The organism is Luteimonas lutimaris, from assembly GCF_039537065.1.
Taxonomy (GTDB): Bacteria; Pseudomonadota; Gammaproteobacteria; order Xanthomonadales; family Xanthomonadaceae; genus Luteimonas; species Luteimonas lutimaris.
Genome location: NZ_BAAAZU010000003.1, coordinates 275213 through 389767 on the forward strand (window position 1 = coordinate 275213; position 114555 = coordinate 389767).

The window sequence follows — 114555 nt, forward strand, 5'->3', positions numbered from 1 at the left end:
GCTCCCACAGAGGGCACTGGGGCAGTGGCCGGCGTCCGGCGCACAGGCTTCTAGTAAAATCGCCGTCCTTCCAGCAGAACCGGGATTTTCCATGGGACGCGGCCCCTCCATCGAAGCACGCAAGAACGCCTCCGACGCCAAGCGCGGCAAGATCTTCACCAAGATCATCCGCGAGATCTCCGTCGCGGCCCGCAAGGGCGGCGCCGAGCCGGCCAACAACCCGGCGCTGCGCACGGCCATCGACAAGGGCCTGTCGATCAACATGCCCAAGGACACCATCGAACGCGCGCTGAAGAAGGCGACCGGCGAACTGGAAGGCGTCGAGTACGAGGAAATCCGCTACGAGGGCTACGCACCCGGCGGCGTCGCGGTGATCGTCGACTGCCTGACCGACAACCGTGTGCGTACCGTGGCCGACGTGCGCCATGCATTCGGCAAGTTCGGCGGCAACCTGGGCACGGAAGGCTCGGTGGCCTTCATGTTCAAGCGCCTGGGCGTGCTGCGCTTCGCGCCGGGCGCGGACGAGGACGCGATCACCGAGGCCGCGATCGAGGCCGGCGCCGACGACGTGGTGGTCTATCCGGAGGACGGCGCGATCGACGTCGTCACCGCCCCGGAGTCCTTCGAGGCCGTGCGCGACGCGATGAAGGCCGCCGGCGTGGCGCCGGGCGACGCCGAGGTCACCTACCGCGCCGACAACGACATCGCCGTGGACGGCGACACCGCGCAGCAGGTCGTCAAGCTGCTCGACTGGCTCGAGGACCTGGACGACGTGCAGAACGTCTACAGTAACGCCGAGCTGGGCGAGGGCGCGTATTCGTGAATCGGGAAGCGGGAACCGGGAACCGGGAAAGGCAACATCGCCGCGGCGATCGCACGGCCCGATGCCTGGCGACCGCGCCCGGATCGCGCGGAGGCTGCTGAGCCTTGTCGAGCCCCGAGCCCCGAGTTCCGAGTCCCGGCTGTACCCGCATCCTCGGCATCGACCCCGGCTCCCAGCGTACCGGCGTGGGCATCATCGACGTCGACGCCGCGGGACGCGCCACGCACGTGTTCAATGCGCCGCTGGTGCTGCTGGGCGACGGTGGCTTCGCGCAGCGGCTCAAGCGGCTGCTCGACGGCCTGGGCGCGATCATCACCGAATACCGGCCCGACGAAGCGGCGGTGGAACAGGTGTTCATGGCGCGCAACCCGGATTCGGCGCTCAAGCTCGGCCAGGCGCGCGGCGCGGCACTGTGCGCGGTGGTGATGCATGATCTGCCCGTGCACGAGTACGCGGCGCGCGAGATCAAGCTGGCGCTGGTGGGCAAGGGCGGCGCGGACAAGGTGCAGGTGCAACACATGGTGGGAATCATGCTCAACCTCAAAGGCAGGCTGCAGGCCGACGCCGCCGACGCGCTGGCGGTGGCCATCACCCACGCCCACGTGCGCGCCAGCGCGCAGCGCCTGGGCGTGAGTGCGCGGGAAGCCTGGAGCAGGAAGTGAGGAAAGCCGGAAATGGGGAATCGAGAATGGGGAGTCGGAACGCAACGGTGCGTCGGCCGGGATACCGCGTCGCCATGACGTCGCCACGCGGCTTTTCCGCGTCCCGGGTCCCGGGTCCCGCGTCCCGCACCCTCAGGACACCGCCATGATCGGCCGCCTCAACGGCACCCTGGTCCACAAGCAGCCGCCGTGGCTGGTGGTGGACGTGCACGGCGTGGGCTACGAGCTTGAAGCCCCGATGAGCACCTTCTACGACCTGCCTGCGGTGGGTGGAAAGGTGTCGCTGTTCACCCACTACGCGCAGAAGGAAGACAGCGTGTCGCTGTACGGCTTCCTCAGCGAGCCGGAGCGGCGGCTGTTCCGCGACGTGCAGCGGGTCAGCGGCATCGGCGCGAAGATCGCGCTGGCGGTGCTGTCGGGCGCGGGCGTGGACGAGTTCGCGCGGCTGGTGCAGTCCGGCGACGTGACCGCGCTCACCCGCATCCCCGGTATCGGCAAGAAGACCGCCGAGCGCATGGTCGTCGAACTGCGCGAGCGCATGGCCGACGGCTACGCCACCGGCGCCGCGGCCCTGGCCGGCGGAAAGGGCGCGGCCATCGCGGCCGACCCGCTGTCGGAGGCGGCCGTGGCCCTGCAGCAGCTGGGCTACAAGCCGGCCGAGGCGCAGCGCATGGCCAGGCAGGCGTTCGCCGAAGGCGACGTTGCCGAAACCATCATCCGCAAGGCGCTACAGTCCGCGCTGCGTTGAACCCGTCCGGCGCCACGCCGCGCCGGCCGGACAGGAAGCCAATGGCCACCTCATCGAGTACTTCCAGACAGCACGCCGCCGGCGGCGCGCACGGACATGGCAACGCCGGGCTTGCAGGGCTGGTCGTCGGCGCGATCGGCGTCGTCTTCGGCGACATCGGTACCAGCCCGCTGTACACGATCAAGCAGGCGTTCTCGCCGCACTACGGGCTCACCGCCAACCACGACACCGTGCTGGGCGTGCTGTCGCTGGTGTTCTGGTCGCTGACGATGGTGGTCACGATCAAGTACGTGACCATCATCATGCGCGCCGACAACGAGGGCGAGGGCGGCATCATGGCGCTGATGACGCTGGCCCAGCGTACGCTGCGCAAGGGGTCGCGCTCTGCGTACGTGGTCGGCATCCTCGGCATCTTCGGTGCCTCGCTGTTCTTCGGCGATGGCGTGATCACGCCGGCGATCTCGGTGCTGTCGGCGGTCGAGGGCCTGGAGGTGGTCGCGCCGCAGCTGCATGCCTGGATCGTGCCGATCGTGGTGGTGGTGCTGGTGACGGTGTTCATGGCCCAGCGCTTCGGCACCGAGAAGGTCGGCAAGGTGTTCGGGCCGGTGATGGTGCTGTGGTTCACCGCCCTGGCGGTGCTCGGCGTGCTCAACATCCTGCACGCGCCGGAGGTGCTCAAGGCGGTCAATCCTTGGTGGGCACTGCATTTCTTCTACGTGCACCATTTCCACGGCATCTTCATCCTCGGCGCCGTGGTGCTGGCAGTCACCGGCGGCGAGGCGCTGTACACCGACATGGGCCACTTCGGCGCGCGGCCGATCCGCCTTGCCTGGTACTACTTCGTGCTGCCGGCGCTGATGCTCAACTACCTGGGGCAGGGCGCGCTCGTGCTCGAGCACCCGGAGGCGATCCAGAACCCGTTCTACGTCGGCGTGCCGCAGTGGGCGCGCTGGCCGATGATCATCCTCGCCACCGGCGCGACCGTGATCGCCTCGCAGGCGGTGATCACCGGCGCGTTCTCGATCTCGCGCCAGGCCATGCAGCTGGGCTACATCCCGCGCATGGCGATCAAGCACACTTCCAGTGAGACGATCGGCCAGATCTACATCCCGGGCATCAACTGGATGCTGGCGGTGCTGGTGATCGGGCTGGTGCTGGCGTTTGGCTCGTCCACCGCGCTGGCCACCGCCTACGGCATCTCGGTGTCGGCGACGATGCTGATCGACACCCTGCTGCTGGCGCTGGTCGCGCGCGCGCTGTGGCCGGGCTGGCGCAAGTGGGTGCTGCCGCTGTGCGTGCTGTTCTTCGTCGCCGACGTCGGCTTCCTGATTGCCAACGGCGCCAAGATCCTCGACGGCGGCTGGTTCCCGGTGGTGCTGGGCATCGTGCTGTTCGTCATGCTGCGCACCTGGCGCCGCGGCCGCGAGCTGCTGCACGCAGAGGTGCGCAAGGAAGGCATCGACCTGGACAGCTTCCTGCCCGGACTGATGCTGGCGCCGCCCGTGCGCGTGCCCGGCACCGCGATCTTCATGACTGCCGATCCCGGCGTCGTACCGCACGCGCTGCTGCACAACCTCAAGCACAACAAGGTGCTGCACGAGCGCAACGTGTTCCTGACCGTGGAAACGCTGTCGATTCCGTATGCCGTGCCGGACGAGCGGCTGAAGATGGAGCCGATCGGCGAGGACTTCCACCGCGTGATCATCCGCTTCGGCTTCATGGAAACCCCGGACGTGCCGCTGGCGCTGATGCGCTCCTGCGACCAGGACGGCATGCACTTCGACCCGATGGACACCACCTATTTCGCCAGCCGCGAAACGGTGATGGCCAGCCGCCACCGCGGCATGCCGGTGTGGCGCGACAAGCTGTTCGCCTTCATGCACCGCAACGCCGCGCCGGCCACGGTCTTCTTCCGGATCCCGGGCAACCGGCTGGTGGAACTGGGCGCGCAGGTCGAGATCTGACGCCCCGTCCCTGCAGCGCATCGACGCTGGATCGACGCCCGCGCGTGGTCTAGGATCGGCACGGGGACAACAGGGGAGACCCCATGGGGATCAGGGGACTGGTGCGCGGACTCGTGGCCGCGCTGTTGCTTGCGGGCGGGTCTTTGGGGGGCGTGGAGGCGGCGGGCCAGGTGCCGGTGGAGGACTTCGTCGCCCGGCAGACATTCGACAACCCGCGCATTTCCAGCGAGGGCTCGTACGTCGCCGTTTCCGCCGACCTGGGCGACGACTACCACGGCATCATGGTGTTCAGCCTGGCGGACATGTCGCAGACGGCGTTCATCAAGCTGCCGCGGTACGAGATGCCGATGGAGATCTACTGGGTCAGCGATACCCGGCTGATCTACGTGAAGGGCGGCAAGTGGGGCGCGCGCGAAGAGCCGTACGACTTCGGCGAGATCATCGCCATGGACTACGACGGCAAGCACCACACGTACATCTTCGGCTACAAGGAATCGACCCTGAGCATGGGCCTGGAGCCCGGCCACGGCAACGTCGAAGGCCTGCCGGAGAAGCCGAACGGCAAGTTCTACATGACCCGCACGTCGACCGAGAGCGCGATCGGCGGCAGCCAGCTGTACGAGGTGGACGCGACCACCGGGCGTCACCGGCTGGTGGCCGACGTCAGCGGCGAACAGAACCTCGGCTTCGTCATGGATACCGCCGGCGTGCCGCGCTTCGCCTACGGTGCGGACAAGAACGAACGGCAGCTGCTGTTCGTCGCCGACGCCACCGGCAAGCAGTGGCGCAAGGTGCCGGACGATTCGGTGGGCGGCGTGTTCCGGCCGCTTGCCTTCTCCATGGACGGCACGCACGTCTTCGGCCGCTATGCGGTCGACAACGGCCCGGGCGCGCTGGTCAAGGCGGACACCAGCCTGCAGCAGCGCGAAGTGCTGGCCAGCGCCGGCTTCCGGGACATCGGCGACGTGGTCTGGGACAGCCGCTGGCAGCCGCTTGCGGTCGAACTTGGCGGCGGCTTGCCGAAGGTGGAATACCTGGACGCCGCTTCGCCGGACCTGAAGCTCTACCAGTCCCTGCGCAGCGGCTTCCCCGGCCAGCGCGTGAGGTTCGTCGACCACAGCGCCGACGGCAATGTCTCGCTCATCTACATCGACAGCGACCGCAACCCGGGCGAGTGGGCGGTGATGGACCGCAAGAAGGACGTCCTCGCGCGGCTGCTGCAGCGCAATCCCGGGATCGATCCGGCGACCATGGGCACGCGGCGCTACATCAGTTTCAAGGCCAGCGACGGGCTCGAGCTGGACGGCTACCTGACCGTCCCCGCCGGCGTCGCCGATCCGCGCGGCATGCCGATGGTGATGTTGCCGCACGGCGGCCCGCACTACGTGGCCGACGCGTGGGGCTTCGACACCGACGCGCAGTTCCTGGCCTCGCGCGGCTACCTGGTGCTGCAGGTCAACTACCGCGGCTCCGGCGGGCGCGGCTACGCCTTCCAGGAAGCCGGTTACAAGCGCTGGGCCACGCGCATCCAGGACGACCTGGTCGACGGCATGCGCTGGGCGGTGGCCCAGGGCTACGCCGATCCCGCGCGCATCTGCACCTACGGCGCGAGCTTCGGCGGATACTCGGCGCTGATGCTGGCGGTCAAGGCGCCGGACCTGGTCAAGTGCGCGGCGGGGATGTCCGGGCTGTACGACCTGCGCGCCATGGCCGAGAAGAGCGACGCCTCGCGCAGCTATCGCGGCCGCGCGTATATCGCGCGCGTGATCGGTGACGATGACAAGGAATTGCTGGCGAACTCGCCGCTGGCGCACGCCGCCGATATCCGCGTGCCGGTGTTCCTGGCCCACGGCCGGGAGGACGAGCGCACGCCGTTCCGGCAGGCCGATGCGATGCGGAAGGCGCTGGAGAAGGCTGGCAACGCGCCGCTCTGGATGCCGGTGAAGGGCGAGGGGCACGGCTTCTACGCGCAGGAACACGCGATCGAGTTCTACCGGCGGCTGGAGGCATTCCTCGCGAAGAACATCGGGCAGGCGAAGTAGCGGCGCGGCCAGCCGGGCGTGCAGGGGCACGCCCGGGGAACGCCGTGTTGCAGGCATGGCAAATCGCGCGGTCGCCCCGATATCGGGGGGATCCCCGCTGCCGGACAGCCACGCGATGATCCCGTACTCGCTCCTCGACCTTGCCCCTGTCTGCGAAGGCAGTACGCCGCGCGAGGCCTTCGCCAACACGCTCGACCTGGCCCGCCACGCCGAGGCGCTGGGCTACCACCGCTACTGGCTGGCCGAGCACCACAATATGCCCGGCATCGCCAGTGCGGCGACGGCGGTGCTGATCGGGCATGTTGCCGGCGGCACTTCGACGATCCGCGTGGGCGCGGGCGGAGTGATGCTGCCCAACCATTCGCCGCTGCAGGTGGCCGAACAGTTCGGGACGCTGGCGAGCCTGTATCCGGACCGGATCGACCTCGGCCTCGGCCGCGCGCCGGGCACCGACCAGGCCACGGTGCGTGCGTTGCGGCGCTACTTCGACGGCGCCGAGGCGTTCCCGCAGGACGTCGCCGAGCTGCTGCGCTATTTCGAACCCGTGCGTCCCGGGCAGCCGGTGCAGGCCGTGCCCGGCGGCGGGATCGAGGTGCCGGTGTGGCTGCTGGGATCGAGCCTGTTCAGCGCCCAGCTGGCGGCGGCGATGGGACTGCCGTTCGCCTTCGCCTCGCACTTCGCGCCGGCGGCGATGGAGCAGGCGCTGGCGCTGTACCGGCAGGATTTCCGGCCGTCGAAGCGGCTGGACAAGCCGTACGCGATGCTGGCGCTGAACGTGGTCGGCGCCGACAGCGAGGCCGAGGCCCGACGCCTGTTCACCACCCAGCAGCAGAGTTTCGTGCGCCTGCGCCGCGGCCAGCCGGGGCTGGTGCCGCCACCGGTCGACGACATCGAGGCATTCTGGAGTCCGGCCGAGAAGGCGATGGTGGAGCAGGCGCTGGCCTGCACGGTGCTGGGCGACGAGGCCGGCGTGCGCGCCGGGATCGCCGCGTTCGTCGAGCACCATCGGCCGGACGAACTGCTGCTGACGGCGAACATCTTCGACCACGCCGCGCGCAAGCGCTCGTTCGCGATCGCCGCCGCGGCCTGCCGCGAAACCGCCTGAGCCCCGTGCAGGAGCGGCTTCAGCCGCGAGCCTTTGCCCGGCTCTTTCCGGTAGCCGCAAAAGCCCGCGGCTGAAGCCGCTCCTGCAGGATATTGGCGAGCGCATCGCGGTGCCGGCATGCGACCATAGGCGCATGACCGAAGAGCGCATCATCGCCGCCGACGCCACGCGCGAGGACGAGGCCATCGAGGCCAGCATCCGGCCCAAACGGCTGGACGAGTACCTTGGCCAGCAGCCGGTGCGCGAGCAGCTGTCGATCTACATCGAGGCGGCCAGGCACCGCGGCGAATCGCTCGACCACGTGCTGATCTTCGGCCCGCCGGGGCTGGGCAAGACCACCCTCAGCCACGTCATTGCCAACGAGCTGGGCGTCAGCCTGCGCGTGACCTCGGGGCCGGTGATCGAGAAGGCCGGCGACCTGGCCGCGCTGCTGACCAACCTGCAGCCGCACGACGTGCTGTTCATCGACGAGATCCATCGCCTCTCGCCGGTCGTCGAGGAAGTGTTGTACCCGGCGATGGAGGATTTCCAGCTCGACATCATGATCGGCGAGGGGCCGGCCGCGCGTTCGATCAAGATCGACCTGCCGCCGTTCACCCTGATCGGCGCCACCACCCGCGCGGGACTGCTGACCGCGCCGCTGCGCGACCGCTTCGGCATCGTCCAGCGGCTGGAGTTCTACAGCGCCGAAGACCTGACCCGGATCGTGAAGCGCTCGGCGCAGATCCTCGGCATCGACTGCGTGCCCGAGGGCGCCGGCGAGATCGCGCGCCGTTCGCGCGGCACCCCGCGCATCGCCAACCGCCTGCTGCGCCGCGTGCGCGACTACGCCCAGGTCCGCGCCGGCGGCCGCATCGACCACGACGTGGCGAATGCCGCGATGCAGATGCTGAAGGTGGACCCGGAAGGCTTCGACGACCTCGACCGGCGCCTGCTCAACCTGATCATCGAGAACTTCGACGGCGGCCCGGTCGGCGTCGAATCGCTGGCCGCGGCGCTCTCCGAGGAACGCGGCACGCTCGAGGACGTGATCGAGCCCTACCTGATCCAGCAGGGCTTCCTGGTCCGAACCGCCCGCGGGCGGATGGCCTCGCACAAGGCGTACCGGCACCTCGGCCTGCGGCCGAAAGGCGGGGACCTGGGGGCCGGGGATCCGGGGAAAGGCCTGTTTTGACAATCCGTGACGGTATCGGGCGTCATGCCCGCCCGGCAACGATCGATGACGAGGAGCGGTTTTGACCTTGCAACCCCCAGTTCCCGGCTTCCAGTCCCGGCCGTTCAGTTGGCCGACACGGGTCTATTGGGAAGATACCGACGCCGGTGGCGTGGTCTACCACGCGCAGTACCTGGCGTTCCTCGAGCGCGCGCGGACCGAATGGCTGCGCGCGCGCGGTTACGGGCAGGCGCTGCTGCGGGACGACCACGGCCTGGTGTTCGCGGTGCGGGCGATGCGGATCGACTTCCGCGCGCCGGCGCGGCTGGACGACGCGCTGGACGTGTCGGTCGCGCTGCGCCAGTGCCGGCGGGCAAGCCTGGTGATCGCGCAGGACATCCACTGCGACGGCCGCCTGTTGCTTGACGCGGAGGTGAAGGTCGCGGCACTGGACGCCGGGAGCTTCCGCCCGCGCGGCATCCCCGAAACGCTGTACGAAGAACTCAAGTCCCTCGAACAAGGCGCGCAGTGACCACGACAGGGTGCATCCACACAACCCATCGCACGCCACCCGGCCCACGAGGGCGCGGCCGTCCGTTCGCGACAGCCGCCATCGCTGACCCCCATCCCGACACCGGAGCCCATCCATGACGCCCCTACTTGCATTGCTGCAGGCGACCTCGGTCGAACCCTTGCCGGAAGAAGCCGCCACCACCGCCGCGGAAATGGCTGCCGATCCGAGCGTGGCGGGCAATGCGGCCGCCGCGGCGGGCAACCACCTGGATATCGTGCAGCTGATCCTGCACGCCTCGATCCCGGTGCAGTTCGTGATGCTGCTGCTGCTGATCGCCTCGATCGCGTCGTGGGTGATCATCTTCCGCAAGCGCAGCCTGCTCAGCCGGGCCGAGGACGAGGCCGACCGCTTCGAGGAGCGATTCTGGTCCGGCGCCGACCTGTCCAAGCTGTACGCCGGTGCGCAGGGCCGCGGCCGCGACTCGGGCGGGCTGGAGGCGATCTTCGAAAGCGGGTTCCGCGAGTTCAACCGCATCCGCGAGCGCCGCGGCGTCGACGGCCGGATCCAGCTCGAGGGCGCGCAGCGGGCGATGCGCGTGTCCACCTCGCGCGAGCTCGACGGGCTGGAGCGCAACCTCGAATTCCTCGCCAACGTCGGTTCGATCAGCCCCTACGTGGGCCTGTTCGGCACCGTGTGGGGCATCATGATTTCGTTCCAGGGCCTGGCCAACGTCAAGGAAGCCACCATCGCCAGCGTCGCGCCGGGCATCTCCGAGGCGCTGATCGCCACCGCGATGGGCCTGTTCGCCGCGATCCCGGCGGTGTGGGCCTACAACCGTTTCGCCACCAAGGTCGAGCGCATCGCCACCCGCTACGACGCGTTCTCCGAGGAGTTCTCCTCGATCCTGCAGCGGCAGACGCACCTCGAAGACTGATCGACGCAACCCCGGCGCCGGCCGTCGCGCGTTTGCGCGGGCCGGCCTCCCCCGAGCATGAGGTGAATCCAACATGGCCATGACCGCCAACGGTCGCCGCATCCGCAAGCACCGGCTCAAGGCCGACATCAACGTCGTGCCCTACATCGACGTGATGCTGGTGCTGCTGATCATCTTCATGGTGACCGCGCCGCTGATGAACCTGGGCGTGGACGTCGACCTGCCCGATTCCAACGCGATGTCGCTGGAGCAGAGCAAGGAGCCGATGGTGGTCCAGGTGGACGCCGGCGGTGCCTACGCGCTGGTCATGCCCGGCGACGACCGGCCGCTGGCGGTCAGCGCCGCGGACCTGCAGGCGAGGATCAAGGCGATCGTCAACCAGAACCCGAAGCAGGCGATCTTCGTCGCCGGCGACGGCAGCGCCAACTACCAGAAGGTCATGGACGCGATGGTGCTGCTGCAGAGCGCCGGTGTGCAGAAGGTCGGCCTGATGAGCGAACCGAAGCACCAGGACGGCAACTGATGCGGGAAACGCGCGCCGACTCGACGCAGGCCGTGGTGCTGGCGATCGCGCTGCACGCGTTCCTGTTCGCGCTGATGTTCGTGGGCCTGTGGTGGACGCGCGACGCCGCGCCGATCGCCGCGGCAGGCTCGCCGATCAGCGCGGAGATGGTCGATACCGACGAGCTGTCGTCGCAGATGCGCCGCGCGCTGGCGCGCGACGCGCAGCCGCTGCCGGAGCCAGAACCGGAACCCCCGCTGCCGCAGCCGGTGGAAGAGGACACCCAGCCCCTGCCGCAGCCGCTGCCCGAGCCGGTGCCCGAAGAATCCCCGGTGCCGCGCCAGCAGGAGGCCCAGGACTTCATCCCCGAACCGGCGCCAGTCGAGCAGGAGAAGGTCGACCGCGATGCGATCTCGGCCGAGACGCGTGCCCGCGAGCAGGAAGAAAAGCGCCGCCAGGAGCAGATCGACCTGACCGAGCGCAAGAAGCAGGAAGAGGCCGAGGAGAAGAAGCGCCTGGCCGAGCAGCAGCGCGACGAAAGGCTGAAGAAGCTGCAGGCCGAGCGGGCGAAGGCCGAGCGCGAGGCGAAGCTGGCCGAGCAGAAGCTCAAGCAGATCGCCGACGCGCGCGCGCAGAAGGCCTCCGACGATGCCGCGGCCAGCGCGCCGCCGCCGCCGGGCAACAACGGCGTCGACGCCGGGCTGCAGGCCCGCTACGCGGCCGCGATCCAGGAGGCGGTGCTGCGCAACTGGACCCGGCCGGAAAACGTCCCGCTGGGCCAGCGCTGCCGCATCTACATCACCCAGCTGCCCGGCGGCGACGTCATGAGCGCCAAGGTCGACCCGTCCTGCCCGTACGACGAACTGGGCCGGCGCTCGGTCGAGGCGGCCGTGCTCAAGGCCAAGCCGCTGCCGTACGCGGGCTTCGAATCGGTCTTCCAGCGCAACCTGATCCTCAATTTCCAGGCGCAGGACCGCTGAACGCCCGAAGCCAGCCCGCATTCATCTTTGAGACGGCGTTCACGTAGACCCTGCCACCATTCACTTTTCCGGAGTCGGCCTGTCCATGAAAGCATCCCCGCGCCTGCTTGCCGCCCTCGCTGCGGTCTTCGCCTTCCTGTTGCCCTTGGCCGTGTTCGCGCAGGAGCGCGGGCTGGAAATCGACATCGTCGGCGGCAACGCCTCCGCGCTGCCGATCGCCGTGGTGCCGATGCCCTACCAGGGCGGCGGCGCCGCGCCGGAAACCGACGTGGCCGAGGTGGTGCGCAACGACCTCGCCCGGTCCGGCCAGTTCCGCGCGCTGCCGGTGGCGGACATGGTCGAGAAGCCCGCGCGCGGCGGCGAGATCCAGTTCCCCACCTGGCGCCTGCTCAAGCAGGACTTCGTGGTCGTCGGCCACGTGCTCGACGCCGGCGACGGCGGCTATCGCGTGGAATACGAGCTGTTCGACGTCGCCAAGCAGGAGCGCCTGCTGGGCTTCGCCATGACCGCGCGTTCGAGCGCGATGCGCGACGTCGGCCACCAGATGGCCGACGCGATCTACGAGAAGATCCTCGGCGTGCGCGGCGCGTTCTGGACCCGCATCGCCTACATCACCGCCACCGGCACCGGCAAGGACGCGCGCTACGCGCTGATGGTCGCCGACTCCGACGGCTACAACCCGCAGACCGTGGTGCGCTCGCCCGAGCCGCTGCTGTCGCCGTCGTGGAGCCCGGACGGCCGCAGGCTCGCCTACGTGAGCTTCGAGCGCGGCAATTCCTCGATCTACATCCAGGACATCACCACCGGCAGCCGCGAGATGGTCGCCAGCTTCCGCGGCATCAACGGCTCGCCCGACTTCTCGCCCGACGGCAACCGGCTGGCGCTGACCCTGTCGCGCAGCGGCAACCCCGAGATCTATGTGATGGACCTGGCCAGCAAGGCGCTGACCCAGATCACCAACCAGTTCGGCATCGACACCGAGCCGACCTGGAGCGCGGACGGCAGCACCCTGTATTTCACCTCCGACCGCGGCGGCCAGCCGCAGATCTACCAGGTGCCGGCCAGCGGCGGCAGCGCCACGCGGGTGAGTTTCCAGGGCCGCTACAACGCCAGCCCCACGGTGTCGTTCGACGACAAGAAGATTGCCGTGGCGCAGGGCAGCGGCAACGTGTACCGTATTGCGTTGCTGGATCGCAGCCTGGGGTCGCCGCGCTGGTCCACGCTGTCGCCGGGGTCACTTGACGAATCGCCGAGCTTCGCCCCGAACGCCAGCATGGTCCTCTATGCGGCCCGAGAGGGAAGGCGCGGCGTGCTGTACGCCGTGTCGTCCGATGGCCGTGTCCGCCAGCGGCTGGTGCTCGCCGGTGGCGACGTGCGCGAGCCGGCATGGGGGCCCTACCGCACACAGCGCTGACGCTCCCTGCACGCCTTGACCACGAAGCTTTACGACGTTTCCGAAACACCCCTTCAAAGCAAAGGATTCGACGAGATGAATACCATTACCCGCGTGTTGTTGACGGCCGTGCTCTGCACCGCAGCCGTTGCATGTTCCAAGAAGGTCAAGGAAGTCCCGCCCGCAGACACCGGCCCGAGCACCGGCGTAGTCGACCAGGGTCCGTCGACGGCCGCGGGTGCCTATGGCCCCGGCGACCTGGATACCGACGCCTGCCTGCGCCAGCGCGTGGTCTACTTCGACCTCGACCAGGACGCGCTGCGCCCCGAGTTCCAGGCCGCGATGGCCTGCCACGCCAAGTACCTGCGTGACCGCCCGTCCTCGCGCATGACCCTGGAAGGCAACGCCGACGAGCGCGGCAGCCGCGACTACAACCAGGCCCTCGGCGAGCGCCGTGGCAACGCGGTGTCGTCCGCGCTGCAGGCCAACGGTGGTTCGGGTGGCCAGATCACGGTCATCAGCTACGGCGAGGAAAAGCCGGTCTGCACCGACTCCGGCGAGGATTGCTGGGCCAAGAACCGCCGCGTCGAGATCGTCTATACCGCCAGGTAATCGGTCCGTTCGCGGGACATCGGCAGCCGCGCGGGAACCCCGCCGGCTGCCGATTGTCTTTCCGGGCAGGCAAACCACGAACCCCTCCACGCAATCCGGGCAGTCCCATGCATCCGACCCAGATCATCCGCAGTCTTGCCTTCGTCGCGGTCGCCGGCACGGCGCTGGCGGCAATGCCCGCATCCGCGCAGCGCGCCAGCCTCGCCGACCGCGTCGCTTCGCTCGAGCAGCAGGCCGCCAGCAACCGCGGCAACGTCGACCTGCTCAACCAGGTCACCCAGATCAAGAACGAGCTGCAGGCCCAGCGCGCCCAGATCGAAGAGCTGCAGCGCACGATCGAGCAGATGGAATCCAGCGGCCGCGCGCAGTACCTGGACCTGGACGGCCGCCTGAACCGCATCGAGGGTGGCGGCGCCGGCGCGCCGGTACTCGACCCCGCTTCGGTCCCGTCCGCCGCGGCGCCCGCGGCCAACGCGCCGGCCGCCGCCGCTGGAGAGGCGGCGCCAGCGGTCTACGGCGATGCCGGCGCGATGGCGCGCACCGCCGACGAGCGTTCGGACTACGAACTGGCGTTCGACGCGCTCAAGGGCGGCCGCTACGACGAGTCGGCGCGCCTGTTCCAGGACTTCCTGCAGGTGCATCCGGGCGGTGCCTACGCGCCCAACGCCTACTACTGGCTGGGCGAGAGTTATTACGCCACCCAGAACTACGCGCTCGCGCAGCAGCAGTTCCAGGCGCTGCTCGACCGCTATCCCACCCACGACAAGGCGCCGGGCGCGCTGTTGAAGGTCGGGCTGTCGCAGTACGGCCAGAAGCAGGTCGATGCGGCCGAGCGCACCCTGTCCGAAGTCTCCACGCGCTACCCGGGCACCGACGCCGCGCGCACCGCCGAGGACCGCCTGCGCACGATCCAGCTGTCGCAGGTGCAGTAGCGGCCGTCCTTCCGCCGCGTTTTGCCCGAGGCGGCTTCGACCAGCCGCGTGCAGGCCCGCCCGTGGCGAGCCGGCCCTACAATTCACCCATGAACGCCGTATCCGCCGAAAACAGTGCGGCCACCGCCGCCCCGGCGGACCGGCTGCGCATCACCGAGATCTTCCTGTCGCTGCAGGGCGAGGCCCGCGACGCGGGCTGGCCCAGCGTGTTCGTGCGCCTGACCGGCTGCCCGCTGCGCTGCCTTTACTGCGATACCGCCTATGCCTTCCACGGCGGCCAGTGGCGGGAGATCGATGACATCCTGGCTGAAGTCGCGGGCCATGGCGTGCGCCACGTCTGCGTGACCGGTGGCGAACCGCTGGCGCAGAAGCGCTGCATCGGCCTGCTGCGCCGGCTGTGCGACGCAGGCTACGTGGTGTCGCTGGAAACTTCCGGCGCGCTCGACATCGGTGCGGTCGATCCGCGCGTCTCGCGGGTGCTGGACATCAAGACGCCGGCCTCGGGCGAAGTCGAACGCAACCGCTGGGAGAACATCGAACTGCTGACCGCGCACGACCAGGTCAAGTTCGTCCTCTGCGGTCGTGCGGACTACGAATGGGCGCGCGAGGTGGTTGCCGAACATGGCCTCGACCGGCGCTGCGACGTGCTGTTCTCGCCCAGCAAATCCGAACTCGACCCGCGCGAACTGGCCGACTGGATCGTCGCCGACCGCCTGCCCGTGAAGTTCCAGATGCAGCTGCACAAGCTGCTGTGGAACGACGAGCCGGGGCGATAGCATTTCCCCGATTCCCGATTCCCGATTCCCGATTCCCGATTCCCGATGAAAAAAGCCGTCGTCCTCGTTTCCGGTGGCATGGATTCCGCCGTCGTCCTCGCCATCGCCCGCGAGCAGGGCTTCGCCGTGCACGCGCTGAGCGTGTCGTACGGGCAGCGCCACACGTCCGAGCTGGACGCGGCTTCCCGCGTTTCGCGCGACATCGGGGCCGTGGCGCACAAGACGGTGAATGTCGACCTGCGCAGCATCGGCGGCTCGGCGCTCACCGCCGACATCGACGTGCCGCTGGACTCCGACCAGGACGCCGACGCGCCGGAGATCCCGGTCACCTACGTCCCGGCGCGCAACACCATCATGCTGTCCGTGGCGCTGGGCTGGGCCGAAGTGCTGGGCGCGGCCGACATCTTCTGTGGCGTCAACGCGGTGGACTACTCCGGCTACCCCGACTGCCGGCCGGAGTTCATCGAGGCCTTCGAGCGCTTGGCCAACCTGGCCACCAAGGCCGGCGTCGAGGGCGCGGGCATCCGCGTCCGCGCGCCGCTGCAGCGCATGAGCAAGGCCGACATCGTCCGCGACGGCCTGCGCCTGGGCGTGGATTTCGCGCAGACCGTGTCCTGCTACCAGGCCGACGCCGACGGCCGCGCCTGCGGCCACTGCGACGCCTGCCGCCTGCGCGCCGAGGGGTTCGCCGCGGCCGGCGTGGCGGATCCGACCCGCTACGCCGGATAGGGCAGGCGCCAGTCCTGCGCTAGAATTGCCGGCCCGCGCAACGCGGGCCCCGTGGGCCGTTAGCTCAGTTGGTAGAGCATCGGACTTTTAATCCGCTGGTCGCTGGTTCGAATCCAGCACGGCCCACCATTATTCTTCGACGAAAGGGTCCTGTTTCAGCGGTCATGCATCCATGCCGGCAGATTGGGCTGACGCGGTCGCGATTGTTTCCAGCACCTGCTCGCCATAGCGCTCGAGCTTGGAGCCGCCGATGCCGCCGACCTGCGCCAGTTCGTCCAGCGAGGTCGGCTGCAGGTGGGCGATGCCGCGCAGGGTGGCGTCGTGGAAGATCACGTAGGGCGGCACGTTCTGTTCGCGCGCCAGGCGCGTGCGCAGGTCGCGCAGGGCGTCGAACAGGGGCTGCTCGGCGGCTGACAGTTCGATCGCCGGGGCGGCCGTCGATCCGGCACCGCGGCTGCGTTCGCGCTGCTTCCGGCGCGGCAGTTCCTTGCGCAGCATCACCGTGCGCTCGCCGCGCAGCACGGCGCGGCTGTCGTCGGTCAGGCGCAGGCCGCCGTAGCCTTCGGTGTCGACGTCGAGCAGGCCGGCGGCCACCAGTTGCCGGAACACGCCGCGCCAGGTGCGCGCGTCCAGGTCCGCGCCGACGCCGAAGGTCGACAGCCGGTCGTGGCCGAACTGCACCACGCGCTCGGTGTCGGCGCCGCGCAGGATGTCGACCAGGTGGGTCACGCCGAAGCGCTGGCCGCTGCGGTACACGCAGGACAGCGCCTTCTGCGCGGCGACGGTGGCGTCCCAGGTCTCGGCCGGGGTCAGGCAGTTGTCGCAGTTGCCGCAGGGCTGGCCCGCGCCCCTGGCCGAATACTCCTCGCCGAAGCTGGCCAGCAGCACCTGGCGGCGGCAGCGCATGGTTTCGCAGTAGCCGACCAGCGCGTCGAGCTTGCGTCGCTCCAGGCGCTTGCGCTCCTCGCCGGCCTCGGAGTTGTCGATCATCTGCCTGAGCAGCACCACGTCGCCCAGCCCCTGGCACAGCCAGGCCTCGGCGGGCTCGCCGTCGCGGCCGGCGCGGCCGGTTTCCTGGTAGTAGCCCTCGATCGACTTGGGCAGGTCGAGGTGGGCGACGAAGCGCACGTCCGGCTTGTCGATGCCCATGCCGAAAGCGATCGTGGCCACGATCACCACGCCCTCCTCGCGCAGGAAGCGGCGCTGGTTTTCCGCGCGCGTCTCCGCGCCCAGGCCGGCGTGGTAGGGCAGGGCGTCGAATCCCAGTTCGACCAGTGCCGCCGCGGTCTTCTCGACCTTCTTGCGCGACAGGCAGTAGACGATGCCGGCTTCGCCCCGGTGCGCTTCGAGGAAGTCGCGCAGCTGGCGGCTGCCGTTGTCCTTCTGCACCACGGTGTAGCGGATGTTGGGCCGGTCGAAGGAGCTGACGAAGCGGCGCGCGCCTTCCAGCTGCAGGCGCTCGGCGATCTCGCGCTGGGTCGGCGGGTCGGCGGTGGCGGTCAGCGCGATCCGCGGGATGCCGGGCCAGCGTTCGTGGAGCAGGGTGAGTTCGCGGTATTCGCGGCGGAAGTCGTGGCCCCACTGCGAGACGCAGTGGGCCTCGTCGATGGCGAACAGCGCGACCTTCGAGCGGTCGAGCAGGGACAGGAACCGCGGGGTGAGCAGGCGCTCGGGGGCGACGTAGAGCAGGTCGAGTTCGCCGGCCAGCAGTTCGCGTTCGACCCGCGCGGCGGTATCGCTGTCGAGGGTGGAGTTGAGGAACTCGGCGCGCACGCCGAGCTGGCGCAGGGCCTCGACCTGGTCCTGCATCAGCGCGATCAGCGGCGAGACGACGATGCCGCAGCCCTCGCGCAGGATCGCCGGCACCTGGTAGCACAGCGACTTGCCGCCGCCGGTGGGCATCAGCACCAGCGCGTCGTTGCCGGCGGTGACGTGGTCGACGATGGCGGCCTGCTCGCCGCGGAATGCGGCGTGGCCGAAGACCTGCTGGAGCGTTTCGAGGGCGGCGTCTTGCATGCAGGAAGGGTAGCAAGCCGGCGTCGCGCGTCAGTCGGGGATTGGCGCGTCGTCGCGTCGGGATTTGCCGCGAGGGAGCACTACTGTAGGAGCGGCGGAAGCCGCGAGCTCTTGACTCCAGGCTTCGCAGGAGCGACGGAAGTCGCGAATGGCCCTGCCGGCAGGGCATCGCGACTCCCGTCGCTCCTACAGGGTCAGCAGTCGCGGGATTTCTCGCTTCCTCCCCCTGTCGTCGCAGGGGGCCAGGCCAAAAGCTCGCGGCTGAAGCCGCTCCTACATCCTTACGAAAAAAGGCGCGGCCGTCATGCAACGGCCGCGCCCCGGGGGACTTGTGCTATCGCCCTTACTGCAGCAGCGAGCGCAGCATCCAGGCGTACTTCTCGTGGGTCTGCAGGCGCTGGGTCAGCAGGTCCACGGACGGGTCGTCGCCGGCGTCGTCGGCGGTCTTGAGTGCCTTGCGCGCGGTGCGGCAGACCGCTTCGTTGCCGACCACCAGCTGGCGCACCATCTCGCGCCAGTCGGGGGCCTCGGTCAGGCCCGGCTCTTCCTTGATCGTGGACAGCTTGATGAACTCCGCGTACGAACCCGGCGCGTTGAAGCCCAGCGCGCGGATGCGTTCGGCGGTGTCGTCCAGTGCGGTCCACTGTTCGGTGTACTGGTCCTCGAACATGTTGTGCAGGGCGTTGAACATCGGCCCGGTGACGTTCCAGTGGAAGTTGTGGGTCTTCAGGTACAGCGTGTAGGCGTCGGACAGGAACACCGACAGGCCCTGCGCGATCTTCTTGCGATCGGCCGTGTCGAGCCCGATATCGATGGCCGGGCCGCGGTCGCCGGGACCGGGCGATGCGGCGGGTTTCGGGGCAGCGGGCTTGCGCTTCTTGCTGGCGGTCTTGGCCATCGGGTTTCTCCTGGAAGGGGCATGACGCCACAATAGGTGCTGGCGGCAGGGGTGTGAAATCGAATCTTGCTGTCGAACCGATCAATGAAGCCTACCGAGCCAAATGCAAGTGTCGCGTCAAGGCAGGCGCAGCGCGCCATCGACGGCGCCTGCAGCCGCGATGCCGCGCGCCTGAAGGGTCTGCTGCGCCGTTGGCAGGCCGCTCCCGGCGACGCCGGCGCGCGCGATGCGTTCGAGGCTGCGTTGGCGCAGTCGGTCGAACGGCGCCAGGCACGCGCCGCGGGCCTGCCGCGGGCGAGCGTCGATCCGTCGCTGCCGATCGCCGCGCATGCCGACGAGATCGTCGCGTTGATCCGCGACCACCCGGTGGTGGTGATCGCCGGCGAAACCGGTTCGGGCAAGACCACCCAGCTGCCCAAGCTGTGCCTGGTCGCAGGGCGCGGCGCCGCGGGAATGATCGCCTGCACCCAGCCGCGCCGGATCGCCGCGCGGGCGGTGGCGCGGCGCGTGGCCGAGGAGCTGCAGGTGCCGCTGGGCGGCGCGGTTGGCTTCCAGGTGCGCTTTTCCGACAACGTCTCGGCCGGCACCGCGGTCAAGTTCATGACCGACGGCATCCTGCTGGCCGAGGTCGCCTCCGACCGCTGGCTGTCGGCCTACGACACCGTCATCATCGACGAGGCCCACGAGCGCAGCCTCAACATCGACTTCCTGCTCGGGTACCTCAAGCAGTTGCTGCAGCGGCGCCGCGACCTCAAGGTGATCGTGACCTCGGCGACCATCGATACCGAACGCTTCGCCGCGCACTTCGGCGGCACACCGGTGGTCAACGTCGAAGGCCGCGGCTATCCGGTGGAGGTGCGCTACCGGTCGCTGGATGAAGCGGGAGGCGAGGCGAACGACGGCGCGGGAGACCGGACAACGCGGCGACCAACCGTTGCCGCCGGTTCGCCAGGAACACCGGTTTCCCCGGGTCCCGGGTCCCGGGCCCCGGGTCCCGCACTGACCGTCCTCGACGGCATCCTTGCCGCCTGCGACGAGATCGCGCGCGAAAGACCGATGGGCGACACCCTGGTCTTCCTGCCCGGCGAGCGCGAGATCCGCGACGCGCACCAGGCGCTGGAGCGGCGCAAGTACCGCCACACCGAGGTGCTGCCGCTGTACGCGCGGCTGTCGGCGCGCGACCAGGACCGCGTGTTCAATCCCGGCCCGCAGCGACGCATCGTGCTGGCGACCAACGTCGCGGAAACCTCGCTGACGGTGCCGCGCATCCACTACGTGGTCGATCCGGGGCTGGCGCGGGTGAAGCGCTACAGCCCGCGTCTCAAGCTCGACCGCCTGCACGTCGAGCCGGTCAGCCAGGCCAGCGCCGACCAGCGCAAGGGCCGCTGCGGCCGCATCGCGCCCGGCACCTGCTACCGGATCTATTCCGAAGCCGACTTCGAGGCGCGCGCGCCGTACACCGACCCGGAAATCCGCCGCGCGGCGCTGGCGGGCGTGATCCTGCGCATGCTGTCGCTCGGCCTGGGTGGCGATGACGGACGCCACGGAAAGCGGCGGCGCGGACGCGCCGAGGACGGACCGCGCGGCAATGCGAGCCTGGTCGAGGACTTCCCCTTCATCGATCCGCCCGACCCGCGCGCGATCGCCGACGGCTGGCAACAGCTGGCCGAACTGGGCGCGGTGGACGACGGGCGCCGGCTGACGCCGATCGGCCGCACCATGGCGAAGCTGCCGGTGGATGTGAAGCTGGCGCGCATGCTGGTCGCCGCACACGCGCACGGCTGCCTGCGCGAGATGCTGGTGATCGCCTCGTTCCTGGGCATCCAGGACCCGCGCGAACGCCCCGCCGACCAGCGCGCCGCGGCCGATACGGCGCACGCGCAGTTCCGCGATGCGAAGTCCGAGTTCCTCGGCATCGTCAAACTCTGGGACGCATATCGCGCCGCGCACGAGGACATGACCCAGTCGCAGCTGCGCAAGTGGTGCGACCGGAATTTCCTCGGCTTCCTGCGCATGCGCGAATGGCGCGAACTGCACCGGCAGCTGAAGCTGCAGTGCGGGGAGCTGGGGTGGCGGGAGGAGGCGGCTGATGCGCGTGGCGTTGCCGGCGACGCTGGCGGTGAGGCCCCGGAGTCGTTGTCCGTGCAGGGGCGGGGCTCCAGGGACAGCGGGTCACGGCGTCGGAAGCGAAAGTCACTGGATTCCCGCATGCGCGGGAAAGACGCCTCCAAGGCGGCACCCGCTTCCGAAACGGGCGCCAACGCCGATTCCCGGGCCTACATCCGCCTCCATCGCGCGGTCATGGCCGGGCTGCCGACCCAGCTTGGCCACCGCACCGAGCGCGGCCAGTACGAGGGTCCGCGCGGGCGCAGGTTCCAGCTGTTTCCCGGCTCACCGCTGGCCTCGAAGCCGCCGCCGTGGGTGCTGTCGGCCACGCTGCTGGATACCGAAAAAGTCTGGTCGCTGACCAACGCCGCGATCGAGCCGGAATGGGCGATCGAAGAACTGTCGCACCTGCTCGCGCGCCGCCACTTCGACCCGCGCTGGTCGCGCAGCCAGGGCCGGGTGATCGGCAGCGAGCAGATCTCCCTGTTCGGCCTGGTGCTGGCGCCGAAGAAGCCGATCCACTACGGCGGCCTGTACCCCGAGGAGTCGCGCGACATCTTCGTGCGCGACGGCCTGGTCACGGGCGAGATCAACACCCGCAGCGCCTTCGTCGCCCGCAACCGCAAGGTGCTGGCGCAGGCCGAGGAAGAGGAGGCCAAGCAGCGCCGCGTGGGCCTGGTGGTGGACGAGGAATGGATGGCGCAGTGGTACCGCGACCGGATCCCGGCCGAGATCGTCAGCGCGCAGGCGCTGGATGCTTGGTACGCGAAGCTGCCGCCGGCGCAGAAGCAGGCGCTGGAGTGGAGCCGCGACGACCTGCTGGTCGCCGACGGGGCGGATGCCGAACTGTTCCCGGCCTTCGTCGCGCTGGGCAAGGCGCGGCTGGCGGTGCGCTACCGCTTCGAGCCCGGCGCGGTGGACGACGGCATGACGGTGGTCGTGCCGCTGCACCTGCTCAACGCGCTGGATGCCTCGCGGCTGTCGTGGCTCGCGCCCGGCTTCGTTGCCGACAAGGCCGCGGCGATGATTCGCGGCCTGCCGAAATCGCTGCGGCGCAACTTCGTGCCCGCGCCGGACTTCGCGCGCGCCTTTGCACAGGCGCACGGCGCGGCCGATGTGGATGTCGATGCGTTCGCCGGTGCGTTGGCGCGCCTGCTCAAGCGCATGACCGGCGTGGAGGTTGCCGGCGGCGACTTCGACGAGGCAGCGCTGGAACCGCACCTGCGCGCCAACCTGCGCCTGCTCGACACCGATGGCCGCACGGTGCTGGCCGAATCGCGCGATCTGGACGAGTTGCGCGAGCGCTTCGGTGCACGCGCACGCGACGCGTTCGCCGCGCGCGCATCGGAAGGGCTGGCGCAGGGCGGCCTGACGGCGTTCCCTGACGAGCCGATTCCGGTGTCCGTGCCCGGCGCCGGCGGCGTGCCCGCGTATCCGGCGCTGCACGACCACGGCGACAGCGTTTCGCTCGACGTGCACGCCGACCGCGACGAGGCGCGGCGCCACCACCCGCGCGGCGTGCGCCGGCTGCTGTCGCTGGCGCTGGCCGACCGCATGCGGCAGGCGCGCAAGCAGCTGCCGGTGTCGCCGAAGACCGCGTTGCTGTACGCCGCGATCGAATCGGCCGCGCCGCGGGCCTCACAGGCGGGCCGGCCGGCCGACCACCTGCGCGAGGACCTGGTCGACGGCGCCTTCGCCGCGCTGACGGTCGACGGACTCGACGACATCCGCGACCCGGACGCCTTCGCCGCGCGCCGCGACGCGGTCGGCAAGGCGTTGTTCGGCGAGGCGATGGCGCGGCTGCAGCAGGCCGAAACCATCCTTGGCCTCGTGGCCGAGGTTCGCGCCAGGCTCGACTCGAAGCTGATCGGCTGGGCGCGCGGCAATCTCGACGACATGCAGGCGCAGCTCGCCGCCCTGGTGCCGCCGGGCTTCCTGCGCGACGTGCCGGCGACGGCGCTGGCCGAATACCCGCGCTACCTGCGCGCCCTGGCCACGCGCGCGCAGCGCGCGCTCAACGATCCCCCGCGCGACCAGCAGCGGATGCTGGAGATCAAGCCGTTCGTCGATGGGCTGGTCGAGGCACAGGCCGCGGGCCTTGCGGCCGATCCGGAGTGGCAGGCGCTGCGCTGGGACATCGAGGAACTGCGCGTGTCGGTGTTCGCGCAGGAGCTGGGCGCGAAGGGCGGGGTGTCGCCGAAGAAGCTGGCCGCGCGGATTGCGCGACTGGGGTAGGGGCCGGGTCTTGTGGGAGTGGCTTCAGCCGGGAGCTTTTGAAGGCAGGGAATCGGGAACCGGGAAAGGGGATTCGGGATTCGGGGAAGAGCTTTTGCCTTTGCCCCTTCGCTGGGGGCTTGGGGATTTGCTTTTGATGTTGCCCTCAAAAGCTCGCGGCTGAAGCCGCTCCTACAGAGGTACAGGGGCAGGGGGGGACTGGGTCCCCCGCTTGCTCGGGGGATGACGCAACGGCAAAGGCGTTCGCTTCGCGAACGCGCCGTTGCGTCACTTGACCCGCTCGACCTTGGCGTTGGTGTTGTAGTTGCCGATCCTCATGTACCAGGCGTTGCCGAACATGCTGGGCTTGATCTGCACTTCGGGGTTGGTGGCGCGCACGCCGGCCAGCGAGGCGCCGTCGGTCTGGCGCCAGACCTGGCCGTTCTCGAGCGTGTAGCTGCGGCCCTTCTCGAAGCCGCGGAACTCGCCGACGATCCGGCTCTTGATCGGCTCGTCCGAGCCGAAGTTGAAGAACCCGCGGTTCTCGGTTTCCACCTTTTCCTTGGCCTGCTTGGCGGCGCGGGTGGTTTCGGTGGTGATGGTGCGGTTCAACCAGGCGTTGAGGTTGGCCAGTTCGTCGGCGCTGAGCTTGTCCAGGCCGGCGGCCTTGAACTGGTCGGCTGTCATCGCCTGTTCGATCGGCGGCTGCGTCGCGGCGGTCTGGGCCAGTGCGGGCAGGGCGCAGCCGAGCAGCAGGGCGGACACGAGCAGGATCAACGGGCGCATGGTCTGTTCCTCGGGACGTGGGGCGGCTAGTGTAGACCGCTCCCCCCACGGAGCCCGAAGCGCGTGTCGTCGCCGGTGCAGAACGTCGAACAGGTCCTGGCCGCCCATCCGGCGGTCGCTGCGTTGCCGCGCCGGCTGCGGGTGCTGCTCGACGAGGCGCTGGCCGGCGCGGCGGGCGACGCCGGTGATGCCGGCACCGCGACCGTGGTGCTGGTCGACACCCTCGATTCCCTGCGCCTGCTCGATGCCGACGGCGAGGTCGTGCTGGCGGCGATCCTGCATGCGCTGCCGGAGGCTGCCGCGGCGCTGGAACGCAAGCTCGCGTCCGCCGAACCCACCGTGGCCGCGCTGCTCGACGGCCAGCGCGCGGCCGGCCAGGTGTGGGCGTTGCACGCCGAGCATTCGGGGCAGGGCAACCCGGAGGGCCTGCGCCGGCTGCTGCTGGCGATCGTGCGCGACCTGCGCGTGGTGCCGATCCTGCTGGCGCGCCAGCTCGCGCAGCTGCGCGCGGCCGGGCAGCTGCCCGAGGACGAGCGCCGCGCGCTGGCGCAACTCACCCGCGACATCCACGCGCCGCTGGCCAACCGGCTGGGCATCTGGCAGCTCAAGTGGGAGCTCGAGGACCTGGCCTTCCGCCACCTGGAGCCGGACACCTACCGCCGCATCGCGCGCCTGCTCGACGGGAAGCGCGCAGACCGCGAACGCTACATCGCCGACGTCATCGGCATGCTCGGCGAAGCGCTGGCGGCGCAGGGCGTCGATGCCGAAGTCGCGGGCCGGCCCAAGCACATCTACAGCATCTGGAAGAAGATGCGGAAGAAGGATGTGCCGATCGGCGAGCTCTACGACCTGCGCGCGGTGCGCGTCCTCGTCGACGACGTGCCCGCCTGCTACGCGGCGCTGGGCGTGGCGCACGCGCTGTGGATGCCGATCCCGAGCGAGTTCGACGACTACATCGCCCGGCCCAAGCACAACGACTACCGCTCGCTGCACACGGCCGTGGTCGGGCCGGAGGGCAAGACGCTGGAAGTGCAGATCCGCACCCGCGAGATGCACGAACAGGCCGAGCTGGGCGTGGCCGCGCACTGGCGCTACAAGGAGACCGGGGGATCGCAGCGCTCGGCCGCCGGCAACGCCGCACTTGACCGCAAGATCGAATGGATGCGGCGACTGCTGGAGGCCAGCACGGACGGCGCGGGCGAACTCGCCGGCGCGCTCGACACCGAGCTGGTCGAGGACCGCATCTACGTGCTGACCCCGCGCGGCGAAGTCGTCGACCTGCCGCGCGGCGCGACGCCGCTGGATTTCGCGTACCACGTGCACACCGACGTCGGCCACCGCTGCCGCGGGGCCAAGGTCGACGGCCGCATCGTGCCCCTGGACCACCAGCTGCGCAGCGGCGACCGGGTCGAGATCCTCACCGGCAAGGTGTCCGAGCCGCGCCGCGACTGGCTGGTGGCGGCGAACGGTTTCCTCGCCAGCGCGCGCTCGCGCGAGAAGGTGCGCACCTGGTTCAACCGCCTCGACCGCGCGCGCAACGTGCAGGACGGGCGCGAGCTGCTGGAGCGCGAACTCAAGCGCCTCGGCCTGGCGCAGGCCGACCCCGCGCCGGCGCTGCAGAAGTTCAACGCCGCCACGCTCGAGGACCTGCAGGTCATGGTCGCGCTGGGCGACGTCGGCCCGCACCAGGTCGCGCGTGCATTGCTCGAACACGAGCGCAGCGCGCGCGAACCGGCCGCCGGCGACGGCCAGGAACTGACGGTGCGGGCGCCGCGCAAGGCTGCGAAGACATCGTCGTCGGCATTCACCGTGGTCGGCGTGGGCAACCTGCTGGTGCAGGTCGCCCGCTGCTGCCAGCCGGTGCCCGGCGACGCGGTGCGCGGCTACCTCACCCGCGGCCGCGGGGTGAGCGTGCACCGCGCCGACTGTCCCGCGTTCCTGCGCCTGTCGTCGACCAGCCCGCAGCGCGTGCTGCCGGTGGAATGGGGCCGTGCCGGCGGCGGCCACGAGGCCGGCGTGGTGGTCGACGCGATCGACCGCAAGTACCTGCTCAAGGACCTGACCAACCTGATCGCGCAGGAGGACGCGCACGTGCTGTCGATCCGCAGCGATGGCGGTCGCGATGGCCGCCAGCGCCTGCACCTGCAGGTGCGCGTGCAGGACTATGGCCAGCTTTCGCGCCTGCTGGGCAAGATCGACGGCCTGCCCGGCGTGCAGAAGACCCGCCGCGCCTGACGCAGGCACCGCCGGTTTTCACGCCGCAGACGCCGCTCACGGCGGCCGCCACCGGCATCTTCTATGCTGCGCCGGTGATCGACGAACGCGACAGACGCGGGCATGCACGCGGCGCCGGGCCGGACGCGCCGCGCCGCGAGCCCGGCATGGGTTCGCTGCGCGGGCTCGACTTCGGGCGCCCGGCAGCGTCGGCACCGGCGCGCGCGCCGCCGCGCCGATGGCCGTGGCTGTTGCTGGCCGCGGCGCTGCTGGTCGTGCTGCTGCTGGCGGTCTTCCGCCAGCCGCTCGCCGAGCGGATCTGGCCGCAGACGCGTGCGCAGGCGCTGCGGGCGCAGGCCGAGCAGGCGCTGGCGCAGGGGCGGTTGACCGCGGCCGACGGCAGCGGCGCACGCGAACTCTACGAGGCCGCGCTGGCGATGGATCCCGATCGCGACGAAGCGCGCATCGGCCTGGCGCGGGTGGCCGAGGCCGCGCTGGCGCAGGCGCGCACGGCGACCGCGCAGGACCGCTTCGCCGACGCGCACGCCGCGCTGCGCCTGGCGCGCGCGCTGTCGGTGCCGCGCGACGAGGCGCGAAAGCTGGAAACCCGGCTGCGCGAGCGCGAAGCGGACAAGGCCGGGATCCCGGACCTGCTGGCCCGCGCCGAGGCCGCGCGCGCGGCCGGCCACCTCACCGGCGGCGCCGACGCCGCGTTGCCGCTGTACAGCCGCATCCTGGCGCTGCAGCCGGACGACACCCGCGCGCTGGAGGGCCGCGAGGACGCGCTCGCCGACCTGCTGCAGCAGGCACGGGCGCAGCTGCGCGTGGGGGAACTGGCCGAGGCCACCGCCACCATCGCCACCGCCGCGGAATACGACCCCGGCCACGTCGACCTGCCCGATACCCGTGCGCGCCTGAACGAGGAGCTCGACGACGTCCGCCGCAACGCCCTGGCCGACCTGCGCGCCGGCCGCCTGGAGCGTGCCGCCGGGCGCTACCAGCTGCTGGCGGCTGCCGGCCAGCAGGCCGATGCCGACGAGGGCCTGCAGCGCGTCGCCACCGCCTGGGCGCATCGGGCACAGGTGCTGGCCGGCGACTACCAGTTCGCGGAGGCGGACAGTGCGCTCGGCCACGCGCGCGAACTGGCGCCCGCGCTGGACGCCGTTGGCGAGGCCGGACACCGCATCGAGCGCGCGCGCCAGGCCCACGCGCGCAGCGGCAGCAGCCTGCCGCCAGCCGAGCGCAAGCGCCGGGTCTCGCGCCTGCTCGCCGAGGCGACGGCGGCGGAAGCGCGTGGACAGCTGCTCGATCCGCCCGGCGACAGCGCCTTCGACAAGCTGCGCGCCGCGCGCGCAATCGCCCCGGACGACCCCGGCGTGCGCAAGGCGACCGCGCGCCTGCTGCCGGCGGCGCGCGACTGCTTCGAACGCGGCCTGCGCGACAACAACCTCGGCCTCGCGCGTGCCTGCCTGGACGCGCGCACGGTGCTGGAGGGCGACGCCGCGACGCTGGCCGCGGCGCGGCGCAGGCTGGCCGGGCGCTGGCTGGCGATCGGCGACGAGCGCCTGGGCGCGGGCGAGGTGGCCGGCGCACGCGCAGCGCTCGAGGCGGCGCGCGGGCTGGATCCGGCAACGCCGGGGCTGGAGGCCTTCGACGGGCGCATCCGCGCGGCTACCGCGCCGCGGCGCTGAGGTGCCGCGCCGCGCCGTGGAGCTCCCGGATCGGCAGGCAGGACCTTGTGGGAGCGGCCATGGCCGCGATGGGCCCGCCCGGAAGAGCATCGCGGCCATGGCCGCTCCCACAGTCCGCAGTCCACGGAACCTGCCGCCGGCCGTCAGCCCTTCGCGTCGAAGAACACCCGCCGCACCGTGTCTCTGGCGGCGTCGAGCGAGAAGTGGCGGGCGACGTTGTCCAGCCCGTTGGCGGCGAGCCGGTTCCACAGCACCGGGTCTTCGTACAGGCGCACCACGGCGTCGGCGAAGGCCTCGGCGTCGTCGGCTACCAGTACGTCGTGGCCGTCGCGCAGGTGCATGCCCTCGACCGCGCATTGCGTGGCCACCACCGGCTGGCCGTGGGCCATGCTCAGGTTGACCTTGCCCTTGACGCCCGCGCCGTAGCGCAGCGGCGCCACCGCGATCCGGCAGCCGTCCATGTACGGCGCGATGTCCGGCACGTGGCCGTGCACGGTGACGCCTTCGTGCGCGGCGAGCGCGGCGACCGCCGCGGGCACGTCGCCGCCGATGCAGTGGAAGCCGACGTCCGGCAGGCGTGCCCGCACGCGCGGAAATACCATCTCGACGAACCAGCGCACCGCGCCCACGTTGGGCGGGTGGCGGAAGCCGCCGACGAACACCAGGTCGCGGCGCTGCGCGAACGGCGCGCCGGGCCCGGCGACGTGGTGCAGGTTGGACAGCAGCTCCACCCGCGCCGCGGGCGCATCGCGCGCAAGCAGTTCGCGCTCGGCCCCGCTGACCACCACGGTCAGGTCGCTGCGCGCGATCACGTCCAGCTCCAGTTCACGCGTACGCCCGGCGGCGCGGGCCATCGTCGCGTCGCCGGCAACTTCGGCCGCGCGCTGTTCGCGCAGGTAGTGCAGGTCGATGGTGTCGAACACCAGTTGCGCCCGCGGCGCGTGTTCGCGCAGCAGCGGCAGGAAGCTGCGCGCGACGTAGTGGCGACACACGACCACGCTGTCGAAGCGTGCCCCGTGCTCGCGCATCCACGCCGGGATGCCGGTGACGAACGGCGCATGCCAGGTCTCGACGCCCAGCGCCTGCAGCGCGTCGGTGTACGCGCCGGCATGCTTGAGGTCGGCGGGCAGGAACACCACGTGCGCGCCTTCCTCGCGCAGCAGGCGCATCAGGTTGACCAGGCGCAGCGAGCCGGAGTCGCGGTCGGGCGTGGGCGTCAGGGCATCCACCACGAGCACGCAGCGTGCATGGTGGTGGCGGGTGAGCATCGCGCCGGTCGCATCGTGTCCGGAATGCCTTGGCAGTACCGATTGCCAGCGTTCACGGAACGTCGCCTGGTTGCGCTCCTGCCAGGCCTTCATGCCGCGGCGCACGTCCGTGCCCGCGGTCGCACCTTCGACATGGACCACGCGCGACGCCGGCTGGCACAGCACCTTTTTCCCGGCTGCGCGCATGGACATGCCCAGGTCGGTGTCCTCGTAGAACGCCGGTGCATAGCGCGTATCAAAGCCGCCCAGCCTTTCGAAGTCCGCGCGTTGCAGTGCGATGGCAGCGCCCGAGCAGTAATCGACCTCGCGTACGAACGCGTGCGCGGGGTCGTCCGGCGCAGCGAGCCTGCCCAGCTTGTCCGCAGAGCCGTCCCTGCGGACCACCCCGCCCGCCTCCTGCAGCCGCCCGTCCGGATACAGCAGCTGCGCGCCCACCAGTCCGGCGCCGGGATGCTCGCCGAACGTCTTCAGCAGCGCATCCAGCCAGCCCGGCTGCGGCACGGTGTCGTTGTTGAGGAAGACCAGGTACTCGCCGCGCGCCAGCGCCGCGCCGTCGTTGCAGGCGGCGATGAATCCGCCGTTTTCCGCGCGCCGGTGGTAGCGCAGGCCGTCGATCGCCGGTAATACCGTGCCGCTGTCGTCCGGGGAGCCGTCGTCGACCACGATCACCTCGAACGGCGCCTGCGGCGGCCAGGCCGCCAGCGCGCGCAGGCAGCGCAGCGTGTGTTCGAGCTGGCCGTAGACCGGGACGACGAGGCTGGCCAGCGGCATCCCGCTGGTCGGCAGCGTGGCCGGGACCGCGGGTGTTTCCGGCGGGAAGGCCAGCGTGGCGCGCCGTGCCGCGGGGACGCGGCGCAGCTGCGCGCGCACCCGCTGCCAGCTCGCGCGCAGGCCGCGGGTGCGCAGGCTGAGCCAGCCTCGGCGGATCAGGCCGGTCACGCGATCGAACAGGAATCGCGCATCGGCCAGCGAAATCGACAACTCTGGGCTCCGGCTGACGGGGTGGTGGTGGACCGGCGGGCCGACATGCGGCCGGGGGCCACCATTCTGCGCCATCGCGCGGGCTTCGACCCAGCGCGCTTGCCAGCCGGCGTTCAGGGGCGGCTGCGCTAGACTCGCCGCTTCCCCGGCGCGCAGCGCCATTGTCGCACTGCCTTCCCGAACCGCACCGTGGCCCGCATCGATTACGACGAAGACGAAGACGAGATCGACGGCGGCGACCGGCCGGACTGGCGCCGCCGGCTGCTGACCTGGACGCTGGCGGCGATCGGGCTCGGGCTGGGGTTCCTGATCCCGTACACGATCTACCTCAACCAGCAGGTGACCGAGCGCTTCGGCCAGCTGCGCTGGCAGGTGCCCACGCGCGTGTACGCGCGTCCGCTGCAGCTGGCGCCGGGCGTGGCGATGGACGCGCAGACGCTGAAGACCGAACTGGCCGCCGCGTCCTACCGCGAGGACGGCGGCGAGCGCCCCGGCACCTACGTCCACGACGGTGCGCGCTGGACGATCGCCAGCCGCGGCTTCGGCGATGTCGACGGCAAGGTGCCGGCGAGCCGGGTCGAGGTCACGCTGTCCGGGGGTCGCGTTACCCGCCTGCGCGACGCCGCCACCGACAAGGCCGCCAAGTCCGTGCGACTGGACCCGGCGCGCATCGCCACCCTGTACGGGCAGAACCAGGAAGAGCGCCAGCTGGTGCGGATCGAGGACGTCCCGGAGCTGCTGGTCACCGGCCTGCAGGCGGTCGAGGACCGCGACTTCGCGCACCACCACGGCATCGACCTGTCCGGCATGCTGCGCGCGGCCTTCGTCAACATGAAGTCCGGTGAGGCGAAGCAGGGCGGCAGCACGCTGACCCAGCAGCTGGCGCGCTCGGGCATCCTCGGCATCGGCCGGGAGCAGACTTTCAGCCGCAAGTTCAACGAGATCCTGTTCGCACTGCTGATCGAGGCGCGCTACGACAAGCGCGCGATCCTCGAGGCGTATCTCAACCAGGTCTACCTGGGCCAGCGCGGATCGCAGGAGATCCGTGGCGTGGCCGCGGGCGCCGAGTACTGGTTCGGACGCGACCTGGGCGACCTGTCCACCGCGCAGGTGGCGATGCTGATCGGGCTGGTGAAGGGGCCGTCGGCCTACGACCCGCGGCGGCATCCGGACAGCGCCCGTGCGCGGCGCGACTTCGTGCTGGAGAAGATGCACGCGTCGCAGCCGCAGCTGATCACCGACGCCGAATACGAGCGCGCCCGCAAGGCGCCGCTCGGCGTGACCGACGCGCCGGGCAGCACATCGGCCAACCCCTTCCCGGCCTATATCGACCTGGTGCGCAGGCAGCTGATGCGCGACTACCCGGCCAACGCGCTGCAGGGCGCAGGCCTGCGGGTGATGACCGCGATGTCGCCGTCCGCACAGGCCTATGCCGAGGGCGCGGTGACGAGCACCCTGGAGGGGCTGGCGAACAAGAAGCGTCCGCCGCTGCAGGCCGGCCTGGTCGTGACCGACGTCGACAACGGCGACGTGCTGGCGGTGGTGGGCGACCGCAATTTCCGCCAGCCGGGGTTCAATCGCGCGATCGAGGCGCAGCGGCCGGTCGGTTCGCTGCTCAAGCCTTTCGTCTACCTGCTGGCGCTGGCCTCGGCCGACCACTGGTCGCTGGCCAGCTGGGTGGACGATTCGCCGGTGACCGTCACCCTGGCCAACGGCAAGCACTGGAGCCCCGGCAACTCCGACGGCCGCAGCCACGGCAGCGTGCGCCTGATCGACGCGCTGGCGCAGTCCTACAACCAGGCCACGGTGCGCGTGGGCATGGCCGTCAACCCGCAGCGCGTGGCGATGCTGCTCAAGAAGCTTGCCGGCATCGAGGCTGCGCCCAACCCCTCGTTGATCCTCGGCGCCGTCGACCAGAGCCCGTACGCGATGGCGCAGCTGTACCAGTTCCTTGCCTCCGGTGGCGAAAGCCAGCGGCTGCACCTGGTGCGCGGCGTGCTCGACCGCGAGGGCAGGATGCTCAAGCGCTACGACAAGCCGCCGCAGCCGGCGGATTCGCGCGATGCGACCGTCGTGCGCCTGGTTACCCTCGCCATGCAGCACACGGTCACCAACGGTACCGCGCACCAGCTGGTGCGAGACGGCCTTGGCCGGCTCAACGCCGCCGGCAAGACCGGCACCAGCAACGACGGCCGCGACAGCTGGTTCGCCGGTTTCACCGGTGGCCACCTCGCGGTGGTCTGGGTCGGCAACGACCAGAACGAGATGACCGGCCTGTACGGCGCCACCGGCGCGATGCGGGTCTGGTCCGGCCTGTTCTCGCGCCTGCCCAGCGCGCCGCTGGAAGTGGGCAGCGAAGGTCTCGAATGGCAGTGGGTGGTGCAGTCCAACAGCACCGACGCATCCTGTCCCGGCGCCCGTCGCTTCGCGTTCACCAAGGGCTTTGCGCCGCCGTACCAGCCCTGCGTGCAGGCCGAACCCGAGCGAGAAAGCGGCGGCGGCTGGCGCAGCTGGTTCGGCCTGGATCCCAAGCCGCAGGATCCGGCGCGACAGGTCCCGCAGCAGTCCCCCCCGCCGCAAGAGCAACGCTGATGTCCCCCCGCATCCATTCCGCCGCCCCTCGCGGCGCACTGTCCGTTTTCCTGCTGGCGCTGGCCGCGTGCACCACGCAGCCGCCCGCGCCGCCCCCGCCCGCGCCGCTGACCACGTCCACGCCGCAACAGCAGGTCGCGGCGATTCGCGCCGCCGGCGGCGATGGTGAGGGCGAGCTGGCCGTCCAGCCGCTGCGCGACCCCAAGGTCGAGGACCTGCGCGCGAAGGCCGAACGCCTGGAAGCGCAGCAACACTACGACGATGCCGCCAGCACCCTCGACCAGGCACTGGAGATCGTCCCCGACGACCCGGCCCTGCTGCAGGAGCGCGCCGAAGCCGCGTTGCTGCAGGGCGACCACGCCCGGGCCGAGGCACTGGCCCGGCGCGCGTTCGAGACCGGCTCGCAGGTCGGCCCGCTGTGCCGCCGCCACTGGGCGACGATCGAACAGTCGCGCCTGCTCGAAAGCGACGCCGCCGGCGCCGCCGCGGCGAAGGCGAAGATCGACGCCTGCACGGTCGCCGGGGTGAACCGGTACTGAGATGGTGCAGGGGAACGAAGGGGAGAACGAGGGCCTGCTGGCCGGCCGCAGCCGCGCCGCGCTGGCCGAGGGCGGCACGCTGGCGACGCAGATCCCGGCGTTCGCCCCGCGCCCGGCGCAGCAGGACCTGGCGGCCGCCGTGGCCGATGCACTCGATGCGCGCGGCACGCTGCTCGCCGAGGCCGGCACCGGCACCGGCAAGACCTTCGCCTATCTCGTCCCGGCGCTGCTGTCGGGGCTGAAGACCATCGTCTCCACCGGCACCCGCGCGCTGCAGGACCAGCTCTACCACCGCGACCTGCCGCGGGTGCGCGACGCGCTCGGGGTCGGCATCAAGACCGCGCTGCTCAAGGGCCGCGCCAACTATCTGTGCCTGTACCGGATGGAGCGCGCGAAGGGCGAGTCGCGGTTTTCCTCGCGCGAACAGATCGGCCACTTCCAGCGCATCGTCGCCTGGGGCGGGCGCACGCGCATGGGCGACCTGGCCGAACTCGACGGTCTGCCCGACGACTCGCCGCTGCTGCCGATGGTCACCTCGACGGCGGAGAACTGCCTCGGCAGCGAGTGCCCGTTCTGGAGCGACTGCTTCGTGGTCCAGGCGCGCCAACGTGCGCAGAACGCGGACGTAGTGGTGGTCAACCACCACCTGCTGCTGGCGGACCTGGCGCTCAAGCAGGAAGGCTTCGGCGAGATACTGCCCGGCGCGCAGGCCTTCGTCGTCGACGAGGCGCACCAGCTGCCCGATCTGGCCGCGCAGTTCTTCGGCGAATCGCTGAGCGCGCGGCCGTTGGTCGAACTGGGGCGCGACGCGCTCGCCGAATGCAAGGATGTGGAAGGTTCGCTGGCGGTCGTGCAGCAGCCGGCGCGCGACCTCGAACACGCGACCCGCGCGCTGCGCGCGGCGATGGAAGGACTGCCGGCGCGCGGGACCCGCTTCCACGCGCTGCAGGATGCCGGCGTGCGCGAAGGGCTCGATGAACTGTCGCAGGCGCTGTCGCGGCTGGCCGCTGCGCTCGCCCCGCTGCGCGAGGCCGCGCCGGGCTTCGAGGCCTGCCACGTGCGCGCGCAGGACCAGCTGGCGCGGGTCGCGCGCTGGCAGGTCGAGCGCGACCTCGACGGCGAGCTGGATGACGCCAGCGGCGGCGGCCCGGACGACGACGTGCGCTGGTACGAGCTGTCGCCGCGCGGCTTCCGCCTGCAGCGCACGCCACTGGACGTGTCCGCGCCGCTGCGCGCGCATCGCGAGGCCTCGCGTGCGGCGTGGGTGTTCACCTCGGCCACGCTCGCGGTCGACGGCCGCTTCGACCACATCGCCACGCGGCTGGGGCTGGAAGGCCAGCACGAACTGCTCGCGCCCAGCCCTTTCGACTGGGCCCGCCAGGCGCTGTGCTACCTGCCGCCGCGGCTGCCGCAGCCGTCCGCGCGCGACTACACCGCCGCGATCGCCGAGGCGCTGCTGCCGGTGCTGCATGCCTCCCACGGCCGCGCCTTCGTCCTGTTCGCCTCGCACCGCGCGCTGCGCGAGGCCGCCGGGATCCTGCAGGGCGGGCCGTGGCCGCTGTTCGTGCAGGGCCAGGCGCCGCGCGCGCAGTTGCTGCAGCGCTTCCGCGAATCCGGCAACGGCGTGCTGCTGGGCGCGGCCAGCTTCCGCGAGGGCGTGGACGTGGCCGGCGACGCGCTGAGCGTGGTGGTGATCGACAAGCTGCCGTTCGCCGCGCCCGACGACCCGGTGTTCGAGGCGCGCCTGGATGCGATCCGCCGCGCCGGCGGCAACCCGTTCCGCGACGAGCAGCTGCCGCAGGCGGTGATTGCGCTCAAGCAGGGCGTGGGCCGCCTGATCCGCACCGAGACCGACCGCGGCGTGCTGGTGCTGTGCGACCCGCGCCTGCTCGGCAAGAGCTACGGCAAGCTGTTCCTGGACTCGATGCCGCCGTTCCCGAAGACCCGCGACGTGGCCGACGTGGAGGCCTTCTTCGCCGTCGGCGATGCGCCGGCAGGCGCGGACCTGCAGGCCTGGCCGGGCTGAGCGCCTCGGGTTTGCCCCAGCTCGCCGACCGCGCGCCGCCGGGCTAGGGTGGCGGCAGGATCGGACAGGAACGGGTGGACCCCATGGGCGGACCGACGGCCGTAGCACTCTCGGAGAGCTCCTCGCTCAACTACTGCCCGGCACCGCCGCCGCAGAACCAGGACGCGAAGGACAACTCGCAGTGGTGGGGCAACCTGTCCACGGCCGAGCAGGATCACTTCGTCAGCGCCTATCCCGACCAGGTCGGGATGATGGACGGCCTGCCGAGCGATGTCCGCCACGACGCCAACATGGCCACGCTGCGCGCCGACGCCGCCAGCGGCCACGACCAGGGCAACGCGCAGAAGCTGCTGGACCGGATCGAGGCCTCGCAGAACGGCCCGGCCAACGAGCGCATCTTCCTGATCGGCTACGAACCGCCGGGCGCGGACGGCAATCCCGACGCCAAGGTCATCGCCGCGATCGGCAACCCCGATATCGCCGACAACGTGGCCGTCTACGTGCCGGGCACCGGCACCGACCTGTCCAACGTTGGCGGCTCGATCGACCGCATGGACGACCTGCGCGCCGAGGCCGAAATGGTCCCCGGTTCAGGCGACACCTCCACCATCGTCTGGCTCGGTTACGACGCCCCGGACAGCATCCCGGCCGCGATCCAGTCCCACCACGCCACCGACGGCGCGCCGGCGCTGGTCGACTTCACCGAAGGCCTGCGCGCCTCGCACCAGGGGCCGCCGTCGCACAACACCATGATCGGGCACTCCTACGGCGCCACCGTGGTCGGTACCGCGGACGCCTCGGGCGGGCAGGGGACGAACGACGGCCTGCAGGTGGACGACGTGGTCGTCTTCGGCAGCCCCGGCATGGGCTACGAGTCGCCGGACCGCCAGGGCTGGTTCGACAGCCCGCTGGTCGACGACGTCAGCGACATGCACATCGCCGACGACCATTTCTGGGCCGGCGCCGCCAGCAACGACGTGGTCAGCTACACCGAGGTCCACGGCAACAGTCCGGTCGACTGGAGCTTCGGCGGCCAGCGCATCAGCACCGACGGCGCATCGGGCCATTCCGAATACTGGGAGCCGGGCACCGAGGCGCTGCGCAACCAGGCCTACATCGTCACCGGCAACTACGACCAGGTGGAGACGGTCAGCCGCCGCTTCGGCTGATCACGGTCGCTTGCGGCCGGCGACGCCAGAATCGGCCGCATGCCTGCCAGTCCCCGCATCCGCAGAGCATTGCCGGTCGCCACGGCGCTCGCGCTGCTGCTTGCGGCCTGCGGCCGGGTCGATGGTGGCGACGCGGCGCGCTACAGTGAACCGACACTCGACGGAACGATGCGCATGAAGACCAATACGCCAACCGCCGCGGCCACGTCGCTGCTGGGCGCGGTGGAGGATGCCGTCGGCGGCCTGTCCATCCAGCGCGAAGCGATGCAGACCCGCATCAATCGCTGCCAGGGTGCGCAGGGCGAGCAGCGCGACGACCTGTTCTATGCCTGGGTCGGCCTGCGCGGCACCGCCCACCAGGGCGACATTGCCGAACAGCTCAAGCGCCTCCACCAGCAGTGGCTCGATCGCGGCTGGACCATCACCCGCTTCCGCACGCTCGACAACGGCGGCGTCAACCTGGCCGCGACGGACCCGGACACCGGCAACACCTACATGCTCGACTCGGGTTTCGACGTCGCGCCCGATGCGGCGGTGGCGGGATTCTTCAACACGCCGTGCTTCCAGTCGGCGGAAGGCGCGGTGGATTTCGGCGAGATCACGGTGCCGTCGCGTTGACGGCCTGCATGTCGACCTGATCCAGCCCCGCGCGATTCGCGCCGTGGGCGCTGCCGACCTATCCTTGTCGCCCCGCGATCGTCGCCGGCGTCCATGAAACTGCTCGCATTCGAAACCGCCACCGAGGGCTGCTCGGTCGCCGTCCTCGTCGACGGCGACGTGCGCGAGCGCTTCGAGGTCGCGCCGCGCCGCCACGCCGAACTCGCGCTGCTGTGGGCAGGGCAGCTGCTGGCCGAGGCCGGTGTGGCCAAGGCGCAGCTCGACGCGATCGCCGTCGGCCGCGGCCCGGGGGCGTTCACCGGCGTGCGGCTGGCGATCGCGATCGCACAGGGCATCGCGCTGGCGCTGGACCGGCCGGTGGTGGCGGTCTCGACCCTCGCCGCGCTGGCGGCGCGGGCGCCGGAAGATGGTCCGGCACGCATCTTCGCCGCGATCGATGCGCGCATGGGCGAGGTGTATTCGGCCGCGTTCGAGCGTCGCGGCGGCGGGCTGGTCGCGCTGTCGCGGGAAATCGTCTGCGCCCCCGATGCGGTTGCCCTGCCGGCCGGCGATGCTCCGTGGCAGGGCGTGGGCACCGGGTTCGCCGCAGGCGAGGGTGCGCTGCCGGCGCAGCTCGGATCACGACTGTCGGCCGTCGATGCGGGTGCCTTGCCGCATGCGGCCGACGTGGCCCGGCTCGGCGCCGCCGCCTACGCGCGCGGCGAGGCGCTGCCGCCCGAGCGCGTGGAACCGGCCTACCTGCGCGACAACGTCGCCCTCACTCTCGTCGAACAGCAGGCGCTGCGCGATTCGCGCTGAGCCGGGAACCATCTCGGCTTCGCGCCGGTCACCACAGGCCACACCGGGGAGTACGGCATGACGCGGATGGGCATTGGCACGAAACGCAGCGGCACGAGAGACAGGGACACGACCGGCGCGCGCGGCTGGTTCCGGCGCGAGGGGCGGCAGTTGCTGGTGATGCTGGTCCTGCTGGCGCTGGCGCGCACCTCGTTCGCCAACCACTACGGCGTGCCCAGCGGTTCGATGGAGTACACCCTGATGCCCGGCGACCACGTCGTGGTCGACATGAGCGCCTACGGCCTGCGCGTCCCCTTCACCGATATCACCCTGGTGCCGCGCGGTCGGCCCGGGCGCGGCGACATCGCCGTGTTCAAGTCGCCGGCCGACGGCGTGCGGCTGATCAAGCGCGTGGTTGCGGTGGGCGGCGACCGGGTCTCGCTCGCCGGCGGCCACCTGTCGATCAACGGCGAGGCGCTGGCCGAACCCGGCGCGGCGGACGTGGAGCAGTTCGGCGACCGCTCCGCGCGCCTGAACCTCGACATGGGTGGCGGCCCGGACATCGACGGCCTGGTCGTGCCGGCGGGGCAGGTGCTGGTGGTCGGCGACCATCGCGGCAACAGCGTCGACGGCCGCTACTTCGGCTTCGTGCCGGCCTCGGCGCTGTACGCGCGCGCGGTGGGCGTGTTCTGGCGCCGCGGCGAGGGTCCGGTGTGGAAGCCGCTGTGAGCGCTCAGCGCTCGTCGAGCAGCTCGCCGCCGGGCAGGAAGTTCCACGTGCGCGTCACGTGCAGCACGTCGATGTTCTCGTCGGTCTTCGGCAGCGGCGGGTAGGGCTCGGCGAGTTTGGCGATCCGCAGCGCGGCGTCGTCGAGCAGCTTGATGCCGCTGGACTGGATCACGTCGGCGCGCTCGACCGAGCCGTCGCGGCGGATCGCCACGCTGATCACCAGCGTGCCGGCTAGCTTGCGTCGACGCGCTTCGTCGGGATAGTTGAGATTGCCCACGCGCTCGACCCGGTCCACCCACGCGCGCAGGTAGCCGGCCCAGGCGTACTCGGTGGTGCTGGCCGAGACGAACTTGCGCTTCGGCCGCTTGGCGTAGCGCTCCGAGCGCAGGTGGATCTCGGCCGCCAGCCGCGCCATCGCCAGGTCGTGCTGGATCTTTTCCTCGCCGCGCGCCAGCGGGGTTTCCTCGGCCTCGGGGCGTGCATCCGGCGTCGGCATCGGCTGTTCCGCGCGCACGCTGCTGACCACGCGCGCCTCCGGCGGCGGCTGCGGCGCCGGCGACTGCGCGCGCATCGGCCGCGGCGCCACGCCCGATTCGGCCTGCGCCACCACGCCGGCCTGCGCGTCGCGCGGGCGGTTGGTCTTCTCGTGTTCGCCGCCGCCCTGGTTGTTGGCCTGGGCGAGGAAGTCGGCCTGTTTGGGCGTCAGTTCGGTCTGCGTCTGGGTCAGGATCACGTCCAGCGTCGGCAGCACCGGCGCGGCGTCGTTGAGCGCAAAGCCGACGCCGAGGATCAGCATCCCGTGCAGCAGCAGCGACAGCACCATGGTCGCGCTCAGGCGCTGGCGGTCACCGATGACGGGGGGAGTGGTGACGGCGGCGCTCATTCCCGGGAGCCGGGACTCGGGACTCGGGACTCGGGACTCGGCGCAGCAGCGCCCCCTTTCTCGAGTCCTCCGGCTTCGATCGCATCGAACAGCATCCCGGCGATGTTCAGCCCGAACTGCGCATCCAGCTCCCGGATGCAGGTCGGGCTGGTGACGTTGACTTCGGTCAGCCAGTCGCCGATCACGTCCAGGCCGACGAAGCGCATCCCGCGTTCGCGCATCCGCGGACCGACCTGGGCGGCGATCCAGCGGTCGCGCTCGGTCAGCGGCCGGCCCTCGCCGCGGCCGCCGGCGGCGAGGTTGCCGCGGAACTCGTCGCCCTGCGGGATCCGCGCCAGGCAGTAGTCCACCGGTTCGCCGTCGACCAGCAGGATGCGCTTGTCGCCACCGGTGATCTCCGGCAGGTAGCGCTGGGCCATCGCCAGGTGGCGGCCGCCGTCGGTGAGGGTCTCGAGGATAACGTTGAGATTGGACTCGCCGGCGCGGGCGCGGAAGATCGAGCGCCCGCCCATGCCGTCGAGCGGCTTGAGCACCGCGTCGCCGTGCTCGGCAACGAAGGCCTTGAGCGCGGCCGCCTCGCGGCTGACCAGGGTCGGCGGGCAGCACTGCGGGAATTCCAGCGCGGCGAGTTTTTCGTTGAAGTCGCGCAGGCCCTGCGGATCATTGACCACCTGCGCGCCCTGGCGCTGCATGAAGCCCAGCAGCTGGGTGTCGTGGATGAAGTCGGCGTCGACCGGCGGATCCTTGCGCATCAGCACCACGTCGCCCGGTCCGGGGGTGCGATGTGATGGTTGTCCCAGTTCGAACCAGTCGCGCGGATCGTCACGGACCACCAGCGGCGCCACCAGCGCCACTGCCTCGCCGCCGCGCATCGACAGCCCGCCCGGCACGACGTAATGCAACCGGTGGCCGCGGCGCTGCGCTTCGAGCAGCATGGCGAACGTGGAGTCCTTGGCGATCTTCACCGACTCGATCGGGTCCATCACGACGATGACGTCGAGTGTCATTCAGAGCGTTCCGCGGCAGATTCTGACAAATGTTAACAGCCGCTTTGGCCGATGTTGCGGACTGCGTGGCATTTACCTTCACCGCGCTGCCGCCAGCGCTTGACAGTGTGGCGGCCGACTGGGATATAAGACGGTTTGCAGCGGCGCCGGCATTCACGAAGCGCTGCGCATGGGGGAATACGAAGATGACGCAAGACGACAGTCGCGCCGGCAGCCTCGGGGGCCTGCGGGTGATGGTGATCGACGACTCGAAAACGATCCGCCGCACCGCCGAAACCCTGCTCAAGCGCGAGGGCGCCGAGGTCACGACCGCGACCGACGGCTTCGAGGCGCTCGCCAAGATCGCCGACCAGAAGCCGCAGATCATCTTCGTCGACATCATGATGCCGCGCCTGGATGGCTACCAGACCTGCGCGCTGATCAAGAACAACCAGGTGTTCAAGCAGACGCCGGTGATCATGCTGTCCTCCAAGGACGGCCTGTTCGACAAGGCGCGCGGGCGCATCGTGGGCTCCGAGCAGTACGTCACCAAACCATTCACGCGCGAGGAACTCCTCGACGCGATCCGCAAGCACGTCAACAACGCCTGACCGGGGGGTAGGGCACACAATGGCAAAAATCCTGCTGATCGAGGACTCGCCGACCGACACGGCGGTGCTCACCCAGCTGCTCGAGCGCAACGGCCACCAGGTGCTGGCATCCGGCAGCGCCGAGGACGGCATCGAGACCTGCAAGCGCGAGCTGCCCGACCTGGTGCTGATGGACGTGGTGCTGCCGGGCATGAACGGCTTCCAGGCCACGCGCGCGCTGTCGCGCGACAGCGCCACCAGCAAGATCCCGGTGCTGATCGTCAGCACCAAGGGCATGGAGACCGACAAGGCCTGGGGCATGCGCCAGGGTGCGCGCGACTACATCGTCAAGCCGCCGAACGAGGGCGAGCTGGTGGCGCGCATCAACGAGCTACTCGGCGGCTGACATGGCCCGCCGCCACCACAACCGCAAGCCGGACGCCGCGAGCCGCAAGCCCGCAGCCGCGTCTGCGCGCGCCGGCCGCGACAGCGCGCCGGCCGATCCGTTCGAGATCCTCGTCGACTACGAGCGCAGGAGCCTGGCGCACGTCGCCGGCCTGCCCGAGCAGCTCGACGCGCCGGGCCTGTGGCGCGGCGTCGGCTACCGCGTCGGCCAGCGCCGGCTGGCGTCGGGTTTCGACGAGGTGGTCGAGATCCTGCCGATGCCGCAGGTCACGCCGGTGCCGGGCTCGCAGCCTTGGATGCTTGGCGTGGCCAACATCCGCGGCAACCTGCTGCCGACCGTCGACCTCAAGCAGTTCCTCGAGGGCGAGCGCACCGTGCTGCACGAGGGCCAGCGCGTGCTGGTCGTGCGCCAGCCCGGCGGCGACGTCGCGGTGACGATCGACGAGCTGTTCGGGCAGCGTTCCTTCCTCGAGGAACAGCTGCTGCCCGCCGATGAACTGCCCGCCAGCCCGCTGGCCGAAGGACGCTACGTCCATTTCGTCGACCGGGCCTACCGCCTGGCCGGCCACGCATGGGGTGTCTTCAGCCTGGACAGGCTGGCGCGCACGCCCGAATTCCGACAAGCCGCGGCCTGATCGCCGCATGACAACGCACGCACCGCAGGATCCCGAGGTCACAACATGAGCACTGTAATGGACACCGTTGCCGGCAAGGGCCGCAACATGGGTACCAACTTCTGGCTGATCGTGCTGGCGATTTCACTGGTCGTGTTCGGTGCCAACACCGGTTATGCGACGTGGAAGGCGGCGCGGCTGGGCGGCGCCAGTACCGCGGCCTCGAACCTGCAGCTCAACTCGCAGCGGCTGGCCAACCAGGGCCGCGAGGCGGTCGAGGGCAACAAGGCGGCGTTCGACGCGTTCAAGGTGACCAAGACCGAGGTCGATTCGGACATCTCCGAGCTCAACAGCAATTTCGGCGACACCACCGGTGTGTCCGGCCCGATCGCCAAGGTCAGCCAGACCTGGGCGCCGCTGGCCAAGAACGCCGACGCGGTGATCGCCAGCGAGGCCGCGGTACTGGCGCTGGCCGGCAACGCCGATCGCTTCTCGCAGGGCATCCCGCAGCTGCAGGCGCAGCTCGACGAGGTGGTGCGCGCGATGTCGTCCAGTGGTTCGGCCTCGTCGCAGATCTACATCGCGCTGCGCCAGAACGTGCTGGCCGGCAACCTGGCCCGCCGCGTCACCGAGGTGCGCGCCGGCGGCTCCGGCGCCGCGGTGGCGGGACAGGCGCTGGCGCGCGACGCCAACGTGTTCGAGCAGGTGCTCGCCGGCCTGAAGTCCGGCGACGATGCGATGAACGTCCAGCCGCTGTCGAACTCCAATGCCGTGGCCGCGCTGAACAAGGCCACCGCGCAGTGGACGACGATGAAGAAGGACCTCGACGCGATCCTCGGCAGCTCGCAGGAGCTGTTCGGCGCGCAGAACGCGGCCGCCTCGCTCACCACCGGCTCGGACAAGCTGCTGTCCGACAGCCGCGACCTGTTCCAGGCCTTCACCGCCTTCGGCTCGCTGCGTGACAAGAGCCTGCTGGGCAACATCTGGATCAGCATCATCTTCGGTGCGCTGGCCATCGTCGCCATCGTCGGCCTGATCTTCAGCATCAACCGCGCGCAGCGGCAGCGCTACGAAACCACGATGGAGCTCAACAACCGCAACCAGGAGGCGATCATGCGCCTGCTGGACGAAATGGGCTCGCTCGCCGAAGGCGACCTGACGGTGAAGGCGACGGTAACCGAGGACATGACCGGCGCGATCGCCGACTCGATCAACTTCGCCGTCGAGCAGCTGCGCAGCCTGGTGCAGACGATCAACGACACATCGGTGCAGGTCGCGTCCAGCGCGCAGGAAACGCAGGCCACCGCCATGCACCTGGCCGAGGCCGCCGAACACCAGGCGCAGGAAATCAACTCCGCGTCGGACCGCATCAACGAAATCGCCGCCAGCATCAACCAGGTGTCGAAGAACTCCGCCGAGTCGGCCGACGTGGCCCATCGCTCGGTGCAGATCGCGACCAAGGGCGCGGGCGTGGTGCGCGAAACGATCGCCGGCATGGACTCCATCCGCGACCAGATCCAGGAAACCTCCAAGCGCATCAAGCGCCTGGGCGAGTCGTCGCAGGAGATCGGCTCGATCGTCGAACTGATCAACGACATCTCCGAGCAGACCAACATCCTCGCGCTCAACGCGGCCATCCAGGCGGCGTCGGCGGGCGAGGCGGGCCGCGGCTTCGCGGTGGTGGCCGACGAAGTGCAGCGACTGGCCGAGCGCTCGTCCAACGCGACCAAGCGCATCGAATCGCTGGTGCAGGCGATCCAGTCCGACACCAACGAAGCGGTCAGCTCGATGGAGCAGACGACTTCCGAGGTGGTCGCCGGTGCGCGACTGGCCGAGGACGCCGGCACCGCGCTGGGCGAGATCGAAAACGTGTCGACCAGCCTGGCCGACCTCATCCAGGGGATTTCCAGCGCCGCGCAGCAGCAATCGGCCGCGGCGACCAACATCACCAGCACGATGAACACCATTCAGTCGATCACCGCGCAGACCTCGCAGGGCGCCAACCAGACCGCCGAATCGATCGGCAACCTGGCCCAGCTCGCCGCGGACCTGCGCCGTTCGGTCGCCGACTTCAAGCTGCCGGCCTGAGCGCGGGAAGACCGATAGCATGACCGGTATTCGTCAGCCTCGAAGCGGTGCGTCCGGCGGCAGCGGCCATGGCCGCGATGCCTGCCGGTCGCGGCCGTGGCCGCTCCCACAAGGAAGTGCCCGATGACTGCGCTGCGCGACGCCATCGACTACACCACGCTGGGCTGGGTCAAGCCGGAGCTCGACGAGACCCTGCGCCAGGCGCGGATCGAGATCGAAGGCTTCGTCGACGACCCCGCCGACACCAGCCGCATGCGTTTTTGCGCCAGCTACCTGCACCAGGTGCAGGGCACGCTGCGCATGGTCGAGCTGTACGCGCCGGCGATGGTCACCGAGGAAATGGAGCGCCTGGCGCAGGCGCTGCAGCACGGCGAGACCGCCGACCGCGACGCCGCCTGCGCGACGCTGATGCGCGGCGTGGTGCTGCTGCCCGACTACCTGGAGCGCCTGCAGAGCGGGCACAAGGACATTCCGATCGTCCTGCTGCCGCTGCTCAACGAACTGCGCGCCGCCCGCGGCGAGCAGGGGCTGAGCGAGAGCGTGCTGTTCGCGCCCGACCTGGCGCGGCCGCTGCCTTCGAACGTGCCCGCCGCCAACGGTCGCGCGCGCAGTACGGATGTGCTGCCGCTGCTCGAACGCCTGTCCATCGCCATCAACGAGTGGCCGCAGGACGGCGCACCGAAGGACTCCGCGGAGATCGGCGCGGCCATCGACGCGCTGTTCGTGCGCACCGGGCAGGACGAAACCCGGCGCATGCTGTGGGTCGCCGGCTCCGTGGCGACCGCCCTGCGCGACGGCGCGATAAAGCCCACGCCCGGCCTGCGCCAGGCCTTCGCCAGCGTGCAGCGCGAGGCGCGCCGCCAGTTCGAGGACGACGGTTTTGGCATCCCGCGCCCGGAGACCACGCTCGAACCGACCCGCCAGCTGCTCTACCACGTCGCCCACAGCGACGCGGCGCATCCGGCGCTGCAGGAGCTGCGCGAGACCTTCGACCTCGACGCTGCGCAGCCCACCGAAAGCGAGATCAGCCACGCCCAGGGCAGCCTGAGCGGACGCAACCGCGCGCTGCTCGACACCGTGTCCGCCGCGGTGAAGGAAGACCTGCTGCGGGTCAAGGACGTGCTCGACCTGCACCTGCGCACCAACGCCTCCAACGTCGGCGCGCTGCAGCCGCAGGTCGAGGCGCTGGGCCGCGTTGCCGATACCCTGGGCATGCTCGGCCTGGGCGTGGCGCGCAACGTGGTGCAGCAGCAGCGCGATGCGATGGACGCCATCGTCCGCGGCGACCGCGTCGCCGACGAAGGCGCGCTGCTCGACGTCGCCGGCGCGCTGCTCTACGTCGACGCCACGCTCGACGACCAGGTCGCGCGCCTGGGCGACAGCGATGCCGGCGCCGGCGGCAGCCAGGACGACCTGTTCTCGAACGAATCGCGCAAGGTGGTCGAAGTCATCGCCCGCGAGGCGATCGCCAACTTCGCCGACGCGCGCCAGGCCTTCGTCGCCTTCGTCGAAACCAGCTGGGACCACGGCGAACTGGTCGAAGTGCCGCGCCTGCTGCAGGAAGTCGCCGGCGCCATGGCGATGCTGGAGCTGCCACAGGCCGCCGCGTATCTCGCCGGCGTGCGCATGTATACCGAGGTCGAGCTGCTCGGCCGCAAGCGCGTGCCCAACGGCCGCCAGCTCGACACTTTCGCCGATGCGCTGGCGAGCCTGGAGTACTACCTCGAGGCGCTGCGCGAGAACCGCCTGAACCGCGAAAGCATCCTAGACATCGCCCGCGGCAGCCTCGAGTCGCTCGGCTACTGGCCGCTGCCCGACGTGCAGGCGCCCGCCGCGGAAGCGGACGAAGCGGCCCCGGTCGACGCGCAAGACCCATCGGCGCAGGCCGCCGACATCGACCGCAACGTTGCCGCCTTCATCGACCGCAGCCTCGACCAGGCGCGGGCGCCGCAGGCGGATTCCGCGTCCGCGGCGCCGGCGGCAGCCGTGAGCGGCGGTTTCGAGACCACCGGCGACGAAATCGACGACGAGATCCGCGAGGTGTTCCTCGAGGAATTCGGCGAGGAAATCGACAACCTCGACCGGATGCTGCCGGTCTGGCGCGAGAAGCCCGAGGACATGGAGCGCCTGCGCCCGATCCGGCGCGTGTTCCACACCCTCAAGGGCAGCGGCCGGCTGGTCGGCGCGCGCACGCTGGGCGAGTTCAGCTGGAAGGTCGAGAACATGCTCAACCGCGTGCTGGACGGCACGCGCGAAGCAAGCCCGGCCGTGATCGCGATGGTCGACCAGGCGTTCTTCACGCTGCCGCAGCTGCTGGCCGCGCTGCAGGGCACCGCATCCGTGCAGGCCGACCTGGAAGGCATGCAGGCGCTGGCCGACCGCATTGCCGGGGGCGAGGAAGTCTTCCCGGCGCCGGCCGTGCCGGCCGCCGCGGAGGCGGTGGCTGCCGAAACACCCGCTGCCGAAGCCGCCGAACCCGCGGCCGAAGGCGAGGGCACGCTGCCCGCGTCCGTGGACGCGCTGCTGCTGGAGATCCTCGACGCCGAGGTCACCGGCCACCTGGCGACCGTCGAAGACTGGCTGGTGCAGGCGCGCTCCGCGCCGATGCCGGCCACCGATGCGCTGATGCGCGCCATGCACACGATGAACGGCGCCTTCGCGATGACCGAAGTGCCGGCGATCACCGACGCGCTCAGCCCCGCAGAAGCCTACGTCCGGCGCCTGCTGGCCTCGCGCGGCGAGGCCGGCGACGACGCAGTCGCCGCGCTCGGCGAACTGGCTGGACTGATCCGCAGCACCGTCGCCGCCCTGCACGCACCCGCGCCGCAGGTCCCGGTCTGCGCCGCGCTTGCCGCGCGCCTGGCGGCCCTGCGCGACAGCCTGCCCGAAGCGGCCGCGCCGGTGGAAACGCCGGCCATCCCTGAATCCATCGAACCCGAGCCGGAAGACGGCATCGACGCCGGCGCGCAGCTGACTGCCAACGACCTCAGCGCCTACGGCGACCTGGCCCAGCCTGCCGAACCGGCAGACGATGCCGCGCGGATCGAAGCCGAACGCATCGAAGCCGAGCGCCTTGAAGCCAAACGTCTTGAGGCCGAACGTCTCGAGGCCGAACGTGCCGAAGCCGAACGCCTTGAAGCCGAACGTGCCGAAGCGGAACGTCTTGAAGCCGAGCGCGTCGAGGCCGAGCGCCTTGAAGCCGAACGTGTAGAGGCCGAGCGTCTCGAGGCCGAACGTGCCGAAGCCGAACGCCTTGAAGCCGAGCGTGCCGAAGCGGAACGTCTTGAAGCCGAGCGTCTCGAAGCCGAACGTGCAGAAGCCGAACGTGCCGAAGCCGAACGCCTTGAGGCCGAACGTGCGGAGGCAGAGCGCCTCGCGGCCGAACGCGCCGAGGCCGAGCGACTTGCAGCCGAGCGCGCGGAGACGGAACGCCTTGCTGCCGAACGTACCGAAGCCGAGCGCGCAGAGGCGGAGCGCCTCGCGGCCGAACGCGCCGAAGTCGAGCGACTTGAAGCCGAGCGCGCGGAGACGGAACGGCGCGCCGCCGAGCGTGCCGAAGCAGAACGCCTTGAAGCCGAACGTCTCGAGATCGAACGCATCGAGGCCGAACGCCTTGAAGCCGAGCGCATCGAGTTCGAGCGCATCGAGGCCGAACGCCTTGAAGCCGAGCGCATCGAGTTTGAGCGCTTGGAAGCGGAGCGCGTCGAAGCCGAACGTGCAGAGGCTGAGCGCGCCGAAGCCGAGCGTGCAGAGGCAGAACGCGTCGAAGCCGAGCGCGTCGAAGCCGAGCGTGCGGAAGCCGAGCGCGCCGAGGCCGAACGCCTTGAAGCCGAGCGTGCCGAAGCCGAACGCCTGGAAACCGAGCGCGCCGAAATCGAGCGCCTCGAAGCCGCGCGCGCCGCGGTCGAAAGGATGCCCGCCGCAGAAGACGCCGCCGAATCCGGCGCCGTCGTCGAATCGGACATCGCGCCGCATCACGCCGCGCACGCGGCGGAAGAAGACCCGGACGCCGCCTTCGAGATGGGCGAGCTCGATCCGGAGCTGGTCGACATCTTCGTCGAGGAAGCCAGCGACCTGCTCGACCATTCCGACGGCCTGCTCGCACAGCTGCGCGACAACCCCACCGAGCGCGAAACCCTGGTCGGCCTGCAGCGCGACCTGCACACGATCAAGGGCGGTGCGCGCATGGCCGGCGTCATGGCCGTGGGCGAACTCGGCCACGCCATGGAGTCGCTGCTCGAATCGGTGGTCGAACTGCGCGGCGAACTCGGCCACGACGGCATCCCGTTGCTCGAGCGCGGCTTCGACCGCCTGCACGCGATGGTCACGCGCGTCGGCGCGCGCCACGCCATCGGCGCATCCGAGACGCTGATCGAGGAGTTCAACGCACGCGCCCTCGGCCGGGCGGCGCCGGAAACCGCCGCCGCGGAGACAGGTGCGTCCGCCGCCGTTGCCGCGCCTGCGCCGCGCGTACAGGCCCCGGTTGTCGCACTGAAGCCGTTGTCCGCGCCGATCGGCGATACGCCGGTCACCGACGACGACGACATCAGCGTGCGCGCGCCGCAGGAGCAGGTGCGCATCCGTGCCGACCTGCTCGACCAGCTGGTCAACTACGCCGGCGAGGTGGCGATCTACCGCGCCCGCCTGGAACAGCAGCTGGGCGCGTTCCGCGGCGCGATGGGCGAGATGGAGCAGACCAACATGCGTCTGCGCGACCAGCTGCGCCGCCTGGACATCGAGACCGAAGCGCAGATCATCGCCCGCTACCAGCGCGAGCATGAAACCGTCGATGCCACCTTCGACCCGCTCGAGCTCGACCGCTTCTCCACCCTGCAGCAGCTCTCGCGCGCGCTGGGCGAGTCTGCAGCCGACATGTCGAGCCTGCAGGGCACGCTCGACGACCTGACCCGCCAGTACGAAACCCTGCTGCTGCAGCAGTCGCGCGTGAGCTCGGACCTGCAGCAGGGCCTGATGCGCACCCGCATGGTGCCGTTCGACGCGCTGGTGCCGCGCCTGCGCCGCGTGGTCCGCCAGGCCGCCGGCGAGACCGGCAAGCAGGTGCAGCTCAAGCTCGACGGCGCCCAGGGCGAACTCGACCGCAACGTGCTCGAGCACATGACCGCGCCGCTGGAGCACATGCTGCGCAACGCGGTCGCGCACGGGCTGGAAACCCCGCCGCAGCGCCGCAAGGCGAACAAGAACGAGGAAGGCACGGTCCGTATCTCGGTGCGCCGTGAAGGTTCGGAAGTGGTGCTGGAGATCGGCGACGATGGCCGCGGCCTGGATCGCGGGGCGATCCGCCGCCGCGGCGAGGAGCGCGGACTGATTGGCGCCAACGCGGTGCTGGCCGACAGCGACCTCGACGCGCTGATCTTCGAGCCCGGCTTCTCCACCGTCGACGAGGTCAGCCGCCTGGCCGGCCGCGGCGTCGGCATGGACGTGGTCGCGAGCGAAGTGCGCCAGCTTGGCGGCACTCTCGACATCGCCTCGCGCGCGGGCGAAGGCACCACCTTCACCCTGCGCCTGCCGCAGACGCTGGCGGTCACGCAGGCGGTGTTCGTCAAGATCGGCGAGACCAGCTTCGCGGTGCCGATCGCCTCGGTGCGCGGCGTTGGCCGCATCGCCCGCGAAGATTTCGCCAAGCCCGGCGCCAGCTACGGCTACGGCGGCGAGGACTACGCGGTGCACGACCTCGGCAGCCTGGTCGGACAGGGCATGGCGAAGGCCGAGGGCCAGCTGCAGATGCCGCTGCTGCTGATCCGCTCCGGCGACCTGCGCGCGGCGGTGGCGGTCGACCAGATCGTCGGCAGCCGCGAAATCGTGGTCAAGCCGGTGGGTCCGCAGGTGGCGTCGATCCCGGGCATCTTCGGCGCCACGATCATGGGCGACGGCTCGGTCGTGGTGATCCTGGACGTGGCCCCGCTCGCGCGTCGCCGCGCCGCGCAGCCGCGCGAGGTGGAACCGGCGCCGGTGGTCGAAACCCATCGCGTGCCGCTGGTGATGGTGGTCGACGACTCGATCACCATGCGCAAGGTCACCGGCCGCGTGCTGGAGCGCCACAACTTCGAGGTCGCCACCGCGAAGGACGGCATCGACGCGCTCGAACGCATGGAAGAACGCGTGCCCGACCTGATGCTGCTCGACATCGAGATGCCTCGCATGGACGGCTACGAGCTGGCCACGCAGATGAAGTCCGACCCGCGCCTGCGCAACGTGCCGATCGTGATGATCACCTCGCGTACCGGCGAGAAACATCGCCAGCGCGCCCTGGACATCGGCGTCGAACGCTACCTCGGCAAGCCGTACCAGGAGAACGAACTCGTGCGCAACGTCTACGAACTGCTCAACCTGCAGCCGCGCGACGATGAGTGAGCGCGACGCACCGCGGGTCGTGCTGCTGGCGCGCGCGGGCGATGCGCGCGACCGCCTCGGCGAGGCGCTGGCGCAGGCCGGTGCCGAGGTTGCACTGGTGGCCGATCCGGCTTCGGGCGACCCCCGCGAGGCCGTCGACAGCCATCCGCAGGCGGTGCTGGTGGCGCTGGAACCCGCGGTGGAGGCGGCGCTGGAGCGCTACGACGCGCTGCTGTCCGACCCCGCCATCGCGGTGATCTTCGAGGAGGCCGAACTGGCCGCGCAGCGCACCGGCTGGGACGCGGCGCGCTGGGTGCGCCACCTGTCCGCCAAGCTGCACCGCCACGACGACGTGCTGCCGCCGGGCGCCGACGAGGAAGGCGACCTGCAGCCTTCGCCCGGAGCGCTGCCGCCGCCGCGCGCCGCGGGCGGGCTGGACATCGCCCCGTTCGCCGAGCAGGCGCAGGCCCTTGCCGGCGAGGTGCCGCGTGACGAGGGCCTGGAGCCGGAGGTCCGGCTCGAACCGGAGGCCGCGGACGCGCTGTCGCTGGCCGACGACGCGCCCGCCGAAGCGGCGCCGGAACCCGAATACGACGTGGCCGGCGAACTGCCGCCGGCGGCGGAGGACCCCGGACTGGACGCGGAAGACCTGTCCGGCCTGTCCGAAGACAGCCTGACCTTCGAGGCGGTCGTCGACGACGATGCCGGATCTGGGCTGTCCGGAGACGATGCGGACGCGTCGCTGGAAATGGCGTCGTGGGACGCCGGCGATGGCGCACACGCCGACAATGACGTCGAACTGGTCGACGTCGACGCGCTGCTGGCTTCGATGCAGGCCGGCGGATCGGATGGCGACGCTGTCGCGGACGAGTCGCCGGACGCCGTCTCCTCCGATGATGCGCCCGCGCCGCCGTCGCCGCCGCGCACGGCAGCGGAAATCGATCTGGACGCCCTCGAAGCACGCGTGTCGTCGCTGTCGCTGGCCGACGTTGACAGCTATGGGCACGGCCCGGAGCGCGGCGCGGTCCTGGTCGAGGGCGGGCTCGGCGGACCTGACGCCGTGCGCCAACTGCTGGCCGCGATCCCGGAGGGCTTCCCGCGCCCGGTACTCGTGCGGCTGCAGCTGGACGGCGGCCGCTACGATCGCCTGGTCAAGCAGATGGCGCGTGCGGCGCAGGTCCCGGTCGCCCTGGCCGAAGCCGGCCACGCCGCAGAGGCCGGTACCGTCTACTTCATTCCGCCGGATATTTCGCTGGAGCGGGATCGTTCCCGGCTGGTATTCGTCGCCGACGAAAGTCGCTCGAAGCCGCTGCTCGACGCGCTGCCGCCCGCCGACAGCGCGCTGCTGCTGTTGAGCGGCAGCAGCGTGGACAGCGTCGGCGCGGGCATGGCGCAGGTCGCGTCGGGCCTGCTGGTGGCCGGGCAGGCGCTCGACGGCTGCTACGACCCGGCCGCGTCCACCGCACTGATCGCGCACGGCGCCGCCACGGCGATGCCGGCGGAGCTGGCCGGGCAACTTGCCGCGCGCTGGCCGTCCTGAGACCGAGGCAAGCATGAACACACAGAGCCAGAACGCAGCCGTCCAGGACGTCCGCGGCGTGCTGATCCAGATCGAGGGCGTGCGCCTGCTGCTGCCCAACGCGACCATCGCCGAAGTGCTGTCCTACGCCGATCCGGAGCCGGTCGAAAATGCACCGGCCTGGCTGCTGGGCCGGATCCGCTGGCGCGGCTGGCAGCTGCCGCTGGTGTCGTTCGCGCGCATCGCCGGCCTGGCCGAGGAGCAGGGCGGCCTGGGCAGCAAGGTCGCCGTGCTCAAGGCGCTGGGTGGCGACGAAAAACTCCCGCATTTCGCGATGCTGACCCAGGGCTTCCCGCGTCTGGTCACGGTGTCGCGCGAGACGCTGGTGGCGGATGCCAGTGACAACGGCGAACTGCCCAACGGCGTGCGCGCGCGCGTGCTGCTCAACGACGACGTCGCGCTGGTCCCCGATATCGGGGTGGTCGAGGCCTCCCTGCACGAAGCACTGGCCGCCTGACCCGCAGGCCCCCAGCGGCGGCAATAGCAGCCATCAACCCCATGGTCTCTGTGGGAGCGGCCATGGCCGCGATGCCCTTGAGGCGCGAACTGCTGAACCCTGGCCCGGCCCGTTCCGCGCCGACCGCGCCTACAGATCCCCGAACCGCGCCTGCAGCGCTGCGATCGCCGCCATGCCTGCCGTTTCCGTGCGCAGGATGCGCGGACCCAGTCGCAGGCCGCCGAAGCCGCCGCCTTCCAGCGTCGCGCGGTCGCGTGGCGACCAGCCGCCCTCGGGGCCGGTCGCCAGGACCAGCGGGCGTGCGCCGGGTGCAGGCAGCGTCGCGATGCCGGCCGCCGCCTCCGGGTCCAGGGTCAGGCGCAGACTGTCGCCGGGCAGCGCGGCCAGCGCCGCGGCCAGCGGCCGGGGCGAGGCAACGTCGGGCACCCGCGCGCGCCCGCTCTGTTCGCAGGCCGACACCACCACGCTGCGCCAGTGCGCGAGCCGCTTGGCGGCGCGCTCGCCTTCCAGCCGGACCTCGCTGCGCTCCGAGCTGACCGGCACGAAGCCGGCCACGCCCAATTCGGTCGCTTTCTGCAGGATCCAGTCCATCTTTTCGCCGCGCGCGATGCCCTGCAGCAGGACGATGCGCAGCGGCGATTCGTTGTCGACCGCGCGCACGCCGGTGACCTCGGCCTCACCGCCGCGCTTGTCGGCGACGACGATGCGCGCGTCGTAATCGTGGCCGTCGCCGTTGAACAGCACGCAGCCGTCGCCGACGCCCAGCCGCAGCACCCGCAGCAGGTGCGCCGCGGCGCCCTCCGGCAGCGCCACCCGCGCGCCGACCGCCAGCGCCGCATCGACGTGGGCGCGGTTCACGCGCATGGCAAAGTCTCTTTGTTGCCACCGATCAACGCGGATGCACGCGGACGAGGCAGGGCAAAACGAAAGGTGATGGCGTTGTTCTTCACTGGTTCCCCCGCTTTATCCGTATCAATCCGCGTCAATCCGTGGCCAATCAACAACCGGCCGGCTGCCGTTTCAGGCAGCCCCGGCCGCCTCGATTGCCGCGCGCGTGGCGTCTGCCAGCAGGGCGAGCTGGTCGTCGTCGATGCAGTACGGCGGCATCCAGTACAGCACGTCGCCCAGCGGCCGCAGCAGTACGCCGCGGTCGAGCGCGGCGCGGTACATGCGCGGGCCGCGGAGGTTGGCGATTTCCACCGCATTGCCATCCTCGCGGGCGCCGGGCTCGGGGTGCAGTTCGATCGCGAGGATCATCCCGGCCTGGCGCACGTCCGCGACCAGTGGATGGTTCGCGAACGGCGTGGCCAGCTGCGCCATCTTCGCCGCGGTCTCGCGGTTGCGCGCGAGCACGTTGTCGCTGTCGAAGATATCGAGCGAGGCGAGCGCCGCGGCGCAGGCCAGCGGGTTGCCGGAATAGCTGTGCGAGTGCAGGAAGGCGCGCTCGCGCGAGTCGTCGAGGAAGCCGTCGTAGATCGCCTGCGTGGCCAGCACCGCGCACAGCGGCAGGAAGCCGCCGGTCAGGCCCTTCGACAGGCACAGCAGGTCCGGCTGGATGCCTGCCTGCTCGCAGGCGAACATCGTGCCGGTGCGGCCGAAGCCGACCGCGATTTCGTCGGCGATCAGGAACACGCCGTGCACGTCGCACAGCTCGCGTACGCGCCTGAGGTACACCGGGTCGTGCATGCGCATGCCGCCGGCGCACTGCACGCGCGGCTCCAGGATCAGCGCGCAGACCTCGCCGGCGTGCTCGTCGAGCAGGTGCGCCAGCGCGTCCGCGGCTTCCTCCGCGCAGGCTGCGGGCGACTGGCCCGGACGCGCGTTGAAGGCATCGGGCGAGGGCGCGAACAGCGGTTCCAGCAGCAGCGGCGCATAGACGCGGCGGTACAGCGGGATGTCGCCCACCGACAGCGCGCCGATCGTCTCGCCGTGGTAGCTGTTGTGCAGCGAGACGAAGCGCGTGCGCCGCGGCTCGTCGCCGCGGTTGCGGAACCAGTGGAAGGCCATCTTCAGCGCCACCTCGACGCCGGCCGAGCCGTTGTCGGCATAGAACACCTTGGCCAGCGGATCGCGCCCGTCCTGGCGCGGCGCGATCGCGAGCAGGCGCTCGGCCAGTTCCACCGCCGGCGGATGCGAGCAGCCGGCCAGGATCACCTGTTCCAGCGTGCGCGCCTGCCGCGCGACGGCCTCGGCGATGCGCGGCTCGGCGTGGCCGAACAGGTTGGTCCACCAGCTGCTCACCGCGTCCAGCGTGCGGCTGCCGTCGTGGCCGACCAGCCAGGCGCCCTCGCCGCGCGCCACCGGCAGCAGCGGCAGGGCGTCGCCGTGGCGGCCGTCCGCCGCCGCGCCATGGGAGAGGTGTTCGCGCATCTGCGTGCAGGGATGCCAGAGCACGGCCAGGTCGCGCGAACGCCAGCGATCGGCCTCGTTTAGAATCGACGCATCGTGAGCCTTTGCATTCATTCCCCCATTATCGCGCGCCCGGCGCCGTCCCGTGCCGCCGGAGCGCGGCGATGACGCGCCGCCTGCCGATCATCCACGGCATCACCGAGCACGACGCCGGGCCCTACCGCATGGAGCGGCTGGACCTGGAATTCGGCAACGGCGAGCGCCGCCGCTACGAACGCCTGCACGGCCGCGGTCACGGCGCGGTGGCGGTGGTGCCGATGCTCGACGACGAGACCGTGCTGCTGGTGCGCGAATACGCCGCCGGCGTGCACCGCTACGAGCTGGGCCTGGTCAAGGGCCGCATCGACGCCGGCGAAACGCCCGAGCACGCCGCCAACCGCGAGCTGATGGAAGAGGCCGGCTACGGCGCCAAATCGGTGCAGGTGCTGCGCTCGCTGACCCTCGCGCCGACCTACATGAGCCACCAGACCCACCTGGTGCTTGCGCGCGACCTGTACCCGAAGCGCCTGCCCGGCGATGAACCCGAGGAGCTCGACGTGGTGCCATGGAAACTCGATGCGTTGCATGAACTGATCCTGCGCGAGGATTTTTCCGAAGGACGGTCCATCGCCGCGCTGTTCATCGCGCGCGAATACCTGCAGCGCCATGCCGGTCGCTGAGGCCCTGCGCGAGGGCGTCATCGCCGCCGCGCGCGAAGCCGCGGCCGAGATCCTGCGCGTCTACGACACCTGCTTCGAAGTCGACCACAAGGCCGACGACAGCCCGCTCACCGCCGCCGACCTCGCCGCGCACCGCTGCATCCTCGCGCGGCTGCAAACGCTGACGCCGGACATCCCGGTGCTGTCGGAGGAATCGGCCGACACCATCCCCACCGGCGTGCGGCGGTCGTGGAACCGGCTGTGGGTGGTCGACCCGCTCGACGGCACCCGCGAATTCGTCAAGCGCAACGGCGAGTTCACGGTCAACATCGCCCTGGTCGAAGGCGGCGAAGTCGTGTTCGGCGTGATCCAGGCGCCGGTGACCGGCGTGCTGTGGCACGGTGCGCGCGGGCAGGGCGCGTTCCGGCGCGACGGTGATGCAGAGCGTGCGCTGCACACGCGCATCCCGGCACGGGCGCCGCTGCGGGTGGCCGCCAGCCGTTCGCACCGCAATGCGCGCACCGAGTCCCTGCTGGACCGCATCGCCGCGGAAACCGGCGCCGCCGGCGAACCGGTGGCGCTGGGGTCGTCGCTGAAGTTCTGCCGCCTGGCCGAAGGCGGCATGGACGTGTATCCGCGCTTCGGTCCGACCAGCGAGTGGGACACCGCGGCCGGGCAGGCGATCGTCGAGGCCGCCGGCGGCGCCGTGCTCGACCCGCGAGGCCGCCCGCTGCGCTACAACCAGCGCGACACGGTGCTCAACGGGGATTTCATGGCGCTGGGTGATCCGTCGCTGCCGTGGAAAGAGTGGGTAGGCGATCGCGCATGACCCGTGGTGCGCGCAGCGGATGCCACTGCGCGTCATCCTTCCGGTGATGGAGGGAACGGAAATACCGTCATTCACGCGAAAGCGGGAACCCGGCGACTTTGCAGTGGCGCATGCGGCCCGGCAAGCCGAAGCCACTGGATTCCCGCCTTCGGGGGACGATTCCAAGGTGCTGGCCGTGCCGGCTGGCGCCACCCCGCGTCCCCGCCCCCTCGACATGCCACCCGCCCGGAACCATCAGTGACCAATCCGACTTCCAGCATCCAGCGCCTGCTCGACATCATGGCCCGCCTGCGCGACCGCGACACCGGCTGCCCGTGGGACGTCGAGCAGACCTTCGCCACCATCGCGCCGTACACGATCGAGGAAGCCTACGAAGTCGCCGACGCCATCGACCGCGACGACCTGCCGGCGCTGAAGGACGAACTGGGCGACCTGCTGCTGCAGGTGGTGTTCCACGCGCAGATGGCGAGCGAGCAGGGCGCGTTCGGCTTCGACGACGTGGCCACGGCGATCTCGGACAAGATGGTCCGCCGCCATCCGCACGTGTTCGGCGACCGCGCGCGCGGTGACGCGGATGGCGTGCGCCGCAGCTGGGAGGAGATCAAGCGCGCCGAGCGCGTGGACGCCGGTGACGCGGACGATTCCGCGCTGGCCGGCATCGCCCGCGGCCTGCCCGAATGGCAGCGCGCGGTGAAGTTGCAGGCGCGCGCGGCGCGGGTGGGCTTCGACTGGCCCGGGCCTGCGCCGGTGATCGACAAGCTGCACGAGGAAATCCGCGAGGTGGAGGTGGAGTTCGCCGCGCTGGCCGATGCGCCGGACGATGCCGCCGTGCACGAGCGGCTGGAGGACGAACTGGGCGACGTGCTGTTCGTCTGCGCCAACCTGGCGCGGCATGCGAAGGTCGACGTCGGCAGCGCGCTGCGGCGTGCGAACGCGAAGTTCGAGCGCCGGTTCCGGGCGATGGAGCGGCTGGCGAAGACCGACGGCGTGCGCATGCAGGACCTGCCGCTGGAGGCGCAGGAGGCGTACTGGATACGGGCCAAGCGCGAAGAAAAGGCGCCCGGGACCGGGGCGTCGCCGCCGCCGGTGGAAGGCGATCGATGAAGACCCTGCTGCTGTTCGTCGCCACCGCGCTGGCCGAGATCATCGGCTGCTACCTGCCGTACCTGTGGTTGCGCAAGGCCGGCAGCGCGTGGCTGCTGCTGCCGGCCGCGATCGCGCTGGCGGCGTTCGTCTGGCTGCTGACCCTGCACCCCACGGCGTCCGGCCGCGTGTATGCCGCGTATGGCGGGGTCTACGTCACCGTCGCCATCGGCTGGCTGTGGATCGTGGACGCGGTGCGGCCGACGCGCTGGGACCTGCTGGGCGCGCTTTTGTGCGTATGTGGCATGCTGGTCATCATGCTGTCACCCAGGCCCGTGTGACCGGAGGAAGATCGTGAGCAGCTTCGCCAGTTTCCGCGAGTTCTACCCGTTCTACCTGAGCGAACACGCCAACCGCACTTCGCGGCGGCTGCACTTCATCGGCAGCTGCGGCGTGCTGGCGCTGGTCGTCGTGGCAATCACCACCGGCAATGCATGGTGGATACTCGGTGCGCTGCTGTGCGGCTACGGCTTCGCCTGGGTCGGGCACTTCTTCTTCGAGAAGAACCGGCCGGCGACGTTCAAGCACCCGTTCTATTCGTTTGCCGGGGATTGGGTGATGTTCAAGGACATCCTGACTGGCCGCATCCGCTTCTAGGCGAAACCACGGTTGTTCGCCTCCGCAAGCCGCGCGCGCGGCATTCGTCGCTGTCGGGTGCCGGGATTCGTGGGAGGCGGGGTGATGTTCAAAAACATCCTGACTGGCCGCATCCGCTTCTAGGCGAAACCACGGTTGTTCGCCTCCGCAAGCCGCGCGCGCGGCATTCGTCGCTGTCGGGTGCCGGGATTCGTGGAGGGCGGGGTGATGTTCAAGGACATCCTGACTGGCCGCATCGGCTTCTGAAACATCCGAAAGCACTCTTGCCACGGATGGCGCGGATGACGCCGATGAAGCAAAGCCGATAAAACAAAAGGGAATGCCCTCCCGCCGTCTTCGCGCGCGCCGGGAAGCGAGAGAAGCGCCGCGCATCGAGTGGCACTGCTGGACAGCACGGCGCTACGCCATGACGCCTTCGTCTTGTCCGCGTTCATCCGCGCCATCCGTGGCAAAAATTACTTCGCCGGATCCCGGGGCACCCAGCCACTCGCGGACGCGCGCTCGTCCCCGGTTGGGAAGAACCTGAAGCTGGCGCCGCGAACCGCTCAGTCCATGAAGATCAGCCACGCCGCGACCGCGATCAGGGCGAAGCCGGCCCAGTGGTTCCACTTCAGCGACTGCCCCAGGTAGCTCGTCGAGAACACCGCGAACACCACCAGCGTGATCACCTCCTGCATGCCCTTGAGCTGCGGCGCCGAGTAGACCGCGCTGCCCCAGCGGTTGGCCGGCACCTGCAACGCGTATTCGAAGAAGGCGATGCCCCAGCTGGCCAGGATCACGACCAGCAACGGCGAGGCCTTGTACTTGAGGTGCCCGTACCAGGCGAAAGTCATGAAGACGTTGGAGCCCAGCAGCAGGACGACAGGCAGGGCGCGTTCGACGAGGGGCGACATGGGGCGGGGCCGGCAGTGGCGGGACGCCAGCCTAGCGCCCGCCACCCGCCCGTGTCGTGCCCGTCGCGCGGCCGGTCAGCGCATCTCCAGCCCGAGCGCGTCCGCGATCGCTTTCCAGGACACGTACTTGTAGTTCTGGTTCTCCACCGGCATCACGTTGCGCCCGTCCTGGGCGATCATTGCGCCGTGTTCGAAGCCGGGGCCGAGGTTGCGGCTGGTGACTTCCAGCCCGTCGGTTTCGGAGATGCCGTCGATGCCGCGCACCGGGTCGGCGACCACGGCGAACGAGCCGACGTACGCCTGCTCCCCCTCCAACCGGTAGACCGCGTAGGTGTCGTTGCCCTGGCTCGACGCGACGATGTAGCCGCGGCCTTCGCCCAGGTGGTAGATGCCCATGCCCTCGAGGTCGTCGCGGATCGCCGGGTTGTCCTCGATGCGCTCGACCGCGACTTTGGCGTCACCGCCGTCGGGTTCTGCTGACATGCGCCACATCGCCACGTCTTCCTCGTTGACGTACAGCGTGCCGGCGTCGTCGTCGACCACGCATCCTTCGGTCTGCGACTCGAAGCGCATCTCCCGGACCAGCTCGGCACGGACGCGGCCGTTGCCGGTGTCGGCCAGACGCCACTGGCGCTTGCCGGTGTCGTCGCCGTTGATGAACACGTACATCGCCCCGTCGCGCGGGCTGCGGTACATGCACAGCCCGTAGGGATCGTCGAAGCCGGTCGGCTGCACGCCGTCGGCCACGTCCACCAGCCGGCGCGCGGCGGTATCGAGGCGGTAGATCGCGATGCTGTCGTCGGTGCGGTTGCTGGCGGTGACCAGCACCACTTTCTCGCCGCCCAGTTCGAAGCCTTCGCGCAGGTCGACGTTGTTCATCTTGCCGTCGGGCAGGAACTGCACGACCTGGCCCTGCATGTCGTAAACGTACAGGCCGGCCTTCTTGTCGGTGGCGATCACCAGGCTGGCTGCCGGGTCGTCGGGATTGGCCCAGATCGCCGGGTCGTCAGCGGCGTCGCCGAAGCTGGACATGGGCGTGGTTTCCACCAGCGCGGTGACGGTGGGGACCGTGGCCGGCGATGCCGCGGCGGTCGCGTTGCCCGGATCGAGGCCGAGCGCACGGGCGATGTCGGCGATCGCCACCAGCTTGGTGTCGGCGGCGTCCTCGTCGACCACCAGCAGCGCGCCGTGCGGGAACGACTTGCCCAGCGGCAGGCCGGTGGCGGCAAGCAGGCCGGGTTCTTCAACCGTGCCGCCGTCCGGCGCCGCAACGGCGAACGCCCCCAGCCATGCATCGTCGCGGTCGCGATCGTAGACGTTCACGCGCCCGGCGCTGGCGTCCCCGGCCAGCAGCCAGCGGCTGCCGTCGCCGCCGTCGTACAGCGCCACCCCGGAGACCTCCTCCTCGATATGGCCCAGCCGCGGGGCGTCGACCACCCGGGCTTCGGTGTCGGCCTCGGCGTCGGCGTTGAAGCGCCAGATGCCGACGGCTTCCTCGGACACGTAGACGTGCCCCGCCGCATCCGCGACGCATTGCGAGAGGGGCGAGGGCAGGTGGATGCGGCGCACCTGGCGCGCGTCGAGCCTGCCGTCGGCGGTGGCGTGGATGACCTGCTGGTCGATCTCGCCGCCGTCGCCGACGATGAACGCCTGCAGCGCGCCGTCCTGCGGGCTGCGGAACAGGCAGATGCCCTCCGCGGCGAAACCCAGCGGGATCGGCCGCGCGCCGGCCTCGGCCAGGCGGTCGTTGGCGAAGGTGTACAGGCGCAGGAAATGACCGGTCTCGTCCACCGCCGCGACCACCGTCGTGCTGCGCTCGCCGATCGTCACGCCCGGCATGGCGTCCACCGCCGCGGCTTCGCCGGCCGGCACCGTGGCCAGCCGCTTGCCGGACAGGTCGCTGATTTCAAGGCCGTCGAGTGCGGCGGTGGCGATGATGCGGCTTGCGCCGGGCCGGGCGTCGTTGCGCACGATCGCCGCGTCGTTGTTCTCGCCGCTGGCGGTGCGCTGGGTGCTGGCGGTCGCCTGGACGGTCGGGACCTGGACGTCCTGGGCGCCTGCCTGTCCGCCCGGCAGGGCGAGCGCCACGGCCACGGCCATGACGGTGATGGTCGATCGATGGCGGGAACTCAATTTGTCATCTCCGGTTGCTTGAATGTGCCGGCTAGCCGTGTGGGGACATTCACACAGGGTCTTGGATTTTGCAAGAGAAATTCCAAATGTGTTGCATTCTGGAATTTTCATTCGTAATCTCCGGGCACGGCCACCCGATCCGGGCGCCCTTGCCTGGCCGGTGGCAGCTGTCCTCGGGAGGGACTGCACCATGCGACAGATCCATCGCAATGCATTGACGGCAATCATTCTGAGCAACCTCGCTCTCATGTCCGGACAGCTGCAGGCCCAGGACAGTGCGGACCCACCGCCGGCGGGGCAGGCACCGCAGGTCACCGAGCTGGACCGGGTCCAGGTCACAGGGCGCCGCGCGGCCGATCGCGCGGCCATCGACGACAAGCGCTACGCGGACGGGCAGGTCGACGCGATCCGTTCCGACGACGTCGGCCGGCTGCCCGACCAGAACGTGGCCGAGGCGGTCCGCCGGCTGCCGGGCATCTCCACCGTCAACGACCAGGGCGAGGGACGCTACCTCACGGTGCGCGGCATCTCGCCGGACCTGCTCAACGTCACCCTCAACGGCCAGACCTCGCCGGCGCCGGAACCGGACGGCCGCCAGGTCAAGCTCGACGACATTCCCTCGGGCCTGATCGGCGCGGTGATCGTGTCCAAGACGCTGACGCCGGACATGGACGCCAACTCCATCGCCGGCATGGTCAACATCGAAACACTCAGCGCGTTCGACCGCCAGGGTACGTTCGGCACCGCCAGCGCGGCCTACGGCTACAACGACATCAACAGCGAGCATCCCTACGAGTTCGACGGCTCGTTCGGCGGGCGCTTCGGTCCCGACAAGCAGTTCGGCGCGGTGTTCGCGCTCAACCACTCGGACCGCAAGATCGGCAGCCAGAACATCCAGAACGCGGGCGACTGGATCGAGGTCGACGGCCAGTTCGTGCCCGAAGGGCTGGACATGCGCCAGTACAACACCCATCGCCAGCGCACCGGCGCGGTCGCCAACTTCGACTGGCGTCCCAACGACGACACCAGCCTGTTCCTGCGCCTGCTGTACTCCAAGTACGAGGACTCCGAGACACGCGACCTCCTTGCGATCGAGTTCGACGAGGACGGGATCTCGCCCACCGACGCGCGCAGCGGCACCTTCAGCGACGCCGAGGCGCTGCGTGCACTGCGCACGCGGTCGGAGAACACCAGTACGCTGACCGCTTCGACCGGTGGCGAGTTCGAGTTCGAGGGAGATCGCAAGCTCAACGCCGAGGTCACCTGGTCGCGCGCCGACAAGCGCGATCCGCACCGCGACGAATGGGGCTTCGTGCAGGGCGACATCACCGGCAGTTACCTGCTGGGCAGCGATACCTACACCGTCACCCCGGACGGCCTCGACGCGTACGATCCGTCGCTGTTCGAACCCGATTTCTGGGAGCCTGAATCGCGCCACGCAGTCGAGGACCTGTACCAGGCGCGGCTGGACTACCTGATGCCGATGTCGATCGGCGACGGTTCCGACCTGCAGTTCGGCGTGAAATACCTGCACCGCAAGAAGACCGCCGACGAGAACGGTCGCGCCTACGAATACGACGACGGCCCGATGACGCTGGCCGACGTGCTCGGCAAGCCCATGGGCTCGATATTCGGCAACCGTTACTTCATCGGTCCGACGATCTCCAGCCCGGCGGCGAATGCCTATTTCGATGCGCACGGCGGCGAGTTCGAGGAAGACGATGAGGGCACTCTCTCGGCGACGCTGGCCGGCGACTACCGCATCACCGAGAAGATCACTGCCGGCTACATCATGGGCCGCCTGCGCTTCGGCGACCTGACCGTGATCCCCGGCGTGCGCGTCGAGCATACCCAGGGCGACTACGCCGCCCACGGCTTCGACGTCGAGGAGGCGTCCCTCGACCAGGACTTCAACACGTTCGGTTCGCGCAGTTACACCGACTGGTTCCCCGGCGTGAACTTCCGCTACGACGCCGGCGAGAACCTGGTGTTCCGCGCCGCCGCCACGCGCGCGATCGGCCGGCCCAACTACGAGTCGCTCGCGCCGTTCGTGCAGGTCGAGGACGCCGGCAGCGCCGAGCCCGAGGTCACGATGGGCAATCCCGACCTTACCCCGCTGATGTCGACCAACCTCGACCTGTCGGTCGAGTACTACGTGGGCAATCGCGGCCTGCTGTCGGCGGCGGTGTTCCACAAGCAGATCAAGAACCCGATCTACGAAGTCACCCGCGACGGTCAGGACGGCGTGTTCGGCGGCCTGCCGCTGACCAACGCGGAGGTCGGCACCTGGACCAATGCCGACAAGGCCACGGTGAAGGGCCTGGAACTCAACGCGCAGTACGAGCTGAGCTTCCTGCCGTCGCCGCTGGACGGGTTCAGCGTCGGCGCCAACATGACCTGGGTCGATTCCGAGGCACAAGGCCTGCCCGGTCGTTCGGACAGGGTGCCGCTGCTCAACCAGTCCGACCGGGTCGCCTCGGCACAGATCAGCTACGAGAAATACGGGTTCGCGGCGCGCATCGCCTACACCTATCGGTCGGCGATGCTGCTGGAGGTCAACGAGGAGGAGCGCGAAGGGGACATCTATGTCGACTCGCTCAAGCAGTGGGACGCGCGCGTGAGCTATGCCTTCAACCCTCTCGTGACCGTATTCCTGGAAGGCAGCAACCTCAACGACGCGGCCATGCGCACCTACATGGGCTACCGCAATCGCATGGCCGAGAAGGAAATCTACGGCTGGACCGCGCGCATGGGTATCCAGCTCAAGTTCTGACCCTGGCGTCGACACGATGGTGATCCCGATGCAGGAGCGCAACGCCATGCCCCCACCGATCCGTTGCGCCCTGGGCGCCGGCCTGCTCGCGCTTTGCGGCCTGCTGGCCGCCTGCGCGGGCAGCCCGGAGCGGCCGGTCCCCGCCGACGCGCAGGCCGCGCCGGTCCTCGAACGCGTGGTGATGCTGATGCGCCACGGCGTCCGCCCGCCGACCAAACCGCAAGTCGCGCCCGAAGGCATGGCAGACCGGGAATGGCCGACCTGGTCGACAGGATTCGGCGAGCTGACGCAGCACGGTTACGACGCGGTGCGCCTGGTCGGTGCCTGGGATCGCACGCATTGGGCGGCGCGTGGCCTGATCCCGGCCGACGGCTGCCCGTCGCCGGACACCGTGGCGGTGGCGGCCAGCGCCAAATCACGTACGCAGGACACCGCGCGTGCGCTGCTCGAAGGGCTCGCGCCGGGCTGCGGCATCGCGGTCGCGTTCCCGGCCAGCGCCGACGAGGACTTCGAGTTCCATCCGCTGGAAACCGGCTACATGCGCGTGGAGCCCGACCAGGCCGTGCATGCGGTGGCCGCGCTCGCCCCGCCAGGCGGGATGGATGCCGAGGTGCAGGCGCGCGCGGCGCTGTTCGCGCAGCTCAACCAGGCGCTGGGTTGCTGCGCACCGCCGCTGTGCAAAGCATGGGGCGTACCGGCCGGGTGCGACCTCTCGCAGATGCCGGCCGGGATCGTGCGCAACGAAGACGATCGTCCCGACGTCGGCGACCCCTTCGGGCTGGCATCGACGATCAGCCAGACCTTCCTGCTCGAGTACCTGGAAGGCATGCCGATGCAGGACGTGGCCTGGGGCCGCCTGGACCGCGACGGCATCGAGGCCCTGCTCGAGTTCCATTCGATCAAGTTTCGTTACGAAGGCCGCGCGCCGTACGTCGCCGCGCGCGCCGCCTCGCCGCTGGCCGCGCGCATGCTTGCGGCCGTCGAAGACGGCCCGCCGCTGACGGTGCTGGTGGGGCACGACACCAACATCGCCGACCTCGGCGGCCTGCTCGACCTGCACTGGACCGTGCCCGGCTACCCGCGCGACGATCCGCCGCCGGGTGGCGCGCTCGGCTTCGAGGTGCTGTCGGATGCGCGCGGTGAACGCTTCGTGCGCGCCTTCTACCGCTCGCAGACCATGGACCAGGTGCGTGAACTGCAGCCGCTGTCGGACGCCAACGCACCCGCCTACGTGTCCCTGCCGATCCCCGGCTGCGCGCAGCCCTGCCGCCTGGACGACTTCGCCGCGCTGGTGCGCGGCAAGCTGGTCGCGCCCGTGGCCGCGGCCGCGCGCTAAGCCCGCGTCAGGGGGCGACCACCTGGCCGCTGCGCAGCGACTGCGCCGCGGCCTCCGCCAGCGCCAGCGCGGCGACGCCGTCGGCGTAGCCCACCGATGCGCTGCAGCTGCCGTCGAGCATGTCGGCGAAGTGGTCCATCTCGCGCCGGTAGGCCTCGGCATAGCGGTCGAGGAAGAAATTCTGGAAGCGGTCCGCCGCGGCGCCGGCCTCGGTCCAGGCCTGCACCGTGGTCTCGGTGACATTGTCGGCGCGCAGCATGCCGGCCGAGGCGTAGGCCTCGATGCGCTGGTCGTAGCCGAAGCCGGAGCGGCGGCTGTTGGAGATCACGCACAGGCGGCCCGATGCCGTGCGCAGCAGGGTGCGCGCGGTATCGACGTCGCCGAGCCTGCCGATTTCCGGGTCCACCAGGCAGCTGCCGACGGCGAACACCGCCACCGGCTCCTCGCCCAGCAGCCAGCGCGCCATGTCGAAGTCGTGGATCGCCATGTCCTTGAACAGGCCGCCGGACACCGCGACGTAGGCCGGCGGCGGCGGGCCCGGGTCGTTGGAGGTGATCTGCAGGCTTTCCAGGGAGCCGACCTCGCCGCCGTCCAGCCGCGCCTTGAGCGCCTGGAAGTTGGGATCGAAGCGGCGGTTGAAGGCCAGCAGCAGGCGCGCGCCGGACAGCGCATCGGCCGCGGTGCGGGCACGGGCCAGGTCCTGGTCGATGGGCTTCTCGCAGAACACCGCCTTGCCGGCGGCCGCGGCGCGCACGCTGTAGTCCAGGTGCGTATCGGTGGAACTGGCGATGACCACGCCGGCCACGTCCGGATCGGCCAGGACCCCGTCGAGCGTGGCGACCCGGCTTTGCCACTCGGTGGCCAGCGCGTGCGCTGCCTCCTCGACCGGGTCGACCACGGCGGCCAGTGCCAGCCGCGGATGGCGCGCGATGTTGCGCGCGTGGATGCGGCCGATGCGGCCGGCGCCGATCAATGCGACCTTGTGCATGTTCGATTCCTTCATGGGTGGACCGGCGCGGCGGCGCGCGCGGATTGTCCGCAGGCTTCGGCCAGCGCGAGGGCGGCGATGCCGTCGTCGTAGCCGATCGCCGGCGCCGCGCGGCCGTGCACGACGTCGGCGAAGTGTTCGATCTGCGCGCGGTAGGCGTCGCGGTAGCGTTCGGGGAAGCCCGGGTGGATCGGCGCGGCGAGGGCGCCTTGCGCGGTCGTCGCCACCAGCGTGCTGGTGTGGACGTTGTCCGCGGCGAGCCGCCCGCCCGAGCAGAACGCCTCGATGCGCTGGTCGTAGCCGCAGCCGCTGCGGCGGGTGTTGGAGATCACGCACAGGCGGCCGGACGGCGTGCGCAGCAGCACGCGCGCGGTATCGACGTCGCCCAGCCGGCCGATCTCCGGATCCACCAGGCAGCTGGCCGAGGCGAACACCTCGCACGGCTCCTCGCCCAGCAGCCAGCGGGCCAGGTCCAGGTCGTGGATGGTGAAGTCCTTGAACAGCCCGCCGCTGGTGGGGATGAAGCCGGGCGGCGGCGCGGCCGGGTCGTGGTTGACGATGTGCAGGGCTTCCAGTCGGCCGACTTCGCCCGCGTCCAGGCGGCGCTTGAGCGCGAGGAAGTGCGGGTCGAAGCGGCGGTTGAAGCCGAGCAGGAAGCGCGCGTCGCGGAACAGCGGCTGCGCCTGGCGCGCCTTGGCGAGGTCCAGGTCGACGGGCTTCTCGCAGAACACCGCCTTGCCGGCGGCCACGGCCGCGCTGGCGTGCGCCAGGTGCTGGTCGGTGGTGCTGCACACCAGCACGCCGCCCACGGACGGGTCGGCCAGCGCCTGTTCCAGCCCCGCGACCCCCGCCTGCCACTGACCCGCCATCGCCTCGGCTACGCCGGGGCGGGCATCGACGACGTACTTCAGGCGCAGCCCGGGATGCCGGGCTGCGTTCGGGCCGTGGACCTGGCCCATGCGGCCGGCCCCCACCAGTGCGACATCGATACGCTGCATCTGGACCCCACCCGCACCGGAATGCAGATAGAATATTTGTTCTGTTTGGGAATGCAATAGAATTCGACGCCGGCGTACATCGCCGTGGGCGAACATGTGCACCCGTCCCATCCCCCGAACCACGCAACCCGAAGGAGTGGCCGAATGACCGAACGGACCCAGGCACCTGCGGATGCGGACGAACTTCGCGCAGCGATCCTCGACGAGTACGAGACGCTGAGCAAGCGGCTCAAGCAGATCGCGCGCTACGTGCTCGACGAGCCCAGCGCCGTGGCCCTGGAAACCGTTGCGGTGCTGGCCGAGCGCACCGGCGTGCAGCCGTCGGCGATCGTGCGCTTCGCCAAGCACTTCGGCTTCGACGGCGCCAGCCAGATGCAGCGCCTGTTCGTCGACGGCCTGCTGGGCAGCACCACGCAGGGCTACGGCGAGCGTGTGCGCGAGTTCACCCAGACCGTGGACCGCAAGGCCGTGGGCGATCCGGGGCAGGTGCTGGCGGAGTTCGTCGAAGGCAACGTGCTGGCGCTGCAGAACCTGGGCCGGGCGGTGGACCGCGACCATCTCGCGCGCGCGGTGAAGCTCATCTCGCAGGCCGAAACGGTGTACGTCGCCGGGTTCCGGCGCTCGTTCCCGGTGGCCGCCTACCTCGCCTACTCGCTGCACCAGGCCGACAAGAAGACCGTCTTCATCGACAGCGTCGGCGGCATGGCGCTGCAACAGGTCCATGCCATCGGCCCGCGCGACCTGCTGGTGGCGGTCAGCTACCACCCCTACGCCGAGGAGGCCGTGCACCTGATCGACGCGGCCGCCATCCGCGGCTGCAAGGTGCTGTCGATCAGCGACAGCATGGTCAGTCCGGTGGCCAAGCCATCGACCCTGGTGCTGCAGGTGCGCGAGGCGGAGATCCGCAAGTTCCGCTCGCTCTCGGCCTCGATGTGCCTGGCGCAGGCGCTGGTCATTTCCTACGTGTTCGCGGCCGTGCCCCCGGCGCGCGGACGGCGCAGCGGTGGCGCTGGCGGGCGGCGCACGAAGAAATGAAACGTACGTTGCTTCATATTTCAAAATAGAATATATGTTACAAAAGCGGGGGCGATAGGCGCCCGGCACAGTGGGGCATGGCCTGTATGGCAGCGAAGGAGCGGCAACTCGACCTGGTCACGATCGGCCGGTCCTGCATCGACCTCTACGGCGAGCAGGTCGGCGGCCGCCTCGAGGACATGGGGTCGTTCGCCAAGTACATCGGCGGCAGTCCCACCAATACCGCCGTGGGCGCCGCGCGCCTGGGCTTGCGGTCGGCGCTGCTGACCCGCGTGGGCGCGGACCACTTCGGCCGTTTCATCACCGAGCAACTCGCGCGCGAAGGTGTCTCGACCCGCGGCGTGCTGGAGGATCCCGAGCGGCTGACCGCGCTGGTGTTCCTCGGCATCCGCGACGCGGACACCTTCCCGCTGGTGTTCTATCGCGAGAACTGCGCCGACATGGCGCTGCAGGCCTCGGACGTGGACGAGGGCCTGCTGCGCGACGCGGGCGCGGTGCTGATCAACGGCACCCACCTGTCGCGCGACAACGTCTTCGAGGCCTCGCTGCGCGCCTGCCAGATCGCGCGCGGCAACGGTGCGCGCGTGGTCTTCGACATCGACTACCGCCCGGTGCTGTGGGGCCTGACCCGCAAGGACATGGGCGAGAACCGCTTCGTCGCCCACGACGGCGTCACCGCGCGGCTGCAGCAGGTGCTGCCGCTGTGCGACCTGGTGGTCGGGACCGAGGAGGAGGTGCACATCCTCGGCGGCAGCACCGACACGCTCGCCGCGCTGCGCGCGATCCGCGAACGCACGCCAGCGCTGCTGGTGCTCAAGCGCGGCCCGCACGGCTGCGTCGCTTTTGCCGGCGCGATTCCCGACCGCCTCGACGACGGCCTGGTCGGGGAGGGCTTCCGGGTGGACGTGTTCAACGTGCTCGGCGCCGGCGACGCGTTCATGGCCGGCTTCCTGCGCGGCTGGCTGCGAGACGAACCGCTCGAGGCGTGCTGCCGGTACGCCAACGCCTGCGGCGCGATCGTCGTCTCGCGCCACGGCTGCTCGCCGGCGATGCCGACCTGGGAGGAACTGCAGGCGTTCCTGGCATCGGATGCGCGTCCGTTCCGGCTGCGCGACGATGCCGCGCTCGAACAGCTGCACTGGGCCACCACCCGCGTTGGGCGCTGGGACGAACTGATGGTGCTGGCGATGGACCATCGCAGCCAGTTCGAGGCGCTGTGCGCGCAGGTGGGCGCCGACCCGGCGCGCATCCCGGCGTTCAAGGCGCTGGCGCTGCGCGCGGTGGACCGGGTCGCGCATGGGCAACCGGGTTTCGGCCTGCTGCTCGACGGCCGCTACGGCATGCGCGCGCTGGAGGCGGCGGCCGATTATCCGTACTGGATTGGCCGGCCGATCGAAATGCCGGGGTCGCGCCCGCTGGACTTCGAAAGCAGCGCCGACGTGGCCACCGAACTGGCCACCTGGCCGGGCAACCACGTGGTGAAGTGCCTGGCGTTCTACCACCCCGACGATCCGGACGACCTGCGCGCGCGCCAGGAGCGCCAGCTGCTGCGGCTGCAGGACGCCGCCCGCAAGACCGGCCACGAGCTGCTGGTGGAAATCATCGCCTCCAACAGCGGCGCCGTGGACGACGACACCGCGGCGCGCGCGATCCAGCGGCTCTACGACCTGGGCATGCGCCCGGACTGGTGGAAGCTCGAACCCAGCGACAGCGCTGCGGCGTGGCGCAACATCGGACGCACCATCGTCGCCAACGACGCGCACTGCCGCGGGGTGGTGCTGCTGGGCCTGTCGGCGCCGCAGGAGGACCTGGTCGCCTCGTTCCAGGTGGCCGCCGCGCAGCCGCTGGTGAAGGGGTTCGCGGTGGGACGCACCATCTTCGCCGAGGCCGCCGCGCGCTGGCTGGGCGGCGAGATCGACGACGAGACGGCAGTGGACGACCTGGCGGCCCGGTTCGGCGTACTCGTCGAGGCATGGCGCCAAGCCAGGAGTGCGAAGATCGGACACCCTGCCGCCGCGGACTGCGCCTGATGAGCGACATGGCCACGCCACGCACGATCCTGCTGACCGCCGCACAGGCCACGGTGCGCTGGCTGGCCGCGCAGCGGGTCGTCGTGGACGGCGCGCAGGTGCCGTACTTCGCCGGCGCGTGGGCGATCTTCGGCCACGGCAACGTCGCCGGCCTGGGCGAGGCGCTGCACGCGGCGGGCGACGCGCTGCCGACCTGGCGCGCGCACAACGAGCAGGCCATGGCGCACGCCGCGATCGCCTATGCCAAGCAGATGCGGCGCCGGCGCGCGATGGTCTGCACCAGTTCGATCGGGCCGGGCGCGACCAACATGGTCACCGCCGCGGCGCTGGCGCACGTCAACCGGCTGCCGGTGCTGTTCCTGCCCGGCGATGTCTACGCCGGGCGCCGGCCGGATCCGGTGCTGCAGCAGCTTGAGTCCGGCGCCGACGGCACGGCGTCGGTGAACGACTGCTTCCGCCCGGTGTCGCGCTACTTCGACCGCATCACGCGCCCGGAACAGATCCTCGATGCATTGCCGCGCGCAGTGACGGTGCTGCGCGACCCGGCGCTGTGCGGGCCGGCCACGCTGGCGTTCTGCCAGGACGTGCAGGCCGAGGCGTTCGACTTCCCGGCATCGTTCTTCGAGCCCGTGCTGTGGCCCGAGCGACGCCAGCCCGCGGACGAGGCGGCGTTGCGGGCGCTGCTCGAAGCGGTCCGCCGGTCGCAGCGCCCGCTGCTGGTCTGCGGCGGCGGCGTGGCCTACAGCGGCGCCGAGGCCGCGCTGTCCGCGCTGGCCACGGCCACGGGCCTGCCGGTCGCCGAAACGCAGGCGGGCAAGGGCACGCTGCCCTGGAACCATCCGCGCAACCTCGGTGCGATCGGCGTGACCGGCTCGACGGCGGCGAACGCCGCCGCGCAGGCGGCCGACCTGGTCGTGGGCATCGGCACGCGGCTGCAGGATTTCACCACCGGCTCGCGCAGCCTGTTCCCGCAGGCGCGGCTGTTCCAGGTCAACGTGCAACCGCTGGACGCCCACAAGCACGGCGCCACCGCGGTGGTCGGCGACGCGCGGCTGGTGCTGGAAACGCTGCGCGAAGGGCTGGGCGACTGGCGCGTGGACGAAGGCGTCGCACAGCGCGACGCCGCGGCCGTCGCGGCCTGGAACGAACAGGTCGACGCCGCGACCGCGCCCGGCGCGGCGGGCGAGGCGCCCAGCGACGCGCAGGTGCTGGGTGCGGTCCAGGCCGCCGTGGACGACGACGCCATCGTCGTCTGCGCCGCCGGCGGATTGCCGGGCGAACTGCACAAGCTCTGGCGCACCGCGTCGCCACGCGGTTACCACGTCGAATACGGCTACTCGTGCATGGGCTACGAGATCGCCGGCGCGCTGGGCGTGAAGATGGCCGAGCCGGACCGCGAGGTGGTGGTGCTGGTCGGCGACGGCAGCTACCTGATGATGAACTCCGAGCTGGCGACCTCGGTCATGCTCGGCCTGAAGCTGGTGGTCGTGGTGCTCGACAACCGTGGCTTCGGCTGCATCGACCGCCTGCAGCGCGCCACCGGCGGCGCCGGCTTCAACAACCTGCTGGCCGACGCGCGCCACGCGCGGCTGGCGCCCGTGGATTTCGCCGCGCACGCGCGCAGCCTCGGCGCGCTGGCCGAGCACGTGTCCGGCGTGGCGCAGCTGGGCGAGGCGCTGGCGCGCGCGCGCGTCGCCGACCGCAGCGCCGTGGTGGTGATCGACACCGATCCGAGCCGGACCACCGAGGCCGGTGGCTGGTGGTGGGACGTGGCCGTTCCCGAAGTGTCCGACCGCACCGAGGTCAACGTCGCGCGCCAGGCCTACGAGGCCGGCGTGCCCCTCAAACGGAACCAGCCATGAGCATCCGCTTCGGCGTCAGCCCGATCGCGTGGTCCAACGACGACATGCCCGAACTCGGCGGCGACACGCCGCTGGACGACATCCTGCGCGAGATCGCGGCGCTGGGGTTCGAGGGCGTGGAGCTGGGCGGGCGCTTCCCGCGCGAGCCCGCCGAACTGGCGGCGCTGCTCGGCGGTCACGGCCTCGACCTGATCGGCGGCTGGTACAGCGGCGCGCTGCTGGTGCGCGACGCGGACGCGGAAATCCAGGCGCTGCAGCCGCACCTGTCGCTGCTCAAGGCGCTGGGCGCCACCGCGTTCGTGTTTGCCGAAACCAGCAATGCCGTGCACGGCGAACGCGGCACGCCGCTGGCCGGCACGCCGCGGCTGCGGGACGACCAGGGGGCGCAGTTCGGCGAACGCATGACCCGCGTGGCCGACCACGTCCAGGCGCAGGGCCTCCGCTTCGCCTACCACCACCACCTGGGCACGGTGGTCGAGCGCGCCGCCGACCTTGAGGCGCTGCTGCGCAACACCGGCCCGTCGGTGGGGCTGACGCTGGATACCGGGCACGCGGCGCTGGGCGGGATCGACCCGCTGGCGGTGATCGACGCGCACCCCGGACGCATCGCGCACGTGCACTGCAAGGACGTGCGCCGGGAGGTGTTCGCCGGCATCCGAGAGCGCGGCGCGAGCTTCCTCGACGGCGTGCTCGCCGGCATGTTCACGGTGCCCGGCGACGGCGGGCTGGACTACGCCGCGGTCATGCGCGCGCTGGCGCGCATCGGCTACGCGGGCTGGATCGTCATCGAGGCCGAGCAGGATCCGGCGCTGGCCAACCCGCGCCAGTACGCCGCACTCGGCCTGCAGACGCTGAAACAGGAGGCCGCGAAAGCGGGGCTGCAATGACCTCACCGCTGCTCGTTCGTCCCCACGCACCCGATGATTCGGGCACCGTGCTGGAAGTGACGCCCGCAAGCGCGGGCTGGAAGCACGTCGGCTTCCGCGTCGCGCGCCTGATCGACGGCCAGGTGCATGCCGGCGGGGACGCCGCGCGCGAGACCTGCCTGGTGCTGGTCGCCGGCAGCGCCGACATCACCGCCGGCGGCCAGTCGTTCGAGGGCATCGGCGGGCGCGCCACGCCGTTCGAGGACAGGGCACCCGGCGCGGTCTATGTGCCCGCGGGCGTGCCCTACGCGGTGGTCGCGCGCGGCGACGTCGAACTGGCCGTGTGCACCGCCCCCGGTCGCGGCGACGGCCAGGTGCGCCAGATCGACCCGGCGCGGATGAGCCGCGAGGTGCGCGGCAGCGGCACCAACACCCGTCACGTGCGCAACATCCTGCCGCAGACCGAGGCGGCCGACAGCCTGCTGGTGGTCGAGGTGATCACGCCGGGCGGGCACTGGTCCAGCTATCCGCCGCACAAGCACGACACCGCCACCCCGGGCGAGGAAACGGCGCTGGAGGAAACCTACTACCACCGCCTGCAGCCCAGCCAGGGCTTCGCGATCCAGCGCGTGTACACCGACGACCGCTCGCTGGACGAAACCGTTTCGGTCGCCGACGGCGACGTGGTGATGGTGCCGCGCGGCTACCACCCGGTCGGCGCGCCGCACGGCTACGACCTGTACTACCTCAACGTGATGGCCGGGCCCCAGCGGCGCTGGGTCTTCCGCAACGATCCGGCGCACGAATGGATCGTGCAACCGGCGCCGGCCCCGGCACCAGACAAAAGGTAAAGCGACATGCGCAACATCGAACATTTCATCGGCGGCCGCAGCGTTGCCGGTACGTCCGGCCGCCACGGCGATGTCTTCGACCCCAACGCCGGCCGCGTGCAGGCGCGCGTCGCGCTGGCCGACGCCGCCGAGCTCGACCGCGCGGTCGCCAGCGCCGTCGACGGGCAGCGCGCGTGGGCGCAGGTCAATCCGCAGCGGCGCGCACGGGTGCTGTTCGAGTTCAAGCGCCTGCTCGAACGCGACATGGACACGCTGGCCCGCCTGCTGTCGAGCGAACACGGCAAGGTGCTCTCCGATGCGCGCGGCGACCTGCAGCGCGGGCTCGAGGTGATCGAGTTTTCCTGCGGCATCCCGCATCTGCTCAAGGGCGAGTACACGCAGGGCGCAGGTCCGGGCATCGACGTGTTTTCGGCGCGCCAGCCGCTGGGCGTGGTGGCGGGCATCACGCCGTTCAATTTCCCGGCGATGATCCCGATGTGGATGTTCGGCCCGGCGATCGCCAGCGGCAACGCCTTCATCCTCAAGCCGTCCGAGCGCGATCCTTCGGTGCCGGTGCGGCTGGCCGAGCTGATGCTCGAGGCGGGGCTGCCCGAGGGCGTGCTCAACGTGGTGCACGGCGACAAGGACGTGGTCGAGGCGATCCTCGCCCATCCGCTGATCAAGGCGGTGAGCTTCGTCGGCTCCTCCGACATCGCACAGCAGGTCTACGCGCGCGGCGCGGCGCACGGCAAGCGCATGCAGTGCATGGGCGGGGCCAAGAACCACGGCATCGTGCTGCCGGACGCCGACATCGACCACGTCATCTCCGACCTGATGGGCGCGGCCTACGGCTCGGCCGGCGAGCGCTGCATGGCCCTGCCGGTGGTGGTGCCGGTGGGCGAGGAGACCGCGGAGCGGCTGCGCGCGCGCCTGGTCGAGGCAATCGCCGGGCTGCGCGTGGGCACGTCCTTCGACGCCGACGCCCACTACGGGCCGGTGGTGACCGCCGCGCACAAGGCGCGGATCGAGGGTTACATCCAGGCCGGCGTCGACGAGGGCGCCGAGCTGGTGGTCGACGGCCGCGGCTTCACGATGCCCGGGCACGAGCAAGGCTTCTTCCTCAAGCCGTGCCTGTTCGACCGCGTCACCCCGGACATGCGCACCTATCGCGAGGAGATCTTCGGGCCGGTGCTGCAGATCGTGCGCGCCGACAGCTTCGAGCAGGCGCTGGAACTGCCCAGCCGCCACCAGTACGGCAACGGCGTCACCATCTTCACCCGCAACGGCGACGCCGCGCGCGAGTTCGCCGAGCGCGTCGAGGTCGGCATGGTCGGGATCAACGTGCCGATCCCGGTGCCGGTGGCCTACCACGGCTTCGGCGGCTGGAAGCGCTCGGGCTTCGGCGACCTCAACCAGTACGGGATGGACGGGGTGCGCTTCTACACCCGCACCAAGATCGTGACCCAGCGATGGCCGCGCGGCGGCGCGTCGGCGCACGACTTCACCATGCCGACGATGCAATGAGCGGCGGCGCCGGGGGAGGGACGGGCATGCGCAACGCGATTGCAAGGTTCTTCGCCACCGGCGCGGATTGCGAGCCGATCGGCGACCGCGGCGAGATCGACCGCCTGTTCCGCCGCCATCGCCTGCGCGTGATGCTGGCCATCACCCTGGGCTACGGATTGATCTACACGTGCCGGCTGGCGCTGGGCGTGGTCAAGAAGCCGCTGATCGATGCCGGCGTGTTCTCGCCCAACGACCTGGGCCTGATCGGCTCGGCGCTGTTCTATACCTACGCGCTGGGCAAGCTGACCAACGGCTTCCTTGCCGACCACGCCAACATGAAGCGCTTCCTCGCGTTCGCCTTCATGATGACCGCGCTGTGCAACCTGGCGATGGGCTTCGCCACGGCGCTGTGGCTGGCGGTCGTGCTGTGGGGATTGAACGGCTGGTTCCAGAGTTTCGGCGCGCCGGGCGGGGTGGTCGCGATGACCGGCTGGTTCTCCAACCGCGAGCGCGGCCGCATCTACGGCGTGTGGAGCACCGCACACTCAATCGGCGAGGGCCTGACGTTCCTGGGCGTGGGCCTGGTGGTGAGCGTGCTGGGCTGGCGCTGGGGGTTCTGGGCGCCGGGGCTGGTCGGCATCGCCACCGCACTGGGTTGCTACCTGCTGATCCAGGACCGGCCGCGCACGCTCGGCCTGCCCGAGGTGGCCGACTGGAAGGACGACCATTACGACACCGCGCCCAAGGCCGGCATGAAGTCCGTGCTCGCGCTGCAGCTGTCGATCCTGAAGATCCCGGCGATCTGGGTCCTGTGCCTAGCCAGCGCCACCACCTACGTCACCCGTTACGCGATCAACTCCTGGGGCATCCTCTACCTGCAGGAAGCGCGTGGCTTCTCGCTGCCGGCCGCCGGCACGCTGCTGATGACCAGCACGCTGGCGGGCATCGCCGGGGCGATCGCGTTCGGGTTCGTTTCCGACAAGCTCTTCAACGCGCGGCGCCCGCCGGCCAACCTGCTGTTCGGCCTGATCGAACTGGCCGGCCTGGGCCTGTTCTTCTTCGGCCCGCAGACGATGCCCGTGCTGCTGCTGTCGATGGTGCTGTTCGGTATGGGCCTGACCGGCCTGGTCACCTCGCTGGGCGGGCTGTTCGCGGTCGACATCGCGCCCAAGCGCGTGGCCGGCGCGGCGATGGGCGTGATCGGCATCTTCAGCTACATCGGTGCGGCGATCCAGGAGCAGGTGTCGGGCGCGCTCATCCAGGGCGGTATGCGCATGGTCGACGGCGTGCGGGTGTACGACTTCGGCCCGGCGATCTGGTTCTGGATCGGATCGTCGGTGCTGTCGCTGCTGCTGGCCAGCAGCCTGTGGCACACGCGCCTGCGCGATTGATTTCGATGGACAGGAGCCGGACGTGTTGAATGCTTCCCCAGACCTGGTGGTGATGATGCAGGCCGCGCGCGCGGCCGGCGACGGGCTGAAGGCGCATTTCGCCCGCCTGCCGGAGATCACCGTGCGCAGCAAGAGCGGACCGGCCGACCTGGTGTCGATCGCCGACGAGGAGGCCGAGCGTACGATCCGCCAGTTGCTGTCCGCGGCGCGGCCGGACTATGGCTTCCTCGGCGAGGAAAGTGGCGCATTCGAAGGCAGCGACGACGGCCACACCTGGATCGTCGACCCGCTCGACGGCACCACCAACTTCCTGTTCGGATGCCCGCTGTGGGGCGTCAACGTCGCGCTGGCCCGCAACGGCCGCATCGTGGCCGGCGTCACCCACCTGCCGATCCTCGACGAGTTCTACGTCGCCGAGCTTGGCGGCGGCGCCTGGTGCAACGGCCGGCGCATCCACGTCTCCACGCGCGGACGGCTGATCGAGGCGGTGCTCGCCTGCGGCATCCCGTTCGCCGGCAAGCCCGACCATCCGCTGTTCGCGCGCGAGATGGCCCTGCTCAGCGAAGCCACCGCCGGCATCCGCCGCACCGGCGCCTGTTCGGTGGACATGGCCTGGGTGGCCGCCGGGCGCTGGGACGCCTACTGGGAGCGCGCGCTGATGGCGTGGGACATGGCGCCGGGCGTGATCCTGGTGCAGGAGGCCGGCGGCGACGCCAGCGCCGTCGACGGCGGGCCGCTGGATCTGCATGGCGGCACCGTGTGCGTGTCGAATGGCGCGATCCGGGAGCCGCTGATGGACGTGCTCAACCGCGTGCTTGCCGAGGGAGGGGCTTGACCATGCGCAGGCGCGTCTTCCTCAGGACCGGCGGGTGGATGGCGCTGCTGGCCGCGATGCCGCGCGCGTTCGCGCGCGCGGTGGGTTATCCGCGCGCGCTGCAGGGGCCGATGATCGGCGCGCCCGGGCCCAACCACTTCACGGTCTGGACGCGCGCCAGCGGCCTGTTCGACGTGACCCTGGAATACTCCACCGACCGCGACTTCGCCACCGTGATCGAAGGGCCGACGGCAACGGCGACCGCGGACGCTGAAGGCTGCGTGGTCCTGCGCGCCGAAGGCCTGCAGCCGGATACCGACTACTGGTACCGGCTGCGCTACGCCGGCGAGCACGACCGCCACCAGCCGCTGCCGCACCGCACCCGCACCGCGCCCGCGGGGCCGGCGGACTTCCGGGTCGCGTTCGGCTCCTGCTGCCGGATCCAGTTCGACCAGGAGCAGCGGATCTGGAACGCGGTGCGCGCGCTGGGGCCGGACATGTTCCTGTGGCTGGGTGACAACATCTACGCCGACAGCGACCAGGCGAACGCGCTGGTCGACCTGTACGCGCGCGGCCGCACGGTCGAGCGGCTCGAGCCGCTGCTGCGCTCGGTGCCGCAGCTGGCCACCTGGGACGACCACGATTTCGGCTACAACGATTCGGACGGACGCAGCACGTCCAAGGCGCAGTCGCTGCGCGTGTTCCGCAGCTTCTGGGCCAATCCGGCGTATGGCGAGCGCGACAATCCCGGTGTCTATTTCCGCCAGCACTACGGCGGGGTCGATTTCTTCGTCCTCGACGGCCGCTACTACCGCGATCCCACCGACCAGGTCGACGATGCCGGCAAGACCATGCTCGGCGCCGCGCAGAAGGCCTGGCTCAAGCGCGAACTCAAGGCCAGCACCGCGCCGTTCAAGGTGCTGGCGATCGGCGGCGGCTGGTCGTGCGCGGAGAACGAGGAAGGCGGCGATTCCTGGGCCGTGTACCTGACCGAGCGCACCGAGATCTTCGACTTCATCCGCGACGAGGGCATCGGCGGGGTGGTCTGCATCTCGGGCGACTCGCACATGGGCGAGCTCAACTGCATCCCTCGCTCGCAGCAGGGCGGCTACGACATCTACGATTTCTGTTCTTCGCCGCTGGCGCAGATGCCCGCCGCCAAGAACACCCGCCAGGTGCCCGAGGTGCGCGTGCGCGACACGTGGACGCGTTCGGTGAACGTCGGGCTGATGCGCTTCGACCTGACCGGCGACACGCCGCGGCTGACCTGCACCCTGCACGACGTGATGGGCGAGCCGGTGTGGGAACCGCTGGTGCTCACCCCCGACGACCTGCGCAACGGCGCGCGCACCTGGGACAGCAAGTCCGACCCGGTGGAGCTCGAGCGCCTGGAGCGCTTCCGCCAGGGCGGCGGCTATTACGGGTTCGACCCGCCGCAGGGCTGGCCTAGCCGCCCACACTACGACGGATCGTCAGACTGACCACGCCCGGCGTGCGCCGCCTGCGGGTCTCGACTTCCCCGACCGCGCCGTCGGCGCGGGTGCCGTCGTACTTCTCGCGACGCTCGGAGAAGCTGCGTCCGAACAGGTCGGTGGCTTCCGCGCGCAGCCGCCAGTGTTCGCCGATGCGGCGCTCGGCGAACAGCGTCCAGCCGACGGCCTCGGATTCGCGGGTGATGCGATCGTAGCGGTACTTGGTCTGGCGCTCGCCGATATGCTCCACCAGCACGCCCCAGTTCGCGCGCAGCGCGGGCAGCTCCTGGGAGAATTCAATCTCGCCCTCGACCGGTTCTTCGTCGGAGATGCCGCGGCCACGGCCGGTGACCGGATCGGTCACGCGGCTGGCGCGCCACAGCAGGGTGGAACGGATGCGGCCGCCGGCGATGCCCCAGGCGTCGAGCGGTGCGGCCAGTTCCAGCGACAGCGTGTTGCGGCGACCGCGGCCGATGTTGCCCGGCGCGTCGAACACGTCGTCGTCGGTGACCACCAGCACCCGGTCCACCGCGTCCTCGATCCGGTCGTGCGTCCAGCCCAGGGTCAGCGCCGCGTCCTCGCCAAAGCGGTGCTCCCAGGACAGCGTGGCGCGCCAGGTCTTGTCCGGCTCCAGTTCGGCGTTGCCGGCGCTGACCACACCGCCGTCGAGCGAGGCCGAGGCGACGAAGTCGTTGAAGTCCAGCTGCCCGACCTCGCGCGAGAGCGAGAGGCGCCACTGGTCCGATTTACCCGCGTCCCAGCGCAGCGCGAGTCGCGGCTTGGCATAGGTGAAGCCGCGCTGCAGCGGGCTGTCGCCGGACTGCGCGATCTCCGAGCGTTCGACCCGCAGGCCCGGTTCGATCGTCCAGTCCTGCGCGGGGTTCCAGGTGGCGCCGAGCGTGGCTTCGCCGCGCCGCTCGCGGATCCGAACGTCCGAACCGGGCAGCGGAACGTCGACGCCGCCCTCCTGCACGCGGCTGTCGCCGTCGAGGGCGTTGTAGGCGCCTTCGAGCGCCGCATTGAACGACAGCACGTCCGAGCGCGCATGGGTCAGCGCGATCCGCGCGATCGTCTCGCCGCTGCCGGTATCGCCCTCGAAGCGCTCGTCGTCGTCGCCGGCCTGCGAGTGCTCGCGTTCCTCGAGCCAGCCGCGCTGCACGCTGGCCATGGCCTCGAGCGTGGTGCGGCCCCGGAACTGGCGCACGAAGCGCATGCCGACCTCGGCCTCGCGGTAGCGCTCGCGCTCGCCGATGCGTTCGGCATCGTCGACGGCCGAGGCGCCGATGCGTGTGGTGGTGCGCGCATCCTCGCCGCGCAGCGCGCCGGTCAGCGACAGGCGACCGGATGCGAGCGGCTGGCGCCAGCTCACCGCGGCTTCCTGCTCGCCCTCGATGGTGCGCATGTCCAGCGACCGGCGCCACGTGTCCGCACCCTCCCGGGTGCGGATGCTGCCGTGGCTGGTGTCGTCGTCGATCTCGCGGACCGACTTGAGCGACACGTCCAGTGCGGTGTCGCCGCGGCGGCGGCCGTACTCGAACTTGGCCCGCGGTTCCGGCGCACCGCCGTCGGTGGCGGCGGAGAACCCGGTTTCGACCGCCCACTCGGTGCTCGCGTCGTCGCGGCGGACCACGTTGGCCAGCACCGCGTAGCCGCCCATGTCGATGCCGGGCATGCCGGCGTGGATGAGTTCGATGCGCGCCACCGCGCGCGCCGGGATGCGCTTGAGCAGCGCGGCGGTATCCTCGCGCTTGCTGGTCGGGCGCGCGCCGTCGAACAGCACGTTGCCGGTGGCACCGGCATAGCCGCGCACGTCGGCGTCGGACTCGACGATGGTGAAGCCGGGCAGCCGCAGCACCATGTCGTAGGCGTTGGCCGGTGCGACGTCGTCGAAGTAGTCGGCGGCGTAGACCGTGCGCGAACGCGAGTCGCCTGCCGATTGCGCATGCGCGGCGGCGGGGAGGCAGGCGCCGGCGGCGAGCAGGCAGGCGTACAACAGCGCGTGGTGGTGTTCCCGCCGCATGGTCATGTCTGGTTCCCCGGAAGTCGCTGCAAGGCTAGACTCGACGCGCTGACAGCACGGCCACGGTCGCTGTCAGGTTGCTGTCAGGAGGGGTCTCGCATGCTGCCCGCCATGAATACCCAGACCGGTTCTTCGCGCATCCGCCCGCTCCTGCTGCCGTTGCTCATCGGCATCGTGGCGATCCTTCCCGTGTCCGCCGTGCTGGCGGGCAAGAGCGACCACATCGAGGCCCGCGAACTGCTCCGCCGCGGCGAGATCGTGCCGCTGGCGCAGATCCTCGAGGTCGTGGCCCATCGCGTCCCCGGTGACGTCATCGAGGTCGAACTCGAGCGCGACGACGGCGTCTGGGAATACAAGGTCAAGGTGCTCACCGCCACCGGCCGGGTCCGCAAGCTCACCCTCGATGCGCGCAACGGCGCGGTGCTCAAGATCAAGGATGATTGATGCGTTGTCTGGTCGTCGAGGACGAGCCTGACATCCGCGCCGACCTGGCGCGCGCGCTCGAGGCGGCCGGATTCTTCGTGGAGACCGCCGCCGACGGCGACGCGGCGTGGTACCAGGGCGACGTCGAGGACTACGATGCGGTGATCCTCGACCTCGGCCTGCCGCAGCTCGACGGCCTGACCGTGCTGCGGCGCTGGCGTTCGGCCGGGCGCACGTTCCCGGTGATTGTGGTGTCCGCGCGCGGCGACTGGACCGAAAAGGTCGAGGGCATCGAGGCCGGGGCGGACGACTACCTGTCCAAGCCGTTCCAGATGGGCGAGCTGGTCGCGCGCGTGCGCGGGCTGGTGCGGCGCGGCGCCGGCAAGCTTTCGCCGGTCATCGAGATCGGCCGGCTGCGCCTGGACACGGTGCGCATGAGCGCCTCGTTCGACGGCGCGCCGGCGCGGATCTCGCCGCTGGAATTCCGCCTGCTCGACTACCTGGCCCACCAGCCCGGCCGTGCGGTGCCGGCCGGCGAACTGGCCGAACACCTGTACGGCGCCACCGAAAGCGGCGACGCCAACGCGATCGAGGCGATCGTGGCGCGCCTGCGGCGCAAGTTCGGCAGCGCGGTCATCACCACCCGGCGCGGCTTCGGCTACCTGCTGGAACAGGACCGATGATCGCCCGCTCGCTGCGCTGGCGCCTGCTGCTGGCCGCGGCGGCGGCGATCCTGATGGCGCTGGCGATCGCGTGGGTATTCATGACACTGCTGTTCGGACGGCACCTGGAGCGCCAGCTCGAAGCCGAGATGACGCGCGGCGCGCTGGTGCTGGTCGCCGGCCTGGAGCTGTCGCCCGCGGGCGGGCCGGTGCTTGTCGCGCAGCCGGTGGATCCGCGCCTGGACAAGCCCGCCGGCGGCGCCTACTGGCAGGTGTCCGCGGACGGCGGCACGTTGCGTTCGCGCTCGCTGTGGGATGCGGTGCTGCCGGTGCCCGCCGATGTCCCCACGGATGCGTGGCGGATGCGTCGCGCGTCCGGGCCGTTCGGGCATCCGGTGGCGGTGCTCGAGCGCCGCCTGGTCATCGAGTCCGACCACGCCCCGGTGGTGGTGCAACTGGCGCAGGACACCGCACCGCTGACCACGGCGCGTGCCGGTTTCGCGCGCGAGCTGGCGGTGTTCCTGGCGGCGCTGTGGGCGGTGCTGTCCGCGGCTGCCTGGCTGCAGGTCACGCTGGGGCTGCTGCCGCTGGGGCGGATCCGCGGCGACCTGGTGAAGCTGGAGAACGACGCCGATGCGCGCCTGCCGCCGGCGCGCCTGCGCGAGATCCAGCCGCTGGTGCAGGCGATCAATTCGCTGGCCGACGCGCGCGCCGGCGAACTCGAGCTTGCGCGCCGGCGCGCCGCCGACCTGGCGCACGGCCTCAAGACGCCATTGGCCGCGCTGGCCGCGCAGAGCCGGCGCGCGCGCGAGGCCGGTGCGGACGCCGCCGCCGACGGCATGGATCGCGCCATCGCCGCGATCGGCCGCGTGGTCGACGCCGAGCTGGCGCGGATGCGGCTGGCGCGGGTGGGGCGCGTGCCCGGCGCCAGCGCGGGCGTGCGCGCGGTGGTCGAGCGGCTGGTCAACGTGCTCGAACACACCGAACAGGGCGGCCAGCTCGCCTTCGCCATCGACATCCCCGCCGGGTTGCAGCTGGCGATGCAGGAGGAGCACCTGTCGGAGGTGGTCGGGGCGGTGCTCGAGAACGCGGTGAAGTACGCCCGCCGCCAGGTGCGGATCACCGCCGCGGCGGGACCGGAATGGACCAGCCTGTGCATCGAGGACGACGGCGCCGGCATCCCCCCGGCGCTGCTGGAGCAGGCCCTGGTGCGCGGGCGCCGGCTGGACGAGGCGGGCGGCAGCGGCCTGGGCCTGTCGATCGCGCGCGAACTGGTCGAGGCCAGCCACGGCCGCATCGCCCTGGATGCCTCGCCGCTGGGCGGCCTGCGGGTGCGTTTCGCTTGGGGGGCCGGCACCGGGAACTGAACGCGCCGGCGGTTGCCTTCACGGCATCTCCACTCCGGAAACGGCAGCCTTCACAAACCTGAAGACTGTACTTCCCCACGACAACTTTCACCGGAGCAGGCATGCGCGGATCAACGGAACCGGGCGGTCTCGTCCTCATCGTCGAGGACAACCGCAATATCTCGGAAATGGTGGGCGAATACCTGGAGGGCCGCGGCTTCGAGGTCGATTACGCCTCCGACGGCCTCGACGGCTACCGGCTGGCGGCCGAAAACACTTACGACGTGATCGTCCTCGACCTGATGCTGCCGCGGCTGGACGGCATCGAGGTCTGCAAGCGCCTGCGCGAGGAAGCGCGCAAGTCCACGCCGGTGCTGATGCTCACCGCGCGCGACACCCTCGACGAGAAGCTGACCGGCCTGGGCGCCGGTGCCGACGACTATCTCACCAAGCCATTCGCCATCCAGGAACTGGAGGCGCGGCTGCGCGCGCTGATCCGCCGCGAGCGCCGGCAGGTGGGCTCGGAAGTGCTCAAGGTCGCCGACCTGGTGCTCGACCCGGCCAGCCTGCGCGCCACCCGCGGCGGCACCGAGCTGCAGCTTTCGCCGATCGGCCTGAAGTTGCTGACCATCCTGATGCGCGAGTCGCCGCGGGTGGTCAACCGGCAGGAAATCGAGCGCGAGATCTGGGGCAACAGCCTGCCCGACTCGGACACCCTGCGCAGCCACCTGTACAACCTGCGCAAGACCATCGACAAGCCGTTCGACAAGCCCTTGCTGCACACCGTGCAGAGCGCCGGCTACCGGATCGCCGACATCGAACAACCGCCGACCTGACCGGCGACGACGCGTTCGTTCCTCCATGTCGCAGGGCCTTCCGCGCAAGCTGCGCTATGCCTTCATCCTGCAGGTGATGCTGGCGAGCGTGGCCGTGGTCGTCGGCGCCGCGGTCACCGGCAGCATCGTCAAGCGGGCGCTGACCGACCAGCAGCTGCGCAACGAGGCGGAGCAGTTCTGGAGCGCGCGCGCCGGCGATCCCGCGCATCCACTGCCGCGCACCTCCACGGTGCACGGCTGGTTCGTGGCCACGGGCCACTCGCAGGACGCGGTGCCCGCGGAGCTGCGCGGCTTCGGCAACGGGATCTCCCGCCTCGCCGACGGCGACAGGAAGCTCTTCATCGACGAGCGGCCACAGGGGCGGCTGTACCTGGTGATGTCGTTCGAACTGCTCGACCGCGTCATCCGGCGCGCGGGCGTGGTCTCGATCCTGCTCGCGCTGCTCGCGATCTACCTGACCACCTGGCTGACCTACCGGGCCACCAAGCGCCTGGTGACGCCGGTGAGCTGGCTGGCGCGGCAGGTGGCCAGGTGGGATCCCAGCAATCCCGACATGCAAACCATCGCCCCCGGCCGGATGCCGGGCGAGGACGGCAGCGAGGTGCGCCAGCTGACCGGTGCGCTGCGCAGGCTGACCCGGCGGACCCGCGAGCTGGTCGCGCGCGAGCGCGACTTCACCCGTGACGCAAGCCACGAACTGCGCACGCCGCTGACCGTGATCCGCGTGGCCACCGACATGATGCTCGCGGATCCGGAGATCCCGCAGCGCACCCATCGCACGCTGAAGCGCGTGCAGGGCGCGGGCCGGGACATGGAGGCGATCATCGATGCCTTCCTGATCCTCGCCCGCGAGAACGTGCATGCGCCACTGACCGAGGACTTCAACGTCGTGCCGGTGGTCGAGGAAGAGGTGGCCAAGGCGCGACCGCAGGTCGAGGGCAAGCCGGTGGAACTCGAACTGGCCATCACCGCGTCGCCGCGCGTGCACGCGTCGCCACGCGTGCTGGCGGTGATGCTCGGCCAGCTGCTCGAGAACGCCTGCGCGTTCACCGAGAGCGGGCGGATCGAGGTGCGGCTGGAAGCAGGTCGCGTGGTGGTATCCGACACCGGCATCGGCATGCCGGCCGAGGTGCTGCACAAGGCCTGGGACCCGTTCTACCGCGCCGACCTCGTCAACCCGTCCGGCAAGGGCATGGGCCTGTCGATCGTGCGCAGGCTCGGCGAGCGGTTCCATTGGCCGGTCCGGCTGGACAGCACGCCCGGCGCCGGTACCACGGCGTCGATCGAGTTCGCCCGCGACGTCATCGCGCGCGGGGATTCCTGAAGGCTGCCCGAGCCGGGAACCGCCTGCCGCCGGCGCCTGTCAACCCGACAGCCATCCGCGCGTTGTCCGCCTCGACACCACAGCCCCGTGAATCCCCCCGCATGAGCAAGCCACGCAGCAAGCCCGCCTCGAACCGCAGCAAGCGACGCCTCCTGGTGGGCGTGGTGGTGGCCGCACTCGCGGCACTCGCCGCTTGGTACTGGCTGTCGCATCGCGCCGCGGCCGACGAGGGCGAGTGGCGCACCACCACCGTCGAGAGCGGCGACATCCGCGTGGCCATCTCGGCGACCGGCACGCTGAGTGCGATTTCCACGGTCACCGTCGGCAGCCAGGTCTCCGGCCAGGTCACCGACGTGCTGGTCGACTTCAACGACAAGGTCACGAAGGACCAGGTGATCGCGCGCATCGACCCGAGCACCTACGAGGCGCAGATCAACCAGGGCAACGCCCAGGTCGCCAGCGCGCAGGCTTCGCTGCGGCAGGCGCAGGCGACGCTGGCCAACGCCGAGGCCGACTACAGCCGCAAGGCCGAGCTCGGGGCGAGCCAGCTGGTCGCCAGGAGCGACATCGACCTGGCCCGCGCCGCGCGCGACCAGGCCCGCGCCCAGGTGAACGCCGCGCAGGCGCAGATCCGCCAGCAGACCGCGTCCACCGAAACCACCCGCATCAACCTCGGCCGCACCGTGATCCGCTCGCCGGTGGACGGGGTGGTGCTCACCCGCACCATCGAGCCCGGCCAGACCGTGGCCGCCAGCCTGCAGGCGCCGGAGCTGTTCACCATCGCCGAGGACCTGTCGAAGATGAAGATCGAGCTGGCCGTCGACGAATCCGACATCGGCCAGGTCAAGACCGGCCAGGCCGTGTCGTTCACCGCCGATGCCTTCCCCGATCGCCAGTTCAGGGGCGTGGTCGACCAGGTGCGGCTGTCGGCGACGACCACCAACAACGTGGTCACCTATCCGGTGGTGGTCACCGTCGACAACGACGACGGCACCCTGCTGCCGGGGCTGACGGTGAACGCAGAGATCGAGGTCAGCAAGCGCGACGGCGTGCTCAAGGTCGCCAACGCCGCGCTGCGCTACAAGCCCGCGAATGAAAGCGCCACCAGCCAGGCCCCGCGCGCGGCGCGCGGCAGTGGTGGCGGGGTGGGCGACGATCTCGCCCGCACCGCAGCCTCGCTGGAACTCGATGCCACCCAGCAGGCCGCCTTCGACAGCGCCAACGCCGCGATCGAGCGGCGCCAGGCCGCGCGCCAGGCCGCGCCGCAGCAGCAGGGCAACAGCATGTTCGGCGGCCCCGGCGGGCAGCGCTCGGGCGGCAGCAGCGACAGTGCCATGCAGGCGCAGATCCGCCAGCGCATGCTCGAACGCTACCAGCAGGATTTCGCCGCCTTCCGCACCGCGCTCGACGACGCGCAGCGCGCGAAGTGGGATGCCGCCGTGTCGGCGCTGGTCGGCGCGCGCCGGGCACCGCTGTACAAGCTGGTCAACGGCCAGCCGCAGCAGGTGATGGTGCGCATCGGCGCCAGCGACGGCACCACCACCGAGGTGTCGGGCAACATCAAGGCCGGCGACGTGGTGATCACCGGCGAGCGCCCGCGGTCGTGAGTGCGACCGTGGCGGCCGCGCGGCCCGCGGTGATCGAGACCCGCGCGCTCGGCAAGGTCTACTCGCCCGGCACGCAGGCCGAGGTGGTGGCGCTCAGGGGCGTCGACCTGCGTATCGCGCGCGGCGACTTCGTGGCGATCATGGGGCCTTCGGGTTCGGGCAAGTCGACGCTGATGAACCTGGTCGGCTGCCTGGACACCGCCAGCAGCGGCAGCTACGAGTGCGACGGCATTGACGTCTCGACGCTCGACGCCGAGGAACTGGCAACCCTGCGCCGCGACAAGATCGGCTTCGTGTTCCAAGGCTTCAACCTGCTGCCGCGGATGAGCGCGGTGGACAACGTGGCGATGCCGCTGGGCTACGCGCGGGTGCCGGTCGCCGAGCGCCACGAGCGCGCGCGCCAGGCGCTGGCCGCGGTCGGCCTGGCCGAACGCGGTGGACACCTGCCCAGCGAACTGTCCGGCGGCCAGCAGCAGCGCGTGGCGATCGCGCGCGCGCTGATCAACCAGCCGCCGATCCTGCTTGCCGACGAACCCACCGGCGCGCTGGACAGCAAGACCGGCGAGGAAATCCTCGCCCTGTTCAAGCGCCTGCGCGACGCCGACCACACCGTGGTGCTGATCACCCACGACCCCGAAGTCGCCGCGCACGCCGACCGCACCTACGTGATGCACGACGGCGAGCTGCACGAGCAGGAGCGGACATGAACTTCACCGACATCCTGCGCACCGCCATCCACGCCCTGCGCGGCAACTGGATGCGCAGCGCGCTGACCTCGCTGGGCGTGATCATCGGCATCGCCGCGGTGATCGTGATGGTGTCGGTCGGGCAGGGCACACAGCGCGAGATCGACAGCCTGGTGTCGGGACTGGGCTCGCAGCGCCTGGACATCTCGCCCGGCGCCCGCCGCGGCGCCGGCGGCGCGCGTCAGAGCGCCAGCAGCTTCTTCACCCTGACCGAGGGCGACGTCGACGCCATCCGCAACGAGATCCCGGAAGTGCAATACGTGGCCGGCGCGCTGCGCGGCAATACCCAGGTGGTGTTCGCGGAGAACAACGCGGCGACCAGCTGGCAGGGCGTGCAGCCGGACTGGTTCGCGATCAACGACTGGAAGGTCGCGCAGGGCGCCGGCTTCGAGGCGCAGGACTACAGCAGCGCGGCGAAGAACGTGATCATCGGCGAGACCGTGCGCCGCACCCTGTTCGGCGACGACACCGGCGTCGGCCAGACCATCCGGCTGGGGCGGGTGCCGTTCACCGTGGTCGGCACGCTGGCGCCGAAGGGGCAGGGCGGCTTCGGCCAGGACCAGGACGACATCGTGATGGTGCCGCTGGAAACCGGGCGCCGCCGCCTGCTCGGGATGATGGGCCTGCCGCCGAGCGCGGTCATGCAGGTCGCGCTGACCGTCACCAGTGCCGACGACCTGGACTACGTGCAGGGCGAGGTCGAGGCGCTGTTGCGCCAGCGCCACAAGATCCGTCCCGGCGACGACGACGACTTCCGCGTGCGCAACATCAGCGAGATCGTGGCAACGCGCACTGCCACCACCAACCTGATGTCCAAGCTGCTCGGCGCCGTGGCGACGATCTGCCTGATCATCGGCGGCATCGGCATCATGAACATCATGCTGGTGTCGGTGACCGAGCGCATCCGCGAGATCGGCCTGCGCATGGCCGTCGGCGCCGGGCCCAGCGACGTGCGCCGGCAATTTCTCGCCGAGGCGATGCTGATCTCGCTGATCGGCGGGGTGATCGGCATCGGGATCGGCGTGGTCGGCGCGCTGCTGGTGGGCAGGTTCAGCGAACTGCCGGTGGCGCTGAACGGGCAGGTGGTGGCGCTGGCGGCGGTGTTCTCGATCAGTACCGGCCTGTTCTTCGGCTATTACCCGGCGCGCAAGGCCTCGCAGCTGGATCCGATCGAGGCGCTGCGGCAGCAATAGCAGGCGTTGTGCGGCCATCGGCCGCCGATCGCCTATCCTGTCGCGATGGACACCACGACACCCAACCCACCTGTCGCCCTGGTCATCCACGGCGGCGCCGGGGTGATCGAGCGCGACCGGCTCGGCGCCGACGACGAGCGCGAAATCCGCGCCGGGCTCGATGCCGCGCTCGATGCCGGACAGGCCGTGCTCGTGCGCGGCGGCAGCGCGCTCGACGCGGTCGAGGCCGCGGTGCGCGCGCTGGAGGATTCTCCGCGCTTCAATGCCGGCCACGGCGCGGTCTACGACGCGGAAGGGCGGCACGAACTCGACGCCTCGGTGATGGAGGGCCACACCCGTCGCGCCGGTGCGGTCGCGGGCGTGACCACGATCCGCAACCCGGTCTCGCTGGCGCGCGCGGTGATGGAACATTCCCCGCACGTGATGCTGATCGGCGCGGGCGCGGAAGCCTTCGCCGACACGCGCGACGATATCGCCCGCGAGCCGAACGCGTACTTCGATACCCCGCACCGGCGCGCCGAACTCGAGCAGGCGCAGGCCCGCGAACGCGCCGACGCCGACGCGGCGGAGAACCTCAAGGGCAAGTATTTCGGCACCGTCGGCGCGGTCGCGCTGGACGCGCAGGGCCACATCGCCACGGCCACTTCCACCGGCGGCATGACCAACAAGCGCTGGGGCCGGGTCGGCGACACGCCGCTGGTCGGCGCGGGGACCTGGGCGGACGGGCGCTGCGGCGTGTCGGGCACCGGCTGGGGCGAGTTCTTCATCCGCTGCGCCGTCGCCCACGACATCGCCGCGCGCGTGGCCTACCGTGGCGATTCGCTGCAGGCCGCGGCGGAAGCGGTGATCCTCGACGCCGTGCCCGGGTTGGGCGGCGATGGCGGCGCGATCGCGCTCGACCGCGACGGCAACATCGCCATGGTCTTCAACACCTCGGGCATGTACCGCGGCTGGGTGCGGCCGGACGGCAGCCGTGGCACTGCGATCTTCGGCGAAGCCTGACCCGCGTCAGCGCAGGTACGGCGCCACGACCCCGCGCCACAGCGCGTAGCCGCGCGCGTTCATGTGCAGCTGGTCGTTGCCGAACAGTTCGGCGCGCGGGCGGCCGTCGGCGTCGAGCATGGGCGTGGCGACGTCGATGAAGTCGACGGCCCGCATCCGCGCCGCCTCGGCTTTCACCAGCGCGTTGGCGCGCTGCTGCGCCGGCAGCTGCGCGATGCGTGCCGGGCTGGGCTTGATCGCCAGCCAGGCGATCGGGACACCGGGCAGGTCGCGGCGGACGCGGGCGACGAAGGTGCGGAAGTCGTCGCGCACCTGCTCGGGCGAACGCTTGGCGTCGATGTCGTTGTCGCCCGCGTACAGCACGATCCGCTGCGGCGCGTAGCGCACGGCGACCTCGTCCGCGTACCAGGTCGCGTCGCGCAGCTGCGAACCGCCAAAGCCGCGGTTGAGCACCGGCACGCCGGGGAAATCCTCCGCCAGCGTCGCCCACATCCGCACCGAGGAACTGCCGGTGAACACCACCGGATGCGCAGGCGGCGGCTGCGCCGCGTCTTCGGCGGCGAACCGGGCCATGTCCGCCGCCCACTGCGGCGAGGACACCGGGTCGAGCGGCGCGGAATCCGGCACCGGGGCCACGCCGGTCGCGGTCGCGGCCGGACCCGTGCCGGCGCAGCCCGGCAGCAGGGCCGCAAGCAGGGCCGCGAGGAGCAGGGCGATGGACGACTGGACGACGCGCATGGCGGCTCCGGTGGCGGCAGGCCGCCAGTGGAACAGCCGTGCATGCGCGATGCAAACCGCCCCGCGTACAGGCGCCGGGGACGGCCGATGTGGCAAAATCGACCGGTTGCGGCCGTTTGGCCGCGGTCTCCACGCCTGTCCATGCCGTCCACTCCCGAACCCGTCCGCGCCGGCCCCAGCCCCATCCGGGCGTCCGGCCGACCGCGTTCCCGCGTGCGGGGCTGAGGTGGCGGACGAAATCGGCCACCTTCCGCGCGGTCCGGCGCGCATCCTGCTTGCGACCCGGTGGTCGCTGCAGGGCCTGCGCGCGGCGTGGCTGCACGAATCCTCGTTCCGGCTCGAGGCCTACCTGTTCGTCCTGCTGGCGCCGCTGGCGTGGTGGCTGGGCGGGAGCGGCATCGAGCGCGCGCTGATGATCGGATCGATGCTGATGGTGCTGAGCGCGGAGCTGCTGAACTCGGCGATCGAGGCGGTGATCGAGCGCTACGGCGCCGAGCACCACGAGCTGGCCGGGCGCGCCAAGGACATGGGGTCCGCGGCGGTGTTCGTGCTGATGATGAACGTACTGCTGTGCTGGGGCCTGGTCCTGGCACCGCGCTGGACTTGATGCAGGCGCGCGTGCGCCGGGCGCCGCCGCGCGCGAAACCATTCTTGAAGGAAACTGCTTGATGAGTTGGGAAATGCTGGCCGATCCGCAGGTATGGATCCTGCTGTTGACGTTGAGTTCGATCGAGATCGTGCTGGGCATCGACAACCTCGTCTTCATCTCGATCGCGGTCAGCCGCCTGCCCGCGGAGAATCGCGAGCGTGCGCGCAAGTTCGGCATCGCCGTGGCCTGCCTGACCCGCATCGCGCTGCTGCTCACGCTGGCCTACCTGGCGCACATGAAGCAGGACCTGTTCACCCTGTTCGGGCGCGGCGTCTCGGTGCGCGACCTGATCCTGATCCTCGGCGGCATCTTCCTGCTGGTGAAGGGCACGATGGAGATCCGCGACCTGGTCAACGGCGAGGAGGAGTCGGAGGACATCCACACCAAGCCGGTCACCTCGTTCGGCGCGGTGATCGCGCAGATCGCGGTGATCGACATCGTGTTCTCGCTCGACTCGGTGATCGCCGCGGTCGGCATGGCCGACGAATACGTGCCGGTGATGGTGGCCGCGATCCTGCTGGCGGTGGCCGTGATGCTGCTGGCCGCGCGCCCGCTGGGCCAGTTCATCGACAACAATCCGACGATCAAGATGCTGGCGCTGGCCTTCATCGTGCTGATCGGCGCCTACCTGCTGGTCGACGGCCTCGGCCTGCACATGCCCAAGGGCTACATCTACGGCGCGATGGGCTTCTCGGCCGCGGTCGAGTGCCTCAACCTGTGGGCCAAGCGCCGCGCGCGGCTGCGCGGCGAGGGCGACTGAGGGCGTTCGCCGGCCGGCGTTGCGTGGCCCGTCCGGGAGTGCTGCAATGCCGGCATCCTTCCGATGGAGCCGGACCATGCGATTGATCCTGTTGATGGTGCTTGCCGCCCTGCTCAGCGGCTGCGGGTACAACCAGATCCAGCAGAAGGACGAAGCGGTCAACGCCGGCTGGTCCGAGGTGCTCAGCCAGTACAAGCGCCGAGCGGACCTGGTCCCCAACCTGGTCAACACGGTCAAGGGCTACGCGTCGCACGAGCAGCAGGTGCTGACCCAGGTGACCGAGGCGCGCGCCAAGGTCGGGCAGATCAACGTCAACGCCGACGACGTGGCCTCGCTGGCGCAGTTCCAGGCGGCGCAGGGAGAGTTGTCGAGCGCGCTGTCGCGGTTGATGGCGGTCGTGGAGAGCTACCCCAACCTCAAGGCCGACCAGGCCTTCCTGAACCTGCAGACCCAGCTGGAGGGCACCGAGAACCGGATCACGGTGGCGCGCGGCCGCTACATCCAGCTGGTGCAGGACTACAACACCTACATCCGCTCGTTCCCGCAGAACCTGGTTGCGATGATGTTCGGTTACAAGACCAGGCCGAATTTCACGGTCGAGAACGAAGCGCAGATCCAGGATGCACCCACGGTGGATTTCGGCAGCAGCGCGCCGGAGGCGCCGCCACAGCCGGCGCCTGCCGGCTGATCCGGTCGCACATCGACGCAGGAGGCATCGATGGTATCCAGGCAGGGACGCAGGCGGCTCGCAGGCATTGTCGACACGTTGGCGCTGGCCGTGGTCCTGGCCAGCGCATTCGCGGTTGCGCCGGCAGCCGCGCAGGACCGGGCCACCCCGCCGGCCGTGCCGGTCCTGGTGGAAAAGAGCGCCGATGGCGGCGTCCTGGCCGCGGTGCCACCGCTGTCGTCGGCGGTGATCGATACCAGCGGCACGCTGTCGGGCAACGCGACCAGCCGTATCGAGGCCCGCATCGCCACCTTCGAGGAAGGCACCGGCAGCCAGCTCCAGGTCCTGGTCGTCCCGACCACCGGGGATGAATCGATCGAGGCGTACGCGAACCGCGCATTCGAGGCGTGGAAGCTCGGCCGCAAGGGCGTCGACGATGGTCTCCTGCTGGTGGTGGCGAAGAACGACCGCCAGGCACGCATCGAGGTGGGTTACGGGCTGGAAGGCGTGATTCCCGACATCACCGCCGGCCGGGTGCTGGACGAGTACGTGGTGCCGAAGTTCCGCGATGGCGACTACGGCGGCGGCATCGAAGCCGGCGTGGAGCAGCTGATCCGCCTGGCCGAAGGCGAGGCATTGCCCCCGCCGGAGCATGGCACTGGGGATGATGTGAGCGGCCAGGGCCTGCTTCTGCTGGTGCTGCTCGCGGTCGTTGGCGGCATGGTCGGATCGTTGAAGGGGGTGAGCTGGCCGTGGATGCTCGGTGCCACGATATTGGCCTGCGTACTGGTCGCGGCCCTGATGCCCGGCATGTTCGTTGCGTACCTGTTGTCGATGCCGTTCACGCTCGTTTTTTTCTGGCCGCTGGGCTGGTTCCTCATGCAATCCGGCAAGGCGCGTTGGTGGGCGGGTGCGGTGCTGGCCCTGGTCGCACTGGCGGCGCTGCTGGTGCAGCTGTTTGGCGGCATCAAAGTAATAACGGGGCTTGTCATCGTGCTGGTGGCCGCATTCCTGTGCGTCTTCCTGTCGCTGCCGGTGCTTGGTGCGACACATGCGTGGAAGCACAACCGGACGGGCTTCTGGGTGCGAGCATGTGTCTGGATTGCCGGTCTGTCGTTCGCGCTGTATGCCAGCGCCTCCGCGGACTGGTCGATCGATACCATGATCCCGGCAGGCATGGCTTGCTTCATCGGCACCATTGTCCTGTTTGCGACCGCCCTGCCGGGCGGTAGCGGGTCGGGCGGCCGATCTTCCCGTTCCGGCTCGCGATCCTCCCACTCGAGGTCTTCCCGCTCTTCGAGTTCAAGCAGCCGTTCCGGTGGGGGTGGCAGGAGTGGCGGCGGTGGAGCGTCGCGGAGCTGGTGAAGGCGGCCCGGTCCGGTTCCGGTACCCTTTTGCAGGTGAATTCCTCGATGTCCCATCCGCCTGGTCACCGAGGCCGCGCATGGCGCATGCCGGCATGGCTGCCGACGCTGTTCCTGCCTGTGCTGCTGTCATGGGCAGTCATCGCTTCCGCGCAACAGGCAGCGGCGATCCCGCCGCTGGATTCCCCGGTGGTCGACACCACCGGCACGCTTGATGACGCGCAGAAGCAGCAGCTTGAGCAGCAGGCATTGGCGTTGCAGCAGCGCAAGGGCAGCCAGCTGCAGGTGTTGCTGGTAGGCAGCACCCGGCCCGAGTCGATCGAGCAGTACACCCAGCGCGTGTTCGACCAGTGGAAGCTGGGCCGCAAGGGCGTCGACGACGCCGTGCTGCTGGTGGTCGCCAAGGACGACCGCCGCGTGCGCATCCAGCCCGGCTACGGGCTGGAGGGCGCGATCCCCGACATCACCGCCGGCCGCGTCATCCAGGAATACATGGCGCCGAAGTTCCGTGCCGGCGACTACGGCGGCGGTATCGTCGACGCGACCGCGGTGCTTGTGCAACTGATCGACGGCGAACCGCTTCCGGCGCCGATTGCCGACAACCGCGGCAGCGAAAGTACCGTGGGCCGTGCAAGCCAGGTGGGCCGTGGCGGTGGCGGGGACAACCGGTGGACGTTCACGCTGATTGTCGCCTTCGTTGCCGCGAGCTTCGTGCGTCGTCTGTTCAGCCGTGCGCCGGCCTTGACGCGCGGCCTGCTGACCGGCGGCGTGGCGGGCAGCCTGGCGTGGCTGCTGTCGGCGCAACTGTCGATGGGCCTGATGATGGCGGTGCTCGGATTCGTCCACGGTGTGTTCAAGGCGCCCGGCGGCAGCTACGTGCGGCACGGCGGCTGGAGCCGGTCCGGTGGCAGCGGCAGTTCGGGCGGTGGTGGCTGGAGCAGCTCGGGCAGCTCCCGGAGCAGCGGCTGGTCCGGCGGCGGCGGCAGGAGCGGAGGCGGCGGCGCCTCGGGGAGCTGGTGATGCCGAACCGGTTCACGCGGCTGTTGCGCCACCTGGCCACCGGCGCGGAGGCGCGCCTGTTCTCCGACGGCAGCCTGCAGCGCATCGCCGACGCGGTGGCCGAAGGCGAGGCGCGCCATCGCGGCGAGATCTGCTTCGCGGTGGAGCCGGCTTTGCCGGTGCGGCAGGTGCTGCGCGAGGTGCAGGCCCGCGATCGCGCGCACGAGGTGTTCGCGCAGCTGCGGGTCTGGGACACCCGCGCCAACAACGGCGTGCTGGTCTACCTGCTGCTGGCCGACCATCGCATCGAGATCGTCGCCGACCGCGGCCTCGCCGGCCTGGTCAGCGAGGAACAGTGGCGCGGCGCCTGCCTGCTGATGGAGGAGCGCTTGCGCGCCGGCGAGCCGGTCGAGGCGATCGTGCGCGGTGTCGCGGCGATCTCCGACCTGCTTGCGCTGCATTTCCCGCGCAGCCCCGGTGACATCGACGAGAACGAGTTGCCCGATCAGCCCCGCGTGCTCTGACGGGGGATCGCCGGCGCCGGTCCGGCAAGCACCACCACGCGCGCCGCGGCACAATAGGCGCAACGAAGGTCCGGAGCCACGCGCCCGATGCTGTTCCTCAATCAGATCGACCCGATCGCCTTCCGCCTCGGCCCGCTGGCCGTGCACTGGTACGGGATCATGTACCTGGTCGGCTTTGCCGTGGCCTGGTACCTCGGCCAGCGCCGGGTGCGCGCCGGGCGGCTGCCGGGCGTGGACGCCAATGCCTTCGGCGACCTGCTGTTCTACGGCATGCTCGGCGTGATGCTGGGCGGGCGCATCGGCTACATCCTGTTCTACGACCTGTCCACGTACCTGGCCGATCCGGTGCAGGTGTTCAAGATCTGGGAAGGCGGGATGAGCTTCCACGGGGGCCTGCTGGGCGTGGTGGTGGCCGCGTGGCTGTGGGCGCGCAGGCACCGGCTGCATTTCTTCGACGTGGCCGACTTCATCGTGCCGCTGGTGCCGCCGGGGCTGGGCTTCGGGCGGCTGGGCAACTACATCAATGGCGAGCTTTGGGGCAAGTTCACCGAGGCAGGCTGGGGTGTGGTGTTCCCGCAGGCGCCGGAGGTGACGAGGCTCGGACTCGATCCCGCTGCCCTGCGCGCGCAGTTCGAGGCCGGCGCGCTGGACGCCTTCGCGCGCCATCCCTCGCAGCTGTACCAGGCCGGGCTGGAAGGCCTGGCGATGTTCTGCATCCTGTGGTGGTACTCGCGCAAGCCGCGGCCGCGCTACGCGGTGGCCGGGATGTTCGCGCTGCTGTACGGCGTGTTCCGGTTCGCGGTGGAGTTCGTGCGCCTGCCCGACGCGCAGATCGGCTACCTCGCCTTCGGCTGGCTGACCATGGGCCAGGTGCTGAGCCTGCCGCTGATCGCGATCGGCCTGCTGTGGCTGTGGATGTCGCGGCGCGCGCCGACGCTGCAGCCGCAGCCGGCCGGGGACGCGGCATGAAGCAGTACCTCGACCTGCTGCGCCATGTGCTCGAGCACGGCACGGAAAAGTCCGACCGCACCGGCACCGGCACGCGCAGCGTGTTCGGCTGGCAGATGCGCTTCGACCTCAACGAAGGTTTTCCGCTGGTCACGACCAAGAAGCTGCACCTGCGCTCGATCGTGCACGAGCTGCTGTGGTTCCTGAAGGGCGAAACCAACATCGCCTACCTCAAGGACAACAAGGTCTCGATCTGGGACGAATGGGCCGACGCCGACGGCGAGCTCGGCCCGGTCTACGGCAAGCAGTGGCGGCGCTGGGCCGACACCGACGGCGGCGAGATCGACCAGATCCGCTGGGTGGTGGACGAGATCGGCCGCAATCCGGATTCGCGGCGGTTGATCGTCTCCGCCTGGAACGTGGCCGACCTGCCGCGCATGGCGCTGATGCCGTGCCACACGATGTTCCAGTTCTACGTCGTCGACGGGCGCCTGAGCTGCCAGCTTTACCAGCGCAGCGGCGACATCTTCCTCGGCGTGCCGTTCAACATCGCCAGCTATGCGCTGCTCACGCACATGGTGGCGCAGGTCACCGGGCTGGGCGTGGGCGATTTCGTGCATACGCTCGGCGACGCGCACCTGTACTCGAACCACGACCAGCAGGCGCGCGAGCAGCTCTCGCGCACGCCCCGCGCGCTGCCGACGCTGAAGCTCGACCCCGGCGTCCGCGACATCTTCGGCTTCAGCTACGACGACATCACGATCGAAGGCTACGATCCCCTGCCGGCGATCAAGGCACCGGTGGCGGTATGAAGGCCGTGCAGCGCGTGCTGGCGGGACTGCTTGCCTGCGTCTGCGCCGCTGCGTGGGCGCAGGCGCCATCCACGACGGAACTGCCGCCGCTTCCCGGGCAGCCGATCGAAGTCCCGCGACTGCCGGCCGATGCCGGCAAGGCGGACCTGCTCGAGGCCTACTTCCGCGTGACCGGCGACCCGATGCTGGACGGCCTGGTCGACGAGGTCGCGGCGGTGCCGGAAAGCGCGCGGCGCCGGGCGGATGGCTGCCCGCAGGCGATGGAGTTCATCGAGGCCGCGGCGCTGGAGCAGTTCCGGCCGTACCTGGAGCAGTCCGTCGCCCGATTGCGTGGCGACCTCATGGCGTTGCTCGGCGACGCCCTCACCGAAACCGACCTGCGTGCCTTCCTGCGGTTCGCGGCCACGCCCGATGGCCAGCGGCATCTCAACGGCGCCGCGCGCCGGGAAGGCGAGCTGAGGCTTGCGGCTTATCCGGCCTACGAGCAGGACGAAGAGCTGCGCACGTACCAGGACCACCTCGACCTCGCCGACACGCAGCTCGACGAAGCCCTGGACGGATGGCAGCAACGAATGATGACTGACGAGGATTTCGTCGCGACGCTGACCACGGTCCACGGCCGCTACGAGCAACTCCTGGCCGAATGCGCGGCGGACGGGACGGCGGGATGAGCCCGGCGCCGGCGATCGCCATGGTTGCGGCGGTGGATCGCAACCTGGCGATCGGCCGCGGCAACGCGATGCCCTGGCACCTGCCGGACGATTTCCGCCACTTCAAGGCGCTGACCCTCGGCAAGCCCATCCTGATGGGCCGCAGGACGGCCGAATCGCTGGGCCGCGCGCTGCCCGGGCGGCGCAACCTGGTGCTGACGCGTGGCGGCCGCGTGCCGTTCGAAGGGATGGAGGCGGTGGCCTCGCTCGACGCCGCGCTGCAGGCAGCGCGCGATGACGGCGCGGCGGCGCTGTGCGTGATCGGCGGCGGGCAGGTCTACGCGCTGGCGCTGCCGCGGGCGGCGACGATGCACCTGACCCACGTCGACACGGCGGTGGAGGATGCGGACGCGTTCTTCCCGGCGTTCGATGCCGCTGACTGGCGGGCCGTGTCGCGTGAGCGGCATGCGGCCGATGCCAGGCACGCCTTCGGCTTCGAGTTCGTCGAATACGTGCGCGCGTAGCAATCCCTTCCCGCGTAGATCTAGACGACCTCGCGCCCCGGCACCTGCACGATGCGCAACTCGTCGGTATCGAGCTGCAGCGCAGTGAGCTTGCCGCCCCACACCGCACCGGTGTCGATGGCGTGCACGCCGTGGCCGATGAACAGGTTCAGCGCGCTCCAGTGGCCGCAGACGATCTTCAGGTCCCGCGTCGCGTGCCCCGGCACCTCGTACCAGGGATACAGGCCCGGCTGTTGGGTGCCGGGCGTGTTCTTCTCCTCGAATGCGATCCGCCCGCGCGGCGTGCAGTAGCGCATGCGGGTGAAGATGTTGATGATCGCGCGCTCGCGGTCCAGGCCCTTGAGGCCGGGCGACCATGCGGGGCGGTCGCCGTACATCTGCTTGAACAGCTTGCGGTAGTTGCCGCTGCGCAGGCGGTCCTCGACCTCGCGCGCGTGCTTCTCCGCCATTTGCGTGGTCCACTTCGGCGCCAGCCCGGCGTGGATCATCATCCAGCCAAGGTCGCGGTCCACGTGTGCCAGCGGTTGCATGCGCAGCCAGTCGAGCAGCACGTCGCGGTCGTCCGCGAACAGCACCCGGCGCAGGTCCGGGTTGACCCGGCGCTGCTCTTCCTCGCGGCGCTCGGCGATCGCCAGCAGCGACAGGTCGTGGTTGCCCAGCACGCTGACCGCGCTGTCGCGCAGCGAATGCACCAGCCGCAGGGTCTCGAGCGACTGCCCGCCGCGGTTGACCAGATCGCCGCAGAACCACAGCCGGTCGCGCGCCGGATCGAAGGCGATCTTCTCCAGCAGCCGCTGTGTCGGTTCGAGGCAGCCCTGCAGGTCGCCGATGGCCCAGACGCTCATCTCGCCGCCTCGCGCCTCAATGCAGCGTCCGCGGCATCGACAGCGTGAACGGCGGGATCGGTGCGTCGAAGCGCGTGCCGTCGTCGCCGACCATGTCGTAGTTGCCTTCCATCGTGCCCACCGCGGTGGCCAGCACGGCGCCGGAGGTGTAGGTGAACTGTTCGCCCGGCTCGATCCGCGGCTGCTCGCCGACCACACCCTCGCCCGCGACCTCCTCGACCTGGCCGTTGGCGTCGGTGATCAGCCAGCGTCGCGCCAGCAGCTGCGCGGGCAGGCGCCCGACGTTGCGGATGCGGATGGTGTAGGCGAACACGTAGCGGTCGTCGTCGGGCGCCGATTCCTCGTCGAGGAAGCGGGTGGCGATCTGGATTTCGAGGGTGTAGTCCGCTGCTTCGTCCATGGCGACAGTGTAAGGGCTTGCGGTGAACACCCGGACTACGCGGCGTCGACGAGATTCGCCAGGCGCACGAAATCGGCGACGTCCAGCTGTTCGGCGCGCGCCTGCGGGTCGATGCCGGCCGCGCGCAGCGCTTCCCCGTCGCAGACCGCGCGCAGCGCGTTGCGCAGGGTCTTGCGGCGCTGGCCGAAGGCCGCGCGCACGACGGCGGCGAAACGGGCGCGGTCGTCGATGCCGATGCGCGCGGGATCGCGCGGCACCAGCCGCATCACCGCCGAATCGACCTTCGGCGGCGGCCGGAACGCGCCGGGACCCACCGTGAACAGCATGGTGACCTCGCAGAATGCCTGCAACATCACGCTCAGCCGGCCGTACACCTTGCTGCCGGGGCCGGCGGCCGCGCGTTCGACGACTTCCTTCTGCAGCATGAAGTGCATGTCGCGCACCGCGCCGGCGTGGTCGAGGGCGTGGAACAGGATCGGCGAGGACAGGTTGTACGGCAGGTTGCCGACCAGACGGATCGGCGTGCCGTCCGCCAGCTCGGTGAAGTTGACGTCGAGCACGTTGGCGTGGACCAGGGTCAGCTCGCCGTGCGTGCGCGCCGCCGCCGTGAGCGGCTGCAGCAGGTCGCGGTCGAACTCGATCGCGGTCAGCGCGCCGTGGCGGTCGAGCAGCGGGAAGGTCATCGCGCCCTGGCCGGGGCCGATCTCGACCAGCCGGTCGCCGGGCTTCGGGTCGACCGCGAGGATGATCCGGTCGACCACGCCGCGCTCGTGCAGGAAGTGCTGGCCGAGCGACTTCTTGGCGGGGCCGTCGAAGCGCGCGTCGCTCACAGCAGCTTCGTCCCGGGCGGCACGTCGCGGTCGGGCACGCACAGCGCGACGTTGCCGTCGGCGTCGTGGAAGCCGGTGACCAGGCATTCGGACATCAGCGGGCCGATCTGCTTGTTCGGGAAGTTGACCACGGCCACCACCAGCCGGCCGACCAGGTCTTCCGGTGCGTAATGGACGGTGACCTGCGCGCTGGACTTGCGCACGCCGATGTCGGGGCCGAAGTCGACCTGGAGGATGTAGGCCGGCTTGCGCGCCTGCGGGAACGGTTCGGCGGACAGCACGCGTCCGACGCGCAATTCCACCTTCATGAAATCGTCCCAGCCGATCTGCTGCATGCTGGCGTCGCTCATCTTCCGCTGCTTCCTTGCGTGCGCGCCTGCGCGCGCGGCCGCGCCAGCCGCGTGCAGGTGTCGATCGCGGCGAGCAGGCTGGACGGATCGGCCGTGCCCTTGCCGGCGAGGTCGAGCGCGGTGCCGTGGTCGACCGCCACGCGCGGGTAGGGCAGGCCGAGGGTCAGGTTCACCGCGCGCTCGAAGCCGCTGTACTTGAGCACCGGCAGGCCCTGGTCGTGGTACATCGCCAGCACCGCGTCGAACCCTTCGAGCCGGGCCGGCAGGAAGGCCGTGTCCGCCGGCAGCGGGCCGTGCAGGGCCATGCCTTCGCCGCGCAGGCGTTCGAGCAGCGGTTCGATCACGTCGATCTCCTCGCGCCCCAAGTGGCCGGCCTCGCCCGCATGCGGGTTGAGGCCGAGCACGGCGATCACCGGTGCCGCGATGCCGAAATCGCTGCGCAGCGCGGCGTGCAGGATGCGCAGCGTGCGCTCCAGCGCGTCCGGCGTGATCGCGTCGGCAACTTCGCGCAGCGGCAGGTGGGTGGTCGCCAGCGCCACGCGCACGATGTCGTTGGCCAGCATCATCACCACCTCGCAGCCGGCCTGTCCGGCCAGCAGCCCGGTGGTGCCGGTGTAGGCGATGCCGCCGGCGTTGATTGCCGCCTTGTGCACGGGGCCGGTGACCAGGCCGTCGAGTTCGCCGGCGATGCAGGCCGCGGCGGCGCGCTCGAGCGCGGCGATCACCGCCACTGCGTTGCGTGGATCGGGGTGGCCGAATTCCGCGGCAACCGCGGCGGGGATATCGACGATCCGCGTGCGGCCGGGCGCGGTTGCGCGCGCGTCGCCGGCATCGACGAATTCCGGCGGCGGCATGCCGATCGCGGCGGCGGCACGCGCCAGCGTGGCGCGGTCGCCGAACACGACGAGGTCGGCTTCGCGGTTCTGGTGCAGCGCGCGGACGCAAAGCTCCGGCCCGACGCCGGCCGGTTCACCCGGGACCAGCGCGAGCCGCGGACGCATGGCTCAGTTTCCGGTCGCGGCCGCCGGCGTGCCGGTGCGGATGTCGACGTAGGCCTCGCTGCGCATCTCGCGCAGGAAGCGGTTCCACTCGTCTTCCAGCTTGCGCTGGCCGATGCGCTCGCGCATCTGCGCGCGGCGGTTGTCGTCGGTGACGTCCGTCTGGCGGGTTTCCTCGCGCTGGAGGATGTGCCAGCCGGCCTGGGTCTTGAACGGTGCAGATACCTGTCCGTCCTGCAGCGAGGCGACCTGAGCGCCGAATTCCGGCCCGAACTGGTCCTGCGTGAACCAGCCCAGCTCGCCGCCCTTGTCCTTGCTGAAGGCGTCGTCGGAGTTTTCCGCCGCGACCTCGGCGAAGTCGGCGCCGCCGGCGATGCGCGCGCGCAGGGTGTCGGCCAGCGCCTTGGCTTCGGCCTCGTCCGCGCGGCGGACAAGGATGTGGCGCGCGCGGTACTGGGTGACGGTCTGCGCGCCTGCGGACTGGTCGGCGGACCGCTTTTCGACCAGCTGCAGCAGCTGGAAGCCGCTGGGACCGCGGACCGGGCCGACGACCTGGCCGTCCTGCAGGCCGCGGATGGTGGTGGCGAAGGCGGCCGGGATCTCGTCGAGGCTGCGCCAGCCCAGGTCGCCGCCCTCAAGTGCGTTTGGGCTGTCCGAATAGCGCACGGCGGCGGCGGCGAAAGTCATTTCGCCCTTGTCGAGCAGGTTCTTGATGCCGTCGACCTTCTGCTGGCCGAGTGAAATCTGCTCGGGCGTGGCGCCGTCGGGCAGCGAGACCAGGATGTGGGCGAGGTGGTACTGCTCGCTGTTCTCCGAGGCCAGCGCCGCATCGACCTCGGCGTCGCTGACGCTGATCCGGGTCTGCGCGAAGCGCTGCCGCAGCTGCTGGCTCAGCATCTCGTCGCGCAGCGAGTTGCGGAAGTCGTCGTAGGACATGCCGTCGCTGGCCAGCTGCTGGCGCAGCTGGTCCTGGGTGAGGTTGTTCTGCTGGGCGATGTTGGCGACCGCGTTGTCGATCTCGCTGTCGCCGACGCGCACGCCCATGTCCGCCGCGCGGGCGGTCTGCAGGTGCAGCAGGATCAGGCGTTCGAGCACCTGCCGCTGCAGGATCTCGCGCGGCGGCAGCTGGTCCTCGCGGCCGACGTACTGGGCGAGCACGTTGTTGAGCGCCAGGTCGAGCTCGCTCTTCAGGATCACGTCCTCGTCGACGACGGCGGCGATGCTGTCCAGCGGTTCGACCTGCTGCGCGTGCGCTGCCGTGCCGAAGAGCAGTGCGACGGCGAGGAAAAAGGCGTTGGGAGTCTTCATGGGAGGTCGTTGAAGGAGTCGTCGTCGTCGCCGCTGCGGATCTCGGGCGGCGGCACGAGGTAGAGGTCCTCGCGGTAATAGCCGAGGATAGCACGGCGCAGGCGGCTCTCCGTGTCCGGGCCGGCCGAACCCAGGCCCTTGAGTTCGATCTCCAGCTGGATCTGGTCGTTCATGTCGCCGGCACGGTTGCGCACGTAGCGGCGGGCGACCAGGCGCGCGGCCAGGCAGCAGCTGTCCCACTGCACGCCGGCGATGCCCTCGAGCATCTGCTTGTCCTTGATCGAGTAGTAATAGCGGCCGACCAGGCTCCACGACGGGCTGAGCGGATAGAGGAACGACAGGTCGGCCTGCTCGAGCAGGTCCTCGCCGCTGTTGGCGTTGCGGCGGTAGCGGTAGCTGAGATTGACGATGCCGTCGTCGCCGATCAGGTAGCGCGTGCGCAGGCTGGCCAGGTCCTCGCGGCCGTACTTGGGGTCCCACTGGTAGGAGGCGCCGATGTTCCAGCGGTCGTTGACCGCGTAGCTGACGTCGGCCACCCACGCCGAGCGGCCGCTTTCGACCACCGGGCTGGTACTCGACAGGCGGACCCGCGAGTCCTCGAAGTACTGGATCTGGCCCAGGCTCACCGCCAGCTTCTCGCGGCCGTCGGATTCGCGGATCAGGCGGCTGGTCACCGCCATGGTGAGCTGGTTGGCGTCGGTCTGGCGGTCGGCGCCGGAAAAGCGGTTGTCGCGGAACAGCTGGCCCCAGCTGAAGGTCATCGCACCGGTGTCGAAGACCGGCAGGTTGTCCTGGTCGCGGTAGGGCGCGTTGAGGTAGAACAGCCGCGGCTCGAGCGTGTTGACGTAGTCCTCGCCGCGGAAGTTGACGTTGCGGTCGAAGTACAGCCCGGCGTCTAGCGAGCTGATCGGCATGCTGCGGCTGGGCGAGGTTTCCGGGTTGGCGGAGTCGAGGTTCTCGGCCAGCTCGCGGTCGAGCCGGTAGCCGGTGTAGCGCCAGGCCAGCGTCGGCGTGATGAACCAGCTCGCGCCGCCCAGCGGCATGCTGACGTAGGGCTTGATGTCCAGGCGGGTGCCGCCGGGGCGGGCATCGCTGTCGATGTGCTGGAAGCGCGCGGCCTCGGTGTTGACGCCGGCGGTGAACCAGCGGCCGAAGGGCTGCTCCCAGTTGAAGTAGGCGCGCGGCATGCGGTAATAGGGCAGGCGCCGCTCGGACAGCGTGTAGTCGGACAGCTGGTAGTAGTCGGCCATCAGGCCCGCGTCCCAGTGGCGTCCGCGGCCGTAAACGCCGAGGTCGCTGTTGACGCGGAAGTCCGACAGCGAGCCGGAGTTGTTGTTGAAGTCCTCCAGGTAGCGCGGGTCGCTGATCCAGTTGAGGTTGGCGCGCGCCTGCCAGGTGCGGTTGATGTTCTGCCTGCCGACGAACTTGAAGCGGCCGCGGTCTTCCTTGCGGCGGTTGTCGAGCGGGTAGCCGCGATCGATGAATTCGGCCAGCTCCTCGTCGTGCTCGCGGCTGGTCAGGTCATCCGACGGCAGGTAGCCGATGTCGAACTTGCCGCGCCCGGTCGGGGTGAGGTAGCGGAATTCGGTGTCCAGCATCAGCCCGCGCTTGGTCATGAGCCTGGGTTCCAGGGTCATGTCGTAGTTCGGCGCGAGGTTGATGTAGATCGGCTGCCGCCAGTCGAAGCCGTTGCGGTTGGACTGGCCGACGTTCGGGTACAGCAGGCCGGTCACGCGGCGGTCGTCGATCGGGAACTTGAACCACGGCACGTACAGCACCGGCACCTTGCCCACGCGGATGGTCGCGTTGCGCGCGGTGCCGAAGCCGGAGTCGGTGTCGATGTCGATCTCGTCGGCGCGCAACTCCCAGTGGCGGTCGCTGGGCGGGCAGGTCGAATACGTCGAGCCGACCAGCTTGCCCTGGGTGCCCTGCATGCGGATGGTCTGCGCGCCGCCGTTGCCGCGGCGTTCGATCAGCTGGTAGCGGACGTCGTCGATCTGGTGGGTGTCGTTGGTCTGGTCGCCGTGCGCGCGCTCGGCGATCATGCGCATGCCCGCGTCCTGGTAGCGCACGTTGCCGTCGGCGACGTACTGGTCGGTCTGCTGGTCGAAGCGCAGGTTGTCGGCGTGCAGATACTGGTCGCCGCGCTGCAGGGTGACGTTGCCCTGGAAGTTGATCGTCTCGCCGGAGATGCCTTCGACGCTGTCGCCGGCCACGTCGGTGTTCTGCGATTCACGGTCTTCGGGCGAGCCCACCGGCGGCGGGGCGTCGGCGAAGGCCGGCACCGCGTCCTCCACCGGGCACAGCGACCAGTCCAGCGGACGGTCGTCGTCGGCGTGGGCGGTCAGCGGGAGCGTGAGGGCGATGCACAGCGGCAGTGGGAGCAGGCGGAGAACAGGGCGCACGCGGGCATCCGTTCAATGAAAATCGGCCGTTAGCTTGCCGCATCGCCCTGCCAGCGGCAATGACGACGAAAGATTGCCTTCAGTCCGCGCAAGCCCCTGTAAACACGGCGTTGAAGTTGCGGAACGGCGGCTGAATGCGGCCGGCGCGTCAGTCGCGCAGGGCGCCGACGTGGGCCAGGGCGCATTCGCGCAGCGCCTGCAGGTCGTAGCCGCCCTCCAGGGTCGACACCAGCCGCCCGTGCGCGTGGGCGTCGGCCAGCCGGCGCAGCTCGACGGTCAGCCAGGCGAAGTCGTCGGCCTCCAGCTGCAGCTGCGCCAGCGGGTCGCGCCAGTGCGCGTCGAAGCCGGCCGAGACCAGCAGCAGTTGCGGGCGGAAGGCGTCGATCGCCGGCAGCAGCCGGTCCTCCCATGCGGCGCGGAAGCCGCGGCTGCCGGTGCCCGGCGGCAGCGGCACGTTGAGGACGTTGCCGGCGCCGCGCTCGTGCACGTGGCCGGTGTCCGGATACAGCGGCATCTGGTGGGAACTGAGGTAGTGCACGCGCGGCTCGGCGTCGAAGATCGCCTGGGTGCCGTTGCCGTGGTGGACGTCGAAATCGGCGATCGCCACCCGTGCCAGCCCGTGCCTTTCGAGGGCGTGCGCGGCGGCGACGGCGACGTTGTTGAACAGGCAGAAGCCCATCGCCGCGTGCGCGGTGGCGTGGTGGCCCGGCGGGCGGACCGCACAGAAGGCGACCGGCGCTTCGCCGGACAGCACCAGGTCCACCGCCGCCACGCCGGCGCCGGCCGCGCGCAGGGCGGCTTCGGCCGACTGCGGCGACAGCACCGTATCCGGGTCCAGCGCGACCGGCTGTGCCGGATGCGCCTCCAGCACGGCCGTGAGCAGCGATTCGTCGTGGACCCGCAGCAGTTCGCCGCGCCCGGCGCGGGGCGCTTCGCGCCAGTCGAGGTCGTCGAAGCCGTTGCGCAGCGCCTCGATCACCGCGCCCAGCCGCTGCGGCCGCTCGGCGTGGCCGGAGCCGGTGTCGTGGGCGAGGCAGGCGGCGTGGGTGAAGACCGGCAGGCTCACGGCGACATCCTCATGGAAGCACCTCGCGCCCGCGACCGGCCATGCTCAGGGCTTGCGGCGCTCGTGCTGCCAGATGACCTCGCCGTGGCCGCTGGCGCGGGCAAGCACGCGGGCAAGCACGAACAGCAGGTCGGACAGCCGGTTGAGGTAGCGGATCGGCTGCGGACGCACGGTTTCCTGCCGCGCCAGCGTCACCGCCTGCCGCTCGGCGCGGCGGACCACGGTGCGGGCGACGTGGCAGCGCGCGGCGGCTTCGCCGCCGCCGGGCAGGATGAATTCCTTCAGCGGCGGCAGCGCCTCGTTGTAGTGGTCGAGGTGCTGCTCCAGGCGGTCGATGTCGGCGTCGTGGATCGCGGCGTGGCCGGGGATGCACAGCTCGCCGCCGAGGTCGAACAGCTGGTGCTGGATCGTCGTCAGCAGGTCGCGGATGTCATCGGCGACGTCCGCGGCCAGCAGCAGCCCGATGCAGGAGTTGGCCTCGTCGACCGTGCCGTAGGCATCGACCCGCGCCGAGTCCTTCGCCACCCGGCTGCCGTCGCCCAGGCCGGTGGTGCCGTCGTCGCCGGTGCGGGTGTAGATCTTCGAGAGGCGATTGCCCACGGCGGCCGGTCAGGCCTTCTTCTTGCGGTCGTGCGCGACCGGTGCGGCGTGCGCGGCGACCTGTTCGCACACCACCTGCGCGATCGCGGCGATCGCCACGAACATCGCGGTGCCACGCAGGTAGGGCAGGAACCAGTCGCCGTAGTTCTTCGCCCAGCCGGCGAAGGTCGGATCGGCAACGCTGTCGCTGAACCAGTAGAAGCCGCCCTGGGCGAACAGGTGGCACAGCGCGGTCGCCGCGACCACGGCTACGGCCAGCCGGCCCAGCGCGGCGACGCTGGCGCCGGTGTAGTTGCGGCGCAGCCACAGTCCGCCCAGCCACATCGACAGGTACGCGGGCACGAGGAACCAGTAGCCCGGCGACACGCAGTAGTGGCTCCAGAAATCCATGCCCTGGCGGGTGATCACCGCCCAGTCGATGCCCACCGCCAGCACCATCAGCAGCGGGAAGGCCCAGCGCGACCAGCCGCGCAGGTAGAAGCCGCCGAGCAGGAACACCGCCCATGACGCGTCGGGCACCGGCCCGAAGTGGGTGAAGACATGCGAGCGCGTCGCCGCCATCAGCAGGATCAGCAGGGACAGGACGAGGACGCGTTGCAGCTTGGTGTTCATGGAGGGGCTCCGGGCGCGGTGCGGACTGCGCTCATTCTAGCGAAACGGCGCGGGCCGGGCCGTATCATGGCGCCATGGAGACCGGACATGACGTGGTGATCGTCGGCGGCGGCCTGGTCGGGGCGAGCCTTGCGATCGCGCTGGACCGGATCGGGCTGGACGTGGGGTTGGTCGAGGCCACGCCGCCGGGCACGCTGCCGGCGGTGTTCGACGAGCGCAACCTCAGCTTCGCCGAGGCCACCGTCAACGCGCTGCAGGCGCTGGGCGTGATGGACCGGCTGCGCGCGCCCACCGGCGCCATCACCCGCATCCACGCCAGCCGCCGCGGCGACTTCGGCCGCGTGCTGCTGGCGGCGGCCGACTACGGCCGCGAGGCCTTCGGCCGGGTGGTGGTGGCGCGCGACTTCGGCGAGGCGCTGGAAGCGCGGCTGGGTGAACTGCAGCGGCTGACGCGCTACCGGCCCGCGCGCTTCATCGGGCTCGGCGAGGGCGAGGGCGACGGCGACGGCGGCGCGCGCGCGATCCGCATCGCCGACGATGGCGGCGAACACGAGCTGCGCGCGCGGCTGCTGGTCGCGGCCGACGGCACCCGCAGCGGCGTGCGCGACGCGCTGGGCATCGGCGCCGACAGCCACGACTATCTGCAGACCCTGTTCGTCGCCCGCCTGCGCGCGGCGCGCGCGCCCGACGGGACCGCGTACGAGCGACTCGGCGCCGACGGCCCGACCGCGCTGCTGCCGCGCGGCGACCGCCATTACGGCCTCGTCCACGGCGTGGCCCGTAACGAGGCCGACGCGGTGCAGGCGCTGGACGACGCGGCCTTCCTCGAACGCATCCAGCGCGCCTTCGGCTGGCGCGCCGGACGCTTCGTGTCCGTCGGCGCGCGCAGCGCCTATCCGGTAATCCGCACCGTCGCGCGTGAAACGGTCGCGCCGCGTGCCGCGCTGGTCGGCAACGCGGCGCAGACCCTGCACCCGATCGGCGCGCAGGGCTTCAACCTCGGCCTGCGCGACGCGCTGACGCTGGCCGAACTGGTCGAAACCCGCGGTGGCGATCCCGGCGCGCCGGAACTGCTCGCCGAACACGTCCGGCGCCGCCGCGGGGACCGCGAACGCACGCTGGCGATGAGCGACGGCCTGGCGCGGCTGACCGCGAACGACGCGCCGCTGCTGCGGCCGCTGCGCAGCCTCGGACTGCTGGCGCTGGACCGGCTGCCGTCGGCGCAGGCGCAACTGGTCGGCGGCGCGATGGGCTATCGCGGCGACGTACCGGCGCTGTGCAGGCGCGCGTCGTCGTGAGCCGCCGCGCCCGCAGCGACGTGGTGGTGGTCGGCGGCGGCGTGGTCGGCGCGGCCTGCGCGCTGGCGCTGGCCGGGCTCGACCTCGACGTGACCCTGGTCGAAGCCGCGGAACCCGCGCGCTGGTCACCGGCGCATCCGGACCTGCGGGTGTTCGCCTTCGCCCCCGACAACGCTGCCTTGCTCGATGGCTTCGACGCCTGGCGCGGCGTGCTCGAGGCTCGCGTGCAGCCATACCGGCGCATGCGGGTGTGGGACGCCGCCGGCGGCGGCGAGCTGGCATTCGACGCCGACGCCGTGGGCCGTCGCGAACTGGGCTGGATCGTCGAGAACGGCCTGCTGGTCGACCGGCTCTGGGCCGCGCTCGCGCGTGCCGGCGTGGAGGTGCGCATGCCGGCGCGGGTCGAGGGGCTGGAACAGGACGCCGCCGGCGTGCGCCTGCGGCTGGACGATGGCAGCCGCGTCGAGGCGCGGGTGGCGATTGCCGCGGACGGCGCCGGATCCACCCTGCGCAAACTCGCGGGCGGCGAGGTCAGCCGCCACGACTACGGCCAGCGCGGCGTGGTCGCCTTCATCGAGACCGGGCGGCCGCACGAGGAAACCGCGTGGCAGCGTTTTCTGCCGACCGGCCCGCTGGCGGTGCTGCCGTTCGCGGAGGGGCGCAGTTCCATCGTCTGGACGCTGCCCGATGCGCGTGCGGACGAGGTGCTGGCGCTCGACGACGACGGATTCGCGCGCGAACTCACGCGCGCCTTCGATGCGCGGCTGGGCGCGATGCGGGCGGTGTCGAAGCGGGCGGCGTTCCCGCTGCGCCGGCAGCTGGTGCAGTCGCAGGTGCACGGCCGCGTGCTGGTGGTCGGCGATGCCGCGCACGTGGTGCATCCGCTGGCCGGGCAGGGCGTCAACCTCGGCCTGCGCGACGTGGCCGCGCTGCGCGACGCCGTTGCAGCCGCGCGCAGTCGCAACGCCGACTGGACCACGCCGCACCGCCTCGCGCGCTGGGCGCGGGCGCGCGCCAGCGAAAACGCGGTCGCCGCGCACGCCTACGACGGCATCAACCGGCTGTTCTCCAGCGACGGCATGCACCGCACGCTGCTGCGCGGGCCGCTGCTCGGGCTTGCCGGGCGGCTGCCCGGGGTGACGCATGCGCTGTGGAGGCGTGCGGCCGGGGTTTGAGCGGCGGTTGGTAGAGCGACGCCTGGCGGGAGCAGCGGCCCTGCGGGAGCGGCCATGGCCGCGATCTGCCTGTCATGAAAGGCATCGCGGCCATGGCCGCTTCCACAAGAGGCCGGGGTGAAGAATCGAAAAGAAGAATCGAAACGAAGCCCCGCATGTGCGGGGCTACGTTTGCGACGCCGTGGCGAAAGGCGTGCGGCCCTACATCCAGCCGGCCAGTTCCTGCTTGTCGAGCTTGCCGTCGTGGTTGTTGTCCACCGCGTCGAACTCGGCGCTCAGGGTGGCGTTGGCCTTCGCTTCGCTGCGGCTGATGCTGCCGTTGCCGTTGCTGTCCAGCGCGGCAAAGTCGATCCGGTAGTCACCGACGACCGAGTTGGAGGGGCTGGAGGTGAAGGTCACCAGCGGCTCGCTGGGCCCCGTGGGCTCGACCTGCGGCGGCGGAGGCGGGGGCGGCGGGGCGGTGATGGCGTCCTGCGCCGCCTGCGCCGCGGCCCGTGCATCGGCTGCCGCTTCGGCAGCGAGGGCGGAGGCGGTCTGGGCCTGGCCCGACGCCGTGCGGCCTTCGACCGTCGCGCCGAACCCATGCGCGGTGCCGCTGCGCGCGGCGGCGCGCGCGCCGTTGGCGTCATTGGCCGAGTTGCCGGCCATGTTCGCAGCCTGTTGCGCCGCGCGCGACGCCTGGTCGGCCTGGTAGGCGTGGTAATCGGCGGCCGCCGCGCCCTCGGCGGTGACGGCGCCGGAGCGGCGCGCCTGTTCGGCAGCGCGCGCGGCTTCCCGCGCGGCCTGGGCCTGGCTGCGTGCCGCCTGCGCCTCGGCGTTTGCATCCTGCGCGTTGCGCTCGGTGCTCGGCCTGCTCTGCGCGGATTCGATGGTGGCCTGCGCGTACACGCTGCCGGTGGCCAGCGCCGCCAGCATGGCGATCGCCAGTCGTGACTGGGTAGAACGGATCATGGTGTGCTCCTTCCGGGACTCTCCGGGATCGCGCAGCGAACGTTAGGAGCAGCCCAATGAATGCGGCGTCAATCCCCGGAAACAGGGACTGAATGTCTCATGGCCGGGGCCTGGCGTGCGAATACCGTGATCTCCTCGCGGTCGTGGTACAGCTGCCGCGCGCGGATCGCCAGCGGTCGCTGCGCCTGCTCGGCGAACAGGTCCAGGCACAGGCGGGTTTCGTCCCAGCGTTTCTTCATCGGCAGCTTGAGGTTGAAGATCGCCTGCCGGCACCAGCCCTCGCGCAGCCAGGTGGCCATGCGCCCGGCGACCCGGCGCGGCTGTTCGACCATGTCGCAGACCATCCAGTCCAGCGGCCGCGGCGGCTGCCAGCGAAAACCGTCGGCGCGCAGGTGCTCGACCAGCCCGGTATCGAGGACATGCTGGCGCAGCGGGCCGTTGTCGATCGCGCTCACGCGCAGGCCGTGGCGTGCGAGCACCCAGGTCCAGCCGCCGGGCGCGGCGCCCAGGTCGGCGGCCTGCATGCCGTCGCGCAGCAGGCCGGTGCGCTCGTCGTCGTCGAGCAGGGTGAGCAGGGCTTCCTCGAGCTTGAGCGCCGAGCGCGAGGGCGCATCGGCGAGCAGGCGCAGGCGCGGGATGCCCAGCGGCCAGGGCGCGCTGTCGGCGGGATCGGCGACGGCGACGAAGGCGTGGTCGCCGTCGATGAAGCACACGTGCAGGCGCGGCAGTGCGTCGCTGTCGCGCGCGGCGAGCAGCCCCGCCTTGCGCAGCGCGGGACGCAGGGCGTTGCCGAACGCGCGTGCCAGTCCCGCCAGCGGCTTGCCGGCGTCGCTGTCGGGATGCTCGACCAGCAGTGCGCCATGGGGCTGGCCGGCAGTCATGCCTGCCTGCAGTGCTTCGATGATCGGGGTGATGCGGTCGTTCGGATCCAGTCCGCGCAGCTCCGCCAGCACGCGCAGCTTCTGCCGCGCGAACACCAGTCCGCGCCACGGCAGCGCGTGCGACAGCGCGTCGGTCTCGTCGCAGGCGAACACCACGAAGCCGCTGTTGCGTTCGGTGCGCGCGTAGCCGGCGAAACCGGCCCCGGTGGCGCGCGCGGTGAGCTCGGCGGCCAGTTCGGGCTCGAAGCCGGCGCGGCAGTAGCAGAGCAGTCCGGTCATCGTGCATTGCCCACGGGCAGATCGGCTACAGGGCGGCAGCCGGGGCTCAATAGTGTTGCCCGCCGCCCTCGCCATAGGCGCGCAGCACCGCGCGGGCGTCGTCGCGGTGGATGTCGCGCACGACCTCGATGCCGCGCTGTTCCAGTTCGCCCACCCAGTCGGCGGGCAGCGGGCCTTCGTCGAATTCGGTCAGCGCCATCACGTCCTCGGCGCGGGCGCCGATCAGCAGGCGGTCGATGCCGGCCCAGATCGTGGCGCCGTAGCACTGGCAGCACGGCTGCGCGGAGGTCGCCAGGGTGTAGCGGCCGTCGGGATCGCCGGCGTCGTCGCGGTTCAGGCGCGCGCGCTGCAGGCGCTGCTGGGCGAGCATGTAGGCCATGGTTTCGGCGTGGCCCAGCGAAGTGTTCTGCGGCAGCACCACGTTGACGCCAGCAGCGACGATGCGGCCGGCCTCGTTGAACACGGCGGCGCCGAACGGGCCGCCGGTGCGCGACTCGAGGTTGTGGCGCGACAGCTCGATCGCCAGCGCGACCTTGTCGGCGTCCGATTCGTAGAGGCGCGTCGTATCGACCGCGTCGTGCACCCATGCCGGCAGGGTGAGGTGGACCTGCGCGTAGAGCATCACAGCTTCACCTTCGACGCCGGCCGGGAATCCTGCGGCATGAAACCTTCGGCCGGTTCGCAACGGCCGGCATTGCACGAGCAGCTTTTGATTTCGCGGAAGCCGCAGATGCCCATGCGGCCGTCCTTCGCGCACTGCGACTGCACCGCCGCGGGGTCGACCGGGCTGTCCTTGTTGACGCAGGCGGGCATCATCCCGCAGCAGTTGCCGACGTTCTTCACCGCGCAATCGCTGTCGGCCTTGCAGCTGTAGTCGATGACCGGCGCTTCGCGGACCCGGTTGGGCGGCAGCGGACGCGACATCGTCGGCGGCGCCTTGGCGGCGGTGTCCTGCGGCGCGGCGTCGCCGCTGGTGGCGGGCGCGGCGCACGCGGCCAGCGTGGCGCACAGGCACAGGGCAAGCATTCGGAGGAAGCGGGTCATGGTTGGTCTCACTTCTGCGTCCACGTGTCGCGCAGTGTGACGGCGCGGTTGAACACCGGGGCGTCGCTGCGATGATCGCGGCGGTCGGCGACAAAATACCCGGTCCGCTCGAACTGGAACCGCGTCTCGGGCTCGGCCGCTGCCGCCGCGGGCTCGACATAACCCTGCACCACCGCGCGTGAATCCGGGTTGATGTGGTCGCGGTAGGTCTTGCCGTCGGCCTCGTCGTCCGGATTGGCGACCGAGAACAGGCGGTCGTAGAGACGGATCTCCGCCGCCACCGCGCGGGTCGCATCGACCCAGTGGATCGTGCCCTTGACCTTGCGGTTGGCGCCTTCCATGCCGGGGCGCGACTCGGGGTCGAGCGTGCCGCGCAGTTCGACCACGTTGCCGTCGTCGTCCTTGACCACCTCGTCGCAGCGCACAATGCCGGCCCCGCGCAGGCGCACTTCGCCGCCGGGCACCAGTCGCTTCCAGCCCTTGGGCGGGACTTCGGCGAAGTCGCCGCGCTCGATCCACAGCTCGCGCGAGAACGGCACCTCGCGCGTGCCGAAGGATTCGTCCTTCGGGTGGTTGGGAAACGTCAGCGTCTCTGTATGGCCTTCGGGCAGGTTGGCGAGCACGAACTTCAGCGGCTCGACCACCGCCATCCGCCGCGGCGCGCGTGCGTCGAGATCGTCGCGCAGGCAGCCTTCGAGCACCGAGAAGTCGATCACCGAGTTCTGCTTGC

The 114555-nt window shown here is 70.6% G+C and carries 97 protein-coding genes, 1 tRNA gene and 4 pseudogenes (1 of these 102 running past the window's edge); 72 read left to right on the forward strand and 30 right to left on the reverse strand.

Annotated features, from left to right (window positions below):
• Positions 1–91: 91 nt before the first annotated feature.
• The 17 genes from ABD679_RS03330 (at position 92) to ABD679_RS03410 (ending at position 15998) form a co-directional block, all read left to right on the forward strand.
• Complete coding sequence (locus ABD679_RS03330) at positions 92–823, forward strand: YebC/PmpR family DNA-binding transcriptional regulator (RefSeq protein WP_344758517.1); 732 nt, start codon at positions 92–94, stop codon at positions 821–823.
• Positions 824–927: 104 nt separating this feature from the next.
• The gene (gene ruvC, locus ABD679_RS03335) at positions 928–1485 is read left to right on the forward strand and encodes a crossover junction endodeoxyribonuclease RuvC (protein WP_344758518.1); all 558 of its coding nucleotides are present in this window, start codon (positions 928–930) and stop codon (positions 1483–1485) included.
• A gap of 145 nt (positions 1486–1630) precedes the next feature.
• Positions 1631–2233, forward strand: coding sequence for a Holliday junction branch migration protein RuvA (gene ruvA, locus ABD679_RS03340; protein ID WP_344758519.1), 603 nt, complete (start codon positions 1631–1633; stop codon positions 2231–2233).
• Between the two features lie 41 nt (positions 2234–2274).
• Positions 2275–4197: a potassium transporter Kup gene (locus tag ABD679_RS03345; protein WP_344758520.1), complete on the forward strand. Its 1923-nt coding sequence runs from the start codon at positions 2275–2277 to the stop codon at positions 4195–4197.
• Between the two features lie 83 nt (positions 4198–4280).
• Entirely contained in the window at positions 4281–6239 is a 1959-nt protein-coding gene (locus tag ABD679_RS03350) for an alpha/beta hydrolase family protein (RefSeq protein WP_344758521.1), read from the forward strand.
• Positions 6240–6354: 115 nt separating this feature from the next.
• A complete protein-coding gene (locus ABD679_RS03355) occupies positions 6355–7344 on the forward strand; it encodes an LLM class flavin-dependent oxidoreductase (protein ID WP_344758522.1) in 990 nt (329 codons plus the stop codon).
• 133 nt (positions 7345–7477) lie between these two features.
• On the forward strand, positions 7478–8518 hold the full coding sequence (gene ruvB / locus ABD679_RS03360; RefSeq protein ID WP_344758523.1) for a Holliday junction branch migration DNA helicase RuvB: 1041 nt from the start codon (positions 7478–7480) through the stop codon (positions 8516–8518).
• A gap of 61 nt (positions 8519–8579) precedes the next feature.
• Positions 8580–9029 (forward strand): tol-pal system-associated acyl-CoA thioesterase, encoded by a 450-nt coding sequence (ybgC, locus tag ABD679_RS03365; RefSeq protein ID WP_344758524.1) that lies wholly within the window; start codon positions 8580–8582, stop codon positions 9027–9029.
• Positions 9030–9144: 115 nt separating this feature from the next.
• Positions 9145–9945, forward strand: coding sequence for a protein TolQ (tolQ, locus tag ABD679_RS03370; protein WP_344758525.1), 801 nt, complete (start codon positions 9145–9147; stop codon positions 9943–9945).
• Positions 9946–10024: 79 nt separating this feature from the next.
• Positions 10025–10468, forward strand: coding sequence for a protein TolR (gene tolR, locus ABD679_RS03375; RefSeq protein ID WP_344758689.1), 444 nt, complete (start codon positions 10025–10027; stop codon positions 10466–10468).
• A complete protein-coding gene (gene tolA / locus ABD679_RS03380) occupies positions 10468–11427 on the forward strand; it encodes a cell envelope integrity protein TolA (RefSeq protein ID WP_344758526.1) in 960 nt (319 codons plus the stop codon). Before tolR ends, tolA begins: the two co-directional genes overlap by 1 nt.
• A gap of 85 nt (positions 11428–11512) precedes the next feature.
• Positions 11513–12841 (forward strand): Tol-Pal system beta propeller repeat protein TolB, encoded by a 1329-nt coding sequence (tolB, locus tag ABD679_RS03385; RefSeq protein WP_344758527.1) that lies wholly within the window; start codon positions 11513–11515, stop codon positions 12839–12841.
• 75 nt (positions 12842–12916) lie between these two features.
• The gene (pal, locus tag ABD679_RS03390; protein WP_344758528.1) at positions 12917–13432 is read left to right on the forward strand and encodes a peptidoglycan-associated lipoprotein Pal; all 516 of its coding nucleotides are present in this window, start codon (positions 12917–12919) and stop codon (positions 13430–13432) included.
• A 107-nt stretch (positions 13433–13539) separates the two neighbouring features.
• Positions 13540–14364 (forward strand): tol-pal system protein YbgF, encoded by an 825-nt coding sequence (gene ybgF / locus ABD679_RS03395; RefSeq protein ID WP_344758529.1) that lies wholly within the window; start codon positions 13540–13542, stop codon positions 14362–14364.
• Between the two features lie 89 nt (positions 14365–14453).
• Entirely contained in the window at positions 14454–15140 is a 687-nt protein-coding gene (gene queE, locus ABD679_RS03400; RefSeq protein WP_344758530.1) for a 7-carboxy-7-deazaguanine synthase QueE, read from the forward strand.
• Positions 15141–15185: 45 nt separating this feature from the next.
• Positions 15186–15869: a 7-cyano-7-deazaguanine synthase QueC gene (queC, locus tag ABD679_RS03405; protein ID WP_344758531.1), complete on the forward strand. Its 684-nt coding sequence runs from the start codon at positions 15186–15188 to the stop codon at positions 15867–15869.
• 53 nt (positions 15870–15922) lie between these two features.
• Positions 15923–15998, forward strand: a tRNA-Lys gene (locus ABD679_RS03410).
• Between the two features lie 33 nt (positions 15999–16031).
• On the opposite strand, the gene recQ is transcribed toward ABD679_RS03410, so the two are convergent.
• Both recQ and ABD679_RS03420 read right to left on the reverse strand, forming a co-directional pair.
• Positions 16032–17885: a DNA helicase RecQ gene (gene recQ, locus ABD679_RS03415; protein ID WP_344758532.1), complete on the reverse strand. Its 1854-nt coding sequence runs from the start codon at positions 17883–17885 to the stop codon at positions 16032–16034.
• Between the two features lie 343 nt (positions 17886–18228).
• Positions 18229–18783 carry a Dps family protein gene (locus tag ABD679_RS03420; protein WP_425561836.1) on the reverse strand — a complete coding sequence of 185 codons (555 nt, stop codon included), beginning with the start codon at positions 18781–18783 and terminating at the stop codon, positions 18229–18231.
• Between the two features lie 84 nt (positions 18784–18867).
• Here ABD679_RS03420 and ABD679_RS03425 point away from each other — a divergent pair, with 84 nt between their 5' ends.
• A complete protein-coding gene (locus tag ABD679_RS03425; RefSeq protein WP_344758533.1) occupies positions 18868–23124 on the forward strand; it encodes a DUF3418 domain-containing protein in 4257 nt (1418 codons plus the stop codon).
• 267 nt (positions 23125–23391) lie between these two features.
• Here the strand turns inward: ABD679_RS03425 and ABD679_RS03430 are convergent, their stop codons facing one another.
• A complete protein-coding gene (locus ABD679_RS03430; RefSeq protein ID WP_344758534.1) occupies positions 23392–23889 on the reverse strand; it encodes a hypothetical protein in 498 nt (165 codons plus the stop codon).
• A gap of 63 nt (positions 23890–23952) precedes the next feature.
• Between ABD679_RS03430 and ABD679_RS03435 the strand changes: the two genes are divergently transcribed.
• Entirely contained in the window at positions 23953–26124 is a 2172-nt protein-coding gene (locus tag ABD679_RS03435; protein ID WP_425561837.1) for a RelA/SpoT family protein, read from the forward strand.
• Positions 26125–26198: 74 nt separating this feature from the next.
• The gene (locus ABD679_RS03440; protein ID WP_344758535.1) at positions 26199–27794 is read left to right on the forward strand and encodes a hypothetical protein; all 1596 of its coding nucleotides are present in this window, start codon (positions 26199–26201) and stop codon (positions 27792–27794) included.
• Positions 27795–27937: 143 nt separating this feature from the next.
• Here ABD679_RS03440 and ABD679_RS03445 read toward each other — a convergent pair whose 3' ends face one another.
• Entirely contained in the window at positions 27938–30043 is a 2106-nt protein-coding gene (locus ABD679_RS03445) for a glycosyltransferase (protein WP_344758536.1), read from the reverse strand.
• 189 nt (positions 30044–30232) lie between these two features.
• Between ABD679_RS03445 and mrcB the strand changes: the two genes are divergently transcribed.
• The 7 genes from mrcB to lepB all read left to right on the forward strand — a co-directional run bounded on the left by mrcB (position 30233) and on the right by lepB (position 38493).
• Positions 30233–32635 carry a penicillin-binding protein 1B gene (mrcB, locus tag ABD679_RS03450; protein ID WP_344758537.1) on the forward strand — a complete coding sequence of 801 codons (2403 nt, stop codon included), beginning with the start codon at positions 30233–30235 and terminating at the stop codon, positions 32633–32635.
• Positions 32635–33174 carry a tetratricopeptide repeat protein gene (locus ABD679_RS03455; RefSeq protein WP_344758538.1) on the forward strand — a complete coding sequence of 180 codons (540 nt, stop codon included), beginning with the start codon at positions 32635–32637 and terminating at the stop codon, positions 33172–33174. The genes mrcB and ABD679_RS03455 overlap by 1 nt, the downstream gene beginning before the upstream one ends.
• 1 nt (position 33175) lies before the next feature.
• Positions 33176–35200: a DNA repair helicase YoaA gene (gene yoaA / locus ABD679_RS03460; RefSeq protein WP_344758539.1), complete on the forward strand. Its 2025-nt coding sequence runs from the start codon at positions 33176–33178 to the stop codon at positions 35198–35200.
• Between the two features lie 83 nt (positions 35201–35283).
• The gene (locus tag ABD679_RS03465) at positions 35284–36369 is read left to right on the forward strand and encodes an alpha/beta hydrolase (protein ID WP_344758540.1); all 1086 of its coding nucleotides are present in this window, start codon (positions 35284–35286) and stop codon (positions 36367–36369) included.
• Between the two features lie 39 nt (positions 36370–36408).
• Positions 36409–36987 carry a hypothetical protein gene (locus ABD679_RS03470; protein WP_344758541.1) on the forward strand — a complete coding sequence of 193 codons (579 nt, stop codon included), beginning with the start codon at positions 36409–36411 and terminating at the stop codon, positions 36985–36987.
• Between the two features lie 93 nt (positions 36988–37080).
• Positions 37081–37785 carry a tRNA (adenosine(37)-N6)-threonylcarbamoyltransferase complex dimerization subunit type 1 TsaB gene (gene tsaB / locus ABD679_RS03475; protein ID WP_344758542.1) on the forward strand — a complete coding sequence of 235 codons (705 nt, stop codon included), beginning with the start codon at positions 37081–37083 and terminating at the stop codon, positions 37783–37785.
• Positions 37786–37851: 66 nt separating this feature from the next.
• Complete coding sequence (gene lepB / locus ABD679_RS03480) at positions 37852–38493, forward strand: signal peptidase I (RefSeq protein WP_344758691.1); 642 nt, start codon at positions 37852–37854, stop codon at positions 38491–38493.
• A gap of 4 nt (positions 38494–38497) precedes the next feature.
• Here the strand turns inward: lepB and ABD679_RS03485 are convergent, their stop codons facing one another.
• Together ABD679_RS03485 and gshB are read right to left on the reverse strand one after the other, a co-directional pair.
• Positions 38498–39376, reverse strand: coding sequence for an energy transducer TonB (locus tag ABD679_RS03485; protein WP_344758543.1), 879 nt, complete (start codon positions 39374–39376; stop codon positions 38498–38500).
• Positions 39377–39444: 68 nt separating this feature from the next.
• Positions 39445–40383: pseudogene (gene gshB, locus ABD679_RS03490) on the reverse strand (glutathione synthase); the annotation flags it as partial.
• Positions 40384–40568: 185 nt separating this feature from the next.
• Between gshB and ABD679_RS03495 the strand changes: the two are divergent.
• The 5 genes and pseudogenes from ABD679_RS03495 to ABD679_RS15600 form a co-directional block, all read left to right on the forward strand.
• Entirely contained in the window at positions 40569–40973 is a 405-nt protein-coding gene (locus tag ABD679_RS03495) for a response regulator (RefSeq protein ID WP_344758544.1), read from the forward strand.
• 19 nt (positions 40974–40992) lie between these two features.
• Positions 40993–41358: a response regulator gene (locus tag ABD679_RS03500; protein ID WP_344758545.1), complete on the forward strand. Its 366-nt coding sequence runs from the start codon at positions 40993–40995 to the stop codon at positions 41356–41358.
• Position 41359: 1 nt separating this feature from the next.
• Positions 41360–41992: a chemotaxis protein CheW gene (locus ABD679_RS03505; RefSeq protein ID WP_344758546.1), complete on the forward strand. Its 633-nt coding sequence runs from the start codon at positions 41360–41362 to the stop codon at positions 41990–41992.
• A gap of 45 nt (positions 41993–42037) precedes the next feature.
• Positions 42038–44059, forward strand: a complete 2022-nt coding sequence (locus ABD679_RS03510) for a methyl-accepting chemotaxis protein (protein ID WP_344758547.1) — start codon at positions 42038–42040, stop codon at positions 44057–44059.
• A 123-nt stretch (positions 44060–44182) separates the two neighbouring features.
• A pseudogene (locus tag ABD679_RS15600) lies at positions 44183–46375 on the forward strand (FimL-related protein); the annotation flags it as partial.
• Between the two features lie 670 nt (positions 46376–47045).
• Here the strand turns inward: ABD679_RS15600 and ABD679_RS15605 are convergent.
• Complete coding sequence (locus tag ABD679_RS15605; protein ID WP_425561841.1) at positions 47046–48164, reverse strand: pentapeptide repeat-containing protein; 1119 nt, start codon at positions 48162–48164, stop codon at positions 47046–47048.
• Here ABD679_RS15605 and ABD679_RS15610 point away from each other — a divergent pair.
• From ABD679_RS15610 to ABD679_RS03525, 3 genes and pseudogenes are all read left to right on the forward strand, one after another.
• A pseudogene (locus ABD679_RS15610) lies at positions 48110–50431 on the forward strand (response regulator); the annotation flags it as partial. The gene ABD679_RS15605 and the pseudogene ABD679_RS15610 sit on opposite strands and share 55 nt — an antisense overlap.
• Entirely contained in the window at positions 50424–51950 is a 1527-nt protein-coding gene (locus tag ABD679_RS03520) for a chemotaxis protein CheB (protein ID WP_344758549.1), read from the forward strand. The pseudogene ABD679_RS15610 and the gene ABD679_RS03520, both read left to right, overlap by 8 nt.
• A gap of 13 nt (positions 51951–51963) precedes the next feature.
• Positions 51964–52446 (forward strand): chemotaxis protein CheW, encoded by a 483-nt coding sequence (locus tag ABD679_RS03525; protein WP_344758550.1) that lies wholly within the window; start codon positions 51964–51966, stop codon positions 52444–52446.
• Positions 52447–52575: 129 nt separating this feature from the next.
• On the opposite strand, the gene ABD679_RS03530 is transcribed toward ABD679_RS03525, so the two are convergent.
• The gene (locus ABD679_RS03530; protein ID WP_344758551.1) at positions 52576–53310 is read right to left on the reverse strand and encodes a 16S rRNA (uracil(1498)-N(3))-methyltransferase; all 735 of its coding nucleotides are present in this window, start codon (positions 53308–53310) and stop codon (positions 52576–52578) included.
• 156 nt (positions 53311–53466) lie between these two features.
• Positions 53467–54909, reverse strand: coding sequence for an adenosylmethionine--8-amino-7-oxononanoate transaminase (bioA, locus tag ABD679_RS03535; RefSeq protein ID WP_344758552.1), 1443 nt, complete (start codon positions 54907–54909; stop codon positions 53467–53469).
• Between the two features lie 50 nt (positions 54910–54959).
• On the opposite strand from bioA, the gene nudE reads away from it, so the two are divergent.
• The 5 genes from nudE to ABD679_RS03560 all read left to right on the forward strand — a co-directional run bounded on the left by nudE (position 54960) and on the right by ABD679_RS03560 (position 58062).
• Positions 54960–55514 (forward strand): ADP compounds hydrolase NudE, encoded by a 555-nt coding sequence (gene nudE, locus ABD679_RS03540; protein WP_344758553.1) that lies wholly within the window; start codon positions 54960–54962, stop codon positions 55512–55514.
• Complete coding sequence (gene cysQ / locus ABD679_RS03545; protein WP_344758554.1) at positions 55501–56322, forward strand: 3'(2'),5'-bisphosphate nucleotidase CysQ; 822 nt, start codon at positions 55501–55503, stop codon at positions 56320–56322. Before nudE ends, cysQ begins: the two co-directional genes overlap by 14 nt.
• A gap of 279 nt (positions 56323–56601) precedes the next feature.
• On the forward strand, positions 56602–57426 hold the full coding sequence (gene mazG, locus ABD679_RS03550) for a nucleoside triphosphate pyrophosphohydrolase (protein WP_344758692.1): 825 nt from the start codon (positions 56602–56604) through the stop codon (positions 57424–57426).
• Positions 57423–57746, forward strand: a complete 324-nt coding sequence (locus ABD679_RS03555) for a YnfA family protein (RefSeq protein WP_344758555.1) — start codon at positions 57423–57425, stop codon at positions 57744–57746. The genes mazG and ABD679_RS03555 overlap by 4 nt, the downstream gene beginning before the upstream one ends.
• Positions 57747–57759: 13 nt before the next feature.
• Positions 57760–58062, forward strand: coding sequence for an Mpo1-like protein (locus tag ABD679_RS03560; protein WP_344758556.1), 303 nt, complete (start codon positions 57760–57762; stop codon positions 58060–58062).
• A gap of 545 nt (positions 58063–58607) precedes the next feature.
• Here ABD679_RS03560 and ABD679_RS03565 read toward each other — a convergent pair.
• On the reverse strand, positions 58608–58955 hold the full coding sequence (locus ABD679_RS03565; protein WP_344758557.1) for a DMT family protein: 348 nt from the start codon (positions 58953–58955) through the stop codon (positions 58608–58610).
• 75 nt (positions 58956–59030) lie between these two features.
• The gene (locus ABD679_RS03570) at positions 59031–61088 is read right to left on the reverse strand and encodes a phytase (RefSeq protein ID WP_344758558.1); all 2058 of its coding nucleotides are present in this window, start codon (positions 61086–61088) and stop codon (positions 59031–59033) included.
• Between the two features lie 190 nt (positions 61089–61278).
• Between ABD679_RS03570 and ABD679_RS03575 the strand changes: the two genes are divergently transcribed.
• Together ABD679_RS03575 and ABD679_RS03580 are read left to right on the forward strand one after the other, a co-directional pair.
• Complete coding sequence (locus ABD679_RS03575) at positions 61279–63861, forward strand: TonB-dependent receptor (RefSeq protein WP_344758559.1); 2583 nt, start codon at positions 61279–61281, stop codon at positions 63859–63861.
• Between the two features lie 46 nt (positions 63862–63907).
• Positions 63908–65197: a histidine-type phosphatase gene (locus ABD679_RS03580; RefSeq protein WP_344758560.1), complete on the forward strand. Its 1290-nt coding sequence runs from the start codon at positions 63908–63910 to the stop codon at positions 65195–65197.
• A gap of 7 nt (positions 65198–65204) precedes the next feature.
• Here ABD679_RS03580 and iolG read toward each other — a convergent pair whose 3' ends face one another.
• Both iolG and ABD679_RS03590 read right to left on the reverse strand, forming a co-directional pair.
• Complete coding sequence (gene iolG / locus ABD679_RS03585; protein WP_344758561.1) at positions 65205–66185, reverse strand: inositol 2-dehydrogenase; 981 nt, start codon at positions 66183–66185, stop codon at positions 65205–65207.
• 11 nt (positions 66186–66196) lie between these two features.
• On the reverse strand, positions 66197–67183 hold the full coding sequence (locus ABD679_RS03590; RefSeq protein WP_344758562.1) for a Gfo/Idh/MocA family protein: 987 nt from the start codon (positions 67181–67183) through the stop codon (positions 66197–66199).
• 144 nt (positions 67184–67327) lie between these two features.
• Here ABD679_RS03590 and ABD679_RS03595 point away from each other — a divergent pair, with 144 nt between their 5' ends.
• The 9 genes from ABD679_RS03595 (at position 67328) to ABD679_RS03635 (ending at position 78998) form a co-directional block, all read left to right on the forward strand.
• A complete protein-coding gene (locus ABD679_RS03595) occupies positions 67328–68218 on the forward strand; it encodes a MurR/RpiR family transcriptional regulator (RefSeq protein WP_344758563.1) in 891 nt (296 codons plus the stop codon).
• 77 nt (positions 68219–68295) lie between these two features.
• Complete coding sequence (locus ABD679_RS03600; RefSeq protein WP_344758564.1) at positions 68296–70248, forward strand: bifunctional 5-dehydro-2-deoxygluconokinase/5-dehydro-2-deoxyphosphogluconate aldolase; 1953 nt, start codon at positions 68296–68298, stop codon at positions 70246–70248.
• Positions 70248–72110 carry a 3D-(3,5/4)-trihydroxycyclohexane-1,2-dione acylhydrolase (decyclizing) gene (iolD, locus tag ABD679_RS03605; protein ID WP_344758565.1) on the forward strand — a complete coding sequence of 621 codons (1863 nt, stop codon included), beginning with the start codon at positions 70248–70250 and terminating at the stop codon, positions 72108–72110. Before ABD679_RS03600 ends, iolD begins: the two co-directional genes overlap by 1 nt.
• Positions 72107–72997 (forward strand): myo-inosose-2 dehydratase, encoded by an 891-nt coding sequence (gene iolE, locus ABD679_RS03610; RefSeq protein WP_344758566.1) that lies wholly within the window; start codon positions 72107–72109, stop codon positions 72995–72997. The genes iolD and iolE overlap by 4 nt, the downstream gene beginning before the upstream one ends.
• Positions 72994–73827 carry a 5-deoxy-glucuronate isomerase gene (iolB, locus tag ABD679_RS03615; RefSeq protein WP_344758567.1) on the forward strand — a complete coding sequence of 278 codons (834 nt, stop codon included), beginning with the start codon at positions 72994–72996 and terminating at the stop codon, positions 73825–73827. The genes iolE and iolB overlap by 4 nt, the downstream gene beginning before the upstream one ends.
• A gap of 6 nt (positions 73828–73833) precedes the next feature.
• On the forward strand, positions 73834–75330 hold the full coding sequence (locus tag ABD679_RS03620; RefSeq protein ID WP_344758568.1) for a CoA-acylating methylmalonate-semialdehyde dehydrogenase: 1497 nt from the start codon (positions 73834–73836) through the stop codon (positions 75328–75330).
• Between the two features lie 26 nt (positions 75331–75356).
• A complete protein-coding gene (locus ABD679_RS03625; RefSeq protein ID WP_344758569.1) occupies positions 75357–76703 on the forward strand; it encodes an MFS transporter in 1347 nt (448 codons plus the stop codon).
• A 25-nt stretch (positions 76704–76728) separates the two neighbouring features.
• Complete coding sequence (locus ABD679_RS03630) at positions 76729–77538, forward strand: inositol monophosphatase family protein (protein WP_344758570.1); 810 nt, start codon at positions 76729–76731, stop codon at positions 77536–77538.
• Positions 77539–77540: 2 nt separating this feature from the next.
• Entirely contained in the window at positions 77541–78998 is a 1458-nt protein-coding gene (locus tag ABD679_RS03635; protein WP_344758571.1) for an alkaline phosphatase D family protein, read from the forward strand.
• On the opposite strand, the gene ABD679_RS03640 is transcribed toward ABD679_RS03635, so the two are convergent.
• Positions 78964–81015, reverse strand: a complete 2052-nt coding sequence (locus tag ABD679_RS03640; protein ID WP_344758572.1) for a TonB-dependent receptor plug domain-containing protein — start codon at positions 81013–81015, stop codon at positions 78964–78966. The genes ABD679_RS03635 and ABD679_RS03640 overlap by 35 nt on opposite strands.
• 93 nt (positions 81016–81108) lie before the next feature.
• On the opposite strand from ABD679_RS03640, the gene ABD679_RS03645 reads away from it, so the two are divergent.
• The 9 genes from ABD679_RS03645 to ABD679_RS03685 all read left to right on the forward strand — a co-directional run bounded on the left by ABD679_RS03645 (position 81109) and on the right by ABD679_RS03685 (position 90148).
• Positions 81109–81453: a PepSY domain-containing protein gene (locus tag ABD679_RS03645; protein WP_344758573.1), complete on the forward strand. Its 345-nt coding sequence runs from the start codon at positions 81109–81111 to the stop codon at positions 81451–81453.
• Complete coding sequence (locus ABD679_RS03650) at positions 81453–82115, forward strand: response regulator transcription factor (RefSeq protein ID WP_344758574.1); 663 nt, start codon at positions 81453–81455, stop codon at positions 82113–82115. The genes ABD679_RS03645 and ABD679_RS03650 overlap by 1 nt, the downstream gene beginning before the upstream one ends.
• Complete coding sequence (locus ABD679_RS03655; RefSeq protein WP_344758575.1) at positions 82112–83461, forward strand: sensor histidine kinase; 1350 nt, start codon at positions 82112–82114, stop codon at positions 83459–83461. The genes ABD679_RS03650 and ABD679_RS03655 overlap by 4 nt, the downstream gene beginning before the upstream one ends.
• A gap of 101 nt (positions 83462–83562) precedes the next feature.
• Positions 83563–84276 carry a response regulator transcription factor gene (locus ABD679_RS03660; protein ID WP_344758576.1) on the forward strand — a complete coding sequence of 238 codons (714 nt, stop codon included), beginning with the start codon at positions 83563–83565 and terminating at the stop codon, positions 84274–84276.
• A gap of 25 nt (positions 84277–84301) precedes the next feature.
• The gene (locus tag ABD679_RS03665; RefSeq protein WP_344758577.1) at positions 84302–85600 is read left to right on the forward strand and encodes a sensor histidine kinase; all 1299 of its coding nucleotides are present in this window, start codon (positions 84302–84304) and stop codon (positions 85598–85600) included.
• Between the two features lie 101 nt (positions 85601–85701).
• Entirely contained in the window at positions 85702–87207 is a 1506-nt protein-coding gene (locus tag ABD679_RS03670; RefSeq protein ID WP_344758578.1) for an efflux RND transporter periplasmic adaptor subunit, read from the forward strand.
• The gene (locus ABD679_RS03675; RefSeq protein WP_344758579.1) at positions 87204–87914 is read left to right on the forward strand and encodes an ABC transporter ATP-binding protein; all 711 of its coding nucleotides are present in this window, start codon (positions 87204–87206) and stop codon (positions 87912–87914) included. Before ABD679_RS03670 ends, ABD679_RS03675 begins: the two co-directional genes overlap by 4 nt.
• Positions 87911–89146, forward strand: coding sequence for an ABC transporter permease (locus tag ABD679_RS03680; RefSeq protein ID WP_344758580.1), 1236 nt, complete (start codon positions 87911–87913; stop codon positions 89144–89146). Before ABD679_RS03675 ends, ABD679_RS03680 begins: the two co-directional genes overlap by 4 nt.
• A 45-nt stretch (positions 89147–89191) precedes the next feature.
• A complete protein-coding gene (locus ABD679_RS03685) occupies positions 89192–90148 on the forward strand; it encodes an isoaspartyl peptidase/L-asparaginase family protein (RefSeq protein ID WP_344758581.1) in 957 nt (318 codons plus the stop codon).
• 6 nt (positions 90149–90154) lie between these two features.
• On the opposite strand, the gene ABD679_RS03690 is transcribed toward ABD679_RS03685, so the two are convergent.
• Positions 90155–90886: an SGNH/GDSL hydrolase family protein gene (locus ABD679_RS03690; protein WP_344758582.1), complete on the reverse strand. Its 732-nt coding sequence runs from the start codon at positions 90884–90886 to the stop codon at positions 90155–90157.
• A gap of 226 nt (positions 90887–91112) precedes the next feature.
• Here ABD679_RS03690 and ABD679_RS03695 point away from each other — a divergent pair, with 226 nt between their 5' ends.
• The 10 genes from ABD679_RS03695 to ABD679_RS03740 all read left to right on the forward strand — a co-directional run bounded on the left by ABD679_RS03695 (position 91113) and on the right by ABD679_RS03740 (position 98783).
• Entirely contained in the window at positions 91113–91493 is a 381-nt protein-coding gene (locus tag ABD679_RS03695) for a diacylglycerol kinase (protein ID WP_344758583.1), read from the forward strand.
• A gap of 61 nt (positions 91494–91554) precedes the next feature.
• The gene (locus ABD679_RS03700; protein WP_344758584.1) at positions 91555–92295 is read left to right on the forward strand and encodes a TerC family protein; all 741 of its coding nucleotides are present in this window, start codon (positions 91555–91557) and stop codon (positions 92293–92295) included.
• A gap of 76 nt (positions 92296–92371) precedes the next feature.
• Complete coding sequence (locus tag ABD679_RS03705; protein WP_344758585.1) at positions 92372–92983, forward strand: LemA family protein; 612 nt, start codon at positions 92372–92374, stop codon at positions 92981–92983.
• Positions 92984–93013: 30 nt separating this feature from the next.
• A complete protein-coding gene (locus tag ABD679_RS03710; protein ID WP_344758586.1) occupies positions 93014–94327 on the forward strand; it encodes a TPM domain-containing protein in 1314 nt (437 codons plus the stop codon).
• Positions 94328–94413: 86 nt separating this feature from the next.
• Positions 94414–95346 carry a TPM domain-containing protein gene (locus tag ABD679_RS03715; RefSeq protein WP_344758587.1) on the forward strand — a complete coding sequence of 311 codons (933 nt, stop codon included), beginning with the start codon at positions 94414–94416 and terminating at the stop codon, positions 95344–95346.
• Positions 95346–95849: a TPM domain-containing protein gene (locus ABD679_RS03720; protein ID WP_344758588.1), complete on the forward strand. Its 504-nt coding sequence runs from the start codon at positions 95346–95348 to the stop codon at positions 95847–95849. Before ABD679_RS03715 ends, ABD679_RS03720 begins: the two co-directional genes overlap by 1 nt.
• Before the next feature lie 87 nt (positions 95850–95936).
• Entirely contained in the window at positions 95937–96818 is an 882-nt protein-coding gene (gene lgt / locus ABD679_RS03725; protein ID WP_344758589.1) for a prolipoprotein diacylglyceryl transferase, read from the forward strand.
• Positions 96815–97609: a thymidylate synthase gene (locus ABD679_RS03730; RefSeq protein ID WP_344758590.1), complete on the forward strand. Its 795-nt coding sequence runs from the start codon at positions 96815–96817 to the stop codon at positions 97607–97609. The genes lgt and ABD679_RS03730 overlap by 4 nt, the downstream gene beginning before the upstream one ends.
• Positions 97606–98280: a hypothetical protein gene (locus ABD679_RS03735; protein ID WP_344758591.1), complete on the forward strand. Its 675-nt coding sequence runs from the start codon at positions 97606–97608 to the stop codon at positions 98278–98280. Before ABD679_RS03730 ends, ABD679_RS03735 begins: the two co-directional genes overlap by 4 nt.
• Entirely contained in the window at positions 98277–98783 is a 507-nt protein-coding gene (locus ABD679_RS03740; protein ID WP_344758592.1) for a dihydrofolate reductase, read from the forward strand. Before ABD679_RS03735 ends, ABD679_RS03740 begins: the two co-directional genes overlap by 4 nt.
• 26 nt (positions 98784–98809) lie before the next feature.
• On the opposite strand, the pseudogene ABD679_RS03745 reads toward ABD679_RS03740, so the two are convergent.
• From ABD679_RS03745 to ABD679_RS03790, 10 genes and pseudogenes are all read right to left on the reverse strand, one after another.
• Positions 98810–99628: pseudogene (locus ABD679_RS03745) on the reverse strand (symmetrical bis(5'-nucleosyl)-tetraphosphatase); the annotation flags it as partial.
• Positions 99629–99644: 16 nt separating this feature from the next.
• Complete coding sequence (gene apaG / locus ABD679_RS03750; RefSeq protein ID WP_344758593.1) at positions 99645–100028, reverse strand: Co2+/Mg2+ efflux protein ApaG; 384 nt, start codon at positions 100026–100028, stop codon at positions 99645–99647.
• Positions 100029–100063: 35 nt separating this feature from the next.
• Complete coding sequence (rsmA, locus tag ABD679_RS03755; RefSeq protein ID WP_344758594.1) at positions 100064–100858, reverse strand: 16S rRNA (adenine(1518)-N(6)/adenine(1519)-N(6))-dimethyltransferase RsmA; 795 nt, start codon at positions 100856–100858, stop codon at positions 100064–100066.
• Positions 100855–101208 (reverse strand): tRNA-binding protein, encoded by a 354-nt coding sequence (locus ABD679_RS03760; RefSeq protein ID WP_425561838.1) that lies wholly within the window; start codon positions 101206–101208, stop codon positions 100855–100857. The genes rsmA and ABD679_RS03760 overlap by 4 nt, the downstream gene beginning before the upstream one ends.
• Positions 101205–102209, reverse strand: coding sequence for a 4-hydroxythreonine-4-phosphate dehydrogenase PdxA (gene pdxA / locus ABD679_RS03765; RefSeq protein WP_344758595.1), 1005 nt, complete (start codon positions 102207–102209; stop codon positions 101205–101207). Before pdxA ends, ABD679_RS03760 begins: the two co-directional genes overlap by 4 nt.
• Positions 102210–102212: 3 nt before the next feature.
• Positions 102213–103514, reverse strand: a complete 1302-nt coding sequence (locus tag ABD679_RS03770) for a peptidylprolyl isomerase (protein WP_344758597.1) — start codon at positions 103512–103514, stop codon at positions 102213–102215.
• Positions 103511–105919, reverse strand: a complete 2409-nt coding sequence (lptD, locus tag ABD679_RS03775) for an LPS assembly protein LptD (RefSeq protein WP_344758598.1) — start codon at positions 105917–105919, stop codon at positions 103511–103513. Before lptD ends, ABD679_RS03770 begins: the two co-directional genes overlap by 4 nt.
• Before the next feature lie 148 nt (positions 105920–106067).
• Positions 106068–106979 (reverse strand): histone deacetylase family protein, encoded by a 912-nt coding sequence (locus ABD679_RS03780; RefSeq protein ID WP_344758694.1) that lies wholly within the window; start codon positions 106977–106979, stop codon positions 106068–106070.
• Positions 106980–107030: 51 nt separating this feature from the next.
• Complete coding sequence (locus tag ABD679_RS03785) at positions 107031–107585, reverse strand: cob(I)yrinic acid a,c-diamide adenosyltransferase (protein WP_344758599.1); 555 nt, start codon at positions 107583–107585, stop codon at positions 107031–107033.
• Positions 107586–107594: 9 nt separating this feature from the next.
• Positions 107595–108197: a hypothetical protein gene (locus ABD679_RS03790; protein WP_344758600.1), complete on the reverse strand. Its 603-nt coding sequence runs from the start codon at positions 108195–108197 to the stop codon at positions 107595–107597.
• A gap of 74 nt (positions 108198–108271) precedes the next feature.
• Between ABD679_RS03790 and ubiH the strand changes: the two genes are divergently transcribed.
• Together ubiH and ABD679_RS03800 are read left to right on the forward strand one after the other, a co-directional pair.
• On the forward strand, positions 108272–109495 hold the full coding sequence (gene ubiH, locus ABD679_RS03795) for a 2-octaprenyl-6-methoxyphenyl hydroxylase (protein ID WP_344758601.1): 1224 nt from the start codon (positions 108272–108274) through the stop codon (positions 109493–109495).
• A complete protein-coding gene (locus ABD679_RS03800) occupies positions 109492–110670 on the forward strand; it encodes a UbiH/UbiF family hydroxylase (RefSeq protein WP_344758602.1) in 1179 nt (392 codons plus the stop codon). The genes ubiH and ABD679_RS03800 overlap by 4 nt, the downstream gene beginning before the upstream one ends.
• Positions 110671–110871: 201 nt before the next feature.
• Here ABD679_RS03800 and ABD679_RS03805 read toward each other — a convergent pair whose 3' ends face one another.
• From ABD679_RS03805 to ABD679_RS03825, 5 genes are all read right to left on the reverse strand, one after another.
• On the reverse strand, positions 110872–111621 hold the full coding sequence (locus tag ABD679_RS03805; protein WP_344758603.1) for an EF-hand domain-containing protein: 750 nt from the start codon (positions 111619–111621) through the stop codon (positions 110872–110874).
• A 68-nt stretch (positions 111622–111689) separates the two neighbouring features.
• Positions 111690–112781 (reverse strand): 23S rRNA (cytidine(2498)-2'-O)-methyltransferase RlmM, encoded by a 1092-nt coding sequence (rlmM, locus tag ABD679_RS03810; RefSeq protein WP_344758604.1) that lies wholly within the window; start codon positions 112779–112781, stop codon positions 111690–111692.
• A 46-nt stretch (positions 112782–112827) separates the two neighbouring features.
• Positions 112828–113403, reverse strand: a complete 576-nt coding sequence (locus ABD679_RS03815; RefSeq protein ID WP_344758605.1) for a nucleoside deaminase — start codon at positions 113401–113403, stop codon at positions 112828–112830.
• Complete coding sequence (locus tag ABD679_RS03820) at positions 113403–113825, reverse strand: hypothetical protein (RefSeq protein ID WP_344758606.1); 423 nt, start codon at positions 113823–113825, stop codon at positions 113403–113405. The genes ABD679_RS03815 and ABD679_RS03820 overlap by 1 nt, the downstream gene beginning before the upstream one ends.
• Before the next feature lie 8 nt (positions 113826–113833).
• Positions 113834–114555: the 3' end of a glutamine--tRNA ligase/YqeY domain fusion protein gene (locus tag ABD679_RS03825; RefSeq protein ID WP_344758607.1), read on the reverse strand. It continues 1039 nt past the right edge of the window; only the last 722 of its 1761 coding nucleotides appear in the window; the start codon falls outside the window, past its right edge; the stop codon is at positions 113834–113836.

Bases quoted from the DNA above. Each gene is read 5' to 3' on its own strand.
- ABD679_RS03330 (WP_344758517.1), top strand. From the start codon at position 92: ATGGGACGCGGCCCCTCCATCGAAGCACGCAAGAACGCCTCCGACGCC.
- ruvA (WP_344758519.1), top strand. From the start codon at position 1,631: ATGATCGGCCGCCTCAACGGCACCCTGGTCCACAAGCAGCCGCCGTGG.
- ABD679_RS03345 (WP_344758520.1), top strand. From the start codon at position 2,275: ATGGCCACCTCATCGAGTACTTCCAGACAGCACGCCGCCGGCGGCGCG.
- ABD679_RS03350 (WP_344758521.1), top strand. From the start codon at position 4,281: ATGGGGATCAGGGGACTGGTGCGCGGACTCGTGGCCGCGCTGTTGCTT.
- ABD679_RS03355 (WP_344758522.1), top strand. From the start codon at position 6,355: ATGATCCCGTACTCGCTCCTCGACCTTGCCCCTGTCTGCGAAGGCAGT.
- ruvB (WP_344758523.1), top strand. From the start codon at position 7,478: ATGACCGAAGAGCGCATCATCGCCGCCGACGCCACGCGCGAGGACGAG.
- tolQ (WP_344758525.1), top strand. From the start codon at position 9,145: ATGACGCCCCTACTTGCATTGCTGCAGGCGACCTCGGTCGAACCCTTG.
- tolR (WP_344758689.1), top strand. From the start codon at position 10,025: ATGACCGCCAACGGTCGCCGCATCCGCAAGCACCGGCTCAAGGCCGAC.
- tolA (WP_344758526.1), top strand. From the start codon at position 10,468: ATGCGGGAAACGCGCGCCGACTCGACGCAGGCCGTGGTGCTGGCGATC.
- tolB (WP_344758527.1), top strand. From the start codon at position 11,513: ATGAAAGCATCCCCGCGCCTGCTTGCCGCCCTCGCTGCGGTCTTCGCC.
- pal (WP_344758528.1), top strand. From the start codon at position 12,917: ATGAATACCATTACCCGCGTGTTGTTGACGGCCGTGCTCTGCACCGCA.
- ybgF (WP_344758529.1), top strand. From the start codon at position 13,540: ATGCATCCGACCCAGATCATCCGCAGTCTTGCCTTCGTCGCGGTCGCC.
- queE (WP_344758530.1), top strand. From the start codon at position 14,454: ATGAACGCCGTATCCGCCGAAAACAGTGCGGCCACCGCCGCCCCGGCG.
- queC (WP_344758531.1), top strand. From the start codon at position 15,186: ATGAAAAAAGCCGTCGTCCTCGTTTCCGGTGGCATGGATTCCGCCGTC.
- recQ (WP_344758532.1), bottom strand. From the start codon at position 17,885: ATGCAAGACGCCGCCCTCGAAACGCTCCAGCAGGTCTTCGGCCACGCC.
- ABD679_RS03420 (WP_425561836.1), bottom strand. From the start codon at position 18,783: ATGGCCAAGACCGCCAGCAAGAAGCGCAAGCCCGCTGCCCCGAAACCC.
- ABD679_RS03425 (WP_344758533.1), top strand. From the start codon at position 18,868: ATGAAGCCTACCGAGCCAAATGCAAGTGTCGCGTCAAGGCAGGCGCAG.
- ABD679_RS03430 (WP_344758534.1), bottom strand. From the start codon at position 23,889: ATGCGCCCGTTGATCCTGCTCGTGTCCGCCCTGCTGCTCGGCTGCGCC.
- ABD679_RS03455 (WP_344758538.1), top strand. From the start codon at position 32,635: ATGTCCCCCCGCATCCATTCCGCCGCCCCTCGCGGCGCACTGTCCGTT.
- yoaA (WP_344758539.1), top strand. From the start codon at position 33,176: ATGGTGCAGGGGAACGAAGGGGAGAACGAGGGCCTGCTGGCCGGCCGC.
- ABD679_RS03465 (WP_344758540.1), top strand. From the start codon at position 35,284: ATGGGCGGACCGACGGCCGTAGCACTCTCGGAGAGCTCCTCGCTCAAC.
- ABD679_RS03470 (WP_344758541.1), top strand. From the start codon at position 36,409: ATGCCTGCCAGTCCCCGCATCCGCAGAGCATTGCCGGTCGCCACGGCG.
- tsaB (WP_344758542.1), top strand. From the start codon at position 37,081: ATGAAACTGCTCGCATTCGAAACCGCCACCGAGGGCTGCTCGGTCGCC.
- lepB (WP_344758691.1), top strand. From the start codon at position 37,852: ATGGGCATTGGCACGAAACGCAGCGGCACGAGAGACAGGGACACGACC.
- ABD679_RS03485 (WP_344758543.1), bottom strand. From the start codon at position 39,376: ATGAGCGCCGCCGTCACCACTCCCCCCGTCATCGGTGACCGCCAGCGC.
- ABD679_RS03495 (WP_344758544.1), top strand. From the start codon at position 40,569: ATGACGCAAGACGACAGTCGCGCCGGCAGCCTCGGGGGCCTGCGGGTG.
- ABD679_RS03500 (WP_344758545.1), top strand. From the start codon at position 40,993: ATGGCAAAAATCCTGCTGATCGAGGACTCGCCGACCGACACGGCGGTG.
- ABD679_RS03505 (WP_344758546.1), top strand. From the start codon at position 41,360: ATGGCCCGCCGCCACCACAACCGCAAGCCGGACGCCGCGAGCCGCAAG.
- ABD679_RS03510 (WP_344758547.1), top strand. From the start codon at position 42,038: ATGAGCACTGTAATGGACACCGTTGCCGGCAAGGGCCGCAACATGGGT.
- ABD679_RS03520 (WP_344758549.1), top strand. From the start codon at position 50,424: ATGAGTGAGCGCGACGCACCGCGGGTCGTGCTGCTGGCGCGCGCGGGC.
- ABD679_RS03525 (WP_344758550.1), top strand. From the start codon at position 51,964: ATGAACACACAGAGCCAGAACGCAGCCGTCCAGGACGTCCGCGGCGTG.
- ABD679_RS03530 (WP_344758551.1), bottom strand. From the start codon at position 53,310: ATGCGCGTGAACCGCGCCCACGTCGATGCGGCGCTGGCGGTCGGCGCG.
- bioA (WP_344758552.1), bottom strand. From the start codon at position 54,909: ATGAATGCAAAGGCTCACGATGCGTCGATTCTAAACGAGGCCGATCGC.
- nudE (WP_344758553.1), top strand. From the start codon at position 54,960: ATGACGCGCCGCCTGCCGATCATCCACGGCATCACCGAGCACGACGCC.
- cysQ (WP_344758554.1), top strand. From the start codon at position 55,501: ATGCCGGTCGCTGAGGCCCTGCGCGAGGGCGTCATCGCCGCCGCGCGC.
- mazG (WP_344758692.1), top strand. From the start codon at position 56,602: ATGGCCCGCCTGCGCGACCGCGACACCGGCTGCCCGTGGGACGTCGAG.
- ABD679_RS03555 (WP_344758555.1), top strand. From the start codon at position 57,423: ATGAAGACCCTGCTGCTGTTCGTCGCCACCGCGCTGGCCGAGATCATC.
- ABD679_RS03565 (WP_344758557.1), bottom strand. From the start codon at position 58,955: ATGTCGCCCCTCGTCGAACGCGCCCTGCCTGTCGTCCTGCTGCTGGGC.
- ABD679_RS03575 (WP_344758559.1), top strand. From the start codon at position 61,279: ATGCGACAGATCCATCGCAATGCATTGACGGCAATCATTCTGAGCAAC.
- ABD679_RS03580 (WP_344758560.1), top strand. From the start codon at position 63,908: ATGCCCCCACCGATCCGTTGCGCCCTGGGCGCCGGCCTGCTCGCGCTT.
- iolG (WP_344758561.1), bottom strand. From the start codon at position 66,185: ATGCACAAGGTCGCATTGATCGGCGCCGGCCGCATCGGCCGCATCCAC.
- ABD679_RS03590 (WP_344758562.1), bottom strand. From the start codon at position 67,183: ATGCAGCGTATCGATGTCGCACTGGTGGGGGCCGGCCGCATGGGCCAG.
- ABD679_RS03595 (WP_344758563.1), top strand. From the start codon at position 67,328: ATGACCGAACGGACCCAGGCACCTGCGGATGCGGACGAACTTCGCGCA.
- ABD679_RS03600 (WP_344758564.1), top strand. From the start codon at position 68,296: ATGGCCTGTATGGCAGCGAAGGAGCGGCAACTCGACCTGGTCACGATC.
- iolD (WP_344758565.1), top strand. From the start codon at position 70,248: ATGAGCGACATGGCCACGCCACGCACGATCCTGCTGACCGCCGCACAG.
- iolE (WP_344758566.1), top strand. From the start codon at position 72,107: ATGAGCATCCGCTTCGGCGTCAGCCCGATCGCGTGGTCCAACGACGAC.
- iolB (WP_344758567.1), top strand. From the start codon at position 72,994: ATGACCTCACCGCTGCTCGTTCGTCCCCACGCACCCGATGATTCGGGC.
- ABD679_RS03620 (WP_344758568.1), top strand. From the start codon at position 73,834: ATGCGCAACATCGAACATTTCATCGGCGGCCGCAGCGTTGCCGGTACG.
- ABD679_RS03625 (WP_344758569.1), top strand. From the start codon at position 75,357: ATGCGCAACGCGATTGCAAGGTTCTTCGCCACCGGCGCGGATTGCGAG.
- ABD679_RS03635 (WP_344758571.1), top strand. From the start codon at position 77,541: ATGCGCAGGCGCGTCTTCCTCAGGACCGGCGGGTGGATGGCGCTGCTG.
- ABD679_RS03640 (WP_344758572.1), bottom strand. From the start codon at position 81,015: ATGACCATGCGGCGGGAACACCACCACGCGCTGTTGTACGCCTGCCTG.
- ABD679_RS03645 (WP_344758573.1), top strand. From the start codon at position 81,109: ATGCTGCCCGCCATGAATACCCAGACCGGTTCTTCGCGCATCCGCCCG.
- ABD679_RS03650 (WP_344758574.1), top strand. From the start codon at position 81,453: ATGCGTTGTCTGGTCGTCGAGGACGAGCCTGACATCCGCGCCGACCTG.
- ABD679_RS03655 (WP_344758575.1), top strand. From the start codon at position 82,112: ATGATCGCCCGCTCGCTGCGCTGGCGCCTGCTGCTGGCCGCGGCGGCG.
- ABD679_RS03660 (WP_344758576.1), top strand. From the start codon at position 83,563: ATGCGCGGATCAACGGAACCGGGCGGTCTCGTCCTCATCGTCGAGGAC.
- ABD679_RS03665 (WP_344758577.1), top strand. From the start codon at position 84,302: ATGTCGCAGGGCCTTCCGCGCAAGCTGCGCTATGCCTTCATCCTGCAG.
- ABD679_RS03670 (WP_344758578.1), top strand. From the start codon at position 85,702: ATGAGCAAGCCACGCAGCAAGCCCGCCTCGAACCGCAGCAAGCGACGC.
- ABD679_RS03680 (WP_344758580.1), top strand. From the start codon at position 87,911: ATGAACTTCACCGACATCCTGCGCACCGCCATCCACGCCCTGCGCGGC.
- ABD679_RS03685 (WP_344758581.1), top strand. From the start codon at position 89,192: ATGGACACCACGACACCCAACCCACCTGTCGCCCTGGTCATCCACGGC.
- ABD679_RS03690 (WP_344758582.1), bottom strand. From the start codon at position 90,886: ATGCGCGTCGTCCAGTCGTCCATCGCCCTGCTCCTCGCGGCCCTGCTT.
- ABD679_RS03700 (WP_344758584.1), top strand. From the start codon at position 91,555: ATGAGTTGGGAAATGCTGGCCGATCCGCAGGTATGGATCCTGCTGTTG.
- ABD679_RS03705 (WP_344758585.1), top strand. From the start codon at position 92,372: ATGCGATTGATCCTGTTGATGGTGCTTGCCGCCCTGCTCAGCGGCTGC.
- ABD679_RS03710 (WP_344758586.1), top strand. From the start codon at position 93,014: ATGGTATCCAGGCAGGGACGCAGGCGGCTCGCAGGCATTGTCGACACG.
- ABD679_RS03715 (WP_344758587.1), top strand. From the start codon at position 94,414: ATGCCGGCATGGCTGCCGACGCTGTTCCTGCCTGTGCTGCTGTCATGG.
- ABD679_RS03720 (WP_344758588.1), top strand. From the start codon at position 95,346: ATGCCGAACCGGTTCACGCGGCTGTTGCGCCACCTGGCCACCGGCGCG.
- lgt (WP_344758589.1), top strand. From the start codon at position 95,937: ATGCTGTTCCTCAATCAGATCGACCCGATCGCCTTCCGCCTCGGCCCG.
- ABD679_RS03730 (WP_344758590.1), top strand. From the start codon at position 96,815: ATGAAGCAGTACCTCGACCTGCTGCGCCATGTGCTCGAGCACGGCACG.
- ABD679_RS03735 (WP_344758591.1), top strand. From the start codon at position 97,606: ATGAAGGCCGTGCAGCGCGTGCTGGCGGGACTGCTTGCCTGCGTCTGC.
- ABD679_RS03740 (WP_344758592.1), top strand. From the start codon at position 98,277: ATGAGCCCGGCGCCGGCGATCGCCATGGTTGCGGCGGTGGATCGCAAC.
- apaG (WP_344758593.1), bottom strand. From the start codon at position 100,028: ATGGACGAAGCAGCGGACTACACCCTCGAAATCCAGATCGCCACCCGC.
- ABD679_RS03760 (WP_425561838.1), bottom strand. From the start codon at position 101,208: ATGAGCGACGCCAGCATGCAGCAGATCGGCTGGGACGATTTCATGAAG.
- pdxA (WP_344758595.1), bottom strand. From the start codon at position 102,209: ATGCGTCCGCGGCTCGCGCTGGTCCCGGGTGAACCGGCCGGCGTCGGG.
- ABD679_RS03770 (WP_344758597.1), bottom strand. From the start codon at position 103,514: ATGAAGACTCCCAACGCCTTTTTCCTCGCCGTCGCACTGCTCTTCGGC.
- ABD679_RS03790 (WP_344758600.1), bottom strand. From the start codon at position 108,197: ATGAACACCAAGCTGCAACGCGTCCTCGTCCTGTCCCTGCTGATCCTG.
- ubiH (WP_344758601.1), top strand. From the start codon at position 108,272: ATGGAGACCGGACATGACGTGGTGATCGTCGGCGGCGGCCTGGTCGGG.
- ABD679_RS03805 (WP_344758603.1), bottom strand. From the start codon at position 111,621: ATGATCCGTTCTACCCAGTCACGACTGGCGATCGCCATGCTGGCGGCG.
- rlmM (WP_344758604.1), bottom strand. From the start codon at position 112,781: ATGACCGGACTGCTCTGCTACTGCCGCGCCGGCTTCGAGCCCGAACTG.
- ABD679_RS03815 (WP_344758605.1), bottom strand. From the start codon at position 113,403: ATGCTCTACGCGCAGGTCCACCTCACCCTGCCGGCATGGGTGCACGAC.
- ABD679_RS03820 (WP_344758606.1), bottom strand. From the start codon at position 113,825: ATGACCCGCTTCCTCCGAATGCTTGCCCTGTGCCTGTGCGCCACGCTG.